At 62.6% G+C, this 97,313-nt stretch carries 76 protein-coding genes; 32 read left to right on the top strand and 44 right to left on the bottom strand.

Annotated elements, in window-relative coordinates; translation table 11 throughout:
* The 4 genes from OQE56_RS18695 to OQE56_RS18680 form a co-directional block, all read left to right on the top strand.
* Window positions 1-757: thiol:disulfide interchange protein DsbA/DsbL (locus OQE56_RS18695; RefSeq protein WP_267226374.1), on the top strand; the 757-nt coding region annotated here is incomplete at its 5' end.
* A 47-nt stretch (window positions 758-804) separates the two neighbouring features.
* Complete coding sequence (locus OQE56_RS18690) at window positions 805-1,461, top strand: thiol:disulfide interchange protein DsbA/DsbL (protein ID WP_267226373.1); 657 nt, start codon at window positions 805-807, stop codon at window positions 1,459-1,461.
* A gap of 109 nt (window positions 1,462-1,570) precedes the next feature.
* On the top strand, window positions 1,571-2,380 hold the full coding sequence (locus OQE56_RS18685; protein ID WP_267226383.1) for an endonuclease/exonuclease/phosphatase family protein: 810 nt from the start codon (window positions 1,571-1,573) through the stop codon (window positions 2,378-2,380).
* A complete protein-coding gene (locus tag OQE56_RS18680) occupies window positions 2,377-2,811 on the top strand; it encodes a hypothetical protein (RefSeq protein ID WP_267226371.1) in 435 nt (144 codons plus the stop codon). Before OQE56_RS18685 ends, OQE56_RS18680 begins: the two co-directional genes overlap by 4 nt.
* On the opposite strand, the gene OQE56_RS18675 is transcribed toward OQE56_RS18680, so the two are convergent.
* Window positions 2,713-4,332 carry a glycoside hydrolase family 17 protein gene (locus OQE56_RS18675; protein WP_267226369.1) on the bottom strand — a complete coding sequence of 540 codons (1,620 nt, stop codon included), beginning with the start codon at window positions 4,330-4,332 and terminating at the stop codon, window positions 2,713-2,715. The two genes, OQE56_RS18680 and OQE56_RS18675, sit on opposite strands and share 99 nt — an antisense overlap.
* Window positions 4,333-4,541: 209 nt before the next feature.
* On the opposite strand from OQE56_RS18675, the gene OQE56_RS18670 reads away from it, so the two are divergent.
* The 4 genes from OQE56_RS18670 to OQE56_RS18655 all read left to right on the top strand — a co-directional run bounded on the left by OQE56_RS18670 (window position 4,542) and on the right by OQE56_RS18655 (window position 12,030).
* Window positions 4,542-6,617, top strand: a complete 2,076-nt coding sequence (locus tag OQE56_RS18670) for a transglycosylase SLT domain-containing protein (protein WP_267226368.1) — start codon at window positions 4,542-4,544, stop codon at window positions 6,615-6,617.
* Window positions 6,618-6,631: 14 nt separating this feature from the next.
* Window positions 6,632-7,576 carry a complex I NDUFA9 subunit family protein gene (locus tag OQE56_RS18665; RefSeq protein ID WP_267226367.1) on the top strand — a complete coding sequence of 315 codons (945 nt, stop codon included), beginning with the start codon at window positions 6,632-6,634 and terminating at the stop codon, window positions 7,574-7,576.
* Window positions 7,577-8,662: 1,086 nt separating this feature from the next.
* Window positions 8,663-9,907: a multifunctional CCA addition/repair protein gene (locus OQE56_RS18660; protein WP_267226365.1), complete on the top strand. Its 1,245-nt coding sequence runs from the start codon at window positions 8,663-8,665 to the stop codon at window positions 9,905-9,907.
* Between the two features lie 140 nt (window positions 9,908-10,047).
* A complete protein-coding gene (locus OQE56_RS18655) occupies window positions 10,048-12,030 on the top strand; it encodes an LTA synthase family protein (RefSeq protein WP_267226363.1) in 1,983 nt (660 codons plus the stop codon).
* Between the two features lie 16 nt (window positions 12,031-12,046).
* Here OQE56_RS18655 and OQE56_RS18650 read toward each other — a convergent pair whose 3' ends face one another.
* A complete protein-coding gene (locus OQE56_RS18650; RefSeq protein ID WP_267226361.1) occupies window positions 12,047-13,240 on the bottom strand; it encodes a class I SAM-dependent methyltransferase in 1,194 nt (397 codons plus the stop codon).
* Between the two features lie 107 nt (window positions 13,241-13,347).
* Window positions 13,348-15,546: a TonB-dependent receptor gene (locus OQE56_RS18645; RefSeq protein WP_267226360.1), complete on the bottom strand. Its 2,199-nt coding sequence runs from the start codon at window positions 15,544-15,546 to the stop codon at window positions 13,348-13,350.
* A gap of 196 nt (window positions 15,547-15,742) precedes the next feature.
* Between OQE56_RS18645 and OQE56_RS18640 the strand changes: the two genes are divergently transcribed.
* Window positions 15,743-16,390, top strand: coding sequence for a hypothetical protein (locus OQE56_RS18640; RefSeq protein ID WP_267226359.1), 648 nt, complete (start codon window positions 15,743-15,745; stop codon window positions 16,388-16,390).
* Window positions 16,391-16,463: 73 nt separating this feature from the next.
* A complete protein-coding gene (locus OQE56_RS18635; protein WP_267226356.1) occupies window positions 16,464-17,210 on the top strand; it encodes a pteridine reductase in 747 nt (248 codons plus the stop codon).
* A 62-nt stretch (window positions 17,211-17,272) separates the two neighbouring features.
* On the opposite strand, the gene OQE56_RS18630 is transcribed toward OQE56_RS18635, so the two are convergent.
* From OQE56_RS18630 to tsaD, 4 genes are all read right to left on the bottom strand, one after another.
* On the bottom strand, window positions 17,273-18,130 hold the full coding sequence (locus tag OQE56_RS18630; protein WP_425601646.1) for a DUF6159 family protein: 858 nt from the start codon (window positions 18,128-18,130) through the stop codon (window positions 17,273-17,275).
* Between the two features lie 70 nt (window positions 18,131-18,200).
* On the bottom strand, window positions 18,201-18,683 hold the full coding sequence (gene folK, locus OQE56_RS18625) for a 2-amino-4-hydroxy-6-hydroxymethyldihydropteridine diphosphokinase (protein ID WP_267226351.1): 483 nt from the start codon (window positions 18,681-18,683) through the stop codon (window positions 18,201-18,203).
* Between the two features lie 10 nt (window positions 18,684-18,693).
* Entirely contained in the window at window positions 18,694-19,053 is a 360-nt protein-coding gene (gene folB, locus OQE56_RS18620) for a dihydroneopterin aldolase (RefSeq protein ID WP_267226349.1), read from the bottom strand.
* Window positions 19,054-19,156: 103 nt separating this feature from the next.
* Window positions 19,157-20,179 carry a tRNA (adenosine(37)-N6)-threonylcarbamoyltransferase complex transferase subunit TsaD gene (tsaD, locus tag OQE56_RS18615; RefSeq protein WP_267226382.1) on the bottom strand — a complete coding sequence of 341 codons (1,023 nt, stop codon included), beginning with the start codon at window positions 20,177-20,179 and terminating at the stop codon, window positions 19,157-19,159.
* A 123-nt stretch (window positions 20,180-20,302) separates the two neighbouring features.
* On the opposite strand from tsaD, the gene rpsU reads away from it, so the two are divergent.
* Window positions 20,303-20,518 (top strand): 30S ribosomal protein S21, encoded by a 216-nt coding sequence (gene rpsU / locus OQE56_RS18610; protein ID WP_014404075.1) that lies wholly within the window; start codon window positions 20,303-20,305, stop codon window positions 20,516-20,518.
* Between the two features lie 167 nt (window positions 20,519-20,685).
* Window positions 20,686-21,132 (top strand): GatB/YqeY domain-containing protein, encoded by a 447-nt coding sequence (locus OQE56_RS18605; RefSeq protein ID WP_267226344.1) that lies wholly within the window; start codon window positions 20,686-20,688, stop codon window positions 21,130-21,132.
* Window positions 21,133-21,186: 54 nt separating this feature from the next.
* On the opposite strand, the gene OQE56_RS18600 is transcribed toward OQE56_RS18605, so the two are convergent.
* Window positions 21,187-21,846, bottom strand: coding sequence for a GNAT family N-acetyltransferase (locus OQE56_RS18600; protein WP_267226343.1), 660 nt, complete (start codon window positions 21,844-21,846; stop codon window positions 21,187-21,189).
* 144 nt (window positions 21,847-21,990) lie between these two features.
* Between OQE56_RS18600 and dnaG the strand changes: the two genes are divergently transcribed.
* The gene (gene dnaG, locus OQE56_RS18595) at window positions 21,991-23,724 is read left to right on the top strand and encodes a DNA primase (protein ID WP_267226342.1); all 1,734 of its coding nucleotides are present in this window, start codon (window positions 21,991-21,993) and stop codon (window positions 23,722-23,724) included.
* Between the two features lie 233 nt (window positions 23,725-23,957).
* Window positions 23,958-24,584: a DedA family protein gene (locus tag OQE56_RS18590; RefSeq protein WP_267226340.1), complete on the top strand. Its 627-nt coding sequence runs from the start codon at window positions 23,958-23,960 to the stop codon at window positions 24,582-24,584.
* An 85-nt stretch (window positions 24,585-24,669) separates the two neighbouring features.
* Here OQE56_RS18590 and OQE56_RS18585 read toward each other — a convergent pair whose 3' ends face one another.
* The 10 genes from OQE56_RS18585 to OQE56_RS18540 all read right to left on the bottom strand — a co-directional run bounded on the left by OQE56_RS18585 (window position 24,670) and on the right by OQE56_RS18540 (window position 40,329).
* Complete coding sequence (locus OQE56_RS18585) at window positions 24,670-26,199, bottom strand: efflux transporter outer membrane subunit (RefSeq protein ID WP_267226339.1); 1,530 nt, start codon at window positions 26,197-26,199, stop codon at window positions 24,670-24,672.
* Between the two features lie 2 nt (window positions 26,200-26,201).
* Window positions 26,202-29,303, bottom strand: coding sequence for an efflux RND transporter permease subunit (locus OQE56_RS18580; RefSeq protein ID WP_267226338.1), 3,102 nt, complete (start codon window positions 29,301-29,303; stop codon window positions 26,202-26,204).
* Window positions 29,296-30,411: an efflux RND transporter periplasmic adaptor subunit gene (locus OQE56_RS18575; RefSeq protein ID WP_267226337.1), complete on the bottom strand. Its 1,116-nt coding sequence runs from the start codon at window positions 30,409-30,411 to the stop codon at window positions 29,296-29,298. Before OQE56_RS18575 ends, OQE56_RS18580 begins: the two co-directional genes overlap by 8 nt.
* A gap of 278 nt (window positions 30,412-30,689) precedes the next feature.
* Window positions 30,690-32,339 carry a Na/Pi cotransporter family protein gene (locus OQE56_RS18570; RefSeq protein ID WP_267226336.1) on the bottom strand — a complete coding sequence of 550 codons (1,650 nt, stop codon included), beginning with the start codon at window positions 32,337-32,339 and terminating at the stop codon, window positions 30,690-30,692.
* A gap of 172 nt (window positions 32,340-32,511) precedes the next feature.
* Window positions 32,512-35,181 (bottom strand): magnesium-translocating P-type ATPase, encoded by a 2,670-nt coding sequence (gene mgtA, locus OQE56_RS18565; protein ID WP_267226335.1) that lies wholly within the window; start codon window positions 35,179-35,181, stop codon window positions 32,512-32,514.
* A gap of 165 nt (window positions 35,182-35,346) precedes the next feature.
* Entirely contained in the window at window positions 35,347-35,589 is a 243-nt protein-coding gene (locus OQE56_RS18560; RefSeq protein WP_267226334.1) for a hypothetical protein, read from the bottom strand.
* A gap of 1,356 nt (window positions 35,590-36,945) precedes the next feature.
* Complete coding sequence (cyoE, locus tag OQE56_RS18555) at window positions 36,946-37,860, bottom strand: heme o synthase (RefSeq protein WP_425601645.1); 915 nt, start codon at window positions 37,858-37,860, stop codon at window positions 36,946-36,948.
* Window positions 37,857-39,023 (bottom strand): COX15/CtaA family protein, encoded by a 1,167-nt coding sequence (locus tag OQE56_RS18550; RefSeq protein WP_267226332.1) that lies wholly within the window; start codon window positions 39,021-39,023, stop codon window positions 37,857-37,859. The genes cyoE and OQE56_RS18550 overlap by 4 nt, the downstream gene beginning before the upstream one ends.
* Window positions 39,023-39,592, bottom strand: a complete 570-nt coding sequence (locus OQE56_RS18545; RefSeq protein ID WP_267226331.1) for a hypothetical protein — start codon at window positions 39,590-39,592, stop codon at window positions 39,023-39,025. Before OQE56_RS18545 ends, OQE56_RS18550 begins: the two co-directional genes overlap by 1 nt.
* Entirely contained in the window at window positions 39,589-40,329 is a 741-nt protein-coding gene (locus tag OQE56_RS18540; protein WP_267226330.1) for an SURF1 family protein, read from the bottom strand. Before OQE56_RS18540 ends, OQE56_RS18545 begins: the two co-directional genes overlap by 4 nt.
* Window positions 40,330-40,388: 59 nt before the next feature.
* Here OQE56_RS18540 and OQE56_RS18535 point away from each other — a divergent pair, with 59 nt between their 5' ends.
* Window positions 40,389-40,604 (top strand): twin transmembrane helix small protein, encoded by a 216-nt coding sequence (locus OQE56_RS18535; RefSeq protein ID WP_019464088.1) that lies wholly within the window; start codon window positions 40,389-40,391, stop codon window positions 40,602-40,604.
* 245 nt (window positions 40,605-40,849) lie between these two features.
* Here the strand turns inward: OQE56_RS18535 and OQE56_RS18530 are convergent, their stop codons facing one another.
* The 5 genes from OQE56_RS18530 to OQE56_RS18510 form a co-directional block, all read right to left on the bottom strand.
* A complete protein-coding gene (locus OQE56_RS18530) occupies window positions 40,850-41,737 on the bottom strand; it encodes a cytochrome c oxidase subunit 3 (RefSeq protein WP_267226329.1) in 888 nt (295 codons plus the stop codon).
* Between the two features lie 106 nt (window positions 41,738-41,843).
* Window positions 41,844-41,975 carry a hypothetical protein gene (locus OQE56_RS18525; RefSeq protein WP_267226328.1) on the bottom strand — a complete coding sequence of 44 codons (132 nt, stop codon included), beginning with the start codon at window positions 41,973-41,975 and terminating at the stop codon, window positions 41,844-41,846.
* Window positions 41,976-42,025: 50 nt separating this feature from the next.
* Window positions 42,026-43,642: a cytochrome c oxidase subunit I gene (ctaD, locus tag OQE56_RS18520; RefSeq protein ID WP_425601644.1), complete on the bottom strand. Its 1,617-nt coding sequence runs from the start codon at window positions 43,640-43,642 to the stop codon at window positions 42,026-42,028.
* Window positions 43,643-43,691: 49 nt separating this feature from the next.
* Window positions 43,692-44,642, bottom strand: coding sequence for a cytochrome c oxidase subunit II (gene coxB, locus OQE56_RS18515; RefSeq protein WP_267226327.1), 951 nt, complete (start codon window positions 44,640-44,642; stop codon window positions 43,692-43,694).
* Between the two features lie 23 nt (window positions 44,643-44,665).
* The gene (locus tag OQE56_RS18510; protein WP_267226378.1) at window positions 44,666-45,106 is read right to left on the bottom strand and encodes a DUF2244 domain-containing protein; all 441 of its coding nucleotides are present in this window, start codon (window positions 45,104-45,106) and stop codon (window positions 44,666-44,668) included.
* A gap of 496 nt (window positions 45,107-45,602) precedes the next feature.
* Here OQE56_RS18510 and putA point away from each other — a divergent pair, with 496 nt between their 5' ends.
* Together putA and OQE56_RS18500 are read left to right on the top strand one after the other, a co-directional pair.
* The gene (putA, locus tag OQE56_RS18505) at window positions 45,603-48,758 is read left to right on the top strand and encodes a bifunctional proline dehydrogenase/L-glutamate gamma-semialdehyde dehydrogenase PutA (protein ID WP_267226326.1); all 3,156 of its coding nucleotides are present in this window, start codon (window positions 45,603-45,605) and stop codon (window positions 48,756-48,758) included.
* A gap of 55 nt (window positions 48,759-48,813) precedes the next feature.
* Window positions 48,814-49,548 carry a TlpA family protein disulfide reductase gene (locus tag OQE56_RS18500; RefSeq protein WP_267226325.1) on the top strand — a complete coding sequence of 245 codons (735 nt, stop codon included), beginning with the start codon at window positions 48,814-48,816 and terminating at the stop codon, window positions 49,546-49,548.
* 93 nt (window positions 49,549-49,641) lie between these two features.
* Here the strand turns inward: OQE56_RS18500 and OQE56_RS18495 are convergent, their stop codons facing one another.
* On the bottom strand, window positions 49,642-50,448 hold the full coding sequence (locus OQE56_RS18495) for an acid phosphatase (RefSeq protein ID WP_267226324.1): 807 nt from the start codon (window positions 50,446-50,448) through the stop codon (window positions 49,642-49,644).
* A 141-nt stretch (window positions 50,449-50,589) separates the two neighbouring features.
* Between OQE56_RS18495 and OQE56_RS18490 the strand changes: the two genes are divergently transcribed.
* From OQE56_RS18490 to OQE56_RS18465, 6 genes are all read left to right on the top strand, one after another.
* Window positions 50,590-51,663, top strand: a complete 1,074-nt coding sequence (locus OQE56_RS18490) for an AraC family transcriptional regulator (protein WP_267226323.1) — start codon at window positions 50,590-50,592, stop codon at window positions 51,661-51,663.
* A gap of 250 nt (window positions 51,664-51,913) precedes the next feature.
* Window positions 51,914-52,582: a MarC family protein gene (locus tag OQE56_RS18485; RefSeq protein ID WP_267226321.1), complete on the top strand. Its 669-nt coding sequence runs from the start codon at window positions 51,914-51,916 to the stop codon at window positions 52,580-52,582.
* Window positions 52,583-52,839: 257 nt separating this feature from the next.
* Window positions 52,840-54,078, top strand: a complete 1,239-nt coding sequence (locus OQE56_RS18480; RefSeq protein ID WP_267226318.1) for a parallel beta-helix domain-containing protein — start codon at window positions 52,840-52,842, stop codon at window positions 54,076-54,078.
* Between the two features lie 210 nt (window positions 54,079-54,288).
* Window positions 54,289-55,443 carry an SO2930 family diheme c-type cytochrome gene (locus OQE56_RS18475; protein WP_267226316.1) on the top strand — a complete coding sequence of 385 codons (1,155 nt, stop codon included), beginning with the start codon at window positions 54,289-54,291 and terminating at the stop codon, window positions 55,441-55,443.
* 60 nt (window positions 55,444-55,503) lie between these two features.
* Complete coding sequence (locus OQE56_RS18470) at window positions 55,504-57,966, top strand: TonB-dependent receptor (protein WP_267226315.1); 2,463 nt, start codon at window positions 55,504-55,506, stop codon at window positions 57,964-57,966.
* Between the two features lie 2 nt (window positions 57,967-57,968).
* A complete protein-coding gene (locus OQE56_RS18465; RefSeq protein WP_267226314.1) occupies window positions 57,969-59,378 on the top strand; it encodes a coniferyl aldehyde dehydrogenase in 1,410 nt (469 codons plus the stop codon).
* Window positions 59,379-60,419: 1,041 nt separating this feature from the next.
* Here OQE56_RS18465 and OQE56_RS18460 read toward each other — a convergent pair.
* Entirely contained in the window at window positions 60,420-61,859 is a 1,440-nt protein-coding gene (locus tag OQE56_RS18460; RefSeq protein WP_267226312.1) for an OmpP1/FadL family transporter, read from the bottom strand.
* Window positions 61,860-62,212: 353 nt separating this feature from the next.
* Here OQE56_RS18460 and OQE56_RS18455 point away from each other — a divergent pair, with 353 nt between their 5' ends.
* Together OQE56_RS18455 and OQE56_RS18450 are read left to right on the top strand one after the other, a co-directional pair.
* On the top strand, window positions 62,213-62,509 hold the full coding sequence (locus OQE56_RS18455; RefSeq protein ID WP_267226310.1) for a YcgL domain-containing protein: 297 nt from the start codon (window positions 62,213-62,215) through the stop codon (window positions 62,507-62,509).
* Window positions 62,510-62,648: 139 nt separating this feature from the next.
* A complete protein-coding gene (locus tag OQE56_RS18450; RefSeq protein WP_267226308.1) occupies window positions 62,649-66,119 on the top strand; it encodes an ankyrin repeat domain-containing protein in 3,471 nt (1,156 codons plus the stop codon).
* 566 nt (window positions 66,120-66,685) lie between these two features.
* On the opposite strand, the gene OQE56_RS18445 is transcribed toward OQE56_RS18450, so the two are convergent.
* On the bottom strand, window positions 66,686-66,922 hold the full coding sequence (locus OQE56_RS18445; protein ID WP_267226306.1) for a hypothetical protein: 237 nt from the start codon (window positions 66,920-66,922) through the stop codon (window positions 66,686-66,688).
* A 10-nt stretch (window positions 66,923-66,932) separates the two neighbouring features.
* On the opposite strand from OQE56_RS18445, the gene OQE56_RS18440 reads away from it, so the two are divergent.
* Window positions 66,933-67,439, top strand: coding sequence for an OmpA/MotB family protein (locus OQE56_RS18440; protein ID WP_267226304.1), 507 nt, complete (start codon window positions 66,933-66,935; stop codon window positions 67,437-67,439).
* Between the two features lie 299 nt (window positions 67,440-67,738).
* Here the strand turns inward: OQE56_RS18440 and OQE56_RS18435 are convergent, their stop codons facing one another.
* Together OQE56_RS18435 and OQE56_RS18430 are read right to left on the bottom strand one after the other, a co-directional pair.
* Window positions 67,739-68,674, bottom strand: coding sequence for an alpha/beta hydrolase family protein (locus tag OQE56_RS18435; protein WP_267226303.1), 936 nt, complete (start codon window positions 68,672-68,674; stop codon window positions 67,739-67,741).
* Between the two features lie 469 nt (window positions 68,675-69,143).
* Window positions 69,144-69,380, bottom strand: a complete 237-nt coding sequence (locus tag OQE56_RS18430; protein ID WP_267226301.1) for a hypothetical protein — start codon at window positions 69,378-69,380, stop codon at window positions 69,144-69,146.
* Window positions 69,381-69,766: 386 nt separating this feature from the next.
* Between OQE56_RS18430 and OQE56_RS18425 the strand changes: the two genes are divergently transcribed.
* The 3 genes from OQE56_RS18425 (at window position 69,767) to OQE56_RS18415 (ending at window position 72,699) form a co-directional block, all read left to right on the top strand.
* A complete protein-coding gene (locus OQE56_RS18425; protein WP_267226299.1) occupies window positions 69,767-71,290 on the top strand; it encodes a glycosyltransferase family 39 protein in 1,524 nt (507 codons plus the stop codon).
* A gap of 166 nt (window positions 71,291-71,456) precedes the next feature.
* Window positions 71,457-72,167, top strand: coding sequence for an rRNA pseudouridine synthase (locus tag OQE56_RS18420; protein WP_267226298.1), 711 nt, complete (start codon window positions 71,457-71,459; stop codon window positions 72,165-72,167).
* Window positions 72,168-72,351: 184 nt separating this feature from the next.
* Window positions 72,352-72,699 carry a zinc ribbon domain-containing protein YjdM gene (locus OQE56_RS18415; RefSeq protein WP_267226297.1) on the top strand — a complete coding sequence of 116 codons (348 nt, stop codon included), beginning with the start codon at window positions 72,352-72,354 and terminating at the stop codon, window positions 72,697-72,699.
* A 118-nt stretch (window positions 72,700-72,817) separates the two neighbouring features.
* On the opposite strand, the gene OQE56_RS18410 is transcribed toward OQE56_RS18415, so the two are convergent.
* From OQE56_RS18410 to OQE56_RS18355, 12 genes are all read right to left on the bottom strand, one after another.
* Entirely contained in the window at window positions 72,818-74,506 is a 1,689-nt protein-coding gene (locus OQE56_RS18410; protein WP_267226296.1) for a hypothetical protein, read from the bottom strand.
* 503 nt (window positions 74,507-75,009) lie between these two features.
* Complete coding sequence (locus OQE56_RS18405) at window positions 75,010-76,242, bottom strand: sensor histidine kinase (protein WP_267226295.1); 1,233 nt, start codon at window positions 76,240-76,242, stop codon at window positions 75,010-75,012.
* Window positions 76,243-76,248: 6 nt separating this feature from the next.
* Entirely contained in the window at window positions 76,249-76,938 is a 690-nt protein-coding gene (locus OQE56_RS18400; RefSeq protein WP_267226293.1) for a response regulator, read from the bottom strand.
* A 49-nt stretch (window positions 76,939-76,987) separates the two neighbouring features.
* The gene (locus tag OQE56_RS18395; RefSeq protein WP_267226292.1) at window positions 76,988-77,503 is read right to left on the bottom strand and encodes a Spy/CpxP family protein refolding chaperone; all 516 of its coding nucleotides are present in this window, start codon (window positions 77,501-77,503) and stop codon (window positions 76,988-76,990) included.
* A 111-nt stretch (window positions 77,504-77,614) separates the two neighbouring features.
* The gene (locus OQE56_RS18390) at window positions 77,615-78,334 is read right to left on the bottom strand and encodes a hypothetical protein (protein ID WP_267226289.1); all 720 of its coding nucleotides are present in this window, start codon (window positions 78,332-78,334) and stop codon (window positions 77,615-77,617) included.
* A 382-nt stretch (window positions 78,335-78,716) separates the two neighbouring features.
* A complete protein-coding gene (locus tag OQE56_RS18385; RefSeq protein ID WP_267226288.1) occupies window positions 78,717-81,002 on the bottom strand; it encodes a glycosyltransferase family protein in 2,286 nt (761 codons plus the stop codon).
* Window positions 81,003-81,239: 237 nt separating this feature from the next.
* Entirely contained in the window at window positions 81,240-82,376 is a 1,137-nt protein-coding gene (gene rffA, locus OQE56_RS18380) for a dTDP-4-amino-4,6-dideoxygalactose transaminase (protein ID WP_267226286.1), read from the bottom strand.
* A 7-nt stretch (window positions 82,377-82,383) separates the two neighbouring features.
* Window positions 82,384-82,746 carry an EamA family transporter gene (locus OQE56_RS18375; protein ID WP_267226285.1) on the bottom strand — a complete coding sequence of 121 codons (363 nt, stop codon included), beginning with the start codon at window positions 82,744-82,746 and terminating at the stop codon, window positions 82,384-82,386.
* A gap of 1 nt (window position 82,747) precedes the next feature.
* Window positions 82,748-83,440, bottom strand: a complete 693-nt coding sequence (locus tag OQE56_RS18370; RefSeq protein WP_267226283.1) for a WbqC family protein — start codon at window positions 83,438-83,440, stop codon at window positions 82,748-82,750.
* Window positions 83,441-83,448: 8 nt separating this feature from the next.
* A complete protein-coding gene (locus tag OQE56_RS18365) occupies window positions 83,449-85,098 on the bottom strand; it encodes an HAD-IA family hydrolase (protein ID WP_267226282.1) in 1,650 nt (549 codons plus the stop codon).
* Window positions 85,089-85,829, bottom strand: coding sequence for a class I SAM-dependent methyltransferase (locus OQE56_RS18360; protein ID WP_267226279.1), 741 nt, complete (start codon window positions 85,827-85,829; stop codon window positions 85,089-85,091). Before OQE56_RS18360 ends, OQE56_RS18365 begins: the two co-directional genes overlap by 10 nt.
* Before the next feature lie 19 nt (window positions 85,830-85,848).
* A complete protein-coding gene (locus tag OQE56_RS18355; RefSeq protein WP_267226277.1) occupies window positions 85,849-86,829 on the bottom strand; it encodes a glycosyltransferase family 2 protein in 981 nt (326 codons plus the stop codon).
* A gap of 568 nt (window positions 86,830-87,397) precedes the next feature.
* On the opposite strand from OQE56_RS18355, the gene OQE56_RS18350 reads away from it, so the two are divergent.
* Window positions 87,398-88,123, top strand: a complete 726-nt coding sequence (locus OQE56_RS18350; RefSeq protein ID WP_267226275.1) for a response regulator transcription factor — start codon at window positions 87,398-87,400, stop codon at window positions 88,121-88,123.
* 16 nt (window positions 88,124-88,139) lie between these two features.
* On the opposite strand, the gene OQE56_RS18345 is transcribed toward OQE56_RS18350, so the two are convergent.
* Window positions 88,140-89,594 carry a sensor histidine kinase gene (locus OQE56_RS18345; protein ID WP_267226274.1) on the bottom strand — a complete coding sequence of 485 codons (1,455 nt, stop codon included), beginning with the start codon at window positions 89,592-89,594 and terminating at the stop codon, window positions 88,140-88,142.
* Window positions 89,595-89,974: 380 nt separating this feature from the next.
* Between OQE56_RS18345 and OQE56_RS18340 the strand changes: the two genes are divergently transcribed.
* Entirely contained in the window at window positions 89,975-93,217 is a 3,243-nt protein-coding gene (locus OQE56_RS18340; RefSeq protein ID WP_267226272.1) for a protease pro-enzyme activation domain-containing protein, read from the top strand.
* Window positions 93,218-93,474: 257 nt separating this feature from the next.
* Here OQE56_RS18340 and OQE56_RS18335 read toward each other — a convergent pair whose 3' ends face one another.
* Complete coding sequence (locus tag OQE56_RS18335) at window positions 93,475-94,122, bottom strand: FG-GAP repeat domain-containing protein (RefSeq protein ID WP_267226377.1); 648 nt, start codon at window positions 94,120-94,122, stop codon at window positions 93,475-93,477.
* Window positions 94,123-95,560: 1,438 nt separating this feature from the next.
* Window positions 95,561-95,743, bottom strand: a complete 183-nt coding sequence (locus OQE56_RS18330) for a hypothetical protein (protein WP_267226270.1) — start codon at window positions 95,741-95,743, stop codon at window positions 95,561-95,563.
* Between the two features lie 419 nt (window positions 95,744-96,162).
* Between OQE56_RS18330 and OQE56_RS18325 the strand changes: the two genes are divergently transcribed.
* Window positions 96,163-96,717 carry a YaeQ family protein gene (locus OQE56_RS18325; protein ID WP_267226267.1) on the top strand — a complete coding sequence of 185 codons (555 nt, stop codon included), beginning with the start codon at window positions 96,163-96,165 and terminating at the stop codon, window positions 96,715-96,717.
* Window positions 96,718-96,771: 54 nt separating this feature from the next.
* Here the strand turns inward: OQE56_RS18325 and OQE56_RS18320 are convergent, their stop codons facing one another.
* Window positions 96,772-97,173 carry a hypothetical protein gene (locus OQE56_RS18320; RefSeq protein WP_267226266.1) on the bottom strand — a complete coding sequence of 134 codons (402 nt, stop codon included), beginning with the start codon at window positions 97,171-97,173 and terminating at the stop codon, window positions 96,772-96,774.
* Window positions 97,174-97,313: the final 140 nt, after the last annotated feature.

Genomic DNA, 97,313 nt, shown 5'->3' with positions numbered 1-97,313 from the left:
GCTCTTCCGATCTGCCGCCCAGCCGCCGGCCGCGTCGACGGCCGCCGCTCCGGCGGCTGCCAGCACGGCCGCTCCGGCGCCCGCCGCCACCGCAGCGCAGGCTCCGGCACCTGCCCCCGCGCCGGCCGTGGCGTTCGTGGACGACGGCAAATGGGTGGAAGGCAAGAACTATGTCCGCCTCGAGCCGGCCCAGTCCAAGGTCAGCAATACCGACAAGATTGAAGTGGCCGAAGTGTTCTCGTACGGCTGCCCGGCCTGCAATCAGTTCCACCCGACCATGAACAAGCTGGTGCAGGAGCTGCCCGCCAACGCCGCCGTGGCCTACCTGCCGGCCTCCTTCATGCCGCAGGAAAACTGGCCGATGCTGCAGCGCGCCTTCCTCACCGCCCAGGCACTGGGCGTGGCGGAAAAGGCCAATGACGCCATGTACGACGCGGTGTGGAAGACGCAGGAACTGAGCGCCATGCAGGGTGCTGGCCTCAAGCCCACCTCGGCCCTGCCCACGCTCGAGGACGCTTCCAAGGTCTACGCCAAGTTCGGCGCCGACCCCAAGGAGTTCGTGGCAGTGGCCAACTCCTTCACCATCAACACCAAGGTCAAGCGCGCTGACGATCTGCTCAAGGCCTACGGTGTGGAAGAGACGCCGACCATCGTCGTGAACGGCAAGTACCGCGTCACGCCGCGTCAGGCTGGCGGCTACGACCAGGCAGTGGAGCTGACGAAGTGGCTGGTGGCCAAGGAAGCAGCCGGCAAATAAGCCCGTCTGACTGCGTCTCCACCACCCGTCTACTGAGAGTACCGCCCATGTTCAAACGTTTTGCCTCTCTGCGCGCTGTTGCCATGTTCGCTGGCCTGCTGCTCGCCAGCGCCTGCACAGCTACCGGTTCCAACGAACCGACCCCCTACACCGACGGCGCCGAGTACGTGACGCTGGCCGCTCCCGCTCATCGCCTAAGCGACGCGGGCAAGGTGGAAGTGGTCGAAGTGTTCTCCTACGGCTGCATCCACTGCGCTCATTTCGCCCAGGCCGCCGAGGCGATGCGCAAGCAGTTGCCGCCAGGTGTTGTATTCAAGCTGATGCCCGCCGCCTTTAACGACGAGTGGGTGCCCTATGCCCGCGCGTTTTACGCAGCGCAGAAGCTGGGCGTGCTCGAGCAGACCCACCTGGCACTGTTCAAGGCGAAGTTTGACGAGCACTACCCGATATCCAGCCTTGATGAGCTCGCCGATTTCTACGCCCGCAACGGCGTGAAGCGCGAAGACTTCATGCGTATCGCAACCTCGGACGAAGTGACGGCGCAGATCCGCAAGGACGCCGCCCTCGTGCAGCAGTGGCAGGTGGACGGCACGCCAACCATCGTGGTCGACGGCAAATACCGCACGGCCAACGTGAAGACGCTGGACGAACTCTCCGCCGTGGCCCAGTGGCTGGCCAAGCGCGAGTTGGCGGGCGCCAAGTAAGGCGCTCTGCGGGGACTTTCCCCGCGTTCACACCCCGCCGGGCATGCTTATGGAGTTGACCGTCGCCTGGATGGCGACGGTCACCTTTTGCGACTACTCTGCCCGCCCCATGAATCGCGCCAATCCCGCCCCCGCTGCCGTCCCCGAGCGTCGCCTGCGTCTGCTGAGCTGCAACATCCTGGCCGGTGCCAGCGTGCAGCGTTACAGCGAGTACGTCACGCGCAGTCTCAAAGCCGTGCTGCCGGGTCGCAGCAAGCTGGACAATCTCGACCGGCTGGCCGAACTGCTGCCGCAGTTCGATGTGATCGGCCTGCAGGAGGCCGACGCCGGTAGCCTGCGCTCTGGCTTCCTCAACCAGACGCGGTATCTGGCCGAGGCGGCCGGCATGCCATTCTGGAGCCATCAACCGAACCGCCCGATGGTCCGGCTGGCGCATTCGGCCAACGGCCTGATCAGCCGGCTCGAGCCGACCAGCGTGCTCGACTACCCGCTGCCCAGCCGCATTCCGGGCCGTGGCGCCCTGCTCGCGCGCTTCGGCGAAGGTGCCGATGCACTGGCGGTCATGATTGCTCACCTGTCGCTCAGCGCACCTGCCCGCGCGAAACAGCTCGGCTTCATTGCCGAAGTGCTGCAGGACTACCCACATGCCGTGCTGATGGGCGATCTCAATACCGAGATCCGCAGCAACGAGATGAGGCATCTGTTCGCCAGATCCAGTCTCGTGCCGCCTGAGCAGGCCACGCCGACGTTTCCGAGCTGGAAACCGCGCCGCGCGCTGGACCACATCCTCACGTCGGAAAAGATCCACCTCGACAAGGTCTGGGCATTGCCGCAGGCTTTTTCCGACCACCTGCCGCTGGCGGCCGAGATCAGGCTGCCCGACCATATCGCCCCCCGCCCCCACCGACTGCGCCGATGAAACGAGTTCTGAGCCTTGCCACGCCCTGGTTGCTGTTGATTGCCATCGGCGTGGGCGCCGGCGTGCTGCGTTACGGCCTGGTGGAATCGGCCGATATGGCGCATACGTGCGAAGCCGGCCAGGCGCTGGCCTGCAAGATCCGGCACCTGACCGTGGAAGGCTTCATTCTGGCCGGCATTTTCGGTTACCAGATGGGCATCTACGGCTGGCTCGCGCTCGCTGCCGCAGCGCTGGCACTGATCCGCAAAAATACCTTCTTCGCATGGCTCGCCGCCGCCACCGGCCTGGTGGCGCTGCTGCTGTACTGCTTTGCCCCGGGCGCGTTCGCGCTGCTAGTAGGCTGCCTGCGGCTGGTACGCCTGCAGTCGGAGTCCACGGCGCCACTCGACCAGCACCGCGCCGGCGAAGGCCAGATTCACGCTCAGCCATAGCCAGGTGGACGGGTTAAGCCCGCTCTCCTGCGCTACCACCACAGCAGCCAGCACCGGCAACAAGCACGCGATGAAGCGCTCCTCCACCGAGGGCACCACCGTGCTGCGCCCGGTTTCCAGCAGCGCAGCCAGCAGATAGCCCACTGCAGGCGGCCAGAACAGCCCCAGCGGGAAGTCACGATAGCGGCCGTCGAACACCATCAGCAGACCGTAGAAGCTGAGCCCGAACAGCCAGACAAAACGCAGACCCCGTCCCGGTGCCGCATTGGCAGGCACCTGGGCCAGCCGCGCTGCGATCCAGCGCCCCAGCAGAACCGCCGTACCCAGCGCCGCAAGACAAAGCAGGGTTGTGAACACCCACTCCGCTTCGTTGCGGCAGTCGAACAGCATGCGCCGCCCCTGCCACGCGATGGAGGTGCCGGCGGCAAATCCGGCGATCGCCAGCGCAAACCGGCCGGTCAAGGTGCGCAGGTACCGCCGCCACCAGCCCGCCAGCACGAACAAGACCGCGCCTGCCAGACCCGCCAGCCAGCCAAGTGCCCAGCGCGGCTCCTCTACCACCGGACCCTGCATGGAGAACTTGGGCCGCGCATTGACGTCGAAAATGCCCCAGTAGCCGCCCACTGTGCCTTCCTGGGCGCGTTTCCAGGGCTGGTCGAAGGCTTCGATCACGTTGTACGGCATGTCCACGCTGCCGGCGTAACGAAGGAAGTCGCGCATATAACGCGCTTCGTTCACCAGGCTGGCACTGGCGCGGCGGCGCGGCCGTCCTTCGCTGGGCCAGCCCGTTTCACCGATCATCACGGCGCGTCCGGGGAAGCGGGTCTTCATGCGCGCGTAGACCTCTGCCACATGCTGCAGCGCGTCCTGAGGCGCCACGGGCTCGTCTTCCCAATACGGCAGGATGTGGATGGTGAGGTAGTCCACCGCGTCCGCCATCTGCGGATAGCGCAGCCAGAACTCCCATACGTCGGCATAGGTCACCGGCACGTGGGTGTCGTGGATCGCATTGCGCACTTGGGTGATGTAAGCAGTCAGGGCCTTCGACGACTGCTCACCGCGCAGCAACACCTCGTTGCCCACGATGACGCCGCGCAACACATCCGGATGCGCTTTGGCCGTCGCGATGCCCATCTGTACTTCGCGTTCGTTCAACGCCTGATCGCGGCCCAGCCAGATACCCATCAGCACCTTCATGCCGTAACGCTGCGCGATCTCCGGCACGGCATTAAGGCCCGCGCCCTGCGAGTAGGTGCGCACGCAATCGAAGCGCTCCGAGAGTGCGCGCAGATCCGCGTCGATACGCTCCGGGCTCACGAACGCCTTGGGATCGAGCGGTGTCTCGCCCGGCTTGCGGAACGGCGCGTAGGACACGCAGGCAATGCGCGCGGTGGGCGCGTCCGGCAAGGGTACCGGGCGGCCAATTTGCCACCACCAGAGCGCACCCCATACCGCGGCGGCGACAAGGATCAGCCACACGAGCGGCACTACACGGGACGACGGCGAGGACGTAGGCGACATGCACTTCCTGAGATGCGCCGGACGCGGCGCCGCGAGCCGCCGATTCTAACAGCCGGCCCGGCCACGCCATGTACGTCTTCGGCCTGGAATGCTGTTTCACGCCACGCTCAGCGGGCGTTGGCCATCCTGCTTCGTCCCGCGCAGCGCGCCGCCCCCTGCGGAACCCCGCGAAGTACCCTGCGCCGGAGTAGGCAAAAAAAGGAGTTGTCATGTCCCTACGCGCAGCACCGCGGCTATGCGCCCGACGCTTGCTTACCGTGATGGCCGGCCTGTTGCTGGCCGGTGCCGCCAGTGCGGCCGAGCCCACCGACGCTCAGCGCAGCGCCTTCAAGCAAGCCTACGCGGCAGCTCAGCAGGGCGGTGATGGCTGGCGCGCCTCGTCCAAGGGACTGGAGAGCTACCCGCTTTACCCCTACCTGGAAGCTGCCTCCCTCACGCACGACATCCGCCAGGTGACGCGCCCTCAGGTCGAGGACTACCTCAAGCGTTATCCCGGTCTGTTGACCGCCAGCGATCTGCGCCGCGACTTTCTCAATGAACTGGCGCGCCGGCAGGACTGGGACAATTTTCTCGCGATGTACCAGCCCGGCCTTGGCGACGCCCTTACCTGCAATGCATTGCAGGCCCAGCTGAGCAAGGGCACGCCGCTCGATTTCGACCGTGACCTCAGCGCGCTGTGGGTCAAGCCCAAGCTGCCCAGTGCGTGCGATCCGGTGCTGAACGCTGCACACGATCAAGGCCTGCTCACCACCCAACGCGTGTGGGACCGCATTGATCGCGCGGCAGATGCCGTACAGCCGGGCACCATCAATGCCATCGCCGATTGGCTGCCCGCAGATCAGGCACCGATGGCCAAACGCATCGCCATGGCATTGAGCGACCCGAGTGGCGCCGTCGCGGCGGCGAACCAGTGGAACGACACGCCGCGTGATCGTCAGGCCGCCATGCTGGCGCTGGAACGCCTGGCGCGGCGACAGTCCGTCACCGCCGACAACGCCTGGCAGAAGCTGCAAAGTCAATTCGCCTTTACGCCGGATCAGCGCAACCGCGTGATGTACGCGCTCGCGCTGTTCCACGCGACCGACTATGACGCAAGCGCGCTGGACCGACTTATCGCACTGCCTGCTTCGGTGCAGACCGATGTCAGCCGCGAATGGCGCGTGCGTGCAGCGCTGGCGCAGCAGGACTGGAAGGCTGCGCTTGCTGCGATCGATGCCATGCCGCCGACGCAACAACAGGATGGCGAATGGCGCTGGTTCCGCGCCCGCGCACAAACCGAACTTGGCCGTAAAGACGACGCGCAACGCGTGCTGAGCTCGCTGGCGCAGGAGCCCACATTCTTCGGCTTCCTGGCGGCCGATCGCATCAACGCCCCCTACGGCATCTGCCAGATTTCGCTCAACAGCGATCCGCAACGCGAACGTACCCTGCTGGCCAATCAAGGCTTGCAGCGTGCCTTCGAGTTGTACGCCGTGGACATGCCCAAGCAGGCACGCCGCGAGTGGACGCAGGCACTGGACGGTGCCGACCCCGACACACAGAAACTCGCTGTGAGCCTCGCCTATCGCCGTGGCTGGTATGACCGCGCGATTTTCACCTTCAACACCGGCGACGCGCTGCGCTACTACGAGCAGCGCTTCCCGCTCGCCAGCCAGGACGGCGTGGTGCCGCAGGCGCAGGAGGCCGGTATCGATCCGTCGTGGGCATACGCCATTCTTCGCGCGGAAAGCGCCTGGATGAGCGATGCCCGCTCCGGTGCCGACGCACGAGGCCTGATGCAGTTGCTGCCCTCCACCGCCGCGCTCGTCGCCAAGCGCAACGGCCTCAACTGGGGCGGCGGCGACACCCTGTATGACCCGGTCACCAACATCATTCTCGGCACGCGCTATCTCGCGCAGATGGCCTCCCGCTTCAGCGGCTCCATCTGGCTGGCCAGCGCTGCCTACAACGCCGGTCCCGGCAAGGTCGACCAATGGCTCGAAGCGCGCGGCTCGCTGCCACCGGACCTGTTTGTCGCCACCATCCCGTACAAGGAAACCCGCGAGTACGTGGCGCGCGTGATGTCGTTCGCGGTGATCTATGACTGGCGCCAGCACGGCAACGCGACGACGCTTTCGCAGCGGATGACACCCATCGGTGACGCCTACCGACTGCCCGACAGCCGCAGTGAGCGTAAGCTGGTGGCCTGTCCCGCCGTCCCGGCGCCGGCCGGAGCCGCCTCGGCGGCACCGGCCAGCAGCATGGCGCCGCCGGCAACCACGTCCGGCAACGGCAGCGCGCACTGATGGGGAGATCACCTTTGATTCGTAAGGCACAGCAACTGGTGGTACTGGGTGGCACCGGTTTCGTCGGCTCACACCTGCTGCCACGACTGGCAGCCGATGGCCACCGTATCCTGTTGCTGTCGCGCAACCGCGAACGCAAACGCGAGATGAGCGTGCTGCCATCCGTGCGTGTGCGCAGCGTAGACGTCTACGACGGCAACGCCCTGCGCCGGCATTTCGAGGGCGCCGACGCGGTGATCAATCTGGTCGGCATTCTCAACGCCTTCGGCGAGCAGACATTTCACCACGCGCATGTCGAACTGACGCAGCGTGTGATTGCTGCCTGCCACGCTGCCGGCGTGCCTCGCCTGCATCACATGAGTGCGCTCAAGGCTGGGCAAGGCCTGTCGCAGTACCTCAAGACCAAGGGCGAAGCCGAATCGCACGTGCGCAACGCGACGATCGACTGGACCATCTACGAGCCGAGTGTGATGTTTGGCGAAGGTGGTGGTCTGGTGGATCGGTTTGCCACCTTGCTGCGCCAGATGCCCGTGCTTCCCCTCGCACGCGCACCTTCACGCATGGCGCCAACGTGGGCGGGCGACGTGGCAGAGGCCATCGCGCGCTGCGTGGCCGACGACAAGCTCGGTGTCGATCAGAGCTTCGAGCTCTATGGTCCGGAAGTGCTTACGCTGGGCGACATCGTGCACCAGATCCGCGACGTCATGGGTGTGCGCACGCCGATCGTCGCGTTGCCCGACAGTCTCGGCCGGTTGCAGGCGCAGGTTGCGGAACTGTTGCCTGGCAAGCCGTTCTCCTTGGACAACTTCCGCTCGCTGCGCACCGATTCGGTGGGCAAGGTCGATGGTTATGCCGCACTGGGCATTGTGCCGCAGCCGTTTTCTGCCTGGTTGCCGGTGTTGTTGAAGCAGTCGTCGCGGCAGCGGCGGATGACGCTGGCGAGGAAGAGGTCGTTTTGAGGTGGCTGGATGGTGGCGCTGTGCGTGAGCACTTTGATCTTCGCGTTTTCGAAGGCCAGCTAACGGTGCGGCATCCCGGCTCTTAGCCCCCTCTCCCCTCCGGGGAGAGGGTTGGGGTGAGGGGCGGGTGCTCGCGGTAACGTTTCTATTTCTCGCTTTTGCTCTGGTGTGACGTTTCCGCCAGCTTGCTCGCCTGCGGCGGGCTTCCGACGATCTGCCGATCGCCGGGTCACTTCTCTTTGCTTGCCCAAAGAGAAGTAACCAAGAGAAAAGGCACCCCGCTTGGCGCTTGCCGGGCTGATAGCCCGGCAAGTCCGTGAGGGTCGGCCGGGCTTTTCGACAGGGCTTCCTGCCCTGACGAAAAGTGCCTGGCATCCATGCCAGGCACCCCTACGGGGCCTGATCGTCCAACCCTCACCGCCGCACAGGGGCCCCTCAGATCAAGAGCGCAAAGGCTCGCGCAGCAAAGCTGCACATCGCTCTTTGCTGTTTGCTCTTTGCTGTTTGCTCTTTGCTGTTTGCTCTTTGCTGTTTGCTCTTTGCTGTTTGCTCTTGGCTTTTGCTCTTGGCTTTGGCTCTCCGCCCTTGACCTCCGGGCCCCTATGGCGCGGCGGGCGGGTGGAGGATCAGCCCGAAGGGTGGCCGGCACGGATGCCGGCCAGTTTTTCGACAGGACAGGGATGTCCTGTCGAAAAACCCCGTAACCCGCCCGCGAACCTTCCGGGCTTCGCCCGGAAGGCGCGCCATCGGGGTGGCCTTTCTCTTGGTTACTTCACTTTGGCCACGCAAAGAGAAGTGACCCGCTGTCCGGCAGGACAGCGGAAGCCCGCCGCAGGCGAGCCAGGGGGCGGTATCGCTAAGTTACGGCGAAAGAGCAAAGGCACTGGATGACCAGCCTTCGGCTGTTGTGAAGCGCTTCCTGCCTTCGCAGGGATGACGGTGAGGGGAATCAACCATGTCGCGAGCACCCGCCCCTCACCCCAACCCTCTCCCCGGAGGGGAGAGGGAGCCAAAAGCGCCACGCGCCAGCCAGCCCCGACAACCACCCAAAAGAACCACCAGCCGCCCCCATGTCAAAATCCCCCCATGCGCATCTATCTCGTCGGCGGCGCCGTCCGCGACAAACTGCTGGGAAGGCCCGTCGCTGACCGCGATCACGTCGTCGTCGGCGCACATCCGGACGACTTGCTCGCACAGGGCTACCGCCCCGTAGGCAAGGACTTCCCGGTCTTCCTGCACCCGCAAACCGGCGAGGAATACGCGCTCGCGCGTACCGAGCGCAAAACTGGCCGTGGCTATCACGGCTTTGCCTTCCACGCCGATCCTTCCGTGACGCTGGAAGACGACCTCGCCCGGCGCGACCTCACCATCAATGCGATGGCCGAAGGCGAAGACGGCCATCTGGTCGATCCCTTCCATGGCGCGCGCGACCTTGAGCAGCGTCTGCTGCGTCATGTCTCGCCGGCCTTTGTCGAAGACCCCGTTCGCCTGTTGCGCGTCGCACGCTTCGCCGCACGCTTCGCACCGCTGGGTTTCACCGTCGCTCCCGAAACCATGGCGCTGATGCAGCAGATGGTGCGCGAGGGCGAGGTGGATCATCTTGTGCCCGAACGGGTGTGGCAGGAAACACGCAAAGCGCTCGGCGAGGCGCAGCCATCGGCTTTCCTGCGCGTGCTGCGTGAATCGGGTGCACTTGCTGTGCTGTTTCCCGAAGTCGATGCACTGTATGGCGTGCCGCAACGCGCGGAGTTTCATCCGGAGATCGATACCGGCGTGCACGTAGAGATGGTGCTGGACATGGCGGCGCGCATCGCGCCTGGCAATGATGTGGTGGGCTTCTGTGCGCTGACCCATGATCTCGGCAAGGCGCTTACGCCCACAGGTGAATTGCCTCGTCATGTGGGGCATGAGCATGCGGGCGTACCACCGCTGCAACGCCTGACCGCCCGCCTGAAAGTGCCCACCGAACATGCGGTGCTGGCCGAGCACGTCTGCCGCGAACATCTCAGTGCACATCGCGCATTCGAATTGAAGCCGGCCACCGTCTTGCGTGTGTTGTCGTCGCTGGATGCACTGCGTCGTCCGGAGCGGCTGGATTTGTTCCTCGCTGCCTGCGAAGCAGACAAACGCGGCCGCCTCGACCACGAGAACGATGCCTACCCGCAGGCCGACTATCTGCGCCACGCGCGCGATGCCGCGGCAGCGGTGCGTTCGGAGCCGTTTGTCGCGGAGGGACTCAAGGGACCTGCCATCGGCGACGCCATGACCGCCGCACGCGTGGCCGCCATTGCGGCGCTGAAGCAATCCATGGCTTCCACTGACAACCGCTGAACGACACCGGACCACGTCAGCGGAAGATGGCCTTGGCAGGTATTTGGCTGATTTCCAGGCGAATCCCAGGACGTGTATAAAGGCGGGCTGCTTGTCGCCGTTTGGTCAAACGGGGCATTACGTTCACCCCGGAGTCCAACGTGTCCACTGCGCCTAACCTGCCCTCGCTGCTACGCCAGCGGTTTCGTCCGCTGTTGTGGCTGGCCATCTGCTATGTGGTGATTGGCGCGCTTACGCGCGTCGCCCTGTTGGTTATGGCGGGCAGCGGCGTGCCGCTCAACCCGCTGTACTGGGCCTATGCGTTCGGCGTGGGCATGGCGTATGACCTGGTCGCCTTTGTCTATCTGGCATGGCCGCTGGTGCTCTATCTGTGGCTGGTACCACAACGCATCTACGTGTCGCGCACGGGCCAGTGGCTGCTGTACGGCGGCGGCGCAGTGCTTTTGTTCACGCTGATGTTCATCGGCGCTTCGGAGCTGGTGTTCTGGGGCGAGTTCGGCACGCGCTTCAATTTCATCGCGGTGGACTATCTGGTCTACACCACCGAGGTGATCGGCAATATCCGCGAGTCGTATCCGCTGGGCACCTGGATCAGCCTGTTGTCGCTGGCTACGCTGGTGATCGTGTGGCTGACGCGTCGTGGTTTGCAGGCCCGCGATGGCGGCACCCACTTCATGCAGCGCGGCAAAGTGGCGCTGGTCTGGCTGTTGATCACGGTGGTCACGGCGTTTGCGCTTAAGGGCACGCACAAAGACCGTACCGATAACGCCTATGTCAATGAGTTGTCCGGCAACGGCGTGTACGAGTTTTTTGCCGCCTTCCGCAGCAGCCATCTGGACTATGCGCGCTTCTATCGCACCCTGCCCCAGGACGAAGCGTTCAAGCGTGTGCGCGAGCTGGTCAAGACACCGGAAGCCACGTTTATCAGCGACGATCCGTCGGATCTCACCCGCGAGATCCGCCACGCCGGGCCGGAGAAGCATCTCAACGTCGTACTGATCAGCGTCGAAAGTTTCTCGGCCGACTTCCTCGAAGCGTTCGGCGATACGCGAGGCATCACGCCCAATCTCGATGCGCTGATCAGCCAGAGCATGTTCTTCGACAACCTCTACGCCAACGGCACCCGCACGGTGCGTGGACTGGAAGCGCTGTCGCTGTCGGTGCCGCCCACCCCGGGCGACTCCATCGTGAAGGCGCACAACAACGAGAACCTGTTCTCGGTGGCCAACGTCTTCAATGACCGGGGCTATCAGTCGGACTTCGTGTACGGCGGTTACGGTTATTTCGACAACATGAATTACTTCTTCTCGCATAACGGCTATCGCGCGGTAGATCGCAGCGATATCGCCAAGGGCGAGACCATTCATCATGAAAATGTGTGGGGCGTGGCCGACGAGGATCTGTATACGTTGGCGCTGAAACAGATGGATCAGGCGAACGCGCAGGGCAAGCCGTTTTTCCTGCACGTCATGACCACATCCAATCATCGCCCCTTCACGGTGCCAGCCAACCGCGTGACGCAACAGGACGGCACGCGCGAAGCCGCCGTGGCGTACACCGACTGGTCGATCGCCGACTTCCTCAAGCGCGCACGAACCCGGCCGTACTTCGACAACACGGTGTTTGTGATCACGGCTGACCACTGCGCGTCTAGCGCGGGACGCACCAGCGTGCCGGTCAATCGTTATCACATTCCGCTGTGGATCTACTCGCCCGCGCATGTCGCGCCACAACGCGTTTCTCGTTTGATGTCACAGGTGGACATCATTCCCACAATGCTTGGCATGCTGAACTTCAGCTACCGCAGCCGTTTCTTCGGCGCGGACATCTTTCAGCTTGAACCCGGCCGCGAGCGCGCCTTCCCCGCCACCTACGAGAAACTCGGCTATCTGCAGGGTGACGTGCTCACCGTGCTCGAGCCCCAGCAAAAGCTGGAACAGGTGCGCCCCGACTACGACAACGGCGACGCCGTGCCCAACACGCCAGTCGACCAGCGTCAGGTTGACGATACGACGGCCTACTATCAGGTGGCCTCGACGCTGTTCAAACACGGCAAGCTGCAGCGCCGGCAGGACGACAGTACGCCCGTGCAGCCCCAAACTCCCGCGAGCGAATCGCGGTAACCCGTGGGCGGCCGGCTTATAGCCGGTCGCCCTGATCCGACTCCAGCAGCTCGGCAGGCAGCGGTACCACGTCCATGTTGCGGGCGAACAGCATCGCCTGAAAGCGCTCGCCCATCTGGTCGGGTAGCGTGAGTTTCTTTACTTCCTGAGCCAGGCGGTAACGCACCGTTTCATCCGAGGCGTTTTCGTAAGCTGACTCAAACGCTGCCTGCAAACCGCTGCCAATCAGGAACTGCGCTTGCGGCATGTAGCCGGCCACGCCGAACCCCGCGTTGTTGCCTGCTTCGGCGAGCGCGGTGAAATCGACGGATGCGGTGAGGTCGTTCAACCCCGGCAAGTACAGCGGATCGTTGTGCGCCCGATGCCGATAGTGCGCCATCAACGTGCCGTCACTGCGTTCGGGCAAGTAGTATTCGCGGCGCACGTAGCCATAGTCGATAAACAGCATCAGGCCGGCGGTGAGTGAACCGGCTACCGCCTGAATCCAGTACGGCAGCTGCGGCAGGACTTCCGAGCGATAGCCGTCGCGGAATTCGGTATCGATATCCCGCTCGACGTGACGCACCGCACCGGATACAAGCGCATCGGCGGGACGGTCGACGCGCATCAGGCGGCCCTCGCCATCCAGCGTCACATACTCCTCGTAAACCTCGCCTGCGCGCATGGCAAAACGCGTCGTCGGCAAGGCATCGATCACCTCATTGGCAAACAACACGCCGCGCCAGTCCTGCTCCGGCGGACGATCCAACCACAGCACGCGCGCGAACACGCTGGCAGGCAGGGCGTTGAGCAGGCGCTCTCGCTGACGCTCGCGCAGGTCCGCGCTGGGCTCGAGGATGTAATAGCGGCGCGGCAGCGTGCCACTGGCCTCAAACGCTTTCAGCGCAGCTTCGGCAAAGGAGCCGCTGCCACCGCCAAGTTCGAGAAAATCGGCGTCCTCGCCCAGCAGTTCCAACACCGGGTAAGTCGCATTCACCACGCAGCGTGCGAAAAGTTCACCCAGTTCCGGCGCGGTGATGAAGTCACCGGCTTCGCCGAACTTGGTCTTGCCCGCGCTGTAGTAGCCCAGGCCAGGCGCATACAGGCAACGCTCCATGTACTGGGAGAACGGCATCGGTCCGTGCGCGGCAATTTCCTCGCGCAGGCGCGTCAGCAGCCGGTCGGAATGGACGCGCTCGTCGGCGCCGGGATCGGGAAGTTCGAAAGACATGCCTGCAGCCTGCTGGGAAACCGGCAAAGAATAACCCAAGCCCCGCCATAGCCTCGTGAGGGGGAGGAAGGCTATGACGGAGTGGGCCCAGCTGACCGTTGAAACGTTTAGAAGCTGAAGTCCTTCTGCAGGCTCAGATAGACGCCCCGGCGCGGACCGTACTGCGGCGCGCCCACGCCCACGCCGGTGCCGTCGCGCAGCTGATAGCTGCGATCCAGCGCATTGATCAGCGCGAGCTGGGTCTTCACCTTGCCGAAGCTGCCGAAGGTGAAGTCATGGGCCACGTTGAGGTTGAGCTGGAAGTAATACGGCAACGACGCACCGTTCGGCACACCCGGCGCTCCCTTGCGCAAGCCGCTGCCGAACACGTAGTCAACGCCTGCACGGGTCGTGTCGGTAAAGGCGTAGGTGACGCCGCCCGACGAGGTGAGCTTCTGGTCGTGATCCAGATGGATCCAGTGGTCGTAGATGTAAGCCAACTCTTCGGGACTGAAGTTGTATTGCCCGGTGAGCACCTGCTTGCCCATGGCACGGTTGAACGACGCATTGAAGTACGCGGAGACCGGACCATCGTTGTAGTTGGCAGTGAACTCCACACCACGGATGCGGCCGTAGTTGTAGTTGAAGTTGGAGTAGATCAGTGCCGCGCCGAACTGACCTTCATCCTGCAGGCGGCGCACCTTGCGGTAGTACGCATCCAGCCCCAGCGTCAACGTGGAGCCAACCTGCTGCTGGATGCCCAGGTCGTAGTAGTCCGAACGCTCCGACAACGGCAGGTTGTTGCCACTGCTCGGCAGTTGGTTGGTGGTGCCGTTGAAGCGTGCGATGTTGCTGTCGTCGATCACCTCGGTCGCCGGCGGCGTGAAGTAACGCGCATAGCCGGCATGGACGACGGTACTGTCGGTCGCCTGATACACCACGCCAAGGCGCGGGCTGAGCTGGCTCTCCGTGCGGAACAACTCGTAGCGATCACCGCGCAGGCCGTAGTTGACGGTCCACTTCTCGCCGATGCTCCACTCGTCCTGCAAATACGCCGACCATGTACGAGCCAGAAGGTTGGTGGCGTCGTAGATGGCCATTGGCGTTGTGCTGGCCTGCGTGCCATCGGGGTTGGCCGGGAACACCAGCGAATGGTTGCTGATGTTGCCGCGCTCGAACTCACCGTAGATGCCGTAGCGCAGCGTATGGCTGTCGCCCAGCGGCGTGGAGAAGTCCGCCTGCAAGGTGCTGGCGCGGTTGGTGCGATCAATGGTGGATGCCACACCATTGAACATCAGGTCACCGACATTGTCGGGATCGAAGCCCACTTTGGTGTAACGCTGGCCCAGGGACACCTGATAGTCCGTCTTGCCCAACTTGCCCTGCAGCGAGAGCACACCGAACGTCAGCTTCTCTTTCTGCCGCTCATCGAGGTCAGCCGAATTGAACTCAGTCTGGTTCAGATAGGCGTACTGCGGGGTTTGGTTCGGATTATTGGGAATCTCAAACCGGTTGTTGGTCGCGCCAAACATGAAGCTGATGCGCGTGTCGTTATCGATCAGATACGACACATCGCCGAAACCCTTCACCTGATTGGTATGGTCGTGAATCGGGCTGCGGCTGGAGGTCGGGTTTTCAATACCGACATCGTTCTCCAGGTAATTCGCCGTGACGAACCAGCTCCAGCGATCGTTGCTTCCCCACAGCGATGCATTGGGATTGAGCGTGCCGAACGAACCGCCCGTGATACCCACGCTGCCGCCATTGCCGAGGTCATGGCCGCTCTTGGTGTCGATGTTCACCACCGCAGCCGTGCGTAGGCCGTACTGCGCCGGCAGCGCGCCATCGAGCAGCTTGACGCTCTGGATGGTGCGCGCATCGAGCGTCTGGCCGAAGCCGGAAATGGCTTCGGGAATGATCACGCCGTTGATGCGGTACTGCAGGTTCGCGTGATCGCCACGCACATGCAGGCCGCCGTAGGAGTCCTGCACCACGCCGGGTGCCTGCAGCAGCACCTGATTCAACGGGGTCGAGTCGCCCAGCGGCAACTGTTGGATGGCCTTCTGATCGATCACGTACTGGCTGCTGCCGGTATCCGGCGACAGCGAATTACGCGACTGGTCGAGTGCCGCGTTCACATCCACCGCACCAAGCTGCTTCACCTTGCCCGGCGTGTTGCGGCCGGCACTGTCTGCGTCGGCGCCGCCGCTGGCGTCGCTGCTGGTGACGCTGGGCGACTCCGGGTTCGGGCTGGTCTGGGCAAATGCCGCGGGGGCAGCGGCGCCCAGTGCAACGGCAAGACTCAAGGCAAGCAAGGTACGTTTCATCGGGTTTCCGGGGAGGGGCGGTCGGTTGTTATTTTCGATACGTTATAACATTGCCATTCTAGCCGACCCCGTGCCTGCCCCAAAAGTCATGCCCGGCCGTGCAACATCCTGCGTTAAGCCTTGACCGCGCGAGGTCAGCAGACTTTCACCCGCTGGCCCTAGACTGGCGCTCTCAACGCTCAGCGAGCCGCGGACCATGGCCAAGCCCTCCTCCCAGCTACCTGCTGTGATCACCGACCACAGTCGCGTGACCCAGGCCATCCTGGATTTCGTCAGCCAGATCCCGGACAGCGCCGTGGCCGGCAGCAAAACGCCCGAAACCGAGGCACAGCGACTGGCCACCCGCGCCGCCCAGCGCGCGGCGCTCACCGCCAGCACGCTTGCCTTGCCGCCCGGGCCGCTGGGCTGGCTGACCGTGCTGCCGGAGCTGATCGCCATCTGGAAGATCCAGGCACAGATGGTCGCCGACATCGCCGCCGCGTTCGGCAAACATCCCGAGCTGGGCCGCGAGCAGATGCTGTGGTGCCTGTTCCGCCACACCGCCGCGCAGGCGTTTCGCGACCTGGTCGTGCGTGTGGGTGATCGCTTGCTGTTTCGTCGCGTCACTTACACCGTGGCCGAGCGCGTCGCCAAAACGGTGGGCATCAAGGTGACGCAGCGCGCCGTGGGCAGGGGCATTTCGCGCTGGCTGCCCGTCGTAGGCGCCGTTGGCGTGGGCGCCTACGCCTACTACGACACAGCACAGGTAGCTCGCACTGCCATTGAGATGTTCATGGCCACCATCGAGACTGACGCCGTGTCGACCGAGCACCCCGCCGTGCGGCCACCGGAAAGCACCGGATGACGCTGCCTTTGCTTTGCGGCAAGCTCACCGCCCCATTGCTCGTTACCCCAGCGCGTCACGCAGGAGCCCACGCATGAGTCCACGTCACGAGCGCCCCGTTGCCCTGATCACTGGCGCCGGCAAGCGCGTGGGCGCGGTGATCGCCCGCACGCTGCACGCAGCCGGCTACGACCTCGCACTCCATTACCGTCATTCGGCCGCCGAGGCCGAGCTGTTGGCCAGCTCGCTGGAACGTCAGCGCGCTGGCAGCGCTTTTACGGTGCAGGGTGAACTGGCAAACATCGACGGCCTGCCCGAGTTGGTACAGCGGGTGCTGTCCCGCTTTGGCCGTCTGGATGCGCTGATCAACAACGCCTCGGCGTTTTATCCCACGCCGGTGGGCAGCGCCACGCCGGCGCAGTGGAATGACTTGTTTGCGTCGAATGCGCAGGCGCCGTTCTTCCTCGCGCAGGCCGCGCTGCCCGCATTGCGCGAAGCGCGCGGCGCCATCGTCAATCTGGTGGATATCTACGCTGAGCGTCCGCTCGCCCATCATCCGCTGTACTGCATGGCGAAGGCCGCCTTGGCCGCGATGACACGATCGCTGGCGCTCGACCTTGGCCCCGATGTTCGCGTAAACGGCGTTGCCCCCGGCGCGGTGATGTGGCCCAGCGACGGCAAGCCCTATGACGACCAGCAGGCCATGCTGGCCCGCACGCCACTGCAACGCGCCGGCTCGCCCGAAGATGTGGCCGGTGCTGTGCTGTGGCTGTTGCGTGATGCGCCGTTCGTCACGGGGCAGATCATTCGCATCGATGGCGGACGGACGTTGTCCGTGTAAACGAACGTGGCCGCGCATCCGCGCGGCCACGTTGGCTTTCCCATGATGCCGATGCTCGCCGATTACTTCTTCGGCTTGAACGCCTGCTCGAGCAGCGCCTGATCGAAACCGTAACCCACCTGACCTTCCTCGGCGTAGCGATACAACGCCGCTGCATAGATGCCCTGCAGCGATGCCTGGATCAGGCCCAGCAAGGTGATGCCGATGGCCACGACAGCAACGGCTATGACCACGACGGCCGTCGATTGCATGGCAACGGCGCCCATGATCAGGCCGGCCGATACCAGGATGGCCAGAAACATCAGCAGGCCGAACACCACGCCGATACCCGCGTTGCCGATGATGTTTTCGCCCCAGGTACGCTTGAGCAGGTCCACGCTCTCCTTGATGGCGTCGGTGGGACCCACGTCCTGACTGGCCAGTACCGGCACCACCAGGAACGTAGCCACCGTCCATGCGAGGCCGAGGAAACCGGCGACCAGCCGGCCGATCAGGCCCAATCGCTCCTGCAGCGCACGCAACACCAAACCCACCGTGGCGGCGATCAACGCATAGCCGAAGATGCTGACGATGCGCGAACGGGCGATGGCCATGCCTTCACCGAAGCTGGTGGATTCACCGCGCAAGCGCATCAACGCCGCACCGGCGAGTGCGGTGTTGAAGAAAATGATCACGAAGTACTGCACCAGATAGAACAGAAACAGCGCGATATAGCCGCCAACAGAAAGCGCACGCTCCTGTGTCTCGCCCGCCACACCGGAACCAACGAACGCAAGGGCGACAGGAATAAGAAAACTGGCTGCTACCAACAAGCAGCAAATGCCAGATACCAGAGGGAACATCAGCAGCGACTTGTCCGAACGCAACACATCAGCGCTCGCCTTCATCAAGCTCCAACTACGTGAAAAACGACCTGCCATACACCTGCCTCCTTGTGATGATGGAAAACTATCTAGCATCCGCGCCATAGCGGTAACAGTGCCGCACGACTCAAAGTGCTTCGAATTCGAGCGGTTCGCTTTCTGCCGGAAACGACGCCCATAGCGCCGCCATGGTCTGCCCGCTCACCGGATGCACCAGTTGCGGTGCGATGTCGGCCATCGGCTTGAGTACGAAGGCATGGCGCAGCTCTTTGCGCGGAATATCGAGGTGCCCTTCTCCCTGCCGCACCAGATCGTCATACAGCACGATATCCACATCGAGGGTGCGATCGGAAAAACGTGGCACATCGCGGCGGCGGCCGTGACGATCTTCCAGCGCATGCAGCCACTCGTTGAGCGCTTCGGGCGAAAGATCGGTATCCAGCCCCACTGCGAGGTTCACGAAATCCGCTCCGTCGAAACCCACCGACCGGCTGCGATAGGCCGGCGAGACAGTCAGCGCACCAAATCGCGCGCCCAGTTCATCCAGCGCGGCACGGAGATAGCGGCGGGGCTCGAGATTGGAGCCGAGGCTCAGATAAACACGCGCCATCGTTATCCCATTACTGCGGGCGAATGCCGCGCTCGATGCGGACACCTACGGCTTTCGCGCCGCGCACAGCACCCGGCTTGGACAGCTTCAGGCGGACCCACGACACGCCGAACTCGTCACGAATGATGGCCGCGCAACGTTCGGCCAGCGTCTCCACCAGACCGAAGCTGGAAGCGCTCACGTAATCGATCAGCCGTTTGGAAACGTCTTTGTAGTTGAGCGTGAGCGCAATGTCGTCGCTCGCGGCGGGCACGGTGTTGTCGAACGCCATTTCGATGTCGAACGACAGGGTCTGGCGCACGCGGCGCTCCCAGTCATAAATGCCGATCACCGCGTCGATGCGCAGGTCTTCAATGAAAACGATATCCATGCCGATAGGGTAGCGATCTCCTTGTGGGAGCGCACCCTGTGCGCGACTGGCCCGGATGCCTGTCGCGCACAGGGTGCGCTCCCATGACAGGAAGGCGCGGCGATTACACCGCTGGCAGCGTTTCCAGATCCCAGCGCGGAAACACCTGCACCGATTCGTCCTGGTGCTGGCCGTGGGCGAGACGAATGGCGCCCGCCAGGGCAATCATGGCGCCGTTGTCCGTGCAAAAGGCGAGGCGCGGGAAATACACCTTGAAGCCATCCTTCGCACCGGCCGCCGCCAGCTGCTCACGCAGGTGCTTGTTGGCGCCCACGCCACCGGCGATCACCAGACGCTTGGCGCCGCTGGCCTGCAGGGCGCGACGGCACTTGATGATCATGGTGTCGACAATCGCTTCTTCGAACGCACGAGCAATATTGGCGCGCGTCTGCTCGCTCTGGTCGGATTGCTGCCAGGCCAGCAACACCTGGGTTTTCAGGCCGGAGAAGCTGAAATCGAGGCCGGGCCGGTCGGTCATCGGGCGCGAGAAACGAAACACGCCCGGACGCCCCTGTTCGGCCAGCTTCGCCAGCGCCGGACCACCGGGATACGGCAGACCCATCAGCTTGGCGGTCTTGTCGAACGCTTCGCCTGCGGCGTCGTCCAGGGTGTCGCCAAGAATCTTGTATTCGCCGATGCCCTTCACTTCCACCAGCATGGAGTGGCCGCCGGACACCAGCAGGGCCACGAACGGCGGCTCCGGCGGATCCTCTTCCAGCAGCGGGGCCAGCAGGTGGCCTTCCATGTGATGCACGCCGATGGCCGGCACACCCAGCGCCCAGGCCATGGCCCGCGCGGCGGAAGCGCCCACCAGCAGAGCACCCACCAGACCGGGCCCGGCGGTATACGCCACGCCGCCAAGGTCGGCCGGGGTCAGGCCCGCCTGGGCCAGCGCCTCGCGCACCAGCGGCAGCAGTTTGCGCACGTGATCGCGGCTGGCGAGCTCAGGCACCACCCCGCCGTACTCGGCGTGCAGCTTGATCTGGCTGTAGAGGGTATGTGAAAGCAGGCCGTCGCCAGGCGCGCCAGGCTCCCAGCGCAGCAGGGCCACGCCGGTCTCGTCGCAGGAGGTCTCGATGCCCAACACCGGCTTATTTACCGGCGGGTCGATCTGGGGCTTTGAAATTGCTGTCGTTTCCACGTTATACTTCGCGGCTCACCGTATTCAAACGGCCCGTTCAGGCGAGCCAGTCTACCACTTGGAGTTTCCATGCCCAGCGTAAAAGTCCGCGAGAACGAGCCGTTCGAGCTTGCCCTGCGCCGCTTCAAGCGCACCTGCGAAAAGGCCGGCGTCCTCGCCGAGACCCGCAAGCGCGAGTTCTATGAGAAGCCGACCCAGGAACGTAAGCGCAAGCGCGCTGCCGCCGTGAAGCGTCACCTGCGTCGTCTCTCGCGCGACACGTCGCGTCGTACGCGCCTGTACTGAGCCTGTCGTCCGCTTTGCGGACGGCAAGAGGTTCCGGGCGCCTTCGGCGCCACGACGGGTAGCCTGGCAGTTGGCGCGTCCATCCGCTGCCGCTAAGTCAGTAGACCTACACTAGCCGGCGTTGCCAAGTGCAACGCCGGCTTTGTGTGTTTCCAAGGAAAAGACCCATGACCCTGAAACAGCAGCTCACCGACGACATGAAGACCGCCATGCGTGGCGGCGAGAAAGACCGCCTGGGCGTCATCCGACTGATCCTGGCCGCGGTCAAACAGCGCGAAGTGGACGAGCGTATCGAGCTCGACGACGTGCAGACGCTGGCCGTGCTGGAAAAGATGGTCAAGCAGCGCAAGGACTCCATCAGCCAGTACGAGGCGGCCAGCCGCCAGGACCTGGCCGACGTGGAACGCGCCGAAATGAAGGTGATCGAGGCCTACCTGCCGGCCAAACTCAGCGAAGAGGAAATCGACGCGCTGATCGCCGCCGCCATCACCGAAACGGGCGCCAGCTCGGCCCGCGATATGGGCAAGGTGGTCGCCGCAGTGAAGGAAAAGGCCGCTGGCCGCGCCGATATGGGCGTGGTGTCTGGCCGCGTGAAGGCTCGCCTGGCCGGCTGATCGCAGCACCAGCAAGCGCATTTGGCGGCGGACCGGTTCCGGTCCGCTGCCCGCTCAGTCGATTAACCGTTCCATCCGCCGGTGATCGGGCACCTTGCCCCACGCGTTGCCCAGCCTCGATTTGCGCTCGCCGACCACCTGAAAACCGGTGCGGCGGTACAACGCCTCGGCACGCGGATTACTGGCCGCCACATCCAGCACCACCCGATGCCGCCCCACCGCGCGGGCCGTACTCATCAGCTGATCGATCAACGCACGACCGATGCCCTGCCCGCGCAGTTCGGGCGCCACAGCGAGGTGTGCGAGGTAGTGCATGTCGCCATCCGGTGGCCGGATCACCGACTCCACCCGTAGCCCCCGCGAAATCACGCCGAGGGCGCGACCCACGCCGTAATGCTTCAGGATTTGCCGCGCCGCAGCCAGCGTGAACGGCCACTTGGTGTCCGCCCCATACCCCGCACCCACCGCCACCACCCGGCCCGCAGCAACGCCGACCCAATGATTGCGCCAGCCGAATTCACCGGCACCGTCCACGAAGCAGCGATGCAGGAACGCCTGCGCGTCGCCGCCATCACTGGTCGCAAATACGAAGTCGAACGCCGCGGGCCCTGAGCTGTAGATCAGCGGCACCGCTGCTGACGCGTCTTCGGGCGCTGCGGGACGAAAACGCACCTGCACGCCCGACCTTGCCGTTTCCAGCACATTACCCTTCATGTTCACCCCAAGCCCAACGGCTTCCCCGAAACCAGCATAGGGCAACCCAAACGCCACGCGCAGTGGCAACACCGGGCCAGCCAGGGGGGCGATCCGGCCACAGCTGCATCGGAAACGCGTCATACGCTCTAAACTAGGTTGCTTATGCGCGGACGTATCCCTGACAGCTTCATCGACGAACTGCTTGGCCGTGTCGATATCGTCGACGTGATCGAGCGGCGCGTGCCGTTGAAAAAAGCTGGCCGCGAGTGGACGGCCTGCTGCCCGTTCCACAACGAGCGCTCGCCCTCGTTCTACGTGAGCCCGGCCAAGCAGTTCTTCCATTGCTTCGGCTGCGGCGCCCACGGCAGTGCGCTGAAGTTCCTGATGGACTACGAACGTCTGGAGTTCCCGGATGCCGTGGAGGAGCTGGCCCAATCGGTAGGTCTCACCGTGCCGCGCGAAGGCGGTGACGATCGGCCACGCGAAGACAAGACGGATCTCTACGCCCTGCTCGACAGCGCAGCGAGCTGGTACGAAAGGGAATTGCCCAAGAGCGCCGACGCGCAGGCCTACTGCAAGAAACGCGGACTCGATGCGCAGACCATCCAGCGCTTCCGCATCGGCTGGGCGCCGGCCGGTTTCGATGGCGTCATCAAGGCCCTCGGCGGCAGCGACCGCCGCATGCAGTTGCTCAATGAAGCGGGCATGGTGGCGAGCAACGAACGCGGCCATCGCTACGACCGGTTCCGCGAACGCCTGATGTTTCCGATTCTGGATCGTCGCGGGCGCGTGATCGCTTTTGGTGGCCGTGTGTTGCAGTCGGACCAGGGGCCCAAATACCTCAACTCACCCGAAACACCTTTGTTCCACAAAGGCCGCGAACTGTTCGCGATGTGGCAGGTAAAGCAGGCCAACCCGAGCCTGCAGCGCATCGTGGTGGTCGAGGGCTACATGGATGTGATCGCCATGCATCAGGCGGGCCTGCCCATTGCGGTGGCCACGCTGGGCACGGCGACGACTCCGGAACACACCGAGGTGTTGTTCCGCGCAGCGCCCGATGTGGTGTTCTGTTTCGACGGCGACCGCGCCGGCCGCGCGGCGGCGTGGAAGGCGCTGGAATCCGCACTGCCGCGATTGCGCGACGGCCGCCAGGCTTACTTTCTGTTTCTGCCCGACGGCGAGGACCCGGATACGCTGATCCGCAAGGAAGGCAAGGACGGTTTCGAGAAGCGCCTGAAAGCGTCCACGCCGCTGTCGGAATATTTCTTCGGCGAACTCGCGCACGACGTGGATACCGCGAGCCTCGACGGCCGCGCTCGTCTTGCTGAGCGCGCCCGTCCGCTGATCGCCAAACTGCCCGACGGCGCGTTTCGCGACCTCATGGCACAGGAGCTGGAAAAGCGCACCGGCGCACGCGCCGTGCTTGAAGCAGACCCTGCGGCACGACGCACGGTTCAGCGCCCTATCGTGGTGCAGCGCTCGCTGGTGCGTAGCGCCATTGCCTTGCTGCTCGCGCAGCCGGGCGTGGCCGACCAGGTGGAACGCCCTTATGGTTTCCTTCGCCTGGACAAACCCGGCGTGGAACTGCTGGCCGAACTCATTGACACGGCACGCTCACGCCCCGGCATCAATCCGGCCATGCTCGTGGAGCATTACGCCGAACGCCCTGAATACGCGGCATTGCAGAAATTGATGGCGGCGATGGTCGTGGGCGAACCCGAAGCGCAGCGCGCCGAGTTCTTCGATGCGCTGACGCGCATGGAACAGCAAGCCATCGTGCAGCGGCGCGATTTTCTCACTGCCAAAAGTCGTGAAAGCTCGCTGGACAGTGCGGAAAAGGCTGAGCTGCGCGAGCTGCTGGCGGCTAAGGGCGCGGCGCCGGCCAAAACGGTCTGACTCGCGTTGCTTCCTCTCCCCTAAGGGGTGAGGGCCTGGTGCTCGCGATAGCGACCCAAAGAACACGGTTCTAACCATCTTCCCCGCAAGATTGCCCCCTCACCCCAACCCTCTCCCCTCGGGGGAGAGGGGCCTGGAAGTACCCTGCGCTGCGGCAAGCGCTTTGGCACTTTCGTATGGGATCATCGGCCCCTCTTTGAGGGCTTAGGCAACACACCCGGGCATGGATGTAGATGGAACTGCTTGAACAATTGGTGACCTTGTTCGCCGAAAACGGCTACATCGCGGTGTTCATCGCGTTGTTGCTGTGCGGCGCCGGTGTCCCGCTGCCCGAAGACATCACTCTCGTCGCCGGCGGTGTGATCGCCGGCCTTGGCTACGCCAACGTGCACACCATGTTCGGCGTGGGTATGGCCGGTGTGCTGGTGGGCGATGCCGGCATGTTCCTGCTTGGTCATCACTTCGGCGCGCGCATCCTCAAGATACGTTTCGTCGCTCGCGTACTTACGCCGGAACGGTATGCCAAAGTGCAGGAGAAATTCGAGCGCTACGGCAATCGCCTGATGTTCATTGCCCGCTTTCTACCCGGCATGCGTACCGCCGTATTCATTACCGCCGGCTCGACCCATCGCGTGTCGTTCCTGCGCTTCTTCATGCTCGACGGACTTGCGGCGCTGATCAGCGTGCCCATCTGGGTCTATCTGGGCTACTTCGGCGCGGACAACCACGAGTGGCTCGCCATGTGGATTCATCGCGGCCAGAACGGTCTGTGGCTGCTCGGCGGCGCCATTCTCATCGTGGTGCTGGTGCTGTGGTGGCGGCACAAGCGGCGGGTGGCTTGCGAGTCGGAGTCGCCTTAACGGCCACGCTAGCCGCGACCTCAACGACTTCCTCACCGTCATCCCGGCGAAGGCCGGCATGACGGTGAAGGTTACACAGACTTCTCTAACCTTTCTCTTTGGGTGCCACCGTGGCAGCCACGTCCGTCGCATCCTGACGATTCCACCAGCCACCGCCCAGCGCCTGGAACAGCGCCACGGTATCGGCATAGCGCGCAGCCCTCGCCTGCACTAATGCAATCGCCGTCTGCTGCCAGGCCAGTTCGGCCGTAAGCATGGTGCTCTCGCTGATATCACCCAGCGCAAGCTGACGCTTCGCGATCGCCAGACTTTGCGCAGCCGCATGCTCGGCGCGCTCAGCCGCCGCCAATGCCCTCGCATCGGCGTCGATGGCGTGCAATGTGTCGGCCACGTTCTGCACGGCCTGGATCACGGTGCTTCGATACTGCGCGGCAGCCTGTTGAAACGCAGCCTCGGCACCGCGCTGCTTGTGCTTGAGCGTGCCACCGTCAAACAACGGCTGTGACACCGTGGCGCCGAGATTCCAGAAACCGTTGCCGGCACTAAACAGATCGCTCGCTTTCTCCGAGGCTCGACCGAAGGCCGCGTTGATCTGGACATTGGGCAAGCGGTTGGCGATCGCCACACCGACATTCGCACTTGCTGAGTGCAGTTGCTCCTCCGCCGCACGCACGTCTGGCCGCTGTTCCACCAGCTGCGCCGGCAGACTCTTCGGCAACTCCGTGGGCAATTGAAGGGCATCGAGTGTGAACTGTGCACCGATGTCCTGATCCGGCGTGCGGCCGGCGAGTGCCGCCAACAGATCGCGCTGCTGAGCCAGCTGCTTTTCCAACGGCGGCAGCGTGGCTTTGCTCTGCTCCAGTGCGGTGACCTGTACCGCTACCGCCGCATCGGAGACATCGCCCAGCTCATGCTGCCGCTGCATGGTCGAAAGGACTTTGCTCTGCGCCTCGATGATCTGTTGCGTCGTCTCGATCTGCGACCGCGTCGACGCCTCGGTAATGGCCGCGTTCACCAGATTGGTGGTGAGCGTGAGATAGGTTGCTTCCAGCTCGAAACGCTGCGCATTGGCCTGAGCCACCAGCGATTCCACCTGACGGCGATTGCCGCCCCACAGGTCCAGCACATACGACACGCTGACCTGCGCGGTGGTGAGGTTGTACAGGTCCGCACCCGAAGCGGCCGGACTGGCCAGATCCTTGGCGATGTCCTGACGCGTGGGGTTGATGCTGGCGTTGACCTGCGGGAAGTACGCGCCACGCTGCGCATAGGCGGCCTCCCACGACGCCTTCAGCGCGGCGTGGGCCGCTTCCACATCGGCGTTGTGCTTGAGCGCATCATCGATCAGCGCATTCAGCGGCTCGGAGTGAAACAGCGTCCACCACTGGCCGGGAATATCCATCGACTGCACCAGTTGCTGCGTTTCGCCGCCTTTGACGGCCGCAGATTCGGTGCCGCTCGGCATCGGCGTGGGAGCGTAATCCTTCGCAGCGGGAGCATCCGGACGCTTATAGTTGGGACCGACAGTGCACCCCACCAACGCCACGCCAATGGCCAGTGCCAGTGCGAGGCGAACTGGTGTGCGGAAAAAAGTCAGGTTAGCGATGTGGTTCATGATCAGAGCTCCCGCGACGGATGCGCGCGATGCTGGCGACGCCGGCGCTCGATAAAGCGCTCGACGGCGAAATAGAGACCCGGCAGTACAAACAGGGTCAGCAGCGTGGCGATCGGCAAACCACCCACCACCACGGTGGCCAGGCCACGCTGCACGTCCGTGCCAATGCCGGTGGCGAGGGCGGCAGGCAACATGCCCACGCTGGCTACCGTGGCGGTCATCAGCACCGGACGGAAGCGTTCCCTGGCGCCTTCGATCACGGCGTCCTTCAGCGCGTGCCCTTCTTTACGCACGCGGTTGATGTTGGACACCATGATGATGCCGTTCTGCACCGCCACGCCAAACAGCGCGATAAAACCCACGGCAGTGGCGATGTTGAGCGTCTCGCCACGCAGGTGCAGCGAGATCAAACCACCCACCGCTGCCAGCGGCACCACACCCAGCACCAACGCTGCCTGATGCAACTTGCCGAACTCGGCAAACAACAGCACCGCCATGATGGCCAGCACCAGGCCCATCACCACGATCAGGCGAGCCTGCGCGCGCTGCTGATTCTCGAACGTGCCCGCCCATTCGAGGCGATAGTTCTGCGTATCGAACTTCACTTTCGCGTCGATCTGCTTCTGTGCGTCGGCCAGATATTCCGACAGCGCGCGGTCACGGTTGTCGACACGGATGGTCACTTGACGCTTGCTGTTCTCATGCGAAATGGTGCTCTCGCCACTCTTCATGGCGATGGAGGCCACCTGCTTGAGCGGCACCTGCGCACCCGTCGACGAAGTCAGCGGCAACTCGCCCACCGCCTCGACGCTGTTGGCCGTTTCGTTGGAGACGCGTGCCGTCACGTTGTAGATGCGGTCGGCCACATACACCAGTGTGATCGGCGAACCGCCAATGGCGGTCTGGACCAGGTTGCTGATGTCCGAAACATTGATGCCGTAACGCGCTGCCGCATCACGATCGGCCACGATGGCCATCTGGGGAATCGGCGGCTCCTGGAAGATCGAGGCCTCCGCCGTACCGCGTACGCCACGCAGCACCTCGACAATCTGGGCTCCGATGCGACGCAGCTCGTTGAGATCGTCGCCGTAGATACGCAGCACCAGCGGGCTATGTGCGCCACCGATCATGTCATTCTCGCCATCGACAATCGGCTGGCTGATGCCCACCGCGATGCCGGGAATCTGCTGCATGCGCGCATTGAAGCGGCGCAAGAACTCCGCTTTACTTTCATGGTCCGGCCACGCATCGTACGGCTTCAGGCCCACACCGGCCTCGACGTGGGAAGGCGTCCAGGGGTCCGTGCCCGTGTCATTGCGGCCCATCTGGGTCACCACATGGGACACCTCCGGGAACTCTCGTACAGCGCGGCGCAGCTCGGCTGTCATCGCACTCGCCTTGTCCAGCGAAAGGCCGGTGGGCATCTGTACCTGCAACCACAACGAGCCTTCGTCGAGCTCCGGCAAAAATTCCCGCCCGATGGAAGCGCCCAACACCAGCACGCCCACAAATGCCACGCCGGCCACGGAGTAAACCACCGGCAGCTTGCCCAACAGCCGCCCCAACGTCGCCGTATAGGCAGCCTGCAACCGTTCCAGCGGCTTGTTATGGAAAATCTTGCGCGGCTTGCGCAGCGCGATATAGGCCAGACCTGGGGTGAGCGTCACTGTGCACAGCAGCGCCGCCAACAAAGCATAGCCGACGGTGAACGCCATCGGCCGGAACAACTTGCCCTCAGCATGCTCGAATGCGAACAGCGGCAGGTAGGCCGTGATGATGATCAGCGTGGCGAAGAAGATCGAGCGGCCGACGTGCTTGGTCACCGTCATCACGTCGCCTTCGGTCAGCACCGCATTCGGCTTCTCCTCGCGCCGGCGGAGAATCGCCTCGGTCACCACGATGGTGCCGTCCACGATCACACCGAAGTCAATCGCGCCCAGCGAAAACAGGTTCGCCGGCATGTGCGTGAACTGCATCAGGATGAACACGGTGACCAGCGACATCGGAATCGCCACCGCGGCCACCATGGCTGAGCGTGGGCTGCCAAGGAACAGGATCAGCACGATGCACACCAGGCCCACGCCTTCCAACACGGTGTGGAAGACTTTTTCCTTGGTGGCACTGACCAGATCGTCGCGATCGATATACGGCACGATGCGCACGTCCTGCGAGGCCAGCTGCTTGTTCAGCTCATCGACCGTGGCGTGGATACCTTCCAGCACGCGCGAAGGGTTCTCGTATTTCAGCAGATCGACGATGCCCTCGATGGTGTCGGGATTGTTGTCCTTGCCGAGAATGCCCTCGCGCACCTGATGTCCATATTGCAGCTTGCCCAGATCGCTCACCCGCACCGGTACGCCGTTGCTCTGGGTTACCACGATGTCGCCCATATCCTTCAGCGTGTGCACCATGCCGATGCCACGGACAATGTACGACTGCTCGCCGCGCGTAACGCGACCGCCGCCAGCGTTGGCCGTGTTGGACGAAATCGCACTGCTTACCTGGCTGACACTCACGCCGTACTTCAGCAGCTTGTCCGGATCGAGCTCCAGGCGGAACTCTTTGGTAAAGCCGCCAAAAATATCCACGTTGGCTACGCCGGAAACGCGTTGCAGGGCGGGCACCACCACCCAGCGCTGGAGCTCCGACAACTCCATCAGATTCTTGCTGGTCGATTCGAGCGTATAGCGATAGATCTCGCCGGCCGGCCCAGACACCGGATCCAGCCCAGGCGTAATGCCTGGCGGCAAGGTCACCTGGCTGATGCGCTCCATCACGCGCTGACGCGACCAATAGTCTTCTGCGCCATCCTTGAAGACGAGGGTAATGAGCGACAGACCAAACGTGCTGCTCGAGCGCATGCTGACCAGACCGGGCGTACCGGCCAGCCCGCGCTCCAGCGGAATGGTGATCTGCTGTTCGATTTCTTCGGCGGCAAGGCCCGGTACCTGGGTGGTGACCTGGGCGGTGACATCGCTCAACTCGGGGTAGGCTTCAATGGCCAGCTGCGTCCACGAGTAGTAGCCAAAGCACAGCACCAGTACCGACACCACACAGAACAGCACGCGCTTCTGAAAGCAGAAGTGGAAGATCGCGTTAATCATTGAGCAGAACTCCGCCCTTCACGATCACGCGATCACCCGCCTTGAGGCCCTTGAGCACGCGTGCACCCGCGCGTTCGTCGTAGCTGAGCTCGACGGTGCGGCGCTCGAAGGTCCAGGGCGACACTTCGACGAACACCGTGGTGCTGTCGTTGTTCATCAGCAGGGAAGAATCCGGCACAAACACCTGGGCCGGCTGCGGCACGTTGATGCTGGCCCTGGCAAACATGTTGGGCTTCAGACGCCCGTCCGGGTTGGCGAACGTTGCACGCACCATGTCGCGGCGCGTATCCGACTGGAGCACCTGACTCACAAAGCTGATCTGGCCGTGAAACACCTGGCCGGGAAAAGCGTCAAGCGTGGCATCCATCGCCTGCCCCTTGGCCACGAAACCCACATCCGCCTCGGGCACGTTGGCGGTAATCCACACCGTGCTCAGATCGGAAATGGTCATCAGCACGGCGGAGGCGTCATTCGCATAGGCGCCCGGCGAGGTCGCCAGCGTCGTGACGAAGCCACTCGTCGGTGCGGTGATCTGGATGCTATGGGCCGCTCCGGCGGCGCCAGACGCGGTGAGCGAATGCAGGCGCGTCTGGGCGCGATCCATTTCCGCCTGCGCCTGGTTATAGGCACTCTGGGCGGACTCCAGATCCTTCACCGCATTGCCACCGGCCTGCTGCACGCCCTTCGCGCGATCCAGCTGTTTCCTGGCCAGATTCAGTGCATCGCTGGCCTTGGCCACATCGCCATAGGCCTGAGCCATGTCGCCCGATTCGATCACCGCCAGCAATTGGTTGCGCGCGACGTGATCGCCCAGGCCGACTTTCAGCTGGGCGACGCGGCCAGTGAGCGGCGCCACAACATTGGTCGTGTGGGCCGGATCGGCTTCAACCGTTCCCGGAAACACCATGGCATGCGGCGACTCGCGCATATCCACGGGCGCAATCACCAGCTCTTTGCGCAGCGGCGACTTTTCGGGCACATGCAGCACGCCGTGATCATTCACGAACGCGGGCCCGACCGACTGGTCGCCGGCCTGGTGCGAGGAGCAGGCGGCCAGCGACATGGTCAGGGCCATAGCGAGACACAGTTGGGACAAACGATACGACATGGGTTTTCCCCTAAAAAAAATGCGTGCAGCCGCTGTAGCCAGCAGGCCACAGGGCGCGTGAGGCGAAGGGGAAAACGCGCAGCCCGAAAGTTGCGGCGTATGACCCGCCCGCGAACTGACCGTCACCGGCCGCCGCGTGCGGGTGTCGCTCCGAACGGAGCAATCACAAGAACGGGGGTGGTGCGGTCAGCAGAAAGACTCGGTTCTAGTCGATGGGTCCGGATCCAATTTGCCGCTGCTCCTTTACAGATTTAATACGATAGCCATGAAGGCTTACGTCAGGTCGTCACCGGCTCGCGCACGAGACGATCCTGCAACAGTCCGGCACGCTCCAGCGGCAGATAGGCCAGGGCCGCCAGATGCGAGTGGACGCGCTTGAGGTCACGCAAAATACGCAGGTAAACGTCGGCGCCACCGCCCCCGTCACGTCGTTCGCGCAGGGCCTTGATGTGCCGCTCGGAGGCATCGTTCTCCAGCTTCCGCAGCGATTCCTTTCGCGCCATCAGCTGCTGGGCCGCGCGCAGGTCGCCGCGCAGGAACACAGTGAGCGCCAGGCGAAGGCTTTCCATCACCTGCGTGTGCATGGCCGCAAGATCCTCAATGTCCTCGGCGCTGAAATCCTGGCCGTTCGCGGCCTTCTTGGCGGCGAACTCCATCAGGTTGTTGGCGGTGATATCGCCGATGTGCTCGATGTTGATCACGAAGGCGAGAATCTCCTGGCTACGCTCGCCGTCTTCTTCGTTGAGTGCCACGCCACCGAGGTCGGCCAGATATTCGCGAATGGCCAGGCCGAGATGGTCGAGCGATGAGTCCATGCGGCTGATAGCGGTGGCGCGTGCGCGATCGTCCTTACCGAAGACCTCGACGATCCCCTTGAGCATGCCCTCCACCATGTCGGCCATGCGCATGGACTCGCGTACCGCATTGGCCAGCGCCACATTGGCCGAGTCGAGCGCCCCCTCGTCCAGATACTGCGGCACACCCGGATCGTTGGGCTTGGGCGGCTCAGGCAGCAGACGCACCAGCAGACGCGCCAGGCTTTCCAGCGGCAGAATGAAGATCAACGCCAACGCCAGATTGAAGGCCGTGTGGAAATTCACCGCGATGCGCGCCGGCGTATCGCCCAGCGGCGCGAGCCAGTGCGCAATCATCGGCAACAGCGGCAGACAAACGACACAGCCGAATGCACGCACCATCAGGTTGCCCATGGGGAGGCGGCGCGCCACCGGCGTATGTGCCTCCATCAGGGCCGGGATCGTGCTGCCGAGGTTGGCGCCCAGCACCAGCGCCAATGCGCCCGGCGCATCCACCACGCCCGCGGTGGCCAGCGAAACAATCAGCAGCACCACCGCGACGCTGGAATGGCACGCCCAGGTCAGCAGAGCCGCCACCAGCATCGCGAGCACAGGCTCGCTAGCCAGGCTCTGCAGAATCGCACGCAGCACCTGGGCGTTCTCCACCGGCGCCATCGCACCTACCAACAGATGCAGCGCCAGCAGCATCAGGCCGAGACCGATGGAGACGCGACCGATGTTTTCGTAGCGCACATCATCCGTGCGGCGATGGATGGTGAAGCCGATCAGGATCAGCACGGGCGCCACGATGGAAATGTCGAACGACATCACCTGCACGATCAGCGTGGTACCCACGTTGGCGCCGAGCATCACAGCCAGACCCGGAGCAAGCCCGAGGAAGCCGCTGGCGGCGAACGAGGTAGCCATCAGGCCGGTGGCGGTGCTGCTCTGGAGAATCGCGGTAATGCATATGCCAAAGCCCAGCGCCGCCGGGCGATGGGCGAGATAGCGGCCCATCCAGCGACGCAATGCACTGCCGTAACCACGCAGCACGCCGCTGGTGACCATGTGCGTGCCCCACAGCAACAGGGCGACGTAGCCGGCAATGTCGAGCAGAGCGAAGGTGCCTTTCATGGCGAGACCTCCTTTATCGGTTTTGGACGATGCAAGCGTCCACGTCCTTCCTTGCGGGAGTCCGTCGTGAATACACGGCACCAGTGAGGTGCCCTCTTATACGGGTGGTGCTGTCGCGGTGGCGGGTCCGGCGCCCCATACAGGGCGCCGTCGTCCGGTCATCGGCGACCGATTACAGCCAGCGCCCGTAGCGGCGGATATAGACCAGCTTCATCAACTGCGTCAGCACGCAATAGGTGAGCACCGTCGCCGCCAGCCAGGCGAAATACACGCCCGGCATGGGCATCATGCCGATCTTCGCGCCCAGGCCGGTGTACGGCACCAGCATGCCGATGATGATGATGGCCGTGGTCAGCGCCAGCACCGGGGCGGAGGCGATGCTCTGCAGGAATGGGATCTTGCGCGTGCGGATCATGTGCACGATCAGCGTCTGCGTGAGCAGGCTCTCGATGAACCAGCCGGACTGGAAGAACGACTGATGCTCCGGCGAGTTCGCGCCAAACAGGTACCACAACAGCAGGAACGTGGTGACGTCGAAGATCGAGCTGACCGGACCAATCCACACCATGAAACGGCCGATGTCGCTGGCATCCCACTTGCGCGGCTTGCGCAAGTATTCGTCGTCCATGCGGTCGAACGGAATCGACAGCTGCGAGATGTCGTACAGCAGGTTCAGCACCAGAATCTGCAGCGGAAGCATCGGCAGGAACGGCAGGAACGCGCTCGCGATCAACACCGAGAACATGTTGCCGAAGTTGGAGCTGGCGGTCATCTTGATGTACTTGATGATGTTGCCGAAGGTAATACGTCCTTCGATCACGCCCTCTTCCAGCACCATCAGATTCTTTTCGAGCAGGATGATGTCCGCCGATTCCTTGGCGATATCGGTGGCGGTGTCCACCGATATACCCACGTCAGCCTCGCGCAGCGCCGGTGCATCGTTGATGCCGTCGCCGAGGAAACCCACAGTGTGGCCCTGACGCTGCAGTGACTTCACCACGCGCGCCTTCTGCAGCGGCGACATCTTGGCGAAGACGGTGGTGCGCTTGACCAGCTCGTCCAACGCATCGTCGTTCAACGGCTCAATGTGCTTGCCCTGCGCGGAGTGCTCCACGTCCAAGCCCACCTCGCGGCAGATCTTGCGCGTCACCGCCTCGTTGTCGCCGGTGATCACCTTCACCTCGACGCCGTGGTGATGCAGCGCCGCGATGGCAGTGGCCGCGCTGTCCTTCGGCGGATCGAGGAAGGCCAGGCAGCCGATGGCGATCAGATTGCTTTCATCCGCCACGCCATAGGCGCGCCCGGCCGGCGGCTGGCGCTTGATGGCAACCACCAGCACACGCAGACCGTCTTCGTTAAGGCCGCGCGTCATGGCCTTGATGTCGGCGCGCATCTCGTCGGTCACCGGCAACACTTCATCCCCCGCCTTGGCGTACGCGCAGATCGAGAGCATTTCCTCGACCGCGCCCTTGCACACCAGCAGCTCGTTGCCGTCGCCATTGCCCAACACCACCGACATGCGGCGGCGCTGGAAGTCGAACGGGATCTCGTCGACGATGCGGTAGTGCTGCGCGACTTCTTCCAGATCGCGATGGGTCAGCACCGCCTTATCCATCAGGTTCTTCAGGCCCGTCTGGAAGCGGCTGTTGAGGTAACCGTATTCCAGTGCCTCATCCGACTCCTCGCCGTACAGGTCGAGGTGGCGCTCCAGCACGATCTTGTCCAGCGTCAGCGTGCCGGTCTTATCAGTGCACAGCACGTCCATCGCGCCAAAGTTCTGGATGGCGTTGAGGCGCTTCACCACCACCTTGCGCTTGGACATCGCGAGGGCGCCTTTGGCCAGGTTCGCCGTCACGATCAGCGGCAGCATCTCCGGCGTCAGGCCCACCGCGACCGACAGCGCAAACAGAAATGCCTGCAGCCAGTCGTGCTTGTCCAGACCATTGATCAGGAAAACGATCGGCACCATCACCGCCATGAAGCGGATCAGCAGCCAGCTGACGCTGTTCACGCCGCGATCGAAACTGGTCTGCACGCGCTGCCCGACGATGGTGCGTGCGATCGAGCCGAGATACGTGCGCGCACCCGTTGCCACCACCACGGCCGTAGCGCTACCACTCACCACGTTGGTGCCCATGTAGCAGACGGTGGGCAGATCGAGCGGGTTGTCGCCGTGCTGGCCGCTGTCCAGTTCGTCGCCGCTGTGCATATGCGAGGGCGCCGACTTCTCCACCGGGAGCGATTCACCGGTGAGGATGGCCTGACTGATGAACAGGTCCTTGGCCGAGACCAGACGCAGGTCCGCAGGCACCATGTCGCCTGCCGCCAGATGCACGATATCGCCGGCCACCAGCTCGCCCACCGGCACTTCGATGCGCTCGCTGTGACCGTCAGACGCGCGGCGCGTCACCGTGGCGGTGTTGCGCACCATCGCCTTGAGGTTCTCGGCGGCCTTCGACGAACGATATTCCTGAGTGAAGCTCAGGAGCACGCTGATGCCCACCATCACCGCAATGATGATCGGGCCCGTGAGGTCGCTGGCGTCGGTGAACAGCTGCACGGCAGCCAGCACCAACAACACGATGATGAACGGGTTCTTGAACGCGCGCAGCAACTGCACCGACCAGTGCGGCGGCTTCTCGTGCGACACCTCGTTGAGGCCATCACGATCCAGACGCTCGGTGATCTGTTCCTCATTGAGACCGGCAGCGCTGGTGTCCAGCGCCGCGTAGAGGGCCTCGTTATGGCGGAACGCCTCCTGCGCGACGGCCACGCGCACCGGGGCGGCGGCGCTCTTGCCGGCCGTCTTGCCGGTGACGGTCTGGGTGGAGTGCTTCAACATGACTCGCTTCCGTGATTCGGTAACACCTGGGTCGGACCAGCGAGCCGGCGGGTTCAACCCGCGCGTAACGCCAAGACCTGAGCTAGAGACTTCGCCGCAATCGATGCCACGGGACTGGCGGAGGCCAGCCCTTGCGGGGCAGAGCGATGTGCGACGCAGCCTTCATCAGTGACTGGATACCAGTTGCAGATGACGCTGTGCTTGCGGAGCGGCATGTTCATGCCAGTTGGCGACCGGGCGGCCGCGCGAGGCATCGGCGTGCCAATGCATATCGAGCACCACCGGGGCCTGCGTCTCATGGAGCGGCGCAGGGACGGTAATGGTCCAGGAACGGCGGGAATCCGCACGACGGCCCAGCAGCGGGCGGGCTGCAGTGCGCAGACGGAAGAAATCGCGAAGGAGCTTCATGGCCCTTTCTCCTCGGTAACGGCGCTGACGGCGCCGTTAGAGGTGGGCCGGTCTTCCCTAGTCGAGGAAAGCGCCAGCCGACCGCAGGCGGTCGCCGCAGCAAATCAGCTTGTTAAGCAATGCCGGCACCCGATGCTCGCGGATGTCGACGTTGCGACTAGGGTAAACGTCCATATGCCTTGGGTTGATAGGACAGAGGCCACTTGGGGTGCGTTGCGCCCGGTGGCGCGCGAATTGTCTTGCTGCGGTGCGCAAGTGTCAACCCTGTGACAGGCGTTTTGGGGCGAAAGTTGTTGCGCCCAGGTGTGTGCGGAATGTTGCAATCCGCGACGCCTCGCTCCCTCTCCCCTCCGGGGAGAGGGTTGGGGTGAGGGGCGGGTGCTTGCGACACGGAGGATCCTTCCTCACCGTCATCCCAGCGAAGGCTGGAAGCGCTTCACAACAGCCGAAGGCTGGTCATCCAGTGACTTTGCTCTTATGAGCGCTAGCACTACCTGGCTCGCCTGCGGCGGGCTTCCGACCTCCTGCCGGAGGCCGGGTCACTTTTCTTTGCGTGCTCAAAGAAAAGTAACCAAAAGAAAGAGCACCCCACTTGGCGCTTGCCGGGCTGGTAGCCCGGCAAGTCCGTGAGGGTTGGCCGGGCTTTTCGACAGGGCTTCCTGCCCTGACGAAAAGGGATCGGCATCCATGCCGATCCCCCTGCGGGCCTGTTCGTCCAACCCTCACCGCCGCACAGGGGCCCCTGAGATCAACAGCATCAGGCTCGTGCAGCTTCGCTGCACATCGCACTGGGCGAAGCCGGATCAATGTTCAACGTGCTCGCTTGCCTTGTGGCTTTGGCTTCGGATTGTGGCTTTGGTTTTGACCTTTGCTTCTGGCGCGCGTCGCGCGCCGCTCTGGCTCTGGCTTTCGCTCTTGACCTCCGGGCCCCTATGGCGCGGCGGGCGGGTGGAGGAATAGCCCGAAGGGTGGCCGGCACGGATGCCGGCCAGTTTTTCGTCAGGGCAGGATGCCCTGTCGAAAAACCCCGTAACCCGCCCGCGCACCTTCCGGGCTATCAGCCCGGAAGGCGCGCCATCGGGGTGGCCTTTCTCTTGGTTACTTCTCTTTGGCCACGCAAAGAGAAGTGACCCGCTGTCCGGCAGGACAGCGGAAGCCCGCCGCAGGCGAGCCAGGTCGCGGGAACGCTACATCACCGCGGAAGAGCAAAGTCACTGGATGACCAGCCTTCGGCTGCTGTGAAGCGCTTCCAGCCTTCGCTGGGATGACGTTGAGGGGAATAAGTCTCGTCGCGAGCACCCGCCCCTCACCCCAACCCTCTCCCCGAAGGGGAGAGGGAGTCAAAACAAGCGCGCCTCAAGCACCGCGCTCGAACACCACACCCTGATGCTGCACCAACGGCTCCATCAACCAATGGTCCGCCAACAAAAACGCAAACAACGCCATCAAATACACGATGGAATAGTTGAACACCTTCATCGCGAAAAACTCATCCGGCGGATTCAACAAACGTACCGCGTAATAGAGGAACCCCGCGCCGAGCACCGCCGCACCACCCAGATACACCATCCCGCTATAACCCGTCAGCGCCGGCAACAGCGTCACCAGCACCAGCAGAATCGTGTAGAACAACACATGCCAGCGCGTGTACACCACGCCATGCGTCACCGGCAGCATCGGCACCTGCGCACGCGAATAATCCTCGCGGCGGAAAATCGCCAACGCCCAGAAATGCGGCGGCGTCCACACGAAAATAATCAGACACAACTGCAACGCGAACGGATGCAGTTCGCCCGTCACTGCCGTCCAGCCAAGCACCGGCGGAATCGCGCCCGCCAGACCGCCAATCACAATGTTCTGCGGCGTGGCACGCTTGAGGTAGGCGGTATAGATCACCGCATAACCAATCAGGCCACCGAACGTCAGCAGTGCGGTCAGCGGATTCACCAGCACCACCAGGACCGCCATCGACAGCACGCCCAGTGCCAGGGCGAAGATCAGCACCTGGCGCGGCGTGAGCTGGCCGGTGGCCAGCGGGCGATGCGCCGTGCGCATCATCACCTTGTCGATGCGCTGATCGATCAGGTGATTGAATGCCGCCGCCGAACCGGAGGCCATCCAGATGCCCAGTGTGCCGAACACCAGCGCGCGCCACGGCGGAATGCCGGGTACGGCGAGAAACATGCCGATGACGGCGCAGAACACCAGCAGCGCGACCACGCGCGGCTTGGTCAGTTCCAGATACTCATGGAAACGGCGGGTCATCGTCATCGGTGTCCGTAGGAAAGAAACATCGCGTCTTCATGACGCTTCTGCGTGCGCGCCAACGCGGCCAGCAGGGTAAACAGCAGCAGCGCAGCGCCCCCATTGTGCAGCGTCGCCACCGGCAGCGGCAGGCCGAAATGCACGTTGCTGATACCCAGCATGACCTGAGCCACCAGCACCACGGCAATGGCGAGCGCCTGCGCGCGCAGGCGACTGCGGGAGAGTCGCAGCGAAAGCCAGGCCAGATAGCAGAACACCACCAGCGCGCCGATGCGGTGGGCGATCTGTATGGCGCTGCGCGCGGCCATGTCGAGCACGCCGCCCTCGTAGTTCACGCCGATGCCACGCCACAGCACAAAGCCTTCGCGGAAATCAGTCGGCGGCACCCACTGTCCGAGACACTTGGGAAAGTCGGTGCCGCAGGCCAGTGCTGCGTAGTTGGACGATGTCCAGCCGCCGAGCGCAATCTGCGCCAGCAGCAGCGCGATACCGAGTACCACGGCCTTGCGCACGCCGGCATAGCTGTCGTCGCGCGCGCCGATGCCGGCAAAACGCAGCGCAGCGTAAGCCAACAGGGCGAACGTCGTGATACCGCCCATCAGATGTCCCATCACTACGATGGGCTTAAGCAGCAGCGTGACCGTCCACATGCCGAGCATGGCCTGGAACACCACGACGGCAAGCGCCAGCACGCTGATGCGCCAGGCACCCGGGCGATTGAGCCCGGCCGCCGCGAAGAGCGGCAATCCGATAGCAAGCAGCGAGAGCAACAACGACCAGTGATGCTCACCCTTGATGTACATCCCCACGCCTACCGCCGCAAAAATCGCACCGGCAATCACCGCATAACGTGCCCACGGCCGTCGCCAACTCGCGAGCAAAGCCAGGGCAAATACCAGCGTCCCCAGCGTGCCCGCCAGGAAGCGATGCACCTGTTCGCGCCAGGCTTTGTGTGTTTCGTACGGGCGATCCGGAAACGCCTGATTCGCCTGAGCAATGTCGTGCTGATGTTCCGGCCACGTCGCCTTGCCATAGCAGGTCGGCCAATCCGGGCAGGAAAGGCCCGCGTTGGAAAGACGCACGAACGCACCGAACATCACCACGCCAAAGGCGAACACCGCAGCGAGCAGCGCCAGGCCACGCAGCATCCTGATAGAACGGGCGGTCATCAACGGATCACCTTCTGCAGATCCTTTCGCAAGCCGGAAGGATCGAAACCGGCGGGATACAACGACAACGCCGTGCCGTCCGACTCGACCAGCAGCGCACTCACGCTGTCGGGCGTGGCCGGACGAAACGCTGCCAGCGCATCATGCTCGTCCTTGCCCACCACCCAGTAGTTGGTCATGCCGCTGGCAGCCGCATCCGCCGGCGGCGTGCCGACATACAGCAGGCGCAGCCGCGGCGCATTGCGATTGAGTGTGATGCGCGCGGCGGCCATCTTGGTAAGCGTGTCCACACACTGCCTGCCGCAATCCGGGCCTGCCAGTGCCACAAGGGTGAGTTGTGGCTCCTCGGCACGCCAGGCCCACGTCTTGCCATCGGCGAGCGAAATGCGAAGTTGCTCGGCGACAAAATTGCGCTGGGGCGAAATGGATTCGCCAAACGCCTTGCCGCTCGGCTGCCAACCGCTCAGCGTGAGCAGGCCCGCGCCAACGATGGGTGCGGCAAACACCAGCATGATCAACAACAGTTTCAGACGGCTGGCGCGGAGCGTGGCAGTAGCAGGCTGGGTCATGAGCGGTCCGACGGTTTCATGGGGCGGCGGCGATGCAGCACCAGCAGAATCACCACGGCCGCAACGGCGAAGGTGAACCACTGAAAGGCATAGGCGCGATGACGCGCCGGTGGCATCGCGGAAAAATCGATGGTGTGTTCGCGCACGTAGATGGCAGCGGGGTCGTCGTCCAGCGCAAGCACTTGGGGATACACCGCACTACGCAGATCGGCAGCGACTTGCGGCAGGTCGAAATAGACCGTGGTCTTGGGCCAGCGCGTTTGCCGGGCCAGCGCATCGCCGCCCATCTCAAATCCCACGCCCGGTGGCGGCATGTACAAGCCCTGCAGCCACTGCGCACCCGTGGGTAACGCCGGCAGCTGCGGCGGTTCGTGCGTGCCGTTGCCCGGCAGGAAACCGAGATCCACCATCAACAGACGATCGCCGCCTTGCGGACGGAAAGGCACATAGACTTCCACGCCGCCGCGCTGGTCGTGCCTTGGGTTGTCGAGCAAGTAGAGGCGATCGGCGATGTATTCGCCCTGCACTTTTACACGCGCATAGCTGTCCACGGGGGGCTTTGCGGCCACTGCGGCAAAGTCGCGCGGCGCTGCGGTTTCTGCCGCGGCATACCGTCGCAGAATGGCTTCCTTCTCGTCCGCGCGATGCAGCTGCCACACGCCTAAACGTATGAACAACAAGGCGCCGGCCACTGTCAGCAGCAGCGCGAACCAGGATGGGCGGCGCAGCCACTTCACGCAGTGGCACCACGCACGGCCGCTATACTGCGGATGTCAAAAACGTCGGGACCTATCACGTGGAAACCATCTACAAATATGCGCTGGTGATCCTGCTGCTGGTGGTGCTGTTCAATCTTGGTCAGGCCCTGTACTTCATGATGACCGACAAGGAAGGCAGCAAGCGCACGGTGTGGGCGTTGACGCGCCGCATCGGATTATCGGTGCTGCTCATCCTGATGGTCGTCCTTGGCATCTGGATGGGCTGGCTTCACCCGCACGGCGTGGGCCAGTAATTGTAGCGTCCCGCCGCCGCCGGCGCTTCGCTGCGGCATCCGGTTCACCAAAGGCCCGCCCACTGGCGGGCCTTTGCTTTCACGGCTCGACACCTCTGTGAGAACGCACCCGGTGCGCGACGACCCATCGGAGCGGTACACCGCAACGCCACAGTCGCGCACAGGGTGCGCTCCCGCAGAGGATTGGCCAAACCCAACAAAAAGCCCGCCAAAAGGCGGGCTTTTTGCTGCGACGCGATAGCGCCTCAGAGGATGTAGACGAACATGAACAGGCCCAGCCACACCACGTCAACGAAGTGCCAGTACCAGGCCACCGCTTCGAACGCGAAGTGGTGGTCCTTGGTGAAATGGCCCTTGGCCACGCGCAGCCAGATGATGGCCAGCATGATCGTGCCCAGCGTCACGTGCATGCCGTGGAAGCCGGTGAGCATGAAGAAGGTCGAACCGTAAACGCCGCTCTGCAGGGTCAGGTTGAGCTCCTTGTACGCCTCCATGTACTCGTGTGCCTGGAAGTACAAGAAGGTCGCGCCCAGCAGCACGGTAAGGCCGAGGAACAACAGAATCTTGCCACGATGACCCACCTTCAGCGCATGGTGCGCGATGGTCACGGTAACGCTGGACGAAAGCAGGATCAGCGTATTGAGCAGCGGCAGGCCCCACGGCGCCACCGTCTGGAAATCGCCGCCGACGCGGGCCGGGCCATTACCGCCACTAGCGCCCCACGAGGCCGCGTAGTCGTTCCACAGGAACTGATGGGTCAGCACGCCGTGACCTTCGCCGCCCAGCCACGGCACCGCGAACATGCGGGCGTAGAACAGTGCGCCGAAGAAGGCACCGAAGAACATCACCTCGGAGAAGATGAACCACATCATGCCCATGCGGAACGAGCGGTCCACCTGGCTGTTGTAGCTGCCGGCCAGCGACTCGCGGATCACCGAACGGAACCAGCCGAAGAACATCAGCAAGATGCCGACGAAGCCCACCGTAAGCACGGTCTTGCCGAAGCTCGCTTCGCCCGGCGGGGCATTCAGCCAGTGCGCGGCACCGAACACGGTGACGAACATGACGACCGCGGCCACGATCGGCCATGAGCTCTTGGTCGGAACGAAATAAGCGCCTTGCTGCTGACCCATGGTGAGATCCCCGTGGAATGCTCTTGTTTACTTCCGCCCCCGCTCATCGCGGGAGTTGAATCCGCTGCACGTCATCCGCGCAACGAAGGAATACGGCAGGCTCGCGTCAGGAGTACTTCAGCCCCTGCAGCAGCGAGAGCAGAAAGATCGCGATGGCGATGGCGCCGAACACCGTTACGGTGCGTCGCACACCCTTCCTGCGCGTTTCCTCGATCACTGCCTTGGATGGCTGGTTCATCTCTTTCGCTTCCTACTCGCTCCGGCGCGAGGCCGGAGCGAACTACGACATCAATCTTCGATGTGACCGTGAGCCAGCTCGTCGTCGTGAATCACCGGCGGCAGCTCGAAGGTGTGGTACGGCGCCGGCGACGGCACAGTCCACTCCAGACCCTTGGCACCTTCCCACACGCGATCCGGTGCCTTCTTCTTGGAGAAGAACACGCAGTGCAGCACAACGCCCACAAAGATCAGCTGCGAGGCGCCGAACAGGAAGCCGCCGATCGAACTGATCATGTTGAAGTTGGCGAACGCGACGTTGTAATCCGGGATACGGCGCGGCATGCCGGCCAGGCCCAGGAAGTGCTGCGGGAAGAACAACACGTTCACCCAGATCACGCTGTTCCAGAAGTGGATCTTGCCCCACGTTTCCGAATACATGTGACCGGTCCACTTCGGCAGCCAGTAATACGTGGCCGCGATGATGGCGAAGATCGCACCGGTCACCAGCACGTAGTGGAAGTGCGCCACCACGAAGTAGGTGTCGTGGTACTGGAAGTCAGCCGGCGCCAGCGCCAGCATCAGGCCCGAGAAACCACCGATGGTGAACAGGATGACGAACGCGATGGCAAACAGCATCGGCGTTTCGAACGTCATCGAGCCGCCCCACATGGTGCTGACCCAGTTGAACACCTTCACGCCCGTCGGCACCGCGATCAGCATGGTGGCGTACATGAAGAAGATTTCGCCGCCCAGTGGCAGACCCACCGCAAACATGTGGTGCGCCCACACGATGAACGAGAGGAAGGCGATCGACGCGATGGCGAACACCATCGCCTTGTAACCAAAGATCGGCTTGCGCGCGAAGGTCGGGATGATCTCAGACACCAGGCCAAAGGCCGGCAGGATCATGATGTAGACCTCGGGGTGACCGAAGAACCAGAAGATGTGCTGGAACAGCACCGGGTCGCCACCGCCCGCGGCATTGAAGAAGCTGGTGCCGAAGTACTTGTCGGTGAGCAGCATGGTCACCGCACCTGCCAGCACCGGCATCACTGCGATCAGCAGGAACGCCGTGATCAGCCAGCTCCACACGAATACCGGCATCTTCAGCAGATCCATGCCCGGCGCGCGCATGTTGAGGATGGTGGCGATGATGTTGATCGCGCCCATGATGGAGCTGATACCCATCAAGTGCACCGCGAACACCAGGTACGCCACCGAATCACCCTGCAGCGACAGCGGCGGATACATGGTCCAGCCACCGGCAGGGCCACCGCCCGGAAGGAACAGCGTAGACAGCAGCAGCGCGAAGGCGAACGGCAGAATCCAGAACGACAGATTGTTCATGCGCGGCAACGCCATATCCGGCGCACCGATCATCAGCGGGATCATCCAGTTGCCCAGGCCCACGAAGGCCGGCATCACCGCGCCGAAGATCATGACCAGCGCATGCATCGTGGTCATTTCGTTGAAGAAGTACGGCTGCACCAGCTGCAGACCGGGCTTGAACAGCTCAGCGCGAATCACCATCGCGAAGCTGCCGCCAATGAAGAACATCAGGAGCGAGAACACCAGATACAGCGTGCCGATGTCCTTGTGGTTGGTGGACATGCACCAACGCACGAAGAAGTTTTTGGGCGCGCCGTGATGATCGTCGTGGTGATCGTGCGTGGCGTCGTGGGCCATAACCTTACACCTCTACCTAAAAGCGGAAACGTTTGGATGAGCTGAAAGATCAGCCCTGATGGCCCTGGGAAACGGGAGCGTCGACCTGCGCGGTGGCAGGCTTTTCGGCGGTGGAAGCAGCAGCCGGCTCAGGCTGCTTGGCCTGCGCTTGCTGTTCGGCCAGCCACTTCTCGAAGTCGGCCTTCGGCACGGCCTTCACCACGATCGGCATAAAGCCGTGATCCTGGCCGCACAGCTCGGCGCACTGGCCGCGGTATTCGCCCGGCTCGTTGATGTTGGTCCAGGTGGCGTTGACGATGCCCGGGATCGCGTCCATCTTCCAGCCCAACGCCGGCACCCACCAGGAGTGGATCACGTCGCCCGCGGTGATCACGAAGCGGATCTTGGTGCCGACCGGCACCACCAGCGGCTTGTCGACGTTGATCAGGTAGGTGTTGTAACCATCGACCTTGACGTTCTTCGGATCGAGGCCGGAATTGAGCTGGCGGGTCTCGTCGCTTTCGCGGTCGAGCTTGGACATGAAGCCCACGCTCTCGATCGCCTTGCCCTTGTATTCGACGTAGTCATAGCGCCACTTCCACTGGTAGCCGGTGACCTTCACGGTCATCTCGGAGCCGGTGGTGTCGGCGAAGGTGCGCAGACCGCCAGTGGCGAGATACGCCAGAGCGATCAGGATGATCACCGGAATGGTGGTCCACACGATTTCAAGCGTGGTGTTGTGCGACCACTTCTCCGCCACCGCGCCGCGCGATTTGCGGAAGCGGAACATGGCGATGAACATCGCGCCAAACACCAGGATGCCGATGACGACGCAGACGCCGAGGGCAACGTTGTTGAGGAAGTACGGCTCACCCGACCAGGTGGTCACGCCGCGCGTCATGTTCAACTGTCCTGGCTGCGGATTGGCGAATGCCACGCCGCCGAACATTGCGAGAGCGAGGAGTGCGCATGCCGCCACTGCTCGCTTGATATTGCCAGGCCTGATGCCGCCAGATGTCATGTCGTGATGCACCTTTGTTGAACCTACCTGCGTTGCCTCTGGTTGAGTGCCATCAGCAACACCTCGAGTTTCCTTGACAGCTCGGCACGCTCCTCTCCCCCGAGAAAAGCCCCGATTTCCAGCTCCCTTCCGTGCGACACCAGCAGCAGACGTTCTCTTCCCCCTTCGGACCGCAGCTGCACGCGCACCCAATACGTCTGGAAGCGCGCACTGCGCCGACCTGGCAGGGATTGCACCTCCAGCGACGATTCGTCGAGGGTGATGCGCTCGCTGCGGTCGCCGGCCCGCCAGGCCACGCCTAGGGCGAAAGCCACCGCGGAGGACTCGACCAGTGCGAACAGCGGAGCGAACACATTCCCCTGCCACGCCCCCAGCACGGCCGTCGTCAATGCCAGCGCCGCCAGTACTCCGATCAATCGACGCAGGTCGCGGTGGCTGAGGGAACGATTGGGCTTGAGCCACATCGTTACGCACGGCAAGCCGGCAACAGCTGGTCGAAGCACGATCATGAGAACCCGGCGTGCCTGGAACGCAGGCATGATAGGCCGCGATGGCGTCGATGAGCAAGAATGACGCAGATGCTTGATTTGAAGCAGGGATGAACAGGAAGTTTCGTGCGCTGGAGCGCGTGTCGAAGGTGCACTGACGCGCGTTTGTGTTGCACGTCATGGGTTTGGGCCGCCACTAACGCACACGCCTTGCGATGCCGCGCGGACCTGCGCCCAGGGTGCGACGGTTTGCCACATCCCTGTCATCACCGTCGTCTCAGCATGTCGCTGCCCGGCGGCCATCTCACCCCCTGATGACCCGCCCGCGCCCCGGCGCTGCTTCTCGCCCACATATATATGTGTGGCGAGCACCCTTGCCGCACCGCAACACCCCATACGGATGCGTGCGCCAGCCCCCGCGCGTACAATCCCGCGATTCCCCGCCCCACCAACGTTTCGGCTAAAAAACCCTGTGACTCAGCCTATTCTCAGCCCCGAACTGCCGACCGGCATCGAACCGGCACGCGCGCGCATCACCGCCAACTGGCTGCGCGACGAAACCGAAGCGGTCAACGATCTGCTGGCGCAGGCCACGCTGCCGCCCGCCGAGCGTGAAAAGGTGATCGATCTCGCCGCCGATCTGGTGACGCGTGTGCGTGCGCGCGCCAAGGATCAGAGCGCCGTCGAATCCTTCATGCGCCAGTACGACCTTTCGTCGGAAGAAGGCGTGCTGCTGATGTGCGTGGCCGAAGCGCTGCTGCGTATTCCCGACAAGGGCACCGCAGACAAGCTGATCCGCGACAAGCTGGGCGATGCAAACTGGAAGAAGCATCTCGGCCAGAGCGAGTCGCTGTTCGTCAACGCCTCCACCTGGGGCCTGATGCTCACCGGCAAGCTGGTGAACCTCGCCGAAGACACCCGCCACGACTTCACCGGCGCGCTGCGCCGCCTGGTTGGCCGCGCGGGTGAGCCGGCGATTCGTCTGGCCGTGCGTCAGGCGATGCGCATCATGGGTCACCAGTTCGTGATGGGTCAGACCATCAGCGAGGCGCTGGACCGCTGTGCGCAGAAGGAATACGCGGTTTACCGCTACTCCTACGACATGCTGGGCGAATCCGCGCTCACCAGCGAAACCGCCGAGCGTTACCAGCAGGATTACCGCAACGCGATCGCCTCGATCGGTTCGCGCGGCCCGTTCGCCAACCACACCGATGCGCCGTCGATCTCGGTGAAGCTCTCCGCGCTGCATCCGCGCTACGAAGTGGCCAAGCGCGAGATCGCCCGCCGGGATCTCACCGCCAAGCTGCTGGAGCTGTCGCAGCTGGCGATGAAGCAAGGCATCGCGCTTTCCGTCGACGCGGAAGAAGCCGATCGTCTCGAACTCTCGCTCGACATCATCGGCGATGTGTTCGCGCACCCCTCGCTGGAAGGCTGGAATGGTCTGGGCATCGTGGTGCAGGCGTATGCCAAGCGCACGCCGTTCGTCATCGACTGGCTGATCGAAACCGCGCGCGCCTCCGGCCGCCGCTGGTACGTGCGCCTGGTGAAGGGCGCGTACTGGGACGCGGAAGTGAAGCGCGCGCAGGAAAACGGCCTCGGCGGTTACCCGGTGTATACGCGCAAGCCGAACACCGACGTGTCCTACCTCGCGTGCGCACGCAAGCTGTTCGATGCCGGCGTGGAACTGATCTATCCGCAGTTCGCCACGCACAACGCGCACACCATCGCCGCCGTGTATCACCTGGCACAGGGTCGTCCGTACGAAAACCAGCGCCTTCATGGCATGGGCACGGACCTCTACGCCGAAGTGATCGGCAAACAGAACCTCAACGTGCCGTGCCGCGTGTACGCGCCGGTGGGCACGCATGAAGACCTGCTGCCCTACCTCGTGCGCCGCCTGCTGGAAAACGGCGCCAACACCAGCTTCGTCAACCGCGTGGTCGACGAAAGCCTGCCGGTGCGCGAACTGGTCGCCGATCCGTGCGAGACCGTGCGCTCCTTTGCCTCTATCCCTCACCCGCGCATCCCCCTGCCGGTGAATCTCTACGGTGAACTGCGGAAGAATTCCATGGGCGTCAACTTCTCCAACGACAACGAACTGAAGGCCCTCGCCGAGGCGATCCAGAGCAAGAACGGTCCCTGGACCGCCGAGCCGCTGGTGCCGGGCGCCAAGAGCACCGGCGCCACCGTGCAGGTGACCAACCCGGCCGATCGCCGCCAGGTCGTGGGCAGCTACGTCTCGGCCGACAGCGCCACCGTCGACAAGGCGCTGGCCAATGCCGTCGCCGCGCATCACCAGTGGGATCGCCTGCCGGCCGCCAGCCGCGCCGCCATCCTCGAGCACGCTGCCGAGCAGTTGGAAGCGCGCCGTGGCGAGTTCATCGCACTGTGCGTGCGCGAAGCCGGCAAGAGCCTGCCGGATGCCATCGCTGAAATCCGCGAAGCGGCCGACTTCCTGCGTTACTACGCCACCATGGCGCGCCGCCTGTTTGGCCATCCGGAACAGCTGCCAGGCCCGACAGGCGAGAGCAACCAGCTCTTCCTCAACGGCCGTGGCGTGTTCGTCTGCATCAGCCCGTGGAACTTCCCGCTGGCGATCTTCCTGGGCCAGGTCAGCGCCGCGCTCGCCGCCGGCAACAGCGTGATCGCCAAGCCCGCGGAACAGACCAGCCTGATCGGCTACGCCGCCGTGAAGTTGCTGCACGACGCTGGCGTGCCGGCTGACGTGCTGCAGTACCTCCCGGGTGATGGCGCCACCGTCGGTGCCGCACTCACCAAGGATCCGCGCGTCGCGGGCGTGGCCTTTACCGGCTCCACCGAAACCGCCTGGGCGATCAACCGTTCGCTCGCCGCGCGCAATGCGCCGATCGCCGCACTCGTTGCCGAAACCGGCGGCCAGAACGCGATGATCGCCGACTCCTCCGCGCTGCCGGAGCAGATCGTCAAGGACGTCATCTCCTCCGCCTTCCAGTCCGCCGGCCAGCGCTGCTCCGCCGCGCGCGTGCTGTTCGTGCAGGAAGACATCGCCGATAAGGTCTGCGCGATGCTCGCCGGTGCCATGGCCGAACTGAAGGTCGGTGATCCGGGCCAGCTCTCGACCGACGTCGGCCCGGTGATCGACGAAGACGCCAAGAAGATCCTCGTTGACCATGCTGCGCGCATGGACAAGGAAGCGAAGAAGATCGGCGAAGTGGCGCTCGACGCGGGAGCTACGGGCAACGGCACGTTCTTCGCGCCGCGCGCCTATGAAATCCCGGGCCTGTCGACGCTGACGCGCGAAATCTTCGGCCCGGTGCTTCACGTCATCCGCTGGAAGGGCGACGAGCTGGGCAAGGTGGTCGATTCGATCAACGCCACCGGTTACGGCCTCACGCTGGGCATCCACAGTCGCATCAACGACACGGTGGACTACATCCAGAGCCACGCACGCGTGGGCAACTGCTACGTCAACCGCAACCAGATCGGTGCCGTGGTCGGCGTGCAGCCGTTCGGCGGCGAAGGCCTGTCCGGCACCGGCCCGAAGGCCGGCGGCCCGCACTACCTGCTGCGTTTTGCCGGTGAGCGCACGCTCACCATCAACACCACGGCGGCGGGTGGCAACGCGTCGTTGCTGACGATCGGCGAGTAATCGCACCAGAAAGGCCGGCGCGAAAGCGCCGGCCTTTTTCATGCCCGGAGGTTTCATGCGACGCACCGTGCTGCTTGGCTGCCTGCTGACCTTGGCGCTGATGGCGCCGTTGCATGCGGCATCCGCGGACGACGGCGAACAGCGTTTCGCCGCCAGCCTGCACCTTGGTGCGTCACCTCAGTTGCGCTATCTGGACGCGGCGGGCAAGCCACTGGATTACCCGGCGTTCGCGCAGCAACTAGGCGAAGGGCGGAGCTTCAGCATCACCAAGGACAGCCAGGCACACGCAGCACTGCTTCGCCTGCGAGCACCCGGAGCCACTGAAGGGCAACCCGGACGCTTCTCCTTCAAGCGCGGCGATGCCTTCCCACCGTTCGAGTTGCCATCCCTGCAGGGTGGCGTGCGGCGACTGAGCGATTTCAACGGCCGCTATACCCTGGTGAGCTTTTTCTTCGCCGACTGCGCGCCATGCATCGCCGAAGTGCCGACACTCAACGCCTATGCACGTGAGCACGGCGACATGAACTTCGTGGCGATCACCTATGAAGATGCCGCCACGGCGCAACGCTTTGTGAGCGAGCGTGGTCTGACATGGCGGGTGTTGCATGACGGCACGGCGCTCACGGATACCATCGGCGTGGGCATCTATCCCACGCTGATGCTGATCGATCCGTCCGGACACGTTGCTGGCGCGGCGGTGGGGATGTCGATGCGCGATGAGCCGTCCAAACGGCTAACAGATCTCACCATCTGGGTTGAACAGTGGAAAGCCACGAGTACCTCAAGGTAAATCCGCCCTCATCGTCATCCCAGCGAAAGCTGGGATGACGAGCGTAAACGTGAGAGTCGTTAGATAGCCTGCACTATCCTTTCAAAACCACCCTCAATAAGGCGTCACCTCAATCAACGCACGCTCCGCGCTGCATTGCGTCCCCGCGTTCGAAAGCGCTGACTTGCGGTAATCCGCCAGCTCCGAACGCGCAGCCGCCAGGTCTTCCTGAAACGCATCCGAGGCGTGCAACGTCGCCACCACGGCCGCGCCGTTCATCACACCCGCCTCGATGGCACTGAGGTTGTGCGCGCCGCACACCACGCGGCTGTCGCCATAGGCGCGTGCCCGCAACAGCAGGTCGGTAGCGCGATCCGGCGCCAGCTCCGTCAGCACCAGCCCCACCGCCCAACCTCGCGTGGCATGACCCGAAGGGTAATCGAAGCTGCGGGCAAGCTGCGCCGTCGACTGGCAGACCGCCCCCTGATCAATCAGGAACGGCCGCTGCCGCTGATTGGCCTGCTTGGCAGGGCCGGTGGACGCATCGGCAGCCTGGCTCGTCAGATCCACCAGTGCGGCCAGATGCGGCAAGGTCGCGGCATTCAGCGGTACGCCCATCGCGCAGCTGAAGTCCGCCATCAGTTTCGGCGTGGCGTAGTCCACGTCCTGCTGGGCCAGTGTCCAACGCGGCGTGCCCTCAAGCTGGCGCGTGGCGCGGAACACCTCGCGGTCGGCCTCATAGCGTGGCGACCCGGCCTTGGGCGCGGCTGGCAGCAGCTCGGCCGTTCGCAGGGGAACCGGGGCGGCCGCGGCGGTGTTCGGAGCATGGCCGGGCGATGTCTGCACCGGTGCACAACCGGCCATCGCCAGCGCCAGGATCAGCGCCGCCATACAGCGGGGTGGGGACAGAACCTCGTTCATGTACGTTCTCCGCAGGCAGGGTCCGGGATATGAACCGTGGTGCATTGCATGAAGCGACGGGCTGGCCGCCATGATATAGATCAAGTCGGTGTCGGGCTTTTCCGGTGCCGGGGGTGAGGGAGAGCACGCAGAATGACGTCCATGGCGGCCGTATCTGGCCATCCAATCGACGACACCACCGCGACGGCGCTTGGCGCCGACGCGCGTTTTACTGCTGCCGAAACGCCACCCAACATCCTCGTCCACCTGACCCAGCTGGCCCTGTCGCGCGGCCTGCGCTGCGACGGCTGGTTCGCCGGCTCGGGCCTGACCCGCGAGCAGCTCAACGATCCCACCCTCCGCGTGTCCTACCGGCAGGCCCGCTCGGTGATCCGGCGCGCCCTGCAGACCACCGGCGAGGCAGGTCTGGGGTTGGCCGTAGGCCGGGTGGAAACGTTGGGCAGCTTTGGCCTGCTCGGCCTGGCCATGATGACCTCGGCTACCTTTGGCGAGGCCATGCAAGTGGGCATCAATCATCATCGCGTCAGCGGCAGCCTGCTCGATGTGAGCTTTGAAGTGGCCGGGCCGCGCGAAGTGGCACTGGCCGCCTGGCCGCGCTTCAACGACGCGCCACTGCTGCCGTTTCTTTGCGAAGAACTGTTCTCCAGTTCGCTGGCCATCGCGCGCGAACTACTTGGCCCGGGCTTCAACCCGTCCCGGCTCGAGCTGACCTACGCACGCCCCGCGCACGCCCAGGCCTATGCCGACTACTTTCGGTGCGAGCTGGTGTTTGGCGCCCGCTACAACCGCATTCTTCTCGACGTACAGTGGCTCCAACACCCGCTGCCCACGCACAACCCGCTGACCGCGCAACAGGCGCTGGCGCTGTGCAACCAGCAGCACGATGCCAATGGCGTGCAGCAGGAAATTGTCGCTTCGGTCGAACGCCTGCTTCGCAGTCACCTGCGCCATCAGCCGCGCCTGCCCGACGTAGCACGCATGCTCAACATGAGCGAGCGCTCTTTGCGCCGTCGTCTGGCCGAAGGTGGCCGCATCTTTCGCGAGATTCACGACCGCGTGCGCGCCGAACGCGCATTGGAACTGCTGCACGGTGGCACGCTGAGCGTGGCGGAAATCGGGCTGGAAATCGGCTTCAGCGATCCGCGCGAATTCCGCCGAGCATTCAAGCGGTGGACCGGCATGCCGCCTCGCAGCGCGCGCCAGCACGCGGCCTGAAAAGCTGACACGTGTGGCTGGCAGCAAGCAGCCGCAAAGAACGGAGAAACCCCAGGCATCATCCGCCATCAGGTTTCGGCGAAAGACGACGTCATAACGGCACCGGGCGGGGCCGTCATCACGGAAACTGCGTGATAGTTTGCCGCTTCCAGACATGATCTCTTCTGGCTGTTCTGCCGATGCTGCGCCGGGTCGCACGCTTCGCCCCTATGGCGGGCCCGCAGCAGGCACTTATGGGAACCCACACGCCATGCTGAAAGACTTCACCCAGACCGCCCTGCTGCTCATCACCGGCCTGTTCCCCATCATCAACCCGATCGGGTCGGCATTCATCGTGCTGAGCATGGTGCCCAACGCCACGCCGGCAGAACGCACGGATCTCGCCTGGCGCATCACGACCAACAGCTTTGTCATTCTGCTGGTGTCGCTGCTGATGGGCGCTTATGTGCTCACCTTCTTCGGCATCTCCATACCGGTGCTGCGTGTATCCGGTGGGTTGATCATCGCCGTGGCGGGTTGGAATCTGTTGCAGAAACCCGATGACGATGACATCGCCGACAAAACGCAGGAGATCCAGGCCACCCCCGCCACGGGGTCACTCGAGTCCAAAGCGTTCTATCCGCTGACCCTGCCGCTCATGGTTGGCCCCGGCTCCATTTCAGTCGCCATCGCACTAGGCAGCAGCACGCCGCGAGAAGGGTTGTCCGCCGCGCATTTCGCGGGCGTCGCCCTGGCGCTGATGGTGCTTTGCGCCAGCATCTACGCCTGCATGCGCTTTGCCGGCACGCTTGAGCACTTTCTGGGTAGCGTGCGCACCAAAATCGTGATGCGCCTGTTTGCGCTCGTCACGTTCTGCATTGGCATGCAGCTGCTGTGGCTTGGGCTGTCTGACTTGCTCGCCTCAGTAAAATGGAAGTAGGCAGAGGCCAACGGCCGGCGATTGGCATCCGGGGGTGCCACCAGCGCCCCGTGCCGTAAGCGGCGCGTCCATCACCGCAAGAGCCTGCGAAGACGCAGGTCCCAAAGGCTCCCATAAAGCGGGGTGCCGCTAGTCATACCCTGCCCACGCTGGCCGCTTTGCCCCCCTTCCCCGCAGCTCCCGCCCTCCCCACCACGGTTGCATTCCATGACAGTGGATAGGTCATGCATACCGCTGCTAATGGGGAGAAAGCGACCATGCGTAAGACCCTTCTGGCCCTTGCCATACCCGTACTGCTGGCCGCCTGCAGCCAGGAAGCGCCGCCGGCGCAGAGCAGCAACGATGTCTCGTTCGAAGCCAAGCTCCAGCAGCAGTTGCTGGACGCCAAGCCGGGCAGCGTTATCGAAATTCCGGCCGGCCACTATCACCTGCAACGCGGCATGAGCCTGCGCACGGATGGCGTCACCATCAAGGGCGCCGGCATGGACAAGACGGTGCTCTCGTTCAAGGGCCAGGTGGTCGGCCCTGAAGGCCTGCTGGTGAACGCCAACGACTTCACCATCGAGAACCTCGCGCTGGAAGACACCAAGGGCGATGCGCTCAAGATCAATCAGGGCAAGAACATCACCATCCGCGGCGTGCGCGTGGAATGGACCGGCGGCCCCAAGACCACCAACGGCGCTTACGGCCTGTATCCCGTAAAGACGCAGAACGTGCTGGTGGAAGACTCCGTTGTAATCGGCGCTTCCGACGCCGGCATCTACGTGGGCCAGTCCAACAACATCGTGGTGCGCCGCAATCGCGCCGAATACAACGTGGCGGGCATCGAGATCGAAAACTCGGTGAATGCCGACGTGTACGACAACACCGCCACCAACAACACCGGCGGCATCCTGGTGTTCAACATGCCCAACCTCTCGCAGGCGGGTCACAGTTCGCGCGTGTTCAAGAACAAGGTGTTTGCCAACAACACCGACAATTTCGCTGCCAAGGGCGCCGCCGTGGCCAGTGTGCCGCGTGGCTCGGGCGTGGTGGTGAACTCCAACGACAAGGTGGAGATTTTCGACAACGACATTGCCGACAATCAGACCGCCAACGTCATCATCTCCAGCTACTTCTCGACCAACTACTACAACACCAAGGGTGTCGCGGCGGATTACAACCCGTATCCCAAGGGCATCTTCATCTACGACAACCGCTTCAAGGGCGGCGGCGATTCGCCGGACGGCATCAAGCTGAAGACGCTGAAGACGGCCGTGTACGGCCTGAGCGGCAAGTTCCCGGACATTTTGTGGGACGGCTACGTCAACGAGAAGACGCTGGTGAATGGCCTGCCGCCGGACAGCGATCGCTTCTGCATCCAGAACGGCGATGTGGGCGTGATCAACGCCGACGGCCCGCACGACTACAAGAACCCCAGCACGGATACCAAGCCGTACCAGTGCACGCTGCCGAAGTTGTCGCCGGTGGTGCTGGATCCGGAACCGAAGGCGTGAATGCGTGCGCGTGATCGCGGTGTATCGCCATGGTCACCCGCACTATTTCCTCACCGTCATCCCGGCGTAGGCCGGGATCCAGCGACTTTCGATTTGCCGTGATGTTTAAAAGGCACTGGATCCCGGCCTACGCCGGGATGACGGTGAGGGACTTTTCTACGTCACCGGACTTCGAACGCCTTTTCTAAAAGAACTTGCACAGGCTCCACGATGACGTTGTCGACAAAGTTCTATCCGCTCTTCTTGCTGCTTCCATTGCTGTTGCTGCTAAGCGCGTGCCACCGCGACCTCGACCCCGTGACGTTCCATGCCGACGGCCGCCCGCCGAAGCTGAGCGACTGGCACGTGGTGGAAGTGCGTGACGGCAAACTGGTGCTCAACCAGGGTGTCGTGCCCTACGACCTCAACACGCCGTTGTTCACCGACTATGCGCACAAGCTGCGCACGGTATGGATGCCCAAAGGCGTGTCGGCCAAGTACGACCCCACCGACACCTTCGACTTTCCGGTCGGCACCGTCATCAGCAAAACGTTCTATTACCCGCGTGCGGCAAGCGGCAAGTTCGCCGATGTGGCACGCACCTATGACAGTTCTCGCGACTTCGCTGGCGAGGGGCTGGATCTGGCCAACGTACACCTGGTCGAAACGCGCATCCTCGTGCGCCGCGAATCGGGTTGGTCCGCCATTCCCTATGTATGGAAGGACGACCAGAGCGACGCCCTGCTTGCACGTACCGGCGCGGTGATTCCGCTCACGCTGGTGTCCGACAACGACGCTCGCGAAGACTTCAACTACGTCGTACCCGATGAAAGCCAGTGTGCCAGCTGCCACGCGCAGGACTGGGTGTCGCGCAAGGTTCATCCCATCGGACCCAAGGCACGCCACCTCAATCGCGATTACCACTACGCCACCGGCGAAGAAAACCAGCTGGCGCATCTGATGAAGATGGGCTACCTCACCGGCGCGCCCGCACCTGCCGAGGCACCGCGCAACGCCAACTGGATGGATGAGCACGCCTCGCTCGACGCCCGCGCCCGCGCCTATCTCGATATCAATTGCGGCCACTGCCACAACCCGAAGGGCGCGGCCAACACCACCGGCTTGTCGCTGGATGTCAGCGTGCCGGAAGACCGCCACCTGGGTATCTGCAAGCCACCGGTCGCCGCGGGCCGCGGTACGGGCGATCACTTTTTCGATATCGTGCCGGGCTCGCCGGGCGACTCGATCATCACGTACCGGATGAACTCGGCCGACCCGGGCGAAATGATGCCGGAACTGGGAAGAAGCACCGTGCACCGCGAAGGCGTGGCACTGATCAAGGCATGGATAGCCGCGCAGTCGGGGGGCTGCGTTGCCATTCACTAACAAGCATCAAGCCGCGATCGCAAGATCGCGGCCTTTTCATTTTGAGGGGAGAACCTGGTCATGAAGATCCGTCCGCTATCCGCCTGCCTGCGCCGCGTACTGCTCGGCAGCACGGTATGTCTGCTTGCCGGCCTGCCGGCCATCGCCTCCGCTGCCGATCCGGCACCGCAGGACACCGGCTCGAAGGCCGACGCCACCCAGGCGAATCCCGACAAGGCCAAGCTGCTCGGTAACGTCACCGTGACGGCGCAGAGCCGAAGTCAGGAAGTGCAGTCGGTACCGATTCCGCTGCAGATCGTCACCGCCAAGCAGATCGACACGCTGGCGGCCACGGATCTCAGCAAGATGGATATCTTCGTGCCGGGCCTGGTGATCGACGCCAGCCAGCCCACGCAGCCCACGTACGAGCTGCGCGGCATCAGCACCAGCAACTTCGGCATCGGCACCGAATCGGCGGTGGGCGTGTACGTCAACGGCGTTTATGCCGCGCGTTCGGGTGGCTCGCTGCTGGCTTTCAACGACATCGCGCGCATCGAAGTGCTGAAGGGTCCGCAGGGCACGCTGTTCGGCCGCAATGCGGCGGCGGGCGCCATCTCCATCGTCACCAACGAGCCCACCGACAAGTTCGAAGGCAACGCCCGTGTGCGCATCGGCAACGACGGGCGCAAGTACGCTGACGCGCTGGTCAATATTCCGCTCAACCATGACATGGCGCTGCGCCTGAGCGTGCTCGACAACCAGAGCGACGGCTGGATCAAGGACGCCGCCACTGGAAAACGCTACGGCGAAGACAACGACTGGGGCTCGCGCGCCGTGTTCCGCTGGAATGTCACGGACAACACCCGCGTCTTGCTGTCGTGGGATCACGAGAAACTCAATCAGCCACCCGAGCCGGCTATCGGCCTGATTCCGCTTTCCAACGATACCAACCAGCGCGCGCCCTTCCCGCCCGACCCGACCACCTATCTCAACCCGCTGCACGCGCCGCTTTACAACGACGCCATCGGCGCCAAGGAAACCCGCCGTTTTGATGGCGTCACGCTGTCAGTCGATCACTCGTTCTCCTGGGGCAGCCTGGTATCCACCACCGCGTGGCGCGGCTTTGACACGTTCAACCTGGGTGACTACGACGGCACCAATCACGTTGTCACCTACCTCGATACCGCCAACATCGAACACAACAACAGCTGGTATCAGGAGTTCAAGCTGTCGGGCAACAACGACCTGATGGACTGGGTGGCCGGCGTCAGCTACTACCAGGAGCAGGCACGCCAGACCAGCCAGACCAACATCAACACCAACAGCCTCGACACGCTGGCGCAAAACGTTCTTGGCGTCGGCACGCCGCTCGCCGATATCAGCAATGCGCTGGCCTCGTTCGGCCTGCCAGTGAGCCTGCTCGGCGATCCGTGGCATGAGGCCATCAGCAACGACGGCAACTTCAAATCGTATGCCGCCTTTGGCGACGTGATCTGGCATATCACCGACCGCTTCGACGTCACCACGGGTCTGCGCTATACGCGCGATCAGAAGGACTTCAGCTGGTACAACATGCCGCGCAGCGCGCCGGCATTCGACGCCACCATTGCCGGCCTCAACGGCCTGGGCGTCATCCAGCAACTGCCGCCGGATGCGCAGGGCGCGCTGGCTGCCTTCGGCAACAACGTGATCTTCCCCAACGCTGTCGGCCAGAACGTGTATGCCAGCAACACCTGGAACAACTGGAGTCCACGCGTCGTCGGCAGCTACAAGTTCACGCCGGATGTGATGGGTTACGTGTCCGTCACCAAGGGCTACAAGGCAGGTGGCTACAACAGCGTGCAGATCGGCTCGCGCTTCCAGCCGGAAAAGGTGACCAACTACGAGGGCGGCATCAAGGCGCTGCTTCCCGATCAAAACCTGCTGCTCAACGGCTCGGTGTACTACTACCGCTACAACAATAAACAGTCGCTGGCGCTCGATCCGAACAGCAGCGGCTCCGGCGTGCCGATCTACATCGTCAACAGCAGCGATCAGGAAGCCAAGGGCCTGGAACTGGAAGCGCAGTGGCAGCCGATCGAAAGTTTCCGCACCAATTTCATGGGCGCGTACATCGATTCCACCTATCGCAAGGGCACGGCGCCTGACGGTACCGATCTCACCGGCCAGGCCACCGGCGCGCCGTACTTCTCCGGCGCCCTGTCGCTGGCCTACACTCTGCATAACGTGGCCAACGGCGACCTGGAATTCGACCTGGCGCAGGCCTATCGCGGCAAGACGCGTTGCAACTCCGATTCCCAGTTTCAGGGTACCTGCAACGTCAGCCCGAACTTCCAGATCGGCACCAGCCAGCAACGCACCGATGCCCGCGTGGACTGGCACGCACCGGGCGACCGCTGGGGCGTGGCACTGTACGGCACCAACGTCTTCAACAAGCGATATGTGACAGGCGTAAACAACATCAGCGCATCGGTGTTCGGCACGCCCTTCGCCTCCATCAGCCCGCCCCGCATGTGGGGCCTCGAACTACGCGCGAAGTTTTGACCATGAAAGAGCCAAGCCCATCGCTGCACACCACGCTCCTTCGCCTGCGCGAAGCGCAGGCGCGCGACCCCATGCCGTCATGGGAAGTCCGTGCCACGCGTCTGCGGGCGCTGGAGAAGATGCTCAACGAGCAGCGCGGGGCTTTTGCCGAAGCGATCGACGCGGACTTCGGCCGCCGTCCGGTGGAAGAAACGGAACTGCTGGAGCTGTACCCCAGCCTGTCCAACCTGCGCCACTCGCTGAAGCGCGGCCGCCGCTGGATGCGTCCACGCGGCGGTCTGGCCAACATGGTCTTTCTGCCGGCACGCATCGCGCTCATGCCACAGCCGCGTGGCGTGGTGGGCATCATCGTGCCGTGGAATTACCCCATCTTCCTGTCGGTCGGTCCGTTGATCGACGCGCTGACAGCGGGCAACCGCGTGATGCTGAAGATGAGCGAGTACACGCCACGGTTCTCGGCCTTGTTCGCCGAGCAGGTGGCGCGTTACTTCGGCAGCGACGAAGTAGCGGTGATCACCGGCGATGCCGACGTGGCGCAGGCGTTCTCCGCGCTGCCGTTCGACCATCTGCTGTTCACCGGCTCCACCGCGGTCGGCCACCACGTGATGCGAGCGGCCGCCGCCAACCTCACGCCGGTCACGCTGGAGCTGGGCGGAAAGTCGCCCGCCATCATTGGCCCCGGCGCGCGCTTCGGCAACGCGGTGGAACGCATCATGCTCGGCAAGCTGGTCAACGCAGGGCAGACCTGTATTGCGCCGGACTACGTGCTGGTGCCGCGCGAGCGCATGAGCGACTTCATCAATACGGCCAAGGCGACGGCGCAAAGGCTGTATCCCAACCTCGGGCAGCAGCAGTACGCCTCCATCGTGTCCGACCGCCAATATGAGCGCCTCAGCAAACTGCGCGACGATGCGGTTGCTGCGGGCGCACACATCCAGCCGCTGAGCGACGCGAAGGATCTGCCCGCCAAACGCTTGCTTGCACCGGTGATGTTGACTGGCGTGAACGACACCATGGCGGTGATGCAGGACGAAATCTTCGGACCTTTGTTGCCGGTCCTGCCATACGACTCGCTGGATGACGCCATCAGCTATATCGCGAATCGTCCGCAACCGCTCGCGCTGTACCTGTTTGAAGAAAGCCGCGCGCTCACCGAACACGTGCTCTCCCGCACCCATGCGGGCGGCGTCACCATCAACGACACGCTTTACCACATTGCCCAGCATGACCTGCCCTTCGGCGGCGTTGGTCCTTCAGGCATGGGCGGCTATCACGGCGAAGCGGGCTTCCGCGCGTTCTCGCACATGAAGCCGGTGTTTCGTCAATCACGCTTCAACGGCGCGGGCTTGCTCAATCCGCCATACGGCGAGCGCTTCAGGAAGATGCTGAAGCTGTTGATGCGGTTGGGCTAAGACACCCTCAGTTCACTGCTTAGCCCACGCGCCTCACCGTCATCCCCGCGAAGGCGGGAAGCGCTTCACAACAGCCGAAGGCTGGTCATCCAGTGACTTTCGCTCTTATGAGCGCTACCGCGATCGGGCTCGCCTGCCGCGAGCTTCCGACGATCTGCCGATCGCCGGGTCACTTTTCTTTGCTTGCTCAAAGAAAAGTAACCAAAAGAAAGAGCACCCCGCTTGGCGCTTGCCGGGCTGATAGCCCGGCAAGTCCGTGAGGGTTGGCCGGGCTTTTCGACAGGGCTTCCTGCCCTGACGAAAAGGGATCGGCATCCATGCCGATCCCCCTGCGGGCCTGATCGTCCAACCCTCACCGCCGCACAGGGGCCCCCTCAGATCAAGAGCATCAGGCTCGTGCCGCTGGCGCGGCACATCGCATCACCAGTCGTCTGCTGTTTTCGTCTGTAGGAGCGCACTTGTGCACGACGAACCGACGGAGCGGCAACGACATCGCGCACAAGTGCGCTCCTACAGAGAAACCATGAGCACGGAGAAACCACGGACGCCGCTTCTGGCGCGCGGCGCGCGCCGCTCTGGCTCTGGCTCTGGCTTTCGCTCTTGACCTCCGGGCCCCTATGGCGCGGCGGGCGGGTGGAGGAATAGCCCGAAGGGTGGCCGGCATGGATGCCGGCCAGTTTTTCGACAGGACAGGGACGTCCTGTCGAAAAACCCCGTAACCCGCCCGCGTACCTTCCGGGCTATCAGCCCGGAAGGCGCGCCATCGGGGTGGCCTTTCTCTTGGTTACTTCTCTTTGGCCACGCAAAGAGAAGTGACCCGCTGTCCGGCAGGACAGCGGAAGCCCGCCGCAGGCGAGCCAGGTCGCGCAATCCTCACACCAGTGCAAAGGCGCTGGATGACCAGCTTTCGCTGGGATGACGGCGAGGCACAATCACCGCTCATAGTCCCCCAATGAACAGACTATTCATCACGCACAAAAAAACCTCCCCGCTCACGCGGGGAGGTTTTTTTCAAACGGTTCGTTCCGCAGTGTTCCGCGATCAGAACTTGTACTGGGCCGAGAAGCTCAGCAGGTTGCCGTAGTCGTCCGAGCTGCCGGTCAGCACGTCGCCGGTGGAGCTGGTGCTGTTGATGCGCGCGCTGTTGACGAAGATGTGCGCGTACGAGGCGTTGAGCACGAAGTGCTCGCTGGCCTTGTACTCGACACCAAAGCTGACCAGCTGACGGGTAGCGTCCGGCACGCGCGGGTCGCGGGTAGCGGTGGAGGTCGGCGTGGTATCCAGCGCCAGACCGCCGCGCAGGGTGACCTTGTCGTTGAGGTAGTAGTCGCCACCGATGGCGATGTACCAGCTGTTCTTCCAGTTGAACACTTCAGTGGTGGTCGGCTGTGCCGGGTTGGCGTAGTAAACGTTCAAGTTCTTGAACGAATCCCACTTGGTCCAGGCCACGTCCATACCCAGGCCGAACTTCTCTTCCTGGTGCCAGTAGCTGGCGGTTGCCACGGCCGGGGTGGTGAACGGCGCCGTACCCTGGGTGTGGGTGAACGGCACGCCGCCAGCACCGGCGAGCAAGCCAGCCACGGTCGGGTTGGCGAGCAGCGCCTGCACGTTGGCCGGCACGGTGAAGTTGGCCGTACCCGTGATGGTGTGCGAGATCTTGGAGCGGTAGGCGAGCGCGAACTTGTCCTGCGGGGTGATCTTCCAGAACATGCCGACCTGGTAGCCGTAGGCCCAGTCGTCACCCTTGATGCGGGCAATACCGTCCGAACCCGGCGGCACCACGGTGTTCACCTGCTGAGCGAACGCCTGGCCGGCGGCTGGCGGGATGGCGCCAGCCGCCACCGCCTGATTCACCAGGCCCAGGCCAACGGCGTTGTAGTTGATGGCCGAGGTGAGCTCAGCCGAGGTCTTCTGCGCGATACCGCTGACGCCGAGCGCGAAGTTGTCGGTGACGTCGTACGAGGCCGACAGGGTGATGTCCAGCGACTCGAACTTGGACTTGATGGCGTTGTAGCGGCCGATCCACTGCTGGTCGTATTCGGTCTGGAAGCCGAACGGCACCGTGAAGGAGCCACCGACATGCCACTTGTCACCCAACTGGGTGGCGAAGAACAGGGCGGGCACCGGCATGGTGGTACCAGCGTCGCCGCCGCCATTGCCGCTGATCGGACGACCCAGCGCATCGTGAGCCGAGCCGCTGAAGGTGGTGCCGAAGTTGATGGCCGTTACGTCGGCCTGGAAATAGGTGCCCTTGAGGTCGGACATGGCGGCCGGGTTATTGGCCACCACGGAAACGTCGCCGCCCGCAGTGGTGGAACCGGCGTAAGCGCGGCCCATGGCGGCGGCGCTGTCTTCATGCAGCTGGAATGCGCTGGCGTGCGCGCTCTGCGGCGCGGCAAACGAACCCAGGATGGCTAGGCTCAGCGCAGCAAGCGTGAGCGGACGGCCCGCACGGGAAAAAGGACGGAATGACATCTGCATCAGCAATGCTCCTGCTTCTTGTTGATCTGGCTTGGGTAGTAGCAAGGGGCTTGACGACCGCCCAATTTTCATACGTGCGTTTGACACCCCCGGCCGGCACTGTGCCGATTCGCCGCAGGGCTTGCAAGTGCGGTTGCAACAATCTTTTAAGGTTAAAGGGGGCTGATCCCCGCTGATCGCCAGCGAATAGGCGAAGATCGGCGCAGCAGGGTCTTTCGCCGGCGCGAACTGTTACCCTTACGAACCTGCTCCAGACGTTCGCGGAACCCATGCCGGTACCGAAAAGGAGCAAGTTCTTACTGCGCCTTGCCTGTGCGCCCTACCCTCCGAATGCACGCCAATGGGGTGTCGCCATGCACTGTTTTGTCTATGCCAGCCTGCGCAAGTCCGATACCTACGTGTGGCTGGGCCGCCGCGACGACTTCACCTGCCTGCCCGAATCGCTGGCCCTGATGCTGGGCGAGCTGCGCTTTGTGCTGGAAGTGGAGCTGACCGAGCAACGCAAGCTGCCCCGTGAAGATGCCCAGCAGGTGATGAAGCACATCACCGAGAAGGGCTGGTATCTGCAGTTGCCGCCGCAGGAGACACTGTCGGTGGCCAATCATCCCGACTACAAGAGCGCGCCGAAAGGTCCGGACCGCGAGCACTGATGAAGGCCTGAACGAGCGCCGTCTTCCCTGCAAAGTCGGGGATGACGAACGAAATCAGCGCCCCCTAATGCTCGGCATGTGATCGCCGTTAACACGGGATTACCGTCTGATGTCGCCACGATTCCTATACTCCGCGCCCATGGCCTATTCAAAAACGCGTCGCCCGCCCCCGTTTCTGCAAGCCCTCGCCTGGTTCGTGCCCGGACTGATCGCCACCGCGATCGCCCTGCTTGGTGCGCACCCGCTTGCATTGATCCCGTTGCTGATGGCCAACGCGCTGACCATGGCGGCGGTGTGCCACGCGATAGGTTTTGATCCGGAACCGAAGTTTGGCCGCACCGTGCTGCGGCGCGGCGCCGCTTATCTGGTGATGTTTACCGGCTACGTGGTGCTGGTGTTTTTGCTGGTGGCGTGGCCGATGCTCAAGCTCAACCAGGCCCCGACGCTTGGTGGGGCGCTGATGCTGGCAGGTGCGCTGGTGATCGCGCTGGCCGCGTTGTGGCGCGTTTGGCCCGCTTTTGGCCTCGTGTATGTGTGGGATGACGCGTATCCGGCGCAGAGCGATGGCTCGTGGATATTCACGGCAACCGCTCGCAGCCTGGCGTTTGGCCGGCACCTGTCGCGCGAAGAACGCTTCTTTACGCATTTCCTGCCCGCGGCGGTGTCGCTGCTGGCGTTGGCCTTTGTCGCCATTGCGCTGACGGGCCTGTATGGCGTGCTGCCTTCCGAACTGCGCACGGCGGCGCTGGTGCTCTACGGTGCGGTGCTGATGCCGCTGGGCTGCCTGGTGATTGCCAACCGCACACTGCGCGCGCTGCTGTGCGAGCGCCGCCGCCCGCTGCGCCAGCCCGCGGCAGGTGTGGTGGAGAAGTCCGCATCCGCACCGGTGGTGCCCAAGCCCGCGCCGCAGCTGAGCGAAGAAGAGCGCACCGCCGGCACACCAGAACAAGCGCAGGCGCTGCTGGCTGCCACGCGCGATGGCGATATCGATCGGGCACTGGCGCTGGTGGAGGCTGGTGCCGACCCGAACACCGCGCCGCCGTCCAGCGACCGCGACCAGCGTCCCGTACTCATGCTGGCCGCCCTGCTGCCCGATACGCACCTGCTGCGTGCGCTGATTGCCAAGGGCGCCGATGTGAATCGCGCCAGCGGCGGCCTCACCCCACTGCTGGCCGCCACCCGCGACAGCTGGCATGGCCGCGCCGAAGCGGTGATGACGCTGCTAGCCAACGGCGCCAACGCGCTGGCGACCGACAGCCAGGGCAACACGCCCCTGCATGGCGCGGTGCTCAGCGGTGAACCCATGGTGGCGGCGATGTTGCTGGACGCAGGCGCCCCCATCAACGCACTCAACAAGGCGGGCCTCGGCCCGCTCGCTGTGGCCTGCCGCGCGGCCAACTGGCCAGTGGTGAAGTTTCTGCTGGAACGCAGCGCCAAGCCCGCGCCCGCCGATGGCGAGCCTGCGCTGGTTGCCGCTGCCGGCATCGCCGATGACGACACGAGCGGTGTGAAGTTGCTGCTCAAGCACCGCGCCGCCGTGAACGCGGTGGATGCACGCCACCGCAGCGCCCTGATGGCCGCCGCGTCCGAGGGCCACGAACAGATTGCCCGCGCTCTGCGTGCCGCTGGCGCCGATGTGAACCTCGCGGACCGCCATGGCAATACGGCACTGATGGAAGCCGCCCGCGCTGGCGCAGTGGGCATTGTGAAGCTGCTGACCGAGGCACAGCCGGATGCGCGCGTGCGCAACAGCCATGGCCGCGACGCGCTGACGCTCGCCTGCCAGTCACCGCAGGCGCATGCCGACGTCGTGCGTGCCCTGATTGCGCTGGGCGCCGAGCCCAAAGCGGTGGGCACCGATGGCCGTAGCGCGCTGGACCACGCCGCCGCCGCAGGCCGCTGGGATCTGGTCGCCCTGCTCGACCCGGAAACGCCGCTGCCCGCCAGCCTGAGCATGGACGCCCTGCCCGAAGGCGCCGACACCCCGGCCCATCTGCTGGATGCGCTGCGCTTTGGCCACTGGGCCATCGTCTCCACCTTTCATGGCCGCGTGCGCGAGTGGCCGCAGGAACAGTTGGCGCAGATGTACCTGGATCTCGCAGCGCCGGGGCAGGACGCTGGCCGCCGCTGGCTGCTGGATCACGCGCTGGATCCCGAAGCACGCCTGCAACCGCAGCTGGTAGACGACGCAGAAACCCTGGAAGGTGTGGAAGCGCCGTTGCCGCCGCTGGGCCGCCGCCTGTTCGATGCGTTGCTGCAACAGCTGCCTGCCGCGACCGAAGCCGTGGATGACCTGCTGCACGCGGGCGCGACGCCGGCCGGCGCGGGTCTGCTCGCGCAGACGCTGGTACGGCTGGAAGACAGCGCACAGGGTGCCGCCCTGCCCGTGGTGATGCTGGAACGCGGCGCCGATCCCTTTGGCCCGGATGCGCGCGAGCGCACGCCGGTGCATCTGGCGGCCACTTACGGCCACCAAGTGTTGCTGGAAACCCTGCTGGCCCGTGGCTGCGACCCCAATACGCGTGACAGCAGCGGCCGCACGCCGCTGTTTGCCGCACTGGAACATGGCGAGCGCGCGTTGCCGCTGGTCCGTGCCTTGGTGGCGCACGGCGCAGACCCCGAAGCGATCGACGCCAATGGCGAAACACCGCTCGGCCAGTCGCTGGAGCACGAAGCCATCGAGCGCTGGCTCAACTGGGGCGACTGGACCCGGCCGGCGCGACCGCTGCGCGCGGAAGATCTGCCGCCTGCCGCTGCTGCCGGCTCGCTGGTGGCAGTGGAGCGCTTGCTGGAACTCGGCTTTGCGGTGGATACCCGCGATCACCAGGGCGCTACTGCGCTGCTGCACGCCTGCGGCGCAGGACAGCGCGAGGTGGCAGCGCTCCTGCTGGATAAAGGCGCCGATGCCTCGCTGGCCGCAACCAACGGCATGACCCCACTGGCTGCCGCAGTCAGCGCCCGCCGCGAAGCACTGGTGGCACTGCTGTTGCAGCACGGCGCGGCCGTGGATCAACGACTGCCGGGTGATGCCACGTCCCTGATGATTGCGGCGGCGATGGGTTATCCCGAAGTCGCCGAACAGTTGATGGAAGGCGGCGCCGATGTAAACGCCGTCGATTCGCGCGGCCACAGCGCCCTCCACGCGGCCTCTCAGTTTGGCTTTACGCACAACGACAGCTTGCGCGCGCGCCGCTTGTTCGACGCGCTGCTCAAGCACAACGCCGATGTGAGCCTGGCCGACAAAGAAGGCAAGACGCCGCTGCTATTGCTGCTGGGTGCGCACCTGCGTCCGGGCAGCGAATGCGACCCCACCCATATCGGCGCACTGGTGCCAGTGCTGCTGGATGCCGGCGCCACGCTGGCCCATGCCGATCAGCGCGGCGTCACCGCGCTGCACGCCTGCGCCATGCACGCGCTGCTGGCACCGGCCCGCGTACTGCTGGCGCGTGGTGCCGATCGTCAGGCTGCGGATGCTTTCGGCCGCACCGCGGCGGATGTGGCACGCACCATCGGTTACGTCGATATCGCGCACGAACTGGCTGCACGCAGTGGCTCGGCGATTCCCAGCGTGCGCCAGATGCTGCGGCAACCTGCGCAACCCTCCGAGTAACGCTCTCCAACCGCGCTGGCTATCATCCATAGCCAGCGCGGTGCGAATGAGCACGAACACGTCAGCCAACACCATCATGCCGTTCTCTGGCAGCGGGTGGATTCTCGCGCACGTCACCCGGGGAACCCGGACTGCGCCGATGCTGAATTCGCCGTCGTGATGAACGGCCCAACGGGCTAGAGCCTCCCCACCAGCGATCGCAACATCCATGTGCAACCCCTCCGGAGAGGAGTGAAGGCAGCCGATAGCGGGTGAGGACGAGCCCATCTCATCGTCTCGAACCAAAAGCAGACGGTTCCCGTATTCGCGGCCTGGTCAACATGGACAAGTAATTTTACTTAGCTGGGATACGTAAGTTTTCTGGCGAATGACGATCGGCCTTTGCCATATCCGGCACTTCCATCCTGCGCTGACACGTTGTCTTCATTTTTCGTCTATTACGATTTTTTTGCGGCGGGAATGGGGAAACAGCCAAAAGGAGGCGGAGGCATCTTCTCTTCTGCAAGCAATCTCTCTACCTCGACTTTTACACGTTCGCTATCGAGTCGCATCACAAGGCGCGACCGTTATTGCACCGTACCGGCCGCTTTCAGGTAACGCTTTCGTTGCCGCATGTTTACGGATAACTGCCGGGAAGCTTTACCTTCTTTACGACCAACGAAAATGTGTTTTTGGTGCGAACCACACCATGGACGGGCAATTCCTTCCATAGCCGCCATCGCTTCCACACAACTTTTCGACGAGAGGGGAACCCCAATGACAAAGATTTCGATGGTTTGTGCATTAGGTGCAGCGCTGCTCATGGCAGGCTGCGTGTCGCAGCAGAAATATGACGAGTCGCAACAGAAAAATGCCGAACTCGAGGCGCAGTACCAGCAACTGAACCAGACCATGGGGGCGGAGGTTGCGTCCCGCGACATGCACATCACGCGGATGCAGGACGCGATCAAGGTGTCACTCAACAGCCAGTTGCTGTTCCCTTCCGGTGGCTGGGAAATGTCGAACGAGGCCAAGACGAGCATTGCCAAGATCGCCTCGATTCTGGCACCTCACCAGAAAAACAAGATCAACGTGAACGGCTACACGGATAGCACGCCGATCGGTCCGGAACTGGCGAAACAGGGTGTCACCAGCAATGTCATCCTGTCCCAGAAGCGCGCGGACAACGTCATGCAGTACATGATTTCCCAGGGCGTCAAGCCGGATCTTGTCGCAGCTCACGGCTTTGGTGAAGAAAATCCGGTGGCATCCAACGATACGGCGGAAGGAAAGGCTCAGAATCGCCGCGTAGAACTCACCATAGCGAACGCCGCGCACTAATGCGGCGAAGCGGGATCGAACGACGCATCCCGTCATGGGTCAGTGACGCACCCTGAATCGCGATCTTTCGCGATTCAGGGGCAACCCGACACATGGATGCGCGAACCGGCGATCGATCAGAGCAGGCGGAGAGCTTGCTCGCCCTCCTGACAGCACTCGCCCAACAGGAACATCCGCCGTTCGACTATGGGTCCGCGGAATCTGCGCGCCATGCGACTCTTTCCGCCTGCCCGTCCTTAGTGCGTTTCGTTGAACGGCTGAATCCGCAACCCGAAGCAGACATTCCCCATCTGCTCGCCCTACTTTGCTTCAGACGACCCCACTGGCTTGCCATCGATAAAATGATGGACTGCCGACATGGTCGTTTCCGGAGCTTCTTCCATCAGCCAGTGACCTGCGTTGGGAACGACGAGTTCAGTGACGTTGGTGGCCGCATTGCGCATGACGATGGCTTCGTTCGCGCCAAAAGACTTTTCTCCGCCGATGGCGAGTACCGGCATGGTGAGCTTGGTCGCCATGGCAGTCTTGTTGTCTTCGGCGTCCTTGCGGATGGCGCGGAACTGCGCGAACGCGTCGTGCATAGCACCCGGTCGGGCGTAAAGCGCGGCGTAGTGCTCGCGCGTGGCTTCGTCGACTTTGGATGGGTCGCCTGCGAACTCGTTCCAGAAGCGATCCAGGTAGATGCGCTCGCGGCCAGCCACAAGGCGCTCCATGTCAGGACCACCGAAGTCGAAGTGCCAGAGGGCAGGCAGTCGCACGATCTGGTCCCAGGGCGGAATGCCTGGCACAGGGGCATCCATCACAACGAGGCGATCTGTCTTGTCGGGATAACGGGCCGCATAGGCGTACGCCACCATGGTGCCGATGTCGTGCCCGACGACGGCGGCGTGGTCGATGCCCAGCTGGGTGAGCACGCTGCGGATGTCCGCCGCTTGCGTCCGCTTGTCATAACCACCCTCGGGATGCGAGGACAAGCCCATGCCGCGCAAGTCGGGCACCACCACCGTGTGGTTGCGAGCGAGATCGGTAGCCAGCGGCGCCCACATGTCGCCCGTGTCGCCGAAGCCATGCAGCAATACAACAGCCGGCCCCTTGCCGCCGACGCGAACATGGATCGTCGCGCCATCCGTCTGCATTTCCTGAGCCCGGAAGGTGGAAGGAAAAGGTTGAACGGCTGCGACGGCAACAAGGCTGAAACCTGCAAGCAGACACACCGCGAGAAGCTGTCGAATCATCGATAGGACTCCATAGGAACGTGATGGGGTGATGCACCTTGCATGGATAGGCCGGTCGGCAATCTCGGCCAGGGTATAGTGCATGGCAAGCGCCGTAATGTGCACGTGACCGCAGAGGAGGCGTTGGAATTCCGGCTTGTTCCCGACCAGACGCCAGAGCGCGGGCTGGTGGAGAAGTGGCTGCAAGATCTCGGCTGGACAGTGCTCCGTGCGGAACCCGATGGGGCGACAGGTAGCACCAGATCCAAGCTGGTGAGGCTCGATTTCACAATCGCCGGGACGGCATTGAGACGTACGCCGCCATGCTCGGCGAGCTCAACTGGTAAACGCGGACGCTGGCCTCGCCCGCCCGTAGGTACCGGTCAGGTCCACGATCGAAAGAAGACATCCGAACGTGGCGACGCTTCGGGCTGAGCGCGAATCTGCCAGCCCTGCTCCTGTCCGTGGAAGGCCATTGCGCCTGCGTTGATCAGAAGGCGAAGGCGATCGCGGTAGCGATGGTTCTCGCCATGCCCAGTGCCATGCGCTCGCTGGTCACTACTTCGGTTTCACCCACGTGCACAGCGCGCTTCTTGCGATACCAAGGCAACTGGTAGACCTCCCAGGTGCCCACCCAGCCTGCGGCGCCTGACGGTTCAACACGGACGCTTCGGACCCTTATCAGGCAGTTGCCGACTGCCATTTCTTCGACCACGTCTGCGTTCATCTGCCCTCCGACGGCTATCGATAAGCAAGCCAACGTCCACGCTGTCGACACTGACATTACTTGGATCTTTGCCGTTGGGCTATCGCTTCCGTGTTCTGGGCCACGCGGTACAACCGGACGGGCTTGACGCACCAGCCTGACGACGCGGATCCCGCGCCCAACGGGGGTTGGTATCGCCATATCCTGATAGGGCGATTTCGTGAACAGGGCGGCCGGTGCGGCCTCACTCGCCCATGCCGGCACTCCTCGCCACTGCGGGCGGAAATCACCTTCGCCACGGGCACTGACCTCAGCGGACTTTGGCTATCTTAGGTAGTACTTGAATCACCGCCCGCTGAGCCGGACAGGCATCGGGCGAACCGTCGGCCTGTTTCAAGGATGCATACATGAGTGCGACCGGTAGTCCGATTCAGCACGCCACGCCAGACCACCAGGGGAGTGTGCTCCCGGTGCTCGCCATTGCCCTGATCTTTGGGGCAGCTCACATGGTGACCAACGGGCAGTACGGCTTTCACCGGGACGAATGGCAATTCCTGAGTGATGCGCAGCATCTGGATTGGGGCTTTGTGCCTTACCCGCCCTTGACCGCAGCACTGGAGTTTCTGGGCCTCAAGATGTTTGGCCTGTCACTGGTAGGCCTGCGACTGTTTTCGGTGCTCGCACAAGTCCTGGTCATTTTCGTCAGCGGCCTCATGGCGCGCGACCTGGGGGGTGGGCGGCTGGCTCAGATCTTTACCGCCATCGCCGTAGCGCTATCGCCCTTGCCGATGTTTCAGGCGACCGAATTTCAGTATTCCTCCTTCGATCTGTTGTGGTGGGTGCTTATCGCCTGGTGCGTGATTCGTCTGTTGCGTGACGATGAACCCCGCTGGTGGGTGGCCATTGGCGCACTCGCCGGCGTTGGACTGCAGACTAAATATTCGATCGCGTTCGAACTCGCCGGTGTACTGACGGGGGCGCTGCTCACAAGCGCACGGCGCTATATCGCGAATCGCTGGTTCTGGACCGGTGGCGTCATCGCGCTGCTTATCGTCACCCCCAATCTTCTCTGGCTCATCCGGCACGACTTTATCTCCTACCACTTCCTGCAAGGTATTCATGCGCGCGATGTACGTCTGGGGCGCGCGGACGGATTTCTTCGCGATCAGTTTCTGTTGAATGCCAACCTGTTCACGGCGCCCGTCTGGCTGGCGGGCTTGTTCGCCTACTTCAGGGACCGCCGCTATCGCATGCTTGCCTGGATGTATGTGGTACCGCTGCTGCTTTTCCTGATGGCGCAGGGGCGCTTCTATTACACCTGCGGCGCCTACCCCATGCTGATAGCGATGGGATCGGTGGTGGGCGAGCGATGGTTGCGCACGCTGCGTCCGGTGTGGCGTGTTGCGATGGTCACGCTGGTATTCACCGGGGTGTTCGCCGTCGGCATCTACGCGACGCTTCGCATCGTGCCTATCGCATCAAGCGGTCCATTGCGCGACTTTGCGCTGCAGAACAACGGCGACCTCCGTGAAGAAATCGGTTGGGACGAACTCGTCGCACAGGTCGCAGCCATTCGAGACGCCTTGCCCGGCGACCAGCAGGCCCATCTTGGCATTGCCGTGGGCAACTATGGCGAGTACGGCGCCATCGCCCTGCTGGGCCCGCGCTATCGCTTGCCCGCACCGATCACCACCATCAACTCCGGATGGCTACGCGGCTATCCGCAGACAGCACCCACCACACTTATCGTGCTTGGAAATCCGCGCGAGCGCGCCGATGAACTTTTCACCGATTGCCGCCTTGCTGGCCACACGACCAACGCCTGGGGCGTCGTCAATGAAGAAAGCCGGGATCACCCCGATATCTTTGTGTGCGGCCCTGCGCGAGTGCCATGGGGCGAGCTTTGGAAGCACGGGCCGGACTTTGGCTGAGCACTTCAGGCACGAGCACACGCGTGAACGTGGGTGCGATGGTGCGCTGCCCGCTTCGGGTTGAACGCGATCCGTCCGAGTCTGCCCAACGGCAAGTCTGCGTGGCCACAGGTTCTCCCCCGGTCGGGGCGCCTATAATGGCGCACATGATCCCCTGGCTACGCCCATGACTGAACCTGTACGCCTCGCCAAACGTGTCGCTGCCCTGGCCCAGTGCTCGCGGCGCGAGGCAGAAATGTATATCGAAGGCGGCTGGGTACGCGTGGACGGCGTGACTATTGAGGAGCCGCAGTTCAAGGTGCTCGAGCAGCACATCGAGATCGATCCGCACGCGCAACTCGAACCCGCCGAACCCGCCACGCTGGTATTGCATAAACCTGCCGGCATCACGGTCGACGATGCCCGGGCATTGATCCGCGAGGAGAGCCACGCCGACGACGACAGTTCAGGCGTGCGCATGCTGAAGCGTCACTTCGCGCGCCTGGTGTCGCCGTTATCCTTGCCCGACAAAGCCAGCGGTCTGGTGGTGTTTACCCAGGACTGGCGGGTAAAGCGCCGTCTGGAAGAAGATCTCGACCGCATCGAGCAGGAGCTGGTGGTCGAAGTGACCGGCAAGCTGGCGCCGAATGGGCTTGCCTTGCTCAATCACGGGCTCAGCTTCGACAACTATGCGCTGCCACCGATCAAGGTGAGCTGGCAGAACGAAACCCACTTGCGCTTTGCCCTGAAGCGAATTGCGCCCGATAGAGTCGAGCGCATGTGCAACGCCGTCGGGCTGAAGGTGGTCGCGATCAAGCGCATCCGTGTCGGGCGCATTCCCATGGCCCGGCTGCAACCGGGGCACTGGCGCTATCTGGCGGGCACGGATCGGTTTTGAGGTTCTGAAGCGGCGCGACGCAGGCGCTGAAACGTACCCGTGCGTGGTTGAGCCAGGCCGCAAGCGCGCACTCCGTTCGAGCAGCCACTTATGAATGGCCATAGCGCTACGCCCGCCATGCCTTTGGGCCTTTGCCGGACGCGACCGCACAAAACTTACTTTTGGAAAACGCTGGAGCACCCCCATGACGACCCATGACATCCCCCCTTGCCCGGTTTGCGGCATGGAAAACACGTATCCGGACAACGATCACTTCATCTGTCCCGATTGCGCTCACGAATGGCCGCAGGTCGCCGCACACGCCGACGACGCTGACACGGTCGTGCGCGACGTCAACGGCAATGTGCTCAACAGCGGTGACTCCGTGGTGGTGATCAAGGACCTCAAGGTCAAAGGCTCGTCCATTCCACTCAAGCAAGGCACCGTGATCCGCAACATTCGCCTGGTGGAGGGCGACGCCGAGCACATCGAAGGCAACTCCGACAAGATCAAAGGATTGGTGCTCAAGGTCTGCTTTTTGAAAAAGGCTTGAGCACAACAGACACGGCTTCTGCGCCTGGCACGAATACGGCCCGCTCTTCTCAAAGAAAAAAAAACGGGCGTGATGAGCACTGCCCATCACGCCCGTTGTCAGACGCGTTACCGATGACTCAGAGTTGGATCGTCGAGATGCGCGTCGCCCAGTTGCCCAGCGCACCACGTGTACCACCGCACTGGAACAGCGGAGGCGTCAGATATTGAGCCAGGGTGCATGTTTGCGCGATGTACTCGGAGGCAAGCCAGATCGTGTTGCCATCGGCCGCAGCCGCACCATAGTCACCCCAACGCGGCCGGCCACCGCCGAGGTACGGAATACCGGTAAAGCCGTCCCAAGGGCCTACTCCCGCTTGCGCGATATGGACATCACCCGCACCAATCTTCGCATCCAGGCTGGCATAGCCCGCGCTTGGATAGTCGTTGGGGCCAACCACGGTGAATGCGATAACGCCGCGTCCGCTTTGCGTAACGGCTGCCGCGCCGTACGTCAGATTGGCATCGGGCAGGGCCAGCGTGCCGTTGGCAAAGATGCCGCCGGAGTTCGGGTTGATGACGAAATAATTGATGCCCGAACCATGACTGCCGTCGCCCAGCAGGACATCGGTATCCAGCGTGCCCCAAAGCTTGCCGTTGGCGTAGCTCACCTGCTCCATGCGCGAGTCATTCACCGCCAGGTCGCGCGGCCCGGGATAGACGATACTCGGGTAGCCGAGGATCGATGCACAGCTCGGCGTGGCAAAACAGTCAAGCAAGGGCGTACTGCCTGGCTTCTGGTGGGCCAGACTGTTTGGCACGGCATACTGCTGCACGGTCAGCGGAGAGACGTTCAACGTCAACGCCGTAGGCATGGTGTCGATGGCCTGCGTGTTCGATATCGACCACAGCCAGATGGTGCTGGAGAGACCCGAGTCGAAGAACACGGCGTCCGAACTGAGCAGATATTCGGTTCCACCATGGGCCCCGGCGAACTGCCCGCCGGACGAGATGGCCGGTATGACCGTGAATGCGTTCGCCTGAATACTCGGATCGCCACCGTTGAACAGCACCACATTCGGTGATGCGGCGCCCGACGCCAGTGCCTGCTTGGAGATGGCGTAAATCTGCGCGCCATAGAAACCGGGGCCGAACAACGAGAACTCATTGGTGGTGATGAAGATCGTATGGGCGTCCGCACCGATGTGCGGATAGTCACCGAGGCAGAACCCGCCTGCGCAGCCGTGATCCGGGGTGCCCTGCGTACCGTTGTTCTGCACTGGCAGGTGATAGATGTTCCACGCACCCGTGGGATCGGCGGTCTGGCTGACCGCGATATCCAGGTGATTGGTACCCGCCAGCGCCGATGTGGTGCCAATACGATCAAGCGTCAATACGATCTGGAACCAGCGCTGCGTGCCAGCATCGTAGTAACACGAAGGGTCGGTAATGCTGGGGCCGTAAGCGCCCGTACTGCGATTGATCGCCGCGGAGTAGCCGTAGAACGTATTGAGGTCAACCGGTCCGACCAGCTTGGTGCCGGTGCTGCTGTAGATCGCCAGCACGTCGTTGACGCTTTCAAGGACGAATCCGTTGCCGGTGCACAACCCTTGATCGGGCGGCTCCACCGAGAACTGATTACCGCCATTGGCATAACGCTGGTCGTGGAAATTGAGGCCATCAAAACCGCCAAGCAGTTCGGGGCTCGACTTGGCGCGACCGCCATGGCCCATGCTCTTGCTGCCGGTGTGCCCATGGGAAATGCTGCGATTCACAACCGGCGGCCCATAGTCCTGGCCATCGCCCGAATCGGCATCCCCGCCAACCATCGCCGGATCCAGTTCCAGACTTGTCAGCGGCGCGCCCCCGAGAGGCGTGGTGGTGGGTACCGAGGTTCCCCCTCGTTGCAAAGTGAGCGTGGTTGGGGATGCGCCCAAAGCGCACGTAGCAAATGCCATGGCTGCTGCTGCGAAGAGCAGTCGAGTCTTCATAACACTGGTCTCCCGTTCGTTTCGTTAGGTGACCGCGCCCCCTAGTAGAACGCTGCTATCGGCCGCGCCGATGAGCGCCCGCGCAAGTACGCATATTTGCTATATGCGCCGGAGCACGATACGCGCATTCGCAAGCGGTCGCCATTGGCTTTTCAGAGGCCTCTCTGGTGGCCGTTTACTGTGTCGGCTCTGTTACAACTTCTGCCGGCCGGTGCGCCACACGGCCGGAAATGTTCGCCCGGCGTGAAGAAGTGAATCACCGGCCTCGGTCGCTGGCGTGAAGCGCCGATGATTCGCTGACGGCGCTGCACGCTAGCAGGCAGCACCGGCCCCATGCTGCATCACGTTACGACCGGTATTGACCACACGAATGCAAATGCGCCATCCGCCTCGTAACGGCAGCTAAGCTCGCCACCGTGATGGCGGGCGATCTGCCGCGCCAGTGCAAGCCCAAGCCCGGTGCCGGCGCGGTCGCATGCTGCGCTACCCCGGTAGAACGGTTCGAATACCCGCTCACATTCGTCTTCGGGCAACCCCGGACCGTGATCGCGCACGACGAGTTCAGCACGGCCTTCTACCGTGCGCAGCAGCACCTGCACCGGCGGCAATCCATGGTGGCTGGCGTTATCCAGCAGGTTGCGCATCAGCCTGAGCAATAGCCGCGGGTCGCCCTTTACCGTTGCGGGCATCCCATCGAGATCGACGCCTTCGTGGCGTGCGCATTCCTCCGCCGCCAGCGCCAACAGATCGACAGACTCGGTCACTTCCAGATGCGGCAACGCTTCAAGACGGCTGGCCAGCAGGATCTCGCCAATCAAGGCGTCCAACTCGCCAATGTCCTGCTGCAAGCCGTCACGACGCCCCTCATCGACGTTGGGCCCGATGAGTTCCAGTGCCAGTCGGATGCGTGTCAGCGGCGTGCGCAACTCGTGCGAGGCGTTGGCCAACAGCGTCTTCTGATGACCGACAAGCGTTTCGATCCGATCGGCCGCCTGGTTGAAGCTGAGCGCCAGACGCGCCACCTCGTCGCGCCCTTCTACCGCGACCCTGGCGCGCAGATCGCCTGCGCCCAGCGACTCCACCGCCTGCTGCAGCCGTTCAAGGCGACCGGTAATCCGCCGCACCACGGGCAATACCAGGACACCGATGATGGCGGCCAGCGCAAAAAGGCTCAGCAGCAAGACATGCAGCGGCTGATGTCCACCGCGCGGCAGACTTGCCTGAAGCCAGCGGCCATCGGGCAGATGCAGCGTCCAGAGTGCCTCGCCTGAGCGCGGCAAAGCATGCTGGTCACCGATGCCGAGGCTCGCGCCTGACTCAGCAATCAGACGCCGGGAATCATCCAGCAATGCCAGGCGTCCCGGCAGCCCCTGTGCCAACTTATCAAGGGTCTGCTGTTGCTCCGTCGCGGGTGCCCGTGCAGGCGGCAGCGCATTGAGGATGACTTGCGTCTGTGAATGCATCGCCATGTCGTACGGACCGCCCTTGCTGTGCCATACCCACGCAAAAGCGGCCGCGTAGGCCAGCAGGCTGGCGACAACGGTGAGGTAAATGCGTAGGTAAAGACGCGTCATGGCCACTCAATCCTGCTTGCGCGCGAACAGATAGCCAGCACCACGCACCGTGATGATGCGCCTGGGCGACTTGGGATCGTCTTCTATCGCCGCGCGGATGCGCGAGATATGCACGTCTATGGAGCGATCGAACGCGTCCAGTTGTTCGCCGCGCACCAGGTCCATCAGCACGTCGCGCGACAACACGCGGCCCGCATGCTGCGCCAGCGCAAGCAGCAGTTCGAACTGATAGGACGTCAGCTCCGCCTCCCTTCCCGCGACCTTCACCGCATGCGCGTCCGTGTCGATCTCCAGCTGGCCGAACACCATCGTCTTGGCCGCCCCCGGGGCTGGCGTACGCCGGCGCAGAATGGCGCGCAGCCGCGCAAGCAATTCGCGCGGCTCGAACGGCTTGGGAAGATAGTCGTCGGCGCCGATCTCCAGGCCAATGATGCGGTCGATGGCATCGCCCCGCGCCGTGAGCATCAGCACCGGCAAATCGGATCGCTCGCGCAGCTTGCGGCAGACGTCGAGCCCGTCCATATCCGGCAGCATCAGGTCGAGGATGGCGGCATCCGGGGCGTCTGCGCTGATACGTTCCAGCGCTTGAGCCCCGGTTGCCGCCTGCAACACGGCGTACCCATTGTTACGCAGGTATTCGTCCAGCATGGCGGCCAGGCGCGGATCGTCCTCTACGACCAGAATGCGTTCGGTCATCGTTCCCGCTCTAGCACGAAAGCCGCATCATAGTCGCCGGATCGTGCTTTCAACCATGCATCGGCGACGGCATCGCCATATGCTGGGTCAAATGGGCGACAAGCTTCTGCCGCTGATCCGGCGTCAACACGTTGCTGCTGTCTTCCACCAGTCGGGTCATGCGCTGCGCGATCTGGTCGTGGACCGCGATCTGCGCGGCACTCGCCTGTTCCAGCGCAGTGCGATCGATCGTGGGGGCTGCCAGCAGGTTCAGCACTTGGGCATGGCCTGTATGCAACTGCTGGAACATCGGCAGCAGATCGGCCGCCGCCTGCTTGAAGATCGGATCAAGGATGGACTTCTGGGCGTCCGTCGCATCGATCTCGACATACACGTGCTGGCATACCTTATCGATATGCGCTGCCATGTCGGCCTGGGACATAGGCCCGGACATGTGATGCATCGCTGGGACGCCGCCGTCACTAGCCAGCACGGCAACACCGGCCGCCAGCGCAGTGCCGCCAATGAAGCCCAGAAGCGCGGCGCGCAGCGTGCGGTTCGTTTGTGCAGAACGTTCGATAGCCATGGTTCTCCCTCCTATTTGGGGATCGGTCGTGTTGACGGGGCATAGCTTGTGCCCCGTGCATGAGGGCTTTGCGTCGCCCAGGTAAAGAAATGTGAAGCGGCTAGACGCCCGTCAGACAGACGACCGCTCGCGCAACATCAGCACGCCGGCAGCGACGTTCCAGATGGCCTGCAGCAGCAACGTGCCAACAACGACACTCAGGTCCATGTGCGCACCGGCACCGATCACCATCACCGCCGGCAGACCACCCGCGACCAGCCCGATGTAACCCACCGCACGGCGCGTACCCGCGTCGCGCAACAGGGCCACGGACCATGCGATGGCCGCCACCGACTGCAGCACCCATGCCACACGTGCGATGTCGGTCAGGGCGACGGATTCGACCACGTGGATCATCCAGCGCGCTGCCTGCGCCGCCTCAGGCGTACCGTTGACGAAATCCGCCGCGATGCCGGTGCTTATGAAACCGTCGAGAATGGTGCCCACCAACATCAACGCACTACCCAGCGCATAGGTGATCAGCCCGATCAGCACCGGCGCCCGCCGCAGATCCAGTTGCTGGGATAGCACGGTGTAGCCGTACATCAGGCCGCATATGCAGACCATCGCGACCACGTGCACGTTCTGATGCCACGCCTGAATCTGCACCATGCTTTGCAGGATCTCCTGCGTAGTCTTGCCACTCGCTCCCCGATCCATCGCAACCGTGGCGACCGATACGATGGCGCTCGTCAGGATGGCGAGCCCGGCAAGGCGGACATCACCACCGGCCGGGATGGCCTTGGCCTGATGCGTGGAAGGGTGTTGCAACGATTCGATGCTGGTAGCCATGGCGATCCTTTCGCGTTGTCGAGACACACGAGATGTGCGGGACGACAAGCTAGGCCGCCTGTTTGGCTGCGATATGTACTGCCGGTAAAGAACTATGAAGACCGTTTGCGTACCTTAGTAGGCACGCAGCGTCGCCCAAGGCATCGACGACAAACGACGTCGTGGCATCACTTGTGTCACGCATGACGGAAGTCGGCTGGTACCGGCTGGGGCGCTGAAACGCTTCGATGACACGAGCAATGAACGCGCGCGTTCTACCCAGCAACGTCGGGCGTATCGAGGAGTAAAGCAAGATCGATCCTGCATCGGCATTCCAGCCAGGCAGCAGCCGAACCAGCGTGCCATTTTCGATCAGCGGAGGCTGTGGAAGCGCTTGCCCTGGCTATCTTCTCTCGGTCTTCTTTCCGACGGGTTGGACATCCACGCCATGCAGAGTGACTTGGCCGCGCCCGTTGACGAAAACGCGGAACTCAAAAACCTGCTCTGGCGACGACGATGAAAAGTGAAGTGTCAGGCTGTCCGTCCTGGCATCGCCGACCGTCAGATCTGCTTTCGCCAGCACCCCTGCCACGCCCATATTGACGCCATCGACGTCAATACCGCCAACGGTATCTCCGGCGTTGCCTTCGACGGTGAGATGGAACACCGCGTCGTAGCTTCCCGGTGGCAAGTGACGATAGGGCCCGTAGGTCAAGTACCCTGCCGCTCCACGACCGGCCACAACGGAGTTTTTATCCTTGCCGTTCTCGACGACACTTCCAAGTTGGCGTAGGAAATCGGTGCCTTCGTAGTGCACGGCATCTGCAGCGAGCCTGTCAGCCAGCGCGGCCCGCCCGATCGGTCGAATGGCATGATTGGCACAGTAGGCATCCAACGGAAGATAACTAAACGCACCATCGGCGCTCTGCACTGGCGATACGTTGAGGGACGCAGCCAGTGGATCTTCCACCGCCTTCGGATCCGCGTACATATTCCGATGGATGAGTATCGTCGACAGGCCGTACTCGCACAGCGTGCGCAGCTTCTCCTCCGTAGGAAGGCCTTCTATATGGTGGAGAAGATCCAACTGCGCGCTACCGTAATCGGCGCCGAAGCTGAAGCGCATGGCCTTTGTGCTGATAAATGGACGCAGCCCCTCCGTGTGGTCCACTCCGTTAACCGAACCTGATACGTGATGGGCAATGACTGGCAACTGGAATACCGAGGCGCCGGGAGCGCTATGCGCTTCCATCGCCCCAAAGAATGCCTGATCGCTTTTAAATGCGACCTTTGTCGCTTTTGTCTGCTGCAACGGCTTGGGCACCTGGTCCCAGAGAGCGAATATGAGTACGCATGTGCATACACAGAACGCCACCATGTGCGCATGACGAGATGACCAGCGAGCCTCGACGCGCCTGTTGATCCCGCGCAGCACCACAAAGAATCCGAAGTACGCGAAGAAGCCAAGATAGATGACTATACGGTTCCATCCCCGAGCCTGGGACAATGGAAATTCGAGGCCAAAGATGTGCTGGCTGGCCAACGTAATCGCAGTATTCAAGCCACCCATCGTGGTCACCAGGAGGATGACCAGACTCACCCAACCGAACTTGGTCAGCACCCCCATGGTGCGACGCGCAGGCTGCAGCCCGAATGCCACGATCACGGCAAAACCAAGCGCACCGACCAGACCCAGAGAGGTGGACGAGTTCTCATTAACCAGCGGTCGGGTATTGTCGTAAACCTCGCGAAAATGGGCCAACCACTCCCAGCGATGGTGTTGTACAGGGAGAAGCAGCTGAATGATCTTGAGCGGGTAGTACTCGTCCTCTCCGGGCCGTGCGAGCGGGTATCCGATGACAGACAGATGCAGTATCGGGTCCGCAAGCCAGGCCGACAAAGCGCCCTTCAGCACTAACGGCATGAGTGCGAGCGCAATCACTCCGATAGCGGAGGAGAAATGACGCCAGTTGTGGCGATAGGCCCATGCCCCCAGGCCGACGAAGCCTGCAAGGATCGCGAAGAAGAACTGGTGGTAATAGTGAAAGGAACCAAAGAACAACAGAAGGACCGCCGGGCCGATAGCTGCGCGATCGATCAGGTGGAGTTGCCATTGGTTTCCGTCATGGCGCCAGAATAGAGGGCGGGCTGCCCACAATCGCAAAAGCACCAGGATATAGAGCGGCGTCAGCAGATACGTCGATTCGAGGATGTGAATCTCGCCACGCCACAGGTGGTAGGGCATAAACGCATAGAGCATAGCCACACAGAACCGGTACGGATTTTCGAGCCTCAGGCGCCAGCAGGCGTAATAGGCAGTACCGAACGTCAGGGGAAACGTGAGCAAGAAATAGAGATTCAGCGCGGCGGCATCGTCACCGGTCAGCCACCGGCAAAGAACCATAAGGTTGCCGTTGAACTGAAAGAGAGCATTCACCGCATACTGCCAGGCGGATGCATGCATGGCGTTGAGCGGAGCAAACAGCCGCTCAGTTACATCGTTGCTGATGTAGTTGTGAGTCAGGTGAGCGAGAACTTCAAACGCATCCGACGAGTAGTCGAGCGGTATGTGCAGATGAATCCGCCATACCTTGCCGACGACGGCAAAGACAGCCAGAAAGAGCAAACCCGCCGCGGCCGCCTGCCAATATCCAGTGGCGCGACGTATGCCGAAGTGCCAGGTACCCACTCGCATCATTCCCCACACCCCTAGCAATCGTGAAACCAACATTTGGCAAGTCGCGCCGTGATGCCAAAAGCCGTTATGGATAAGGGCCGCACCCGGCACATATCGAAACGCGGCGACAGCGGCGCGGAGCGATCACTGTCATCAGCCAACATGACGATCTGGCGCTTGCAAGGACTTGCCCATCATCCTCGCGCCTGACCGCCACCGGCCGTGAGCTCCGTGCATCACGGCTGGCGCTCAAGCATGGCAGGTCTCCAGCGCCCTCGTTGCCGCGTCGAAGACGGTGCCAAGATGGTCTTCAAGCCCGACCCAGAATGGCATTCTCACGAGTCGCTCGCTCAAGTTGTCGGTATGGTCCATGGACCCATGGACCCTTCCGTACCGGACACCACCAGGCGCCGAGTGCAACGGGACGTAGTGGAATACCGCGCCGACCTCGAGTCGTCGCAGTTCGCTCAAAAATGCCGTCCTTGCAGCCAGATCGGGTAGCAGCATGTAGTACATGTGCGCGTTCTGAACGCAGTGGGCCGGAACGATGGGGCGCCTGAGCTGCCCCGCCGACTCATGTGTCTCGGCCCACTGGTGATACGAGGCCCACAGATCGAGCCGCCGCTTCGTGATGGCGACGCCCTGCTCCAGCTGTGCAGCCAGAAAAGCCGCCACAATCTCGCCCGGCAAGTACGAAGAGCCAATGTCCACCCAGGTGTACTTATCCACCTGCCCGCGGAAAAACTTGCTGCGGTTAGTCCCCTTCTCCCGCAGAACCTCAGCGCGCTCGACCAGACGCGGGTCATTGATCAGAAGAGCGCCGCCCTCCCCGCTGATGAGATTTTTGGTCTCGTGAAAACTCAGCGCCGCGAGGTGGCCAAAGCTTCCGAGGGGACGACCCCGGTAGGTGGAAAGGATGCCTTGGGCATCATCTTCTATAACGTAGAGACCGTGACGGTTGGCGATCGCCATGATCGCGCCCATCTCGCAGCCAACGCCTGCATAGTGCACGACACATATGGCGCGCGTTCGCGGCGTAATAGCTGCTTCAATCCGCGCCTCGTCGATATTGAGCGTGTCTTCACGAATATCGACGAATACAGGAACCGCGCCTCGCAGCACGAATGCGTTAGCCGTCGATACAAACGTATACGACGGCATAATCACTTCGTCACCGGGCTGCAGATCCAGAAGCATCGCTGCCATCTCAAGCGCAGCGGTGCACGAATGCGTGAGCAGCGCCTTTTGGCAACCTATCGTCTGTTCGAGCCACGTTTGGCAGCGATGGGTAAAAGGACCATCGCCGGAAAGATGGCCATTGGCGTGCGCCTGCTGGATGTAGTCCAGCTCACAACCCGTCATATAGGGCTTGTTGAAAGGAATCATGGGTCGACTAGTTTTGACTTGATATGACGAGGCCAAGAACGACAAGGATCAAACCGGCGATCTTTGAGAGCGTCAGCGTTTCACCGAAGAGAGGCACGGCAGCAAAGCCGACAATCAGAAAGTTAAGCGCCATGAACGGATACACACGGCTAATTTCAAAACGCGAAACGGCCGCCATCCAACACATGGAAGCGAGAAACGCAGCAGCGAGCCCGCTCAGAACCCACGGCCTAAGCAACAGCGACAGCAGGTGCATCGCCATGGGTGCTGCCTCGGATGGAAGCGGCGGCGCCCGCCCGACCTGCCACTTAAGCACGAGCTGCCCATATACGGTCAGCAGGATCGTCAGAGCAACAAAGACGTAACCCATGTCAACTTCCTCGCCAGCCCCAGATATACCAGGGCGCATTGGGTCCAACATGAAACAACAGGTCTAAAACGCTGACCTGATGACTGAAAGGCGGATGAAGCTGCTCATACTCCGGATAGTTTCCGTAGTCTTTGAACTCCACTGTGATCCCCGCCGCATCGAACGGCGCCATGTCGATGTACGACCTCGCGGACGGCCCCGAAATGTAATGACTGGCTCCTGCCTTGACCACCAGATCGACCAATCGGTCCAACTTTCGCCCCTGGGCTTCGAACTCGCGGGAGTCCAGGAAGCGCGTCGTGATATTCAGGCACTCACGAGCAATCCGCATGGTGACTTGCTGATTCAGAACCGACAAGTTGCTCCACCGCTGCGCCAGGTACACTTCTTCAAGCAAGGGAGCGTAGTAACTGAAGTAGGGTGCCCGCCCATAGCTGTGCTTCAGGCGCGTCCAATGATTCTGCTGCCAGGACGAATCCTCGATCGCAACATCGCAAATCAACCGGTCAGTGCTTCCGCCCACCGGAATGGTCAGCCACTGGAGACCCGAAGGCGTTTTGATGCTATTGCGACTGCGCCAATCGCGCTTTGTGTACTGCAAATCATCGTAAAAAATGAAGGCATCCACGTCGTGGATGATGTCGAAATACCCCTTCCAGGGAATGTAGCTCGACTGAATAGCCGCAACGCGCATACGAACCCCTACAACCCTGATTTGCCGTGATTAAAGATAAAGGGCAGCGCCCTGAGGTCACGGTCTGACCAAATGCGTGGCGATACGTCGAAAAAGACTTCGCCTAATAGCGCACTATTTACGTTAAAGCGTGTGCCTTGGCGTGAAACCAGCATGCAAGCCGCATAGCCCGCCTCCAGCGCACCTATGGCATCGCGCCAAGGGTGGTCCCCTACCATCAACAGCGATGATGGCGGCAGCCCAAGGCGGGATGCCACTTCGTCAAACCCCTGCTTGCCAGGTTTCTCTCCACCGTGCTCGCGTGAAAAGACTACTGCGTCAAACATCTGCTCCATGCCATCCATCGCGCGCAATTTGGCTTGCTGCGACGCTGGCGGATTGTCCGTCAGCAGGCCAATGCGTATGCCCATTCGACGTAGCTCTCTCAGCACGTCGCGCACCTCTGGAAATACTTCGGCCCTCGCCGGTACAGCGGATCGATAGGCCTCGAGCAAGCGATCGCGGTGTTGCGGAATCCCAAGCCGATCAACAATGATGTCGATCAGTCGATCGTGCGGCCCCTCTTCGACGGCAATGTAACCCGCCCGGAGCAAGCTACCGGCGTCGACTATCGACGCCATGGCGACGCTGGCCAGACGCAGTCTGTCCATCATCCAACGCTTGTGGTCAATCAGCGTGTCATCCAGATCAAACACGACGCCGGCCCAGGCCGTCCCTTCGGGAAGGGGGATGGCACGCATGCCAAGCTCCCTTACCGTTCGGACGGGGCGAATATATTCCGGCTGCTTTCCTTGCATAAGAAAGGCAACGAGATGATTGCCCTCAGCTGCAGCGTGCCCGCTCGAGGTGCCATGCCTGGGATTGATATCCGACACGTACAGAGCGCCGTCCTGGCCACGAAGAACCTGCACATTGAAGATGCCGACGCCGCCACGGTGAGCCAGCCAATCGGCGACCTCTCTGACGATTCCGTGCACTGATTCATCGTGTATCGAGTCGCTGATGACAGCGAACCCACCCGACGTCCGCACCCGCCGCCGCAAAGTGATGCGCGATATTTCTCTACCGAAGCCGATGGCGAAATCTGCGGAAACTTCCTCAAAGTGCTCCAGCCACGGAACCCAGCAATGGCTGGAAGCAAGTTCCACCAGATTGATAGCGTTCAGATCTTCGGCGGTACGCAGTGTCCGGGTATCTATTCCGCCCCACCCCGAACGCGGCTTCCCGAAAAGCGGCAGCGTCGCTTCGGCCGTCAATGGCACCACGCGCTGAACTGGAATATTGGCCGCTTGCAGCGCCTGGTACACGGCAAGTTTGTCCGCGAGGATATCCAGCAAACTACGCTCCGACACTGCAACCCGCGCGCCAAGTTTCTCGAGACTGTCGCGGATACTTGCGAGCGCCACGAGCTCACGATTGGTGCAAGGAAGCACCAGATCGACGCGCTCTTCCTGCACGAGCGCCTCTATAAACTCTCTAAACGAGCGCTCGTCGCTAAGCGGCGGCGCCACGCGATAGCAATCCGCGACAAACCTGCCGATATTATCCGCGACACTATCCGCGACGATGACGCGAACATCCTGCCCCAGCCTGATGGCGTCGACCAAGCTCTGCCCTTGGAAGCCTCCGCCGGCGACCAGAAGCACGTTCAGTCGCATTTGCGCACTTCGACGAAGATGCCGTTGCAGATTTCAGGAAGTGCATACCCAACTTCATTCATAGCCGAAAGTACGCGCTCATCCAGGCTCAAGGACTTCAGCTGCGACGTCGTCAATGGCTTCAGCATCAAGCCCGCACGCCCGACCACTTCGAGACCGCAACTTTGCAGCAACTCGTCCAGCTGAGCAGGATCGAAGTAGCGGCGATGACCAAGTGCAATATCGGCCTCGCTCAGTGTATGAAGGTCCTTCATCAGGCCCGCGCTGTAGCCGATCAAACGATGCAACGAATGGGCATTCGGCACCGCAATCATCATGCGCCCTTCCGGCGCGAGGAACTCGCGAAACCGGCGAAGAACAAACGCCGGATCATCAACGTGCTCGAGAATGAAGCCCATCTCGATAACGTCGAATCGCTCCGGCGTCGTGAACTCCTCAAAGTAGGAGTGCACCAGCTCAACATGGGCGGGGGGCGCGATTTCGCTATTGAATAGCTCGATGATGTCCGGAGATCCCTCGACGATCACATGGCGCTTCAGACGAGCACCAAGGGAGTCGATAAGACCCTTGACGACATAGCGATGCCCCACGCCAAGGCTGAGCATTCGCATTGAATCAAGATGCCCGGTACGACGAAGCAATTGCTCCAGCGTTGCGCGCAGCAGGGCAATGTTGTCGTCGTAATAGGCAAAGCCGGGGATGTACGCGTCGCGATCTTGCTCAATGGACATAAAAAAGTTTCCCCGAGAACTACTCGATATTTTTGATAATGAACAAGGGTCGCCCCTGTGTCTGCACGAAAATGCGGGCCACATAGAGGCCCACGATGCCTAGTCCAAGCATCAGAAAGCCAAACATGGCGGTCAGCAACGCAACAATCGTCGGGAAACCCGTCAGTGTCGATGCAGGATGAATCAGCTTGCGCACGACAACGTAGCCAGCATTGACCGACGCCATGCCAAGCGCGGCGACACCGATCCAGATGCACACATAAAGAGGCACCGCCGAAAAGGAGGTGATCGCACGAACGAGCAAGGAGAGGCGCTTGCGCAGCGTGTAGGACGATGCACCGGCCCGCTGCCCCTTGGCGACCGGGAGGCCGATCTGGACGAACCCTGCCCAGTACATCATGCCTGCCAGAAATAGATGCTTGTCCCCCAGGGACGTCAAAGCGTCGACATAGCGGCTCGTCATCAGCCGCTCGGTAATGACGTTTTCGGGAACGTGCGTATCACTCAGCATGTTGAAGATGCGCCAGAACAATCCGCCAGCCAGACGCTCAACGAGCCCGCCCTTTCGCATCTCCTGATACCCGTACACCACGTCGGCGTTCTGTTCCTCAAGCGTTTTCCAGAACGTCACCAGTTCGCGCGGATCGACCTCCAGGTCGCAGTCGATGAGGAAAACCCTGTGGCCCAGTGCACATTGCAGGCCTGCAACGGCAGCGTGGTGATGGCCAAAGTTTCTCGACAGCTCAACGATGCGAATCTGTGGATAAACCTCGCGAAGTGACCTCAGAACCTCGACCGAGTTATCCGGCGAGCCGTCGTCGACACAGACGATTTCGTAATCACCGTCCACTCCTACTGCCTGCGCGGCCTCAGCACACGCGGCGATGAAGCGCTCCAGATAAGCCTGGGATCGATACAGGGTGGTTACTATGCTCAGCGCACAGGTACGCGCCGCAGGCGCGCGCGATGTGTGATCACCAAGACCGGAAGCTGCTTGCACGGCTTGTCATCCCTAGAAATAGTGCCCTAAGCCCCCGTAGGCTTGCGACATGGCGCAAGGCCGCGCTTAGTACTCCAAAATGGTCCAGCGCAAGAAGTATGCCGTGTCAGCGCGGCTGCTTCCATAACTCCTGTGAACTGTCGCCTCGCTCCGATAAAGAATTGCCCACCGCGATCACGTCCCTTCGGGCACCTGGCTGGCGATCAGTCGCGCGGCGCCGGTCCAACATAGACGCCCCCAATGTCTGGTGCCGCCACGTTTCGCTTCCGCGCCGAAGGGCGGTGCTGATGTTCGCTTCAGGTCGAAAGCGGACCTACCTGGCGTCAGAGGTCCAGTCAAGCTCTATGAGCCACATACACCCATTTTGCCCAGGCCTTTGAACAGGTCTCTCCAGAACCTGATCCGAGATGTTGTGATAGCGTAACTGTTCGGATCACAGCCGCCATCGCGGTTTCACCCCTGGCGTTATCGCTCTGCCTGGGGGTCGAATAACCTTGATGAGACGGTATAGCCAGTTCGGATCGGCGACTCTTCGACATGACGAACTTGATGGCGTGAACGGCACAGAATGAGTGACACCATTGCGAATCAGCCGACGGAGCGCCAGGAGGGGGCGCCGTTGCACGTTCTGTTAGTGGAAGATGACCAGGTGCTGCGGGACGACGTATTGGTGCCGCAGTTGCGACGCTTTGGTTTCGACGTATCCGCCGTGGGAAGTGCGGCTGCGCTCGACGCCCTGATCCCGTCGCGGCGCCCGGAAGTCGTGGTGCTCGATGTGGGCCTGCCGGATGCGGACGGCTTCGAGCTTGCGCGGCGCTTACGAGCGCAGATGAGCGACGTGGGCATCGTCATGCTGACCGGGCGCAACGCCACGGCCGATCGCATTCGCGGGCTCAACGAAGGTGCTGATACCTATTTGACGAAGCCGATAGACGTCGATCTGCTGGCAGCCACTCTCTATAGCCTCGTCCGTCGGCTTCGGACCGCAGCGCCGGCACCCCAGGGACGCTGGCGGCTTGATGCCGGTGGCTGGTGCCTGCTCTCGCCGACCGGCGGTGTGGTGGCGCTGACGAAAACGGAAGGCCGGATCCTCGCAAAGCTTTTCGAGAAGTCCAATGACGTGACATCCCGCGAGGAGCTTATCGAAGTTCTCACATCGAACATCTACGATTTCGACCCTCACCGCCTCGATTCGCTCATCCACCGGCTGCGCAAAAAAGTACAGCAGCTTCTCGGCATACCGCTCCCGCTGAGCGCAGTTCACGGTGAGGGCTACGTGCTGGTGCAAATCTGACGTCGCCGGGCGGCGTTCAACCCGGCATCGCAAGCCCGAGTCGCGCCGTTTCCCTGTCTGCGTCAGCGAGCGCCAATCTGAGGCCATCCGGCCTTCTCGCGATAGGTAGCGTGATGCGGAACGCAGTGCCCTGCCCTACCTCGCTGTCCACCATGATATCGCCGCCTGCGCCGCGAATCAGGTTATAGACCACCGTCAGTCCAACGCCGGTACCCCGATCCATGGGCTTGGTGGTGAAGTAAGGCTCGAAGATCATCGAGCGTGTCTCCTCCGACATACCCACGCCATTGTCGGAGAGCACGATTTCGACAAGCTCAGTGTTGGCGCGCGACACCCTGGCGCTGAACGTGCCACCGGACGGCATGGCATCGCGAGCGTTGGACGCGACATTCAAGATCGCCAGCGCGAATTGACTGGCATCGATGTCGATGTACATCGCTTCATCCGGCACATGAACTTCCAGCTGAACATTTGATGGAAACAGTTGGCGGAGCAACGGCTGCATGTCTCCCACCGCCTGCCCGGCATCAATCGTCTGGATTTGCGACATGTCGCGGCGGCTGAAATTGAGCAGTTTTCGGCTGATCGATTCCGCCTGCTTGGCCGCCGTCTCCACGCCCAGCAAGGCTCGCGACAGCTGCCGGACTTCGTCCCCCGGGCGCGTATCGGGTTCGTCCAGGCAATGGCGCTCTCTCGCGAAACCAAGAATGACGGACAAGACGTTGTTGAAGTCGTGCGCAACGCCCTGCGCCAATCGTCCGATGGCATCCATCTTTTGCGAGTGCAGCAACTGCTCCTGCGTCCTTTCCCGCTCGGCCATTTCAATCTGGAGCAAACGCCGGTGCCGGTCCGAATCGGCCAGCGCGTCGCGCAGGGCGCCACTGCTTCGATCCAGTATGATCGTGATAAGCGCGTAGCTGAAGGTGTGGAACAGCAAGTTGTTGTAAGCGGCGAAGACACTGCGCGATGCCGCCGGCATGTGCAGGTAATCGCTGGTCATGCCCGAGGCCAAGATCAGCAAGATCGAGACATAGATGATCCATAGCGCGCGCCGCCCAAGCATCAGGCCACCGAGCGCGAGCGAGATGATGAGAATGGCTTCGCCAGGGATCACCTTGAAGCCGAACGTGGCATATGCCAGCAGCCCGGACAGCATCTGCGCAGCGAGAAACTGCTTTACCGCCCGGCGGAATCGTCCTTTCCGGATCCAGTAGAAACTCACCCATGCGGCAACGGTGATGACCAGGTCGGTGAAGAGGTCGATGGTGATCGAGACGGCGGCGCCAGAGGCGGTGTTCGCGAAGAACGAATCCGTCATGTAGGTCCACTCGGACGCCAGCAGGTAGATCTTGATCAGTGGCGTGCGCAAGCCCTGGAAGGCAAGCAACAGCTGCATGAAGACCGCATTTCGGCGGTCGACCGGGTCGGTGATGGGCAGGTCATTGAGCCACGTGTTCAGGCGTTGCCACATGAGGCGTCTCGGTCGTCTGGATGTGCGGTTGCGATCTTGTTGCAGCGCGTCAGTCCATCGACAGCCATCTTTCATGATGGCCCATTCGCTTGATCCCCGGAACGGGCCGGGCCGCCCATATTGATCGGTGAGATTTGGCGAGTCGAGATGAATTGTCGTGCGTGACGGTGAACAGTCTGTTCGCCTAGGTTGCGAAGGCGGCCTGGAATGTCATCGCCATGACATCTCCATGTGGCGGGGGGATCGACCGTAGATCGTTAAAGCGCGTGGATGTCGGGTCACTTTGCGTGACCTGGCACGGGCATTTTTTTCCGTTAGTTAAGGGAGGGGATATGCAAACCCGATATCGATACACAAGCGCGGGGCCATGGGCGGTAGCCATGGCATTCGCACTGGGGGGAAGTCTGGTTTCACAGGCGGCATCGGCGCAGGCGGCGATGTCGCCCAGCAGCAAGCCGGATGCCCCACGCATCACCAAGACGGTCGACAACGCGCAACTGAGCACAGTGCCAGGCAGCCGCTCGCCCAGAACCACCAAGGCCACAGACAAGGGCGCCTTGGCCGATGGCAAGGCGATTCACAACATGACGCTGCTGTTGAAGCGCGGCCCCGACAAGCAGTCGCGCTTCGACGCCTACGTCAATCAGCTCAACAACCCAAGCTCGCCGAACTATCACAAGTGGCTCACGGCGAGCCAGATCGGAACCATGTTTGGTCCGGAGGCATCGGACATCAAGCAAGTCACCAACTGGCTGGCATCCCAGGGCCTGAAGGTCGACAAGGTGATGCCGTCGGGCGTCATGATTCGTTTCTCCGGCACGTCGGGGGCCGTCAGCCGGGCGTTCCATACCCAGCTGCATAGCTTCACGCTCAACGGTGAAAACCATTTCGCCAACGTCAGCGACATGAGTATTCCCGAAGCACTCTCTCCCGTGGTGGCGGGCGTCGCCCGACTGGACAACTTCTTCCCGAAGCCGCTGTACCACAACGTCGGTGTCGTCAATAAGAACAAGAAGACCGGCAAGTGGTCGCAAGTGGCCAGCAGCCCGGAGTTCACCGTCCCACCAGGCACGGTCGATCCGAAGGCGACCTACGATGTCGTTCCGGCAGACTTCAACACGATCTACAACGTCGCGCCGTTGTGGAGTCAGTCCACGCCAATTCGCGGCGCGGGACAGACCGTCGCTGTGCTGGAGCGCACCGACGTACTCCCTGCCGATATTGCAACGTTCCGCCAGGCCTTCCTGCCTGCCAATGCCACAGGTGCGGTCAATTACGTCAATCCCATTGCGTTCACCGGTGACACCAGCTGTCCGGACCCGGGAACCAATGGCGACGAGGGCGAGGCAGCGCTGGACGCCGAATGGATTGGTGCTGCGGCACCCGACGCCACCATCGTGTTTGCCTCCTGCGATGACAGTAACAGCCCGACCTTTGGTGCGTTCACGGCCGCATTGAATCTGCTCAACAACACCGCGGCACCACCGCCGGCCGTATTCAGCCTCAGCTATGGCGAGTGCGAAATTCTCAGCATCACGGACGTGACCAGCGAAGCGGGCTTGATCTGGCAGCAGGCGGCCGCACAGGGTGTCACCGTTTACGTTGCATCGGGCGATGCCGGTTCGGCAGGGTGTGACCAGAACCAGCGTGCCGCGCAGTTCGGCATCAACGTCAACACCATGGCATCCACGCCCTTCAACGTGGCGGTGGGTGGCACGGATTTCGATGACTACCACCAGACGTCCCAATACTGGACCGATACCAATCTGCCTTACGGGCAATCGGCCTTCGGTTACATTCCGGAACAGACCTGGAACGACTCGTGCGCCAGCAGCAAGCTGGACGCGATCCTCAAGCTCAGCGATGGCGTCACCGCATGCAATAACGCAGCCGCACAGCGCTTCTTGAACACGGGAGGCGGCAGTGGCGGCCCTAGCGTGATGTGGTCGCAGCCCAGCTGGCAGGCGGGCATCTACGGCTCCTCGCAGAACAATACGCGCATGGTGCCGGACGTAGCGTTGTTTGCGGCCAATGGCCTGTATGGTCATGCGCTGGTGTTCTGCATGTCCGACCCGGCGGCAGGCGGCACCGCTTGTGACTACAGCAACCCGGACAACGTCCTCTTCAACTCCGCCGGTGGCACCTCATTTGCCGCGCCCGCCATGGCAGGCATCCAGGCGCTGATCAACCAGGCGGCTGGCCAGTCCCACGGCAACATCGCTCCGATGTTCTACGGGATTGCGGAGAAGGAATACGGCACCAATGCCTCGCCGAACCAGGCTGGCCTCAACGCCTGTAACTCGTCCAATGGCAGCGCCGTCGGCAGCGACTGCGTGTTCTACGACGTGACCCAGGGCGATATCGACGAACCTTGCTACGCAGGCACCTCCAGCTGCTATAGCGGCGCGGCTGGCAACCACTTCGGTGTCGTCAGTCACGGCGGCGATACCACGCTGGCACCGGCATGGCTGACCAATGCAGGTTACGACTACGCAACCGGCCTGGGCACGATCAATGCCGCCAATCTGGTGAAGGCCGTGGTGGCTTACGACACGCCTCATCAGCGCGGCTACGCATCGCCCGGCGATTTCCTCAACCCCTATGGGTTTGGTGCCGATGGCTACAGCGACATCGCACTGGTCGATCCGGTGAAGGGCATTTTCACCGACATCGCCATGAAGGGTAGTACCGCGATGCAGGTGCACTCGCAGTCGATTGCAAAGGGTTACACCATCGGCGCCATCGGTGCCTTCTATCAGCACTGGGAAATGAACGACACGTCGCCAGGGTGGATGGCTGCGGGATTCAACACGGCCAGCCTGGCCTGGACGGGGCCGGACAATCTGCTGTACGTGTGGCTTTCGCAGGGTAATGGTGGCCAGAACGGTTACATCTACCATCAGGTCGGCAGCGTGTATTCGCCAGGTTGGACCCTGGTGGGTGCCGGCGATTTCGATGGCATCGGCAAGGACGAGCCCCTCTGGCGTAACGACAGCACCGGCCAGATCGGTTGGTGGCAGCTCGACCTGTCGTTGTTCTTCAAACTTGGCGGCCGCCAGTACCACTTCGCCGTGGAACCGCTGATGACGCCGCTCGCGGCAGCGTCGGGTTGGGTTCCGACGATTGCGGACGTCAACGGTGACGGTTACGCCGATATCGTCTGGACCAATCCGAACAACAACAACGTCTATGTGTGGATCAACAATCAGGCCGGCGACTTCGTTCGCCGCGCGATTGCCGACCACCCACCGGGCTTTGTGCTGTACGGAGCGGGTGACGTCAATGGCGACGGCAAGACCGATCTGATCTGGATCAACCAGACCTCGCACCAGATGAGCTGGTGGGTCATGAACGGATTCTCTGTGGTCAGCCAGAACGTGTGGAATGTCACCCCGGGCTACTCGATGGCATCGATCGCCGACTACGACGGCGATGGCCTCGCCGACATCCTGTGGGTTGGAACTGCGGGTGACGTGTGGGAATGGCGAAGCAACGGTAACGGCTTCCAGTCCTATCGCGTGACCGACCCCAACGGCGTGCCGCTGGCCATCCCGGCTGGTGCCAAAGTGCAGCCCACGCTCCTGCAGGGTGCAGCCACGGCGGGCTACACACCGACGCACTGATGCCATTGCGCATCGACTGTTGAGTGGTATGTGACGAACGAAAAGGCCGGGCCCCAGGGTCCGGCCTTTTCATTTGAGGCAGCAAGTATTGTCTTGAGCACTAAACGATCTGTTGCAACGACCGGCTGAATCCGCAGTCGAAAGCGGACATGGGAAAAGTGCTCTCCGACCCGGGTTTCACCCCAGCGCCAACCCCGGAAGTAAAAAGTCCGCTCCCGGTTGGGAGCGGACTGTTCGAACGATCCTTCAACTCAGCATCAATGAGTAACCGTTGCAGGAGGTATGCCGCTGTTGAACACCGGCATGCTGGCATCGACGCCTGGAAACACCCCCCCGCGGCTAAAGCTGATGTTCAGCTGCGTCCCTTGAAGCCCGCTGGTATTTGTCCACACATCCAGGCTTACCCCGTTGTTGTTCCAAACGAGATCGGCAAAGCCGCGACCCGAAAAATCGCCGACGGCCGCAAGAGTCTCCCCCGCTGATACGGCGTCGATAGTCGTGCTTTTAATGGTCGCACCGTTCATCAGCCAGTAGCCCCAGCTCGTACCAGAGCTCTGCATCCAGATGAGGTCATCTCGCCCATCGCCGTCAATGTCTCCGCGTCCGACGATGGACCACCCGGCGGGATAGTTGGTTACAAATTTCGGAGTGAAACCGGTGGATTTTCTTGCATTGCCAAGCCACACGTACAAATCGTTCTTTGCACTGGTCCACATGATGTCCACCAGACCGTCACCGTCGAAATCTCCGGTAGCTGCAGGGTAGTAGCCACTTGCATAAGAGGTCACGTACCAACCGATTCGATTGGTGCCGTCCATCAGCCAATAGGCAACCTGGTTGGTCGACTTGTTGATCCAGAGCAGGTCGGCCTTTCCATCACCGTTAATGTCACCCGCGCCGAAAATCGCCCAGCCTGCCGGATACCAGATAGCTAACGCCCCAGATGACAGGGTATAGCACCAGTGGAATCAGGATCGAACGACTCACTCGAAGCTTCATTCTTGGCTCGCTGTCGCTTTGTCCAGCTTGATGTTCTGGTAGCGGAAACGGTCTGCTTTGGGTCGGAAGCGGACACCTGATTTAGACATCAAACTCCGTGCCGCATACATCGCATTTGCGCCAATAGCTTCCCCTTGAGAGGTGATTCCCGCAGACAGGACAGCGGAAATAATTCGGGCAGACAAAAAGCACCAGACCAATTAGAACTACAAAACTTGAAATACCGTAGAGATCTGACCATCGCCCGCCCCATAGCCAATCCACCAGCTGAAAACCGCAGAACCACAGAAATGCCAGCGCAAAGAAGGCTGGAAAGAAACGGTTCCGCCGCTTTCGGATCTCTCGGGACTGTGCCTCGGTTGCCTTAACCACTACGCCTCCTTCGTGGCCAATTTTCCCAGTGTCCGCCGTGGGTCGGAAGCGAACGCTTCATCAAGTGTGTCTCGCCCGATGCCGACCCATCAACCACGTACCAAGGGCGGCAAAAATCGCAAATGCCAGGGACATGCCAAGGGGGACAAGCACCGCCGCTTTTAGCTCGTCGTTCGCCGACCGACCAATTGCGACCGATGGCGTGGGTGGTAAGTAGCTCAGCACGGATTCTTCACCAATCTCCAAATGGCACGATTCCGAGTGACTGTATACGCGACCACCAACTTCGTACGAAAAGTCGCAAGCACGATGCTTTTCCGGGTGGATTGCCGTGACAGTTGCGCGAACGGGAACACCCTGCTTGCTAAGTCTGTAAAGATTTATCCAATTGTTCGGCGTAGCGTTGATAACGACGGCAAACGAAAAGAAGAAGAACCCGAATACAGCTAGCCCCCTATTGAGCGGTGTCCACTTCATCGTCGCTCTCTCCCCTCAGAACGTTTGGCAAGCGAGTCATTCGGCCCGGTATTCTGGCTTAAGAGCCGGCAACAAGAGCGTCCGCTCTGGGTTGGAAGCGGACCTTTCACAGATCCGTTAGTGATCACGCCCATCACTTCGTTTGGCCAGCAGTGGACGCGCTAGGCCGAACCAGAGCATGACTCCTCCCAGAAAGCCGGCCGTTATGCTCACTACGACGATCAAGATTCCGAATCTAATCGTGAGGTCGCCGTTCGAGTACGCCTGCGCCCCGAACAGGGCAATTAGAGTCAAGCCAAAAGCCAGCTCAGACAGAACAATATTTCCAATGAGCGAACGGCAGGCCCATGTCATAAATCTCGATTGCACAAATGATTTCGACATTTTTGCCCCTTCGCTTGGTTGGCTGAACCACACATCTCTCGATATCCACTCTGGGTCGGAAGCGGACGTTTCAATTTTGCGCCGCTAACGATATCTACGCTCTTTCACCGGCTACGTCAGCGGCAACTTTTCAAGACGCATATAGAACAACATAACGATGCCGAGGACAGCGTACACAGCCAAAAAAGCAGCGAGCGCAACTGCAAAGCCCCAGGTTGGATAAATGACTGAGGCACATACAATCACGCCAGCGACAACGACCAACGCGGCAAGCGTGTTTTGTTCCGCAAGCAAGCGCGACTGCTTTCCGCAGCCACTGCACCGGTAAGGCCACCTCCTCGTAGCTGAGAGTAGGCGAATCGCGCTCGCGCGAGCCCCACAGTGCGGACAAGTATTCATAGCGATGTGGTGCCGATCATGTTTCCCCCATGCCCTTACTTTGGACAAATCCACCAATACCGAAACGTCCGCTCCGGGTCGAAAGCGGACCAATGCTAGCTCGTTATCCCACGCTGGCGGGTTGATCGGAACAGCGGGCAGATTTGGCGACACAGACAACGGCGTGAGCCCGACTCTGCATTCGATGGACGACTACGGCCAACCTCCTGGCATGGCCGCAAGACGGGCGGCCCAAGCATGGCCCCGGGTGTCTTTCCGCCCCCCCCGGGGCAAAGCCGCGTAAAATGGTCGCTTTACGCCCACTCAAGTGCCCCATGGCCCTCACCGCCACCATTCACAAGGCCGAACTGTCGATCAGCGACATGGACCGGCACTACTACGCCACCCACGCATTGACCCTCGCCCGGCATCCGTCGGAAACCGAGGAGCGATTGATGGCGCGCCTGCTCGCGTTCACGCTGTATGCCGACGAACGGCTGGAGTTCGGCAAGGGGCTCAGCGACACCGACGAACCGGCCCTGTGGCGCAAGGCCTATACCGACGAGATCGAGCTGTGGATCGACGTCGGCCTGCCTGATGAAACACGCTTGCGCAAAGCCTGCAACCAGTCGCGGCACGTCGTGGTGCTGGCCTATGGCGGCCATGCCGTCGACGTCTGGTGGAGCAAGATCGCCAGCACGCTCACCCGCCACGACAACCTCAGCGTGCTCGCCATCGACCACGCCGACATAAAGCAACTGGCTGCCCTGTGCGAGCGCAGCATGCGCCTGCAATGCCTGATCCAGGACGGCGAACTGCAGCTCATCGCCGGCGACCTCACGCTGCCGATCCGTCCGGCTATCCGCAAGGGTGAGTACGCTGTCGCTTGAGAAAGTGCCCCTGCCCCGTTTTGAAAAGTCCGCCGTGGGTCGGAAGCGGACATCTCATGCTAATGGTGGCAGTGACTCCAAGCCCTCAGGAAGACCCGAGCGCCCACCAAGCTTAGTGATGTTCCACTTGGTCTCGTCGTGCCATTCAAAATCGATTTGATACTGGAAGTTGGAATTGGCCCGTACGAGGCAGACGACGAACTTCCTTCCGTCCTTGGTCAGCGAGTCCCTAAGCGACAATCCAAGGCTTCGAATGCGCTCACTTTCATTGCTTAGACGCAGCACATCAAAGATATGAACGCCGGTCGGGTTCACGTAGGAGCCCTTCCAGCCGCACTGGGCGTCATCGGCGTTGAACCGTATAAAGACATCGATCCAGTCCGGCGATGTCACGCGAACTGTCCCTATGGCCTGCTTTGCAAGCTCAACGACAAGTTTCGACGCTTCCTCGTTCATCCCATCTCCTTAGGTCCGTATATGGACTCCTCCCCTTTGCCAAGCATCCCCTAGCTCTGGCGTCCGTGTCGACTGCACACGTATATCCGGCCTCTCGTTGCTGCACCGCTTAGGCGGTGCCGGGCCATGATGAGCTAGTC

It is taken from the genome of Dyella silvae (genome assembly GCF_026421305.1).
In the GTDB taxonomy this organism is placed as follows: domain Bacteria; phylum Pseudomonadota; class Gammaproteobacteria; order Xanthomonadales; family Rhodanobacteraceae; genus Dyella; species Dyella silvae.
Note: the sequence above shows the minus strand (reverse complement) of the source record. Positions and strands in the feature narration are given on the sequence as shown.

Bases quoted from the DNA above. Each gene is read 5' to 3' on its own strand.
- OQE56_RS18345 (WP_267226274.1), bottom strand. From the start codon at position 89,594: ATGTGGCAACGCCTGAACACGTGGCTCAATGACCTGCCCATCACCGAC.
- OQE56_RS18545 (WP_267226331.1), bottom strand. From the start codon at position 39,592: ATGACCCAGCCTGCTACTGCCACGCTCCGCGCCAGCCGTCTGAAACTG.
- OQE56_RS18640 (WP_267226359.1), top strand. From the start codon at position 15,743: ATGGCCAAGCCCTCCTCCCAGCTACCTGCTGTGATCACCGACCACAGT.
- OQE56_RS18400 (WP_267226293.1), bottom strand. From the start codon at position 76,938: ATGACCGAACGCATTCTGGTCGTAGAGGACGATCCGCGCCTGGCCGCC.
- OQE56_RS18570 (WP_267226336.1), bottom strand. From the start codon at position 32,339: ATGAAAGGCACCTTCGCTCTGCTCGACATTGCCGGCTACGTCGCCCTG.
- OQE56_RS18660 (WP_267226365.1), top strand. From the start codon at position 8,663: ATGCGCATCTATCTCGTCGGCGGCGCCGTCCGCGACAAACTGCTGGGA.
- OQE56_RS18450 (WP_267226308.1), top strand. From the start codon at position 62,649: ATGGCCTATTCAAAAACGCGTCGCCCGCCCCCGTTTCTGCAAGCCCTC.
- OQE56_RS18340 (WP_267226272.1), top strand. From the start codon at position 89,975: ATGGCATTCGCACTGGGGGGAAGTCTGGTTTCACAGGCGGCATCGGCG.
- OQE56_RS18370 (WP_267226283.1), bottom strand. From the start codon at position 83,440: ATGCGCGTTGCGGCTATTCAGTCGAGCTACATTCCCTGGAAGGGGTAT.
- folK (WP_267226351.1), bottom strand. From the start codon at position 18,683: ATGGCGCGTGTTTATCTGAGCCTCGGCTCCAATCTCGAGCCCCGCCGC.
- OQE56_RS18365 (WP_267226282.1), bottom strand. From the start codon at position 85,098: ATGCGACTGAACGTGCTTCTGGTCGCCGGCGGAGGCTTCCAAGGGCAG.
- OQE56_RS18550 (WP_267226332.1), bottom strand. From the start codon at position 39,023: ATGACCGCCCGTTCTATCAGGATGCTGCGTGGCCTGGCGCTGCTCGCT.
- mgtA (WP_267226335.1), bottom strand. From the start codon at position 35,181: ATGTTGAAGCACTCCACCCAGACCGTCACCGGCAAGACGGCCGGCAAG.
- OQE56_RS18435 (WP_267226303.1), bottom strand. From the start codon at position 68,674: ATGATTCGACAGCTTCTCGCGGTGTGTCTGCTTGCAGGTTTCAGCCTT.
- OQE56_RS18685 (WP_267226383.1), top strand. From the start codon at position 1,571: ATGAATCGCGCCAATCCCGCCCCCGCTGCCGTCCCCGAGCGTCGCCTG.
- OQE56_RS18395 (WP_267226292.1), bottom strand. From the start codon at position 77,503: ATGGCTATCGAACGTTCTGCACAAACGAACCGCACGCTGCGCGCCGCG.
- OQE56_RS18485 (WP_267226321.1), top strand. From the start codon at position 51,914: ATGCTGAAAGACTTCACCCAGACCGCCCTGCTGCTCATCACCGGCCTG.
- OQE56_RS18530 (WP_267226329.1), bottom strand. From the start codon at position 41,737: ATGGGTCAGCAGCAAGGCGCTTATTTCGTTCCGACCAAGAGCTCATGG.
- OQE56_RS18645 (WP_267226360.1), bottom strand. From the start codon at position 15,546: ATGAAACGTACCTTGCTTGCCTTGAGTCTTGCCGTTGCACTGGGCGCC.
- rffA (WP_267226286.1), bottom strand. From the start codon at position 82,376: ATGATTCCTTTCAACAAGCCCTATATGACGGGTTGTGAGCTGGACTAC.
- OQE56_RS18575 (WP_267226337.1), bottom strand. From the start codon at position 30,411: ATGTCGTATCGTTTGTCCCAACTGTGTCTCGCTATGGCCCTGACCATG.
- OQE56_RS18680 (WP_267226371.1), top strand. From the start codon at position 2,377: ATGAAACGAGTTCTGAGCCTTGCCACGCCCTGGTTGCTGTTGATTGCC.
- OQE56_RS18585 (WP_267226339.1), bottom strand. From the start codon at position 26,199: ATGAACCACATCGCTAACCTGACTTTTTTCCGCACACCAGTTCGCCTC.
- OQE56_RS18690 (WP_267226373.1), top strand. From the start codon at position 805: ATGTTCAAACGTTTTGCCTCTCTGCGCGCTGTTGCCATGTTCGCTGGC.
- OQE56_RS18495 (WP_267226324.1), bottom strand. From the start codon at position 50,448: ATGAACGAGGTTCTGTCCCCACCCCGCTGTATGGCGGCGCTGATCCTG.
- OQE56_RS18410 (WP_267226296.1), bottom strand. From the start codon at position 74,506: ATGGTTGGCGGGGATGCCGATTCGGGCGATGGCCAGGACTATGGGCCG.
- OQE56_RS18630 (WP_425601646.1), bottom strand. From the start codon at position 18,130: ATGGCAGGTCGTTTTTCACGTAGTTGGAGCTTGATGAAGGCGAGCGCT.
- folB (WP_267226349.1), bottom strand. From the start codon at position 19,053: ATGGATATCGTTTTCATTGAAGACCTGCGCATCGACGCGGTGATCGGC.
- rpsU (WP_014404075.1), top strand. From the start codon at position 20,303: ATGCCCAGCGTAAAAGTCCGCGAGAACGAGCCGTTCGAGCTTGCCCTG.
- OQE56_RS18590 (WP_267226340.1), top strand. From the start codon at position 23,958: ATGGAACTGCTTGAACAATTGGTGACCTTGTTCGCCGAAAACGGCTAC.
- OQE56_RS18405 (WP_267226295.1), bottom strand. From the start codon at position 76,242: ATGACGCGTCTTTACCTACGCATTTACCTCACCGTTGTCGCCAGCCTG.
- OQE56_RS18650 (WP_267226361.1), bottom strand. From the start codon at position 13,240: ATGTCTTTCGAACTTCCCGATCCCGGCGCCGACGAGCGCGTCCATTCC.
- ctaD (WP_425601644.1), bottom strand. From the start codon at position 43,642: ATGGCCCACGACGCCACGCACGATCACCACGACGATCATCACGGCGCG.
- OQE56_RS18470 (WP_267226315.1), top strand. From the start codon at position 55,504: ATGAAGATCCGTCCGCTATCCGCCTGCCTGCGCCGCGTACTGCTCGGC.
- OQE56_RS18525 (WP_267226328.1), bottom strand. From the start codon at position 41,975: ATGAACCAGCCATCCAAGGCAGTGATCGAGGAAACGCGCAGGAAGGGT.
- OQE56_RS18325 (WP_267226267.1), top strand. From the start codon at position 96,163: ATGGCCCTCACCGCCACCATTCACAAGGCCGAACTGTCGATCAGCGAC.
- OQE56_RS18430 (WP_267226301.1), bottom strand. From the start codon at position 69,380: ATGAACGCAGACGTGGTCGAAGAAATGGCAGTCGGCAACTGCCTGATA.
- coxB (WP_267226327.1), bottom strand. From the start codon at position 44,642: ATGACATCTGGCGGCATCAGGCCTGGCAATATCAAGCGAGCAGTGGCG.
- OQE56_RS18350 (WP_267226275.1), top strand. From the start codon at position 87,398: ATGAGTGACACCATTGCGAATCAGCCGACGGAGCGCCAGGAGGGGGCG.
- OQE56_RS18460 (WP_267226312.1), bottom strand. From the start codon at position 61,859: ATGCAGATGTCATTCCGTCCTTTTTCCCGTGCGGGCCGTCCGCTCACG.
- OQE56_RS18465 (WP_267226314.1), top strand. From the start codon at position 57,969: ATGAAAGAGCCAAGCCCATCGCTGCACACCACGCTCCTTCGCCTGCGC.
- OQE56_RS18510 (WP_267226378.1), bottom strand. From the start codon at position 45,106: ATGTGGCTCAAGCCCAATCGTTCCCTCAGCCACCGCGACCTGCGTCGA.
- OQE56_RS18320 (WP_267226266.1), bottom strand. From the start codon at position 97,173: ATGAACGAGGAAGCGTCGAAACTTGTCGTTGAGCTTGCAAAGCAGGCC.
- OQE56_RS18560 (WP_267226334.1), bottom strand. From the start codon at position 35,589: ATGAAGCTCCTTCGCGATTTCTTCCGTCTGCGCACTGCAGCCCGCCCG.
- OQE56_RS18375 (WP_267226285.1), bottom strand. From the start codon at position 82,746: ATGGGTTACGTCTTTGTTGCTCTGACGATCCTGCTGACCGTATATGGG.
- OQE56_RS18635 (WP_267226356.1), top strand. From the start codon at position 16,464: ATGAGTCCACGTCACGAGCGCCCCGTTGCCCTGATCACTGGCGCCGGC.
- dnaG (WP_267226342.1), top strand. From the start codon at position 21,991: ATGCGCGGACGTATCCCTGACAGCTTCATCGACGAACTGCTTGGCCGT.
- OQE56_RS18480 (WP_267226318.1), top strand. From the start codon at position 52,840: ATGCGTAAGACCCTTCTGGCCCTTGCCATACCCGTACTGCTGGCCGCC.
- OQE56_RS18390 (WP_267226289.1), bottom strand. From the start codon at position 78,334: ATGGCTACCAGCATCGAATCGTTGCAACACCCTTCCACGCATCAGGCC.
- OQE56_RS18500 (WP_267226325.1), top strand. From the start codon at position 48,814: ATGCGACGCACCGTGCTGCTTGGCTGCCTGCTGACCTTGGCGCTGATG.
- OQE56_RS18420 (WP_267226298.1), top strand. From the start codon at position 71,457: ATGACTGAACCTGTACGCCTCGCCAAACGTGTCGCTGCCCTGGCCCAG.
- OQE56_RS18360 (WP_267226279.1), bottom strand. From the start codon at position 85,829: ATGTCCATTGAGCAAGATCGCGACGCGTACATCCCCGGCTTTGCCTAT.
- OQE56_RS18605 (WP_267226344.1), top strand. From the start codon at position 20,686: ATGACCCTGAAACAGCAGCTCACCGACGACATGAAGACCGCCATGCGT.
- OQE56_RS18475 (WP_267226316.1), top strand. From the start codon at position 54,289: ATGACGTTGTCGACAAAGTTCTATCCGCTCTTCTTGCTGCTTCCATTG.
- OQE56_RS18415 (WP_267226297.1), top strand. From the start codon at position 72,352: ATGACGACCCATGACATCCCCCCTTGCCCGGTTTGCGGCATGGAAAAC.
- OQE56_RS18445 (WP_267226306.1), bottom strand. From the start codon at position 66,922: ATGAGCAGCGCTGCACCTAATGCACAAACCATCGAAATCTTTGTCATT.
- cyoE (WP_425601645.1), bottom strand. From the start codon at position 37,860: ATGACGATGACCCGCCGTTTCCATGAGTATCTGGAACTGACCAAGCCG.
- OQE56_RS18425 (WP_267226299.1), top strand. From the start codon at position 69,767: ATGAGTGCGACCGGTAGTCCGATTCAGCACGCCACGCCAGACCACCAG.
- OQE56_RS18490 (WP_267226323.1), top strand. From the start codon at position 50,590: ATGGCGGCCGTATCTGGCCATCCAATCGACGACACCACCGCGACGGCG.
- OQE56_RS18580 (WP_267226338.1), bottom strand. From the start codon at position 29,303: ATGATTAACGCGATCTTCCACTTCTGCTTTCAGAAGCGCGTGCTGTTC.
- OQE56_RS18455 (WP_267226310.1), top strand. From the start codon at position 62,213: ATGCACTGTTTTGTCTATGCCAGCCTGCGCAAGTCCGATACCTACGTG.
- OQE56_RS18675 (WP_267226369.1), bottom strand. From the start codon at position 4,332: ATGTCGCCTACGTCCTCGCCGTCGTCCCGTGTAGTGCCGCTCGTGTGG.
- OQE56_RS18670 (WP_267226368.1), top strand. From the start codon at position 4,542: ATGTCCCTACGCGCAGCACCGCGGCTATGCGCCCGACGCTTGCTTACC.
- OQE56_RS18600 (WP_267226343.1), bottom strand. From the start codon at position 21,846: ATGAAGGGTAATGTGCTGGAAACGGCAAGGTCGGGCGTGCAGGTGCGT.